The sequence below is a fragment of the Mesorhizobium sp. M0030 genome (assembly GCF_040323695.1).
Taxonomy (GTDB): domain Bacteria; phylum Pseudomonadota; class Alphaproteobacteria; order Rhizobiales; family Rhizobiaceae; genus Mesorhizobium.
The window spans coordinates 396,130-509,897 of record NZ_JAMYVE010000001.1 but is presented as its reverse complement, the minus strand read 5'-3'; the positions used below and the strand labels follow the sequence as shown (position 1 = coordinate 509,897).

General features: G+C 63.6%; 101 protein-coding genes, 4 pseudogenes and 1 riboswitch (2 of these 106 only partly in view). Of the genes and pseudogenes, 63 read left to right on the top strand and 42 right to left on the bottom strand.

Going from position 1 to position 113,768, the window contains the following annotated elements:
- Positions 1–583 carry the 3' portion of an alpha/beta fold hydrolase gene (locus NKJ80_RS02360; protein ID WP_023689240.1) on the top strand. It extends 206 nt beyond the left edge of the window, so the window shows 583 of its 789 coding nt (coding positions 207–789); its start codon lies off the left edge, out of view; it ends in the stop codon at positions 581–583.
- On the opposite strand, the gene NKJ80_RS02355 is transcribed toward NKJ80_RS02360, so the two are convergent.
- On the bottom strand, positions 580–987 hold the full coding sequence (locus tag NKJ80_RS02355; protein ID WP_023714565.1) for a DUF2000 family protein: 408 nt from the start codon (positions 985–987) through the stop codon (positions 580–582). The two genes, NKJ80_RS02360 and NKJ80_RS02355, sit on opposite strands and share 4 nt — an antisense overlap.
- A 46-nt stretch (positions 988–1,033) precedes the next feature.
- Here NKJ80_RS02355 and NKJ80_RS02350 point away from each other — a divergent pair, with 46 nt between their 5' ends.
- Positions 1,034–1,897, top strand: coding sequence for an AraC family transcriptional regulator (locus tag NKJ80_RS02350; protein ID WP_023714566.1), 864 nt, complete (start codon positions 1,034–1,036; stop codon positions 1,895–1,897).
- 26 nt (positions 1,898–1,923) lie between these two features.
- On the opposite strand, the gene NKJ80_RS02345 is transcribed toward NKJ80_RS02350, so the two are convergent.
- The gene (locus NKJ80_RS02345; RefSeq protein ID WP_023694717.1) at positions 1,924–2,394 is read right to left on the bottom strand and encodes a MarR family winged helix-turn-helix transcriptional regulator; all 471 of its coding nucleotides are present in this window, start codon (positions 2,392–2,394) and stop codon (positions 1,924–1,926) included.
- Positions 2,395–2,814: 420 nt separating this feature from the next.
- Between NKJ80_RS02345 and NKJ80_RS02340 the strand changes: the two genes are divergently transcribed.
- A complete protein-coding gene (locus NKJ80_RS02340; protein WP_023694718.1) occupies positions 2,815–3,870 on the top strand; it encodes a CobW family GTP-binding protein in 1,056 nt (351 codons plus the stop codon).
- 248 nt (positions 3,871–4,118) lie between these two features.
- On the top strand, positions 4,119–5,093 hold the full coding sequence (locus NKJ80_RS02335; protein ID WP_023689246.1) for a WD40 repeat domain-containing protein: 975 nt from the start codon (positions 4,119–4,121) through the stop codon (positions 5,091–5,093).
- A 1-nt stretch (position 5,094) separates the two neighbouring features.
- Here NKJ80_RS02335 and NKJ80_RS02330 read toward each other — a convergent pair whose 3' ends face one another.
- Positions 5,095–5,547, bottom strand: a complete 453-nt coding sequence (locus NKJ80_RS02330; RefSeq protein WP_023683507.1) for a hypothetical protein — start codon at positions 5,545–5,547, stop codon at positions 5,095–5,097.
- 155 nt (positions 5,548–5,702) lie between these two features.
- On the opposite strand from NKJ80_RS02330, the gene NKJ80_RS02325 reads away from it, so the two are divergent.
- The 4 genes from NKJ80_RS02325 to NKJ80_RS02310 all read left to right on the top strand — a co-directional run bounded on the left by NKJ80_RS02325 (position 5,703) and on the right by NKJ80_RS02310 (position 11,445).
- The gene (locus NKJ80_RS02325; RefSeq protein ID WP_023689247.1) at positions 5,703–7,085 is read left to right on the top strand and encodes an aspartate aminotransferase family protein; all 1,383 of its coding nucleotides are present in this window, start codon (positions 5,703–5,705) and stop codon (positions 7,083–7,085) included.
- Positions 7,086–7,120: 35 nt separating this feature from the next.
- Positions 7,121–8,506, top strand: a complete 1,386-nt coding sequence (locus tag NKJ80_RS02320) for a glutamine synthetase family protein (protein WP_023683505.1) — start codon at positions 7,121–7,123, stop codon at positions 8,504–8,506.
- A 231-nt stretch (positions 8,507–8,737) separates the two neighbouring features.
- On the top strand, positions 8,738–9,973 hold the full coding sequence (locus NKJ80_RS02315) for a putative DNA modification/repair radical SAM protein (RefSeq protein ID WP_023707780.1): 1,236 nt from the start codon (positions 8,738–8,740) through the stop codon (positions 9,971–9,973).
- A 2-nt stretch (positions 9,974–9,975) separates the two neighbouring features.
- Entirely contained in the window at positions 9,976–11,445 is a 1,470-nt protein-coding gene (locus NKJ80_RS02310; protein ID WP_352496982.1) for a UdgX family uracil-DNA binding protein, read from the top strand.
- 95 nt (positions 11,446–11,540) lie between these two features.
- On the opposite strand, the gene NKJ80_RS02305 is transcribed toward NKJ80_RS02310, so the two are convergent.
- From NKJ80_RS02305 to NKJ80_RS02290, 4 genes are all read right to left on the bottom strand, one after another.
- Positions 11,541–12,821, bottom strand: coding sequence for a glycerate kinase type-2 family protein (locus tag NKJ80_RS02305; RefSeq protein ID WP_352497098.1), 1,281 nt, complete (start codon positions 12,819–12,821; stop codon positions 11,541–11,543).
- 168 nt (positions 12,822–12,989) lie between these two features.
- On the bottom strand, positions 12,990–13,496 hold the full coding sequence (locus tag NKJ80_RS02300) for a heme-degrading domain-containing protein (RefSeq protein ID WP_023671370.1): 507 nt from the start codon (positions 13,494–13,496) through the stop codon (positions 12,990–12,992).
- 310 nt (positions 13,497–13,806) lie between these two features.
- Positions 13,807–15,123 carry a guanine deaminase gene (gene guaD / locus NKJ80_RS02295; protein WP_352496981.1) on the bottom strand — a complete coding sequence of 439 codons (1,317 nt, stop codon included), beginning with the start codon at positions 15,121–15,123 and terminating at the stop codon, positions 13,807–13,809.
- 2 nt (positions 15,124–15,125) lie between these two features.
- The gene (locus NKJ80_RS02290) at positions 15,126–16,343 is read right to left on the bottom strand and encodes a urate hydroxylase PuuD (protein WP_352496980.1); all 1,218 of its coding nucleotides are present in this window, start codon (positions 16,341–16,343) and stop codon (positions 15,126–15,128) included.
- 135 nt (positions 16,344–16,478) lie between these two features.
- Between NKJ80_RS02290 and NKJ80_RS02285 the strand changes: the two genes are divergently transcribed.
- Entirely contained in the window at positions 16,479–17,399 is a 921-nt protein-coding gene (locus tag NKJ80_RS02285) for a LysR family transcriptional regulator (protein WP_352496979.1), read from the top strand.
- 2 nt (positions 17,400–17,401) lie between these two features.
- On the opposite strand, the gene NKJ80_RS02280 is transcribed toward NKJ80_RS02285, so the two are convergent.
- Together NKJ80_RS02280 and NKJ80_RS02275 are read right to left on the bottom strand one after the other, a co-directional pair.
- Positions 17,402–17,719: a hypothetical protein gene (locus NKJ80_RS02280; RefSeq protein WP_352496978.1), complete on the bottom strand. Its 318-nt coding sequence runs from the start codon at positions 17,717–17,719 to the stop codon at positions 17,402–17,404.
- A gap of 17 nt (positions 17,720–17,736) precedes the next feature.
- Entirely contained in the window at positions 17,737–18,267 is a 531-nt protein-coding gene (locus NKJ80_RS02275; RefSeq protein ID WP_352496977.1) for a hypothetical protein, read from the bottom strand.
- Between the two features lie 268 nt (positions 18,268–18,535).
- Here NKJ80_RS02275 and NKJ80_RS02270 point away from each other — a divergent pair, with 268 nt between their 5' ends.
- A complete protein-coding gene (locus tag NKJ80_RS02270; protein WP_352496976.1) occupies positions 18,536–19,513 on the top strand; it encodes an LLM class flavin-dependent oxidoreductase in 978 nt (325 codons plus the stop codon).
- The gene (locus NKJ80_RS02265; protein ID WP_023826671.1) at positions 19,510–20,760 is read left to right on the top strand and encodes an LLM class flavin-dependent oxidoreductase; all 1,251 of its coding nucleotides are present in this window, start codon (positions 19,510–19,512) and stop codon (positions 20,758–20,760) included. The genes NKJ80_RS02270 and NKJ80_RS02265 overlap by 4 nt, the downstream gene beginning before the upstream one ends.
- A gap of 12 nt (positions 20,761–20,772) precedes the next feature.
- On the opposite strand, the pseudogene xdhC reads toward NKJ80_RS02265, so the two are convergent.
- The 5 genes and pseudogenes from xdhC to uraH all read right to left on the bottom strand — a co-directional run.
- Positions 20,773–21,453, bottom strand: a pseudogene (gene xdhC, locus NKJ80_RS02260) (xanthine dehydrogenase accessory protein XdhC); the annotation flags it as partial.
- A gap of 226 nt (positions 21,454–21,679) precedes the next feature.
- A pseudogene (locus NKJ80_RS02255) lies at positions 21,680–21,886 on the bottom strand (XdhC family protein); the annotation flags it as partial.
- A gap of 74 nt (positions 21,887–21,960) precedes the next feature.
- On the bottom strand, positions 21,961–24,327 hold the full coding sequence (gene xdhB, locus NKJ80_RS02250) for a xanthine dehydrogenase molybdopterin binding subunit (RefSeq protein ID WP_352496975.1): 2,367 nt from the start codon (positions 24,325–24,327) through the stop codon (positions 21,961–21,963).
- On the bottom strand, positions 24,327–25,808 hold the full coding sequence (gene xdhA, locus NKJ80_RS02245; RefSeq protein WP_352496974.1) for a xanthine dehydrogenase small subunit: 1,482 nt from the start codon (positions 25,806–25,808) through the stop codon (positions 24,327–24,329). Before xdhA ends, xdhB begins: the two co-directional genes overlap by 1 nt.
- A gap of 3 nt (positions 25,809–25,811) precedes the next feature.
- Positions 25,812–26,186, bottom strand: coding sequence for a hydroxyisourate hydrolase (gene uraH, locus NKJ80_RS02240; protein WP_023694734.1), 375 nt, complete (start codon positions 26,184–26,186; stop codon positions 25,812–25,814).
- A gap of 184 nt (positions 26,187–26,370) precedes the next feature.
- Here uraH and puuE point away from each other — a divergent pair, with 184 nt between their 5' ends.
- Genes puuE through NKJ80_RS02220 form a run of 4 tightly spaced genes read left to right on the top strand, consistent with a single transcriptional unit; the run spans position 26,371 to position 29,773 of the window.
- Positions 26,371–27,789 (top strand): allantoinase PuuE, encoded by a 1,419-nt coding sequence (puuE, locus tag NKJ80_RS02235; RefSeq protein ID WP_352496973.1) that lies wholly within the window; start codon positions 26,371–26,373, stop codon positions 27,787–27,789.
- A gap of 32 nt (positions 27,790–27,821) precedes the next feature.
- Positions 27,822–28,679 (top strand): bifunctional allantoicase/(S)-ureidoglycine aminohydrolase, encoded by an 858-nt coding sequence (locus tag NKJ80_RS02230; RefSeq protein ID WP_502902173.1) that lies wholly within the window; start codon positions 27,822–27,824, stop codon positions 28,677–28,679.
- Positions 28,676–29,176: an ureidoglycolate lyase gene (locus NKJ80_RS02225; protein WP_352496971.1), complete on the top strand. Its 501-nt coding sequence runs from the start codon at positions 28,676–28,678 to the stop codon at positions 29,174–29,176. The genes NKJ80_RS02230 and NKJ80_RS02225 overlap by 4 nt, the downstream gene beginning before the upstream one ends.
- Positions 29,177–29,179: 3 nt before the next feature.
- Positions 29,180–29,773: a nucleoside deaminase gene (locus NKJ80_RS02220; protein ID WP_023671383.1), complete on the top strand. Its 594-nt coding sequence runs from the start codon at positions 29,180–29,182 to the stop codon at positions 29,771–29,773.
- A gap of 10 nt (positions 29,774–29,783) precedes the next feature.
- On the opposite strand, the gene NKJ80_RS02215 is transcribed toward NKJ80_RS02220, so the two are convergent.
- A complete protein-coding gene (locus NKJ80_RS02215) occupies positions 29,784–30,095 on the bottom strand; it encodes a BrnA antitoxin family protein (RefSeq protein WP_023671384.1) in 312 nt (103 codons plus the stop codon).
- The gene (locus NKJ80_RS02210; protein WP_023671385.1) at positions 30,082–30,336 is read right to left on the bottom strand and encodes a BrnT family toxin; all 255 of its coding nucleotides are present in this window, start codon (positions 30,334–30,336) and stop codon (positions 30,082–30,084) included. The genes NKJ80_RS02215 and NKJ80_RS02210 overlap by 14 nt, the downstream gene beginning before the upstream one ends.
- 182 nt (positions 30,337–30,518) lie before the next feature.
- On the opposite strand from NKJ80_RS02210, the gene NKJ80_RS02205 reads away from it, so the two are divergent.
- From NKJ80_RS02205 to NKJ80_RS02165, 9 genes are all read left to right on the top strand, one after another.
- Positions 30,519–32,504 carry a CocE/NonD family hydrolase gene (locus NKJ80_RS02205; protein ID WP_352496970.1) on the top strand — a complete coding sequence of 662 codons (1,986 nt, stop codon included), beginning with the start codon at positions 30,519–30,521 and terminating at the stop codon, positions 32,502–32,504.
- 154 nt (positions 32,505–32,658) lie between these two features.
- Positions 32,659–34,245, top strand: coding sequence for an ABC transporter substrate-binding protein (locus NKJ80_RS02200; protein ID WP_023671387.1), 1,587 nt, complete (start codon positions 32,659–32,661; stop codon positions 34,243–34,245).
- Positions 34,246–34,261: 16 nt separating this feature from the next.
- The gene (locus NKJ80_RS02195; protein ID WP_023671388.1) at positions 34,262–35,221 is read left to right on the top strand and encodes an ABC transporter permease; all 960 of its coding nucleotides are present in this window, start codon (positions 34,262–34,264) and stop codon (positions 35,219–35,221) included.
- Positions 35,222–35,230: 9 nt separating this feature from the next.
- Positions 35,231–36,055 carry an ABC transporter permease gene (locus NKJ80_RS02190; protein WP_352496969.1) on the top strand — a complete coding sequence of 275 codons (825 nt, stop codon included), beginning with the start codon at positions 35,231–35,233 and terminating at the stop codon, positions 36,053–36,055.
- Entirely contained in the window at positions 36,055–37,710 is a 1,656-nt protein-coding gene (locus NKJ80_RS02185; protein ID WP_023683485.1) for an ABC transporter ATP-binding protein, read from the top strand. The genes NKJ80_RS02190 and NKJ80_RS02185 overlap by 1 nt, the downstream gene beginning before the upstream one ends.
- 64 nt (positions 37,711–37,774) lie before the next feature.
- A complete protein-coding gene (locus NKJ80_RS02180) occupies positions 37,775–38,614 on the top strand; it encodes an alkaline phosphatase family protein (protein ID WP_023683484.1) in 840 nt (279 codons plus the stop codon).
- A gap of 287 nt (positions 38,615–38,901) precedes the next feature.
- The gene (locus NKJ80_RS02175) at positions 38,902–39,468 is read left to right on the top strand and encodes a sigma-70 family RNA polymerase sigma factor (protein ID WP_023683483.1); all 567 of its coding nucleotides are present in this window, start codon (positions 38,902–38,904) and stop codon (positions 39,466–39,468) included.
- A gap of 14 nt (positions 39,469–39,482) precedes the next feature.
- Positions 39,483–40,151, top strand: coding sequence for an anti-sigma factor (locus NKJ80_RS02170; RefSeq protein WP_352497097.1), 669 nt, complete (start codon positions 39,483–39,485; stop codon positions 40,149–40,151).
- On the top strand, positions 40,141–41,553 hold the full coding sequence (locus NKJ80_RS02165) for a S8 family serine peptidase (protein WP_352496968.1): 1,413 nt from the start codon (positions 40,141–40,143) through the stop codon (positions 41,551–41,553). The genes NKJ80_RS02170 and NKJ80_RS02165 overlap by 11 nt, the downstream gene beginning before the upstream one ends.
- 25 nt (positions 41,554–41,578) lie before the next feature.
- Here NKJ80_RS02165 and NKJ80_RS02160 read toward each other — a convergent pair whose 3' ends face one another.
- A complete protein-coding gene (locus tag NKJ80_RS02160) occupies positions 41,579–42,925 on the bottom strand; it encodes an NAD(P)/FAD-dependent oxidoreductase (protein ID WP_352496967.1) in 1,347 nt (448 codons plus the stop codon).
- Between the two features lie 166 nt (positions 42,926–43,091).
- Positions 43,092–44,114 carry a substrate-binding domain-containing protein gene (locus NKJ80_RS02155; RefSeq protein WP_023684299.1) on the bottom strand — a complete coding sequence of 341 codons (1,023 nt, stop codon included), beginning with the start codon at positions 44,112–44,114 and terminating at the stop codon, positions 43,092–43,094.
- A gap of 364 nt (positions 44,115–44,478) precedes the next feature.
- Here NKJ80_RS02155 and NKJ80_RS02150 point away from each other — a divergent pair, with 364 nt between their 5' ends.
- The 5 genes from NKJ80_RS02150 (at position 44,479) to NKJ80_RS02130 (ending at position 51,088) form a co-directional block, all read left to right on the top strand.
- Positions 44,479–45,834 (top strand): ABC transporter substrate-binding protein, encoded by a 1,356-nt coding sequence (locus NKJ80_RS02150; RefSeq protein WP_023690253.1) that lies wholly within the window; start codon positions 44,479–44,481, stop codon positions 45,832–45,834.
- 235 nt (positions 45,835–46,069) lie between these two features.
- A complete protein-coding gene (locus NKJ80_RS02145) occupies positions 46,070–47,083 on the top strand; it encodes a carbohydrate ABC transporter permease (RefSeq protein WP_023668891.1) in 1,014 nt (337 codons plus the stop codon).
- Between the two features lies 1 nt (position 47,084).
- Positions 47,085–48,239, top strand: a complete 1,155-nt coding sequence (locus NKJ80_RS02140; protein ID WP_023715517.1) for a carbohydrate ABC transporter permease — start codon at positions 47,085–47,087, stop codon at positions 48,237–48,239.
- 5 nt (positions 48,240–48,244) lie between these two features.
- Positions 48,245–49,909 (top strand): beta-galactosidase BglA, encoded by a 1,665-nt coding sequence (bglA, locus tag NKJ80_RS02135; protein ID WP_352496966.1) that lies wholly within the window; start codon positions 48,245–48,247, stop codon positions 49,907–49,909.
- Between the two features lie 66 nt (positions 49,910–49,975).
- Positions 49,976–51,088, top strand: a complete 1,113-nt coding sequence (locus NKJ80_RS02130) for an ABC transporter ATP-binding protein (protein WP_023668888.1) — start codon at positions 49,976–49,978, stop codon at positions 51,086–51,088.
- A gap of 73 nt (positions 51,089–51,161) precedes the next feature.
- On the opposite strand, the gene NKJ80_RS02125 is transcribed toward NKJ80_RS02130, so the two are convergent.
- The 3 genes from NKJ80_RS02125 to NKJ80_RS02115 form a co-directional block, all read right to left on the bottom strand.
- Positions 51,162–51,395, bottom strand: coding sequence for a DUF680 domain-containing protein (locus NKJ80_RS02125; protein WP_023715518.1), 234 nt, complete (start codon positions 51,393–51,395; stop codon positions 51,162–51,164).
- A 71-nt stretch (positions 51,396–51,466) separates the two neighbouring features.
- Positions 51,467–51,670, bottom strand: coding sequence for a DUF680 domain-containing protein (locus NKJ80_RS02120; protein ID WP_023668886.1), 204 nt, complete (start codon positions 51,668–51,670; stop codon positions 51,467–51,469).
- 65 nt (positions 51,671–51,735) lie between these two features.
- The gene (locus NKJ80_RS02115; protein ID WP_023668885.1) at positions 51,736–51,942 is read right to left on the bottom strand and encodes a DUF680 domain-containing protein; all 207 of its coding nucleotides are present in this window, start codon (positions 51,940–51,942) and stop codon (positions 51,736–51,738) included.
- A gap of 499 nt (positions 51,943–52,441) precedes the next feature.
- Positions 52,442–52,643: riboswitch (cobalamin riboswitch) on the top strand.
- 117 nt (positions 52,644–52,760) lie between these two features.
- Between NKJ80_RS02115 and NKJ80_RS02110 the strand changes: the two genes are divergently transcribed.
- The 8 genes from NKJ80_RS02110 (at position 52,761) to NKJ80_RS02075 (ending at position 60,605) form a co-directional block, all read left to right on the top strand.
- Entirely contained in the window at positions 52,761–54,008 is a 1,248-nt protein-coding gene (locus tag NKJ80_RS02110) for an aromatic ring-hydroxylating oxygenase subunit alpha (RefSeq protein ID WP_023668884.1), read from the top strand.
- Between the two features lie 37 nt (positions 54,009–54,045).
- Complete coding sequence (locus NKJ80_RS02105) at positions 54,046–55,146, top strand: FAD-binding oxidoreductase (RefSeq protein WP_352496965.1); 1,101 nt, start codon at positions 54,046–54,048, stop codon at positions 55,144–55,146.
- A gap of 162 nt (positions 55,147–55,308) precedes the next feature.
- The gene (locus NKJ80_RS02100) at positions 55,309–55,731 is read left to right on the top strand and encodes a PqqD family protein (RefSeq protein ID WP_023696905.1); all 423 of its coding nucleotides are present in this window, start codon (positions 55,309–55,311) and stop codon (positions 55,729–55,731) included.
- Positions 55,732–55,883: 152 nt separating this feature from the next.
- Positions 55,884–56,933, top strand: a complete 1,050-nt coding sequence (locus NKJ80_RS02095; protein ID WP_352496964.1) for a serine kinase — start codon at positions 55,884–55,886, stop codon at positions 56,931–56,933.
- Positions 56,930–57,673, top strand: a complete 744-nt coding sequence (locus NKJ80_RS02090) for a glycosyltransferase family 2 protein (protein ID WP_352496963.1) — start codon at positions 56,930–56,932, stop codon at positions 57,671–57,673. Before NKJ80_RS02095 ends, NKJ80_RS02090 begins: the two co-directional genes overlap by 4 nt.
- A gap of 33 nt (positions 57,674–57,706) precedes the next feature.
- A complete protein-coding gene (locus NKJ80_RS02085; RefSeq protein ID WP_352496962.1) occupies positions 57,707–58,459 on the top strand; it encodes a glycosyltransferase family 2 protein in 753 nt (250 codons plus the stop codon).
- Positions 58,444–59,136 carry a glycosyltransferase family 2 protein gene (locus NKJ80_RS02080; RefSeq protein ID WP_245261955.1) on the top strand — a complete coding sequence of 231 codons (693 nt, stop codon included), beginning with the start codon at positions 58,444–58,446 and terminating at the stop codon, positions 59,134–59,136. The genes NKJ80_RS02085 and NKJ80_RS02080 overlap by 16 nt, the downstream gene beginning before the upstream one ends.
- Complete coding sequence (locus tag NKJ80_RS02075; RefSeq protein ID WP_352496961.1) at positions 59,136–60,605, top strand: nucleotidyltransferase family protein; 1,470 nt, start codon at positions 59,136–59,138, stop codon at positions 60,603–60,605. The genes NKJ80_RS02080 and NKJ80_RS02075 overlap by 1 nt, the downstream gene beginning before the upstream one ends.
- A gap of 45 nt (positions 60,606–60,650) precedes the next feature.
- Here NKJ80_RS02075 and NKJ80_RS02070 read toward each other — a convergent pair whose 3' ends face one another.
- The 6 genes and pseudogenes from NKJ80_RS02070 to NKJ80_RS02045 all read right to left on the bottom strand — a co-directional run bounded on the left by NKJ80_RS02070 (position 60,651) and on the right by NKJ80_RS02045 (position 65,167).
- Positions 60,651–61,391, bottom strand: a complete 741-nt coding sequence (locus NKJ80_RS02070; RefSeq protein WP_352496960.1) for an FAD-binding oxidoreductase — start codon at positions 61,389–61,391, stop codon at positions 60,651–60,653.
- Positions 61,388–61,999: a sulfite oxidase-like oxidoreductase gene (locus tag NKJ80_RS02065; RefSeq protein ID WP_352496959.1), complete on the bottom strand. Its 612-nt coding sequence runs from the start codon at positions 61,997–61,999 to the stop codon at positions 61,388–61,390. Before NKJ80_RS02065 ends, NKJ80_RS02070 begins: the two co-directional genes overlap by 4 nt.
- A 130-nt stretch (positions 62,000–62,129) precedes the next feature.
- A pseudogene (locus NKJ80_RS02060) lies at positions 62,130–62,354 on the bottom strand (PDZ domain-containing protein); the annotation flags it as partial.
- A gap of 15 nt (positions 62,355–62,369) precedes the next feature.
- On the bottom strand, positions 62,370–63,134 hold the full coding sequence (locus NKJ80_RS02055) for an MBL fold metallo-hydrolase (protein WP_352496958.1): 765 nt from the start codon (positions 63,132–63,134) through the stop codon (positions 62,370–62,372).
- The gene (locus NKJ80_RS02050) at positions 63,134–64,300 is read right to left on the bottom strand and encodes a diphosphate--fructose-6-phosphate 1-phosphotransferase (RefSeq protein ID WP_023732598.1); all 1,167 of its coding nucleotides are present in this window, start codon (positions 64,298–64,300) and stop codon (positions 63,134–63,136) included. Before NKJ80_RS02050 ends, NKJ80_RS02055 begins: the two co-directional genes overlap by 1 nt.
- A 99-nt stretch (positions 64,301–64,399) precedes the next feature.
- Positions 64,400–65,167 carry a L,D-transpeptidase gene (locus NKJ80_RS02045; protein WP_023668871.1) on the bottom strand — a complete coding sequence of 256 codons (768 nt, stop codon included), beginning with the start codon at positions 65,165–65,167 and terminating at the stop codon, positions 64,400–64,402.
- A gap of 229 nt (positions 65,168–65,396) precedes the next feature.
- Here NKJ80_RS02045 and NKJ80_RS02040 point away from each other — a divergent pair, with 229 nt between their 5' ends.
- The 3 genes from NKJ80_RS02040 (at position 65,397) to xylB (ending at position 68,906) form a co-directional block, all read left to right on the top strand.
- Complete coding sequence (locus tag NKJ80_RS02040; protein ID WP_023694251.1) at positions 65,397–66,020, top strand: LysE family translocator; 624 nt, start codon at positions 65,397–65,399, stop codon at positions 66,018–66,020.
- A 24-nt stretch (positions 66,021–66,044) separates the two neighbouring features.
- Complete coding sequence (locus NKJ80_RS02035) at positions 66,045–67,370, top strand: tetratricopeptide repeat protein (protein ID WP_023806201.1); 1,326 nt, start codon at positions 66,045–66,047, stop codon at positions 67,368–67,370.
- 81 nt (positions 67,371–67,451) lie between these two features.
- Entirely contained in the window at positions 67,452–68,906 is a 1,455-nt protein-coding gene (gene xylB, locus NKJ80_RS02030; protein ID WP_023806200.1) for a xylulokinase, read from the top strand.
- A gap of 191 nt (positions 68,907–69,097) precedes the next feature.
- On the opposite strand, the gene NKJ80_RS02025 is transcribed toward xylB, so the two are convergent.
- Complete coding sequence (locus tag NKJ80_RS02025) at positions 69,098–69,460, bottom strand: nuclear transport factor 2 family protein (protein ID WP_023806199.1); 363 nt, start codon at positions 69,458–69,460, stop codon at positions 69,098–69,100.
- Positions 69,461–69,573: 113 nt separating this feature from the next.
- Between NKJ80_RS02025 and xylA the strand changes: the two genes are divergently transcribed.
- Complete coding sequence (gene xylA / locus NKJ80_RS02020; RefSeq protein ID WP_023684279.1) at positions 69,574–70,899, top strand: xylose isomerase; 1,326 nt, start codon at positions 69,574–69,576, stop codon at positions 70,897–70,899.
- A 205-nt stretch (positions 70,900–71,104) separates the two neighbouring features.
- Positions 71,105–71,308, top strand: a complete 204-nt coding sequence (locus NKJ80_RS02015; protein ID WP_023668865.1) for a hypothetical protein — start codon at positions 71,105–71,107, stop codon at positions 71,306–71,308.
- 61 nt (positions 71,309–71,369) lie between these two features.
- Here the strand turns inward: NKJ80_RS02015 and NKJ80_RS02010 are convergent, their stop codons facing one another.
- Positions 71,370–72,350, bottom strand: a complete 981-nt coding sequence (locus NKJ80_RS02010; RefSeq protein ID WP_023668864.1) for a GlxA family transcriptional regulator — start codon at positions 72,348–72,350, stop codon at positions 71,370–71,372.
- A 77-nt stretch (positions 72,351–72,427) separates the two neighbouring features.
- On the opposite strand from NKJ80_RS02010, the gene bcoG reads away from it, so the two are divergent.
- From bcoG to NKJ80_RS01975, 7 genes are all read left to right on the top strand, one after another.
- Positions 72,428–73,351 carry a 3-dehydrocarnitine:acetyl-CoA trimethylamine transferase BcoG gene (bcoG, locus tag NKJ80_RS02005; RefSeq protein ID WP_023668863.1) on the top strand — a complete coding sequence of 308 codons (924 nt, stop codon included), beginning with the start codon at positions 72,428–72,430 and terminating at the stop codon, positions 73,349–73,351.
- 14 nt (positions 73,352–73,365) lie between these two features.
- On the top strand, positions 73,366–73,989 hold the full coding sequence (locus NKJ80_RS02000) for an HD domain-containing protein (protein WP_352496957.1): 624 nt from the start codon (positions 73,366–73,368) through the stop codon (positions 73,987–73,989).
- 2 nt (positions 73,990–73,991) lie between these two features.
- Entirely contained in the window at positions 73,992–75,086 is a 1,095-nt protein-coding gene (locus NKJ80_RS01995; RefSeq protein WP_352496956.1) for a carnitine 3-dehydrogenase, read from the top strand.
- Positions 75,087–75,091: 5 nt separating this feature from the next.
- Positions 75,092–76,255 (top strand): acyl-CoA dehydrogenase family protein, encoded by a 1,164-nt coding sequence (locus NKJ80_RS01990; protein ID WP_352496955.1) that lies wholly within the window; start codon positions 75,092–75,094, stop codon positions 76,253–76,255.
- Between the two features lie 3 nt (positions 76,256–76,258).
- Positions 76,259–78,337 (top strand): acetate--CoA ligase family protein, encoded by a 2,079-nt coding sequence (locus NKJ80_RS01985; RefSeq protein ID WP_352496954.1) that lies wholly within the window; start codon positions 76,259–76,261, stop codon positions 78,335–78,337.
- Entirely contained in the window at positions 78,330–79,112 is a 783-nt protein-coding gene (locus tag NKJ80_RS01980) for a carnitinyl-CoA dehydratase (RefSeq protein WP_352496953.1), read from the top strand. Before NKJ80_RS01985 ends, NKJ80_RS01980 begins: the two co-directional genes overlap by 8 nt.
- A gap of 224 nt (positions 79,113–79,336) precedes the next feature.
- Complete coding sequence (locus tag NKJ80_RS01975; RefSeq protein ID WP_352496952.1) at positions 79,337–80,272, top strand: alpha/beta hydrolase; 936 nt, start codon at positions 79,337–79,339, stop codon at positions 80,270–80,272.
- A gap of 5 nt (positions 80,273–80,277) precedes the next feature.
- On the opposite strand, the gene NKJ80_RS01970 is transcribed toward NKJ80_RS01975, so the two are convergent.
- Positions 80,278–80,532: a hypothetical protein gene (locus tag NKJ80_RS01970; protein WP_352496951.1), complete on the bottom strand. Its 255-nt coding sequence runs from the start codon at positions 80,530–80,532 to the stop codon at positions 80,278–80,280.
- 202 nt (positions 80,533–80,734) lie between these two features.
- On the opposite strand from NKJ80_RS01970, the gene NKJ80_RS01965 reads away from it, so the two are divergent.
- The 5 genes from NKJ80_RS01965 (at position 80,735) to NKJ80_RS01945 (ending at position 90,829) form a co-directional block, all read left to right on the top strand.
- Positions 80,735–83,008, top strand: a complete 2,274-nt coding sequence (locus NKJ80_RS01965) for a hypothetical protein (protein ID WP_352496950.1) — start codon at positions 80,735–80,737, stop codon at positions 83,006–83,008.
- Between the two features lie 10 nt (positions 83,009–83,018).
- Entirely contained in the window at positions 83,019–86,891 is a 3,873-nt protein-coding gene (locus NKJ80_RS01960; protein WP_352496949.1) for a DUF7929 domain-containing protein, read from the top strand.
- Between the two features lie 303 nt (positions 86,892–87,194).
- Positions 87,195–87,872, top strand: a complete 678-nt coding sequence (gene rpe / locus NKJ80_RS01955) for a ribulose-phosphate 3-epimerase (RefSeq protein WP_023729671.1) — start codon at positions 87,195–87,197, stop codon at positions 87,870–87,872.
- A 494-nt stretch (positions 87,873–88,366) separates the two neighbouring features.
- Positions 88,367–89,104: a GntR family transcriptional regulator gene (locus NKJ80_RS01950; protein WP_023694237.1), complete on the top strand. Its 738-nt coding sequence runs from the start codon at positions 88,367–88,369 to the stop codon at positions 89,102–89,104.
- Positions 89,105–89,317: 213 nt separating this feature from the next.
- A complete protein-coding gene (locus NKJ80_RS01945; RefSeq protein ID WP_352496948.1) occupies positions 89,318–90,829 on the top strand; it encodes a malonate--CoA ligase in 1,512 nt (503 codons plus the stop codon).
- A gap of 72 nt (positions 90,830–90,901) precedes the next feature.
- On the opposite strand, the gene NKJ80_RS01940 is transcribed toward NKJ80_RS01945, so the two are convergent.
- The 6 genes from NKJ80_RS01940 to NKJ80_RS01915 all read right to left on the bottom strand — a co-directional run bounded on the left by NKJ80_RS01940 (position 90,902) and on the right by NKJ80_RS01915 (position 98,008).
- A complete protein-coding gene (locus NKJ80_RS01940; RefSeq protein WP_352496947.1) occupies positions 90,902–92,956 on the bottom strand; it encodes an ABC transporter ATP-binding protein/permease in 2,055 nt (684 codons plus the stop codon).
- Positions 92,957–93,028: 72 nt separating this feature from the next.
- Positions 93,029–94,141 carry an NAD(P)/FAD-dependent oxidoreductase gene (locus NKJ80_RS01935; protein ID WP_352496946.1) on the bottom strand — a complete coding sequence of 371 codons (1,113 nt, stop codon included), beginning with the start codon at positions 94,139–94,141 and terminating at the stop codon, positions 93,029–93,031.
- Positions 94,142–94,150: 9 nt separating this feature from the next.
- Positions 94,151–95,326: an N-acetylglucosamine-6-phosphate deacetylase gene (nagA, locus tag NKJ80_RS01930; protein WP_023684263.1), complete on the bottom strand. Its 1,176-nt coding sequence runs from the start codon at positions 95,324–95,326 to the stop codon at positions 94,151–94,153.
- Positions 95,323–96,354 carry an SIS domain-containing protein gene (locus tag NKJ80_RS01925; protein ID WP_023684262.1) on the bottom strand — a complete coding sequence of 344 codons (1,032 nt, stop codon included), beginning with the start codon at positions 96,352–96,354 and terminating at the stop codon, positions 95,323–95,325. Before NKJ80_RS01925 ends, nagA begins: the two co-directional genes overlap by 4 nt.
- Positions 96,351–97,133: a GntR family transcriptional regulator gene (locus NKJ80_RS01920; RefSeq protein ID WP_352496945.1), complete on the bottom strand. Its 783-nt coding sequence runs from the start codon at positions 97,131–97,133 to the stop codon at positions 96,351–96,353. The genes NKJ80_RS01925 and NKJ80_RS01920 overlap by 4 nt, the downstream gene beginning before the upstream one ends.
- A complete protein-coding gene (locus tag NKJ80_RS01915; protein ID WP_023703600.1) occupies positions 97,130–98,008 on the bottom strand; it encodes a glucosamine kinase nucleotide-binding domain-containing protein in 879 nt (292 codons plus the stop codon). Before NKJ80_RS01915 ends, NKJ80_RS01920 begins: the two co-directional genes overlap by 4 nt.
- 199 nt (positions 98,009–98,207) lie before the next feature.
- Between NKJ80_RS01915 and NKJ80_RS01910 the strand changes: the two genes are divergently transcribed.
- From NKJ80_RS01910 to NKJ80_RS01885, 6 genes are all read left to right on the top strand, one after another.
- The gene (locus NKJ80_RS01910; RefSeq protein ID WP_023696935.1) at positions 98,208–99,164 is read left to right on the top strand and encodes an N-acetylmuramic acid 6-phosphate etherase; all 957 of its coding nucleotides are present in this window, start codon (positions 98,208–98,210) and stop codon (positions 99,162–99,164) included.
- Between the two features lies 1 nt (position 99,165).
- Positions 99,166–100,425: an ABC transporter substrate-binding protein gene (locus NKJ80_RS01905; protein ID WP_023668844.1), complete on the top strand. Its 1,260-nt coding sequence runs from the start codon at positions 99,166–99,168 to the stop codon at positions 100,423–100,425.
- A gap of 240 nt (positions 100,426–100,665) precedes the next feature.
- Positions 100,666–101,595, top strand: a complete 930-nt coding sequence (locus NKJ80_RS01900) for a carbohydrate ABC transporter permease (protein WP_023707791.1) — start codon at positions 100,666–100,668, stop codon at positions 101,593–101,595.
- Positions 101,596–101,821: 226 nt separating this feature from the next.
- Positions 101,822–102,661 (top strand): carbohydrate ABC transporter permease, encoded by an 840-nt coding sequence (locus tag NKJ80_RS01895; RefSeq protein WP_352496944.1) that lies wholly within the window; start codon positions 101,822–101,824, stop codon positions 102,659–102,661.
- Between the two features lie 250 nt (positions 102,662–102,911).
- Positions 102,912–103,973, top strand: a complete 1,062-nt coding sequence (locus NKJ80_RS01890; RefSeq protein WP_352496943.1) for a Gfo/Idh/MocA family protein — start codon at positions 102,912–102,914, stop codon at positions 103,971–103,973.
- 30 nt (positions 103,974–104,003) lie between these two features.
- The gene (locus tag NKJ80_RS01885) at positions 104,004–105,002 is read left to right on the top strand and encodes an ABC transporter ATP-binding protein (protein ID WP_352496942.1); all 999 of its coding nucleotides are present in this window, start codon (positions 104,004–104,006) and stop codon (positions 105,000–105,002) included.
- 26 nt (positions 105,003–105,028) lie between these two features.
- On the opposite strand, the gene NKJ80_RS01880 is transcribed toward NKJ80_RS01885, so the two are convergent.
- The 5 genes from NKJ80_RS01880 to NKJ80_RS01860 are packed head-to-tail and all read right to left on the bottom strand — an operon-like array spanning position 105,029 to position 109,884.
- Positions 105,029–105,922, bottom strand: coding sequence for an ROK family protein (locus NKJ80_RS01880; RefSeq protein WP_352496941.1), 894 nt, complete (start codon positions 105,920–105,922; stop codon positions 105,029–105,031).
- Positions 105,919–106,722, bottom strand: a complete 804-nt coding sequence (locus NKJ80_RS01875) for an alpha/beta fold hydrolase (RefSeq protein ID WP_352496940.1) — start codon at positions 106,720–106,722, stop codon at positions 105,919–105,921. Before NKJ80_RS01875 ends, NKJ80_RS01880 begins: the two co-directional genes overlap by 4 nt.
- On the bottom strand, positions 106,719–107,555 hold the full coding sequence (locus NKJ80_RS01870; RefSeq protein WP_352496939.1) for a sugar phosphate isomerase/epimerase family protein: 837 nt from the start codon (positions 107,553–107,555) through the stop codon (positions 106,719–106,721). The genes NKJ80_RS01875 and NKJ80_RS01870 overlap by 4 nt, the downstream gene beginning before the upstream one ends.
- Entirely contained in the window at positions 107,555–108,634 is a 1,080-nt protein-coding gene (locus NKJ80_RS01865) for a Gfo/Idh/MocA family protein (RefSeq protein WP_352496938.1), read from the bottom strand. Before NKJ80_RS01865 ends, NKJ80_RS01870 begins: the two co-directional genes overlap by 1 nt.
- Positions 108,635–108,648: 14 nt before the next feature.
- Positions 108,649–109,884: an ROK family transcriptional regulator gene (locus tag NKJ80_RS01860; protein ID WP_352496937.1), complete on the bottom strand. Its 1,236-nt coding sequence runs from the start codon at positions 109,882–109,884 to the stop codon at positions 108,649–108,651.
- 140 nt (positions 109,885–110,024) lie between these two features.
- Between NKJ80_RS01860 and NKJ80_RS01855 the strand changes: the two are divergent.
- Positions 110,025–110,204, top strand: a pseudogene (locus NKJ80_RS01855) (ATP-binding cassette domain-containing protein); the annotation flags it as partial.
- A gap of 81 nt (positions 110,205–110,285) precedes the next feature.
- On the opposite strand, the gene NKJ80_RS01850 reads toward NKJ80_RS01855, so the two are convergent.
- Positions 110,286–112,088 (bottom strand): dipeptide ABC transporter ATP-binding protein, encoded by a 1,803-nt coding sequence (locus NKJ80_RS01850; RefSeq protein WP_352496936.1) that lies wholly within the window; start codon positions 112,086–112,088, stop codon positions 110,286–110,288.
- A gap of 191 nt (positions 112,089–112,279) precedes the next feature.
- On the opposite strand from NKJ80_RS01850, the gene NKJ80_RS01845 reads away from it, so the two are divergent.
- The gene (locus tag NKJ80_RS01845) at positions 112,280–113,638 is read left to right on the top strand and encodes an LLM class flavin-dependent oxidoreductase (protein ID WP_023668832.1); all 1,359 of its coding nucleotides are present in this window, start codon (positions 112,280–112,282) and stop codon (positions 113,636–113,638) included.
- 15 nt (positions 113,639–113,653) lie between these two features.
- Positions 113,654–113,768, top strand: the start of a protein-coding gene (locus NKJ80_RS01840) for a DUF427 domain-containing protein (RefSeq protein WP_352496935.1). Its footprint extends 662 nt past the window's final position; 115 of the gene's 777 nt are visible here — the first part of the coding sequence; it begins with the start codon at positions 113,654–113,656; the stop codon falls past the right edge of the window.

Sequence of the window (113,768 nt, the reverse complement as noted above, 5' to 3'; positions counted from 1 at the left end):
CTATTCGCTCGATCGGCTGGGCCGCGACGTCCTTGAGTTGCTGGATGCGCTTCAGATCGCCCGCGTGCATTTCTGCGGGCTGTCGCTGGGCGGCTTCGTAGGGCAGTGGCTGGGTATCCATGCCCCGGACCGCATCGAGCGTCTCATCCTTTCCAACACCTCGCCACATCTCGGGCCGGCTTCTTACTTTGACGAGCAGATCCGTACTGTCCTTGCTGCGAGCAACATGTCGGCCGCCGCTGACATGTTCATGCACAACTGGTTTCCCGCCTCGATGCTTGCCGGCCCAAACGAAACCGTCGACGCGTTCCGCGCGATGGTCCTGGCGACGCCGCCCCAAGGTCTCGCGGGATGCTTCGCCGCCGTACGCGATTGCGATCTGCGCCGGACTGTCTCCCTCATTACCGCCCCCACTCTGGTGATCGGTGGAGAAGACGACAAGGTAACGCTGGCAAGCCACAGCGAGGCGATCGCAGCCAGCATCCCCGGCGCCACGCTTACACTGCTTCCGGGCGTCCATATGCTGAACGTCGAGCGGCCGACTGAATTCATGAGCGCCGTTACACGCTTCCTGCTGAATTAGGCGTGCATGCGGGCGCCCTTGGTGATCTTGTCGACGAGTTTCTTGTCGGCACGCAGCGCGATGCCGACGATCTTGGCGTCCTCAGGGCCGAACTCGGCGAAGACGGCGCGGTTGGCCGCATCGAAGCCGGTGGCAAACATCTCCTCGACATAGGCTGACGCCGTCACGCCCCGCTCCAGCGCCTTCCGGTGGATGGAGTTGAGCGTCGGCCCATCGGCCGAAAGCACGATGACCGGCTGGATCGACAGAGGATTGTAAAGGTTGCCGGCGCGGTCGCGGTAGGGTTCGCCGATAATGTCGGGGAATTGCGCGACGACGCCGCTGCTCAGGAAGGCCGTGACGTTGAGCTTTTGCCAGACGGCGAGATCGTCCCGCAGCACGATTGCAAATTTCGTATCGAACACCAAAATGAGGACTCCGGAGCACGCCCATGAAGGGCAGGGATAGGTGATGACGCACGATCTAGACGGTGAGGCGACACAGGGTCTTGGACGTTCGTGCGCGGATGAAGACCGGATCGTCTCGGCGCCAGGCAGGACCGGCATCGAGCGCATCGAGGCGCATTTCCATGGCAAAGCCTTCGACCTGCACCGTCATGATACGCTTGCCGTCGGCGTGACGCTTTCCGGTGTGCAGCGCTTCCACTACAGGGGCACTGTCAACCACAGCCTGCCCGGCCAGGTTATCGTGCTGCATCCCGACGAAGTGCACGATGGCGGCGCCGGGACCGAGGATGGTCTGCGCTACCGGATCCTCTATCTAGAGCCGTCACTGCTGCTCGACTGCCTCGACGGCGCGCCGCTGCCTTTCGTCAGGGATGCTGTGGTCAGCGATCCTGCCTTGCGTGGCACGCTGCTTTCGGCCCTGTCGCCGCTCTATGAGGAACTGGACGAGCTGTTCGTCGCCGATTTCGTTGCGGAGCTGGCGCAGCATCTGGGGCGTCATGCGGGACAGAAAGCAAAGCCGATGGGGAAGTCGGCCTCGCGTGCGGCAGCGCTGGCGCGCGGCTATCTCGAGGAGAATGCCGAGCGGTCCGTTCGTTCCGATGAGCTGGAAGCCGTCACCGGGCTCGACCGCTATGCGCTGTCACGCCATTTTCGCGCGACCTATTCCACCAGCCCGCATCGGTTCCTGCTGATGCGCCGGCTGCAAAAGGCAAGACGGATGATCGAGGTGGGCGAGCCGCTGGCCGAGATTGCCGTTGGCGCCGGCTTCAGCGACCAGAGCCATTTCAACAGGCATTTCAAGAAAGCATTCGGCCTGACGCCCGGCCGCTGGTCGACCCTGGTGCGCGGCCCTTCGGTGGCGGCCTAGCTCAAGACACGCGGCCGCCGTGCCGGTCAGTCGTCGATGTCGGCGTCGTCGTCGACGAGCACCAGCTCCTCGTTCGACAAATTGGCCTCGATGCGGGCGAGCAGCTTGAACAGCGTCTTCTGTTCTTTCTTGTCGAGGCCCTTCAAGGCCTGCTTTTCGGTCTTCTTCACCGACTTCTCGATGGCGTGGATGATCTCGCGGCCGGTGTCGGTGAGAAAGATATGCGCCTGGCGTGCATCCGCGGAAGAGGCGCGCTTTTCCAAAAAGCCCTGGGCCTGCAGCCGGTTGATGGTCTTGGTGATGGTCGGCGGGCGCACGCCGAGGCGGCCGGCGAGATTGCCGGGCGTCTGGCCGTCCTCGCGGTCGAGCGTCAGCATGATCTGGTCCTGGCCGGCATAGAAGCCGTGCGCCAGAAGCCGCGCCGCCAGCGCGGTCCTTGCCAGCCTTGCCGCCGAATGCAGCCGGCTCATCGTTGCAGTCTTGTCCGCCTTGGCCATGGTGATCCCTCTTCGGCCGTACCGGTGCGTGCAGCATAGACGCAGCCGGCCGGTTGGCAATCGACGATCAAAAAGATTCCGGCTTTCGAAACAGCTTTGCCGGCAAGCATTTGTGGTGCTCGAAATGGTGATGCCAGATGTTTATTTCAGTTAGATGACAAACGAGTTTCCGCCAAGGCGATTGCAACGGTTTGACGCGGCGCGGCTCAGCACAGGTCAACGAAGAGGCGTTTCCGGCGACACGTTGATGGTCGGCATCCCTCGCACTCGGCCTCTCGGGTCTACCATCCGCTTCGTCAATCCTGGGTCAAACACCCAGGCGGTTTGCCTCGTGCAAAAGGCCGGCACACATCCTATATCAGGCCAACAATCCCTTCTTGCGGCCCGCAATTCCGTGGCCCAGCCATTTCGAGGCAAGATATGAGCGAAGCACAGACGCAAATCCCCGTGACCGTTCTCACCGGCTATCTCGGCGCCGGCAAGACGACGCTGCTCAACCGCATCCTGTCGGAAAACCATGGCAAGCGTTATGCCGTCATCGTCAATGAATTCGGCGAGATCGGCATCGACAATGATTTGATCGTGGAATCCGACGAGGAAATCTACGAAATGAACAATGGCTGCGTCTGCTGCACGGTGCGCGGCGACCTGATCCGCGTCGTCGAAGGCCTGATGCGCCGTCCCGGCCGTTTCGACGCCATCGTCGTCGAGACCACCGGCCTCGCCGATCCGGTGCCGGTGGCGCAAACCTTCTTCATGGATGACGACGTGCGCTCCAAGACCAGGCTCGACGCTGTCGTGGCCCTGGTCGACGCCAAGCACCTGCCGCTCAGGTTGAAGGATTCCAAGGAAGCCGAGGACCAGATCGCCTTCGCCGATGTTGTCGTGCTGAACAAGACCGATCTGGTGACGCCCGAAGAGCTGGCCAAGGTCGAAGCCACCATCCGCGCCATCAACCCGGCGGCCAGGATCCACCGCACCACGCGCGCCGGCGTGGCGCTGTCGGAAGTGCTCGACCGCGGCGCCTTCGACCTGTCGCGCGCATTGGAGAACGACCCACATTTCCTCGAGGCGCACGATCATGATCACGACCACCATGACCATGACGGGCACGATCACCACGACCATGATCACGACCATCATCATCACGATCACGCGCATCCCTCCGACATCCATGACGTGACCGTGCAGTCGGTGTCGCTGCGCGGCGGCGAGATGGACCCGAAGAAATTCTTCCCGTGGATCGAGAAGATCACTCAGATGGAAGGTCCCAACATCCTGCGGCTGAAAGGCATCATCGCGCTCAAGGGCGACGACGAGCGCTATGTCATCCAGGGCGTGCACATGATCATCGAAGGCGACCACCAGCGCGCCTGGAAAGACGGCGAAAAGCATGAGAGCCGGCTGGTGTTCATCGGCCGCGAGCTTGACGCCGAACGGCTGAAGAAGAGCTTTGACGCCTGCCAGGCGGCTTGATTTCCGGACTCTATGGCGCTAGCGCTGCCCGCTCTTCCTTCTCCCCTTGTGGGAGTAGGTGGCCTCGCGAAGCGAGGTCGGATGAGGGGTGCTCCAGCTCGGCACCGACGGCGATCCGTCCAACACCCCTCATCCGTCTCGGCGCTGCGCGCCGATCCACCTTCTCCCACAAAGGGGAAGGTTGACGCCAGGCCTGGCCGCCTCAATGGCTTCCCGGGAGTGGTGACAGCTTCATTGGAATGGTCCTGATGCCCACAGTTGCTCCCCTCGACCTGGAAGGTCACTGCCTTGCCGCCGTCTTCCTCGACAACGTGCCGCATTTTGCGCTGGCCGATGGGACAGTTCATAGGCTCGACAACGGCCACAAGGCAATTCAGGCCAATGACGGCCTGCTCTCCACGTTCCATGACGCCGCCAACGACCGCCTGATCACCGGCGGCGAGGACGGCAAGATTTTTGCTGTCACCGCAGGTGGCACCGTCGGCGAATTGGCGAGCGCCGGCAAGAAGTGGATCACCAGCGTCGCCGCCGGGCCGCAAGGCGCTATCGCCTATGCCACAGGCAAGACTGCGTTCGTGCGCTTTGCCGACGGCAAGACCAAAGAGTTTGCCCATCCGCGTTCGGTCGAGGGGCTGGCCTTCTCCCCCAAGGGCATACGCTTCGGCGTCGCCCGCTACAATGGCGCGACGCTGCATTTCCCGGCCGCCGAGGGCAAGCCGGTGGAGCTGGAATGGGCCGGTGCCCATACCGGCGTCACCTTCTCGCCGGATGGCGCCTTCCTCGTCACCACCATGCAGGAAAACGCGCTGCATGGCTGGAAGCTCGCCGACGGCAAGCACATGCGCATGACCGGCTATCCCGGCAAGGTCAAAAGCCTGTCGTGGAGCGTGAAGGGCAAATGGCTGGCGAGTTCCGGCGCGCCGGCGGCGATCGTCTGGCCGTTTTCGGGCAAGGACGGCCCGATGGGCAAGGCGCCGCTGGAGCTCGGCACGCGCGGCAACGCCATGGTGACATCGGTTGCCTGCCATCCGAGCCAGGATGTCGTCGCCGTCGGCTATGATGACGGCATGGTCATGGCGGTGCGCTTTACCGATGCCAAAGAGGTGCTGTTGCGCCGCCCGGGCAAGGGCGCCATCACCGCGATGATGTGGGATAAGGAAGAGCGCCGGGTCGCCTTCGGCAGTGCCGCCGGCGACTGCGGCGTCATCGATATCTCGGCGTGACCTATTCGGCTCCGCACGACACCTTGCCGGTCAATTCTTTCGGCTTGCCGTCCTGTTCCGTGTCGGCGGCGTTGTCGTAGACGGCAAGCGTGTACCGGCCGTCATAGACGCCCTCGTCACTGGTCTTGGTCAGGATCGTCAGTTCGACAGAGTTGAATTTATCTCCGAGCTGATGCTCGTGGTAGACGTTCAGCCGCAACTCCTTGTCGTCCAGCCAGTACTGGGTGAGGTCGGAATCCTCGAAGACGGTCTTGCGCAGACTGTCGCCTTCCGGCCGGCCAAGTATCTCGAGATCGCCGCGAAAATTGAAGGTCGGGCCGCCCATACCTCTGGTGACCCCGGCGCCGACCTCGAATTGCACCGCTTTGTCATCGACGGAACACCAGACGCCGCCCGATGCGGAAGCCGCAGCGGCCGACAAGAGTAGCGCAATAGCGCAGATGATCGTCCGCATTTTTCTCCCCAAACCACAGACCCGATCGCATTGGCGCCCGACTGCGCCGGAAGGTCAAGTCTGCCGAACTTGCTGCTGACCCAATGCAGGGCACCAACACGGCCAATTGCGGTTGCCGTCGCCAATTGGGTAGTGTGCCGGCCGAGAGGGATTTCATGCACAGCACGAACAGTTCAAAAGCATCCATCGACGGTATCAGCCGTGACCGCATCGCTGCATTGCGGACAAGCGAGGCGAACACCTTCCGCAAGGCGCGGCCGAAATCGCAGGCCAAGGTCGGTAACGGCCTGCCAGGCTTCTTCGGCGGTGTGCCGATGCACTGGATGAACGACTGGCCGACGCCATTCCCGATCCTGGTCGAAAGCGCCAAGGGCGCCGCCATCACGGACATCGACGGCAACAGGCTGGACGATTTCTGCCTCGGTGACACCGGCTCGATGTTCGGCCATTCGCCGCCGCCGGTGGCGCGCGCCATCCGCCGCCAGGCCGGGCGCGGCCTGACCTATATGCTGCCTTCGGAAGATGCGCTGGCCATCGGGCCGCTGCTCACACAGCGTTTCGGTCTGCCGTTCTGGCAGATCGCCACCACCGCCACCGACGCCAACCGCTTCGCGCTGCGCGTCGCCCGCGCCGTCACCGGCCGCGAAAAGATACTGGTCTTCAACGGCTGCTATCACGGCTCGGTCGACGAGACGATGGTCCGGATGGTCGACGGCAAGCCCGTGAATCGGCCGGGGCTGGCGGGTGAGTTTCGCGACCTGACCAAGACGGCGAAGGTCATTGAATTCAACGATGTCGCCGCGCTGCAAGCAGCGCTCAAGGACAAGGATGTCGCCTGCGTCATTGCTGAGCCGGTGCTGACCAATTCCTGCATGGTGCTGCCCGATCCGGGTTTTCACGACGCCTTGCGCAAACTGACGCGCGCGGCCGGAACGCTGCTTCTGATAGACGAGACGCACACGATTTCGACTGGACCCGGCGGCTACACCAGGAAATTCGGGCTGCAGCCCGACCTGTTCGTGCTGGGCAAGCCGATCGCCGGCGGCGTGCCGGCAAGCGTGTGGGGCATGAGCGACGAGGTCGCCTCGCGCTATGCCGACTACAATCGAACCAAGGAGCCGGGCTATTCCGGCATGGGCACGACGCTGTCGGCGAACCCGCTGCAGTTCGCAGCCATGCGCGCAACGCTCGAAGAGGTGATGACGCAGGAGAATTATGCCCGGATGGATCGCCTCGCCCTGCGGCTCGATGCCGGGCTGACCGGCGTCATCGATCGCTACAATCTGCCCTGGCATGTCGCCCGCGTCGGCGCCCGCGTCGAGTTCATCTGCGCCCCTGGCCCGCTCAGGAACGGCGCCGAAGCCGAGACTGCCCATGCGCCGGAGCTTGAGGCGGCTATCCATGTCGCGCTGGTCAACCAGGGCGTGCTGATCGCGCCCTTTCACAACATGATGCTGATCTCACCGGCCACCACCGGCGCCCAGGTCAACCGGCTGATCACCGCCTTCGCCACGGTTGCGGCAAGGCTGACGGCATGAGACAAGCTGCCAAGCCAAACTCGAGTACACTAATCATGACTTCACCTTCGGGCTCGACGCCCGCCGAGGCGCAAGCCTTTCTCGACGCCCATCCCGAAATCGAAGCCTTCGATATCGTCTTGACCGACGCCAACGGCGTCGGCCGCGGCAAGATCGTGCGCCGGCATGAGCTGAAAAGCATCTTCGAGGGCGGCCGCCACATGCCGATCTCGATCCTCGGCCTCGACATCACCGGCGAGGATGTGCACGAAACCGGGCTGATCTGGACGACTGGAGACGGCGATCTCAGGGCATGGCCCATTCCCGGCACGCTGGTGCCGCTTTACGGCACGAACCCGCCGCGCGGCCAGTTGCTGATGGCGATGTACCATCTCGAGGGACAGCCAATGTCGTCGGACCCGCGCTTGGCGCTGGCCAGGCAGGTCGACATCTTGGCGGCCAAGGGCCTCTATCCCGCCGGCGCCTTCGAACTCGAATTTTTCCTGCTGGCCAATGAGCGCGATGCCGATGGCAAGGTGAAACCGGCGGATGCCGTGCTCGACGGCCGCCGCTCGGCCAAGACGGAAGTCTATTCCGTCGACCATCTGCACGGCATGGAGCCGCTGTTTTCCGACATCTATGCCGCGGCTAAGGCGCAAGGCATTCCGGCCGAAACGGTGATTTCCGAATACGCGCCCGGCCAGTACGAGCTGACGCTGAACTACCGCAAGGATGTCATGCGGGCGGCCGACGACCTCGTCATGTTGAAGCGGCTGGTGCGGGCGCAGGCGCGCCGCCATGGTGTTACCGCCTGCTTCATGGCCAAGCCGATCGAAAAATATGCCGGCTCCGGCATGCATTTCCATGTTTCGCTGCAGGACAAGAACGGCCGCAACGTTTTTGCCGAAGCCGGCGGCGAAAGCTGGTCGCTGCCGCTGCTGCAGGGGCTCGGCGGGCTGATCCAGACCATGGCCGAATCGATGCTGGTGTTTGCGCCGCACGCCAATTCCTGGCGGCGCTTCGTCTCGCAGTCCTATGCGCCGGTGGCGCCGACCTGGGGCGTCAACAACCGTTCGGTGGCGCTGCGCGTGCCGGCCGGCGACGCCAAGAACCGGCGCATCGAGCACCGGCCGTCGGGCGTCGACGCCAATCCCTACCTGATCGCGGCAACGGTGCTGGCCGGCATCATCAAGGGTCTGGACGAAGGCCTCGACCCCGGCCCTGAAACCACTGGGAATGGCTATGAAGCCGCTGTCACGCGCACGACCATGCCGGTCGACTGGCGCGCCGCGATCGAGGCGGCGCGCGCCTCGAGCTTCCTGAAAGAGGCGCTTGGCGAGGATCTGCATCGCACCTTCGTGGCGATCAAGCAGTCGGAGTATCTGCGCGTCGCGCGTACGGTGAGCGAGCTGGACTACCACCTCTACCTGCACGAGGTCTGAGAGACCGTTTCGAAATTCTACTCCGGCGGCCATCGATGGTGGTTTCTGCGCTTCCGATGCTCACGGACCAAATGTCCGCTGCGCTTCGGTTCTCGAAACCACCACCATATGACTCGCCAGAGCGAATTTCGAAACGGTCTCTGATTGCCCTGACGGCGGGCGGCGATCACTTTTTCGCCGCCTGCATCAAATGAGGTGGCGCTGCAGCCTTCAAGAACATATCATGAACGGATGAGCGCGCCCACCGTCCGTGAAAAGCTGGCAATCCTGTCTGACGCCGCCAAATACGACGCCTCCTGTGCTTCGTCCGGCTCGGCGAAGAAGGATTCGCTCCAATCCGGCGGTATCGGCTCCACAGAAGGCATGGGCATCTGCCATTCCTACGCGCCGGATGGCCGCTGCATTTCGCTCCTGAAAATCCTGCTCACCAATTTCTGCATTTACGATTGCAGCTACTGCATGAACCGCTCGTCATCGAATGTGCGCCGCGCCCGCTTTAGCATCGACGAGGTGGTGAAGCTGACCATGGACTTTTATCGGCGCAACTACATCGAGGGCCTCTTCCTGTCCTCAGGAGTCATCCGCTCCCCGGACGAGACCATGGCCGAGATGGTGGAGGTGGCGCGGCGGCTGCGGCTGGACGAAAAATTCTCCGGCTATATTCATCTGAAGACCATTCCGGAAAGCTCGGCCGAACTGGTCGAGCAGGCCGGGCTCTACGCCGACCGGCTGTCTATCAATGTCGAACTGCCGACCGATGAGGGCGTGAAGAAACTGGCGCCGGAGAAGAAGCCGCAAACGATCCGGCTTTCCATGGCGAACCTGCGCCGGAAGATGGAGGAAAAGGCCGAGCCGACGTTGCGGACCAAGAAGCGCGAACGCTTTGCGCCCGGAGGTCAGTCGACGCAGATGATCGTCGGCGCCGACAAGACATCCGACGACGGTATCTTGCACTCCAGTGCGCGGCTCTATGGCAGCTACCATCTGCGGCGCGTCTATTACTCCGCCTTCAGCCCGATCCCGGATTCGTCATCGTCGCTGCCGCTCCAGAAACCGCCGCTGATGCGCGAGCACCGGCTCTATCAGGCCGACTGGCTGATGCGCTTCTACGGCTTTTCGCAGCCGGAAATCCTCGCCGGCAGCAGCGACGGCATGCTCGATCTCGCCATTGACCCCAAGCTCGCCTGGGCTTTGCGCAATCGGGCGAGGTTTCCCGTCGACATCAACCGCGCCGATCGGGAAGCGCTGCTGCGGGTTCCGGGTCTGGGCACCAAGGTGGTGGCGAAGATCCTTGAAACCCGCCGCCACCGACGTATGCGGCTGGAAGATGTCGGACGGATCTGCCATTCGATCGCCAAGCTGAGGCCCTTCATCATCGCCGAAGGCTGGTCGCCGGGCGGACTCACCGACAAGACAGGCCTGCGCGATACGATCGTAAAGTCCTGCGAACAACTGTCGCTGTTTTGACCATGCAGCCGGCCCAGCTCGACCTTGCCCGATACACTGTCCGGCTAGCGAGCCAGACCGATTTCGCCGGTTGGCGCGATGCGGCACGGCGTCTGGCGCTGAACGAGGTCCGACCTGAGGATATTAGTTGGGGTGTCGGGTCCGACGCCAATGATCCTCAAGATGCCTTGCCGGCGGTGCCAGAGGGCGCGCAGCTTACCGTCCCGCGCGAGTTCATCGCCCATGCCGAAACCGCCTTCTGCCACTCCGACCCCGGCCGGTTTGCCTTTCTCTACTGGATGCTTTGTCGCCTGCGCACCGAGCCGAAACTGCTGGCGATCGCATCCGATCCCGACACCAGGCGGCTCGAAGCCATGGAAAAGGCGGTGCGGCGCGACAGCCATAAGATGCATGCCTTCGTACGCTTCCGGAAGATCGGCTACGGCGAGGACGAGCGCTACGTCGCCTGGTTCGAGCCGGAGCATTTCATTGTCGAGCGCAACGCGGATTTCTTCGTCCGGCGGTTCACCGGCATGCGCTGGACCGTCCTGACGCCCTATGCCTCCGCCGACTGGAATGGCGAAAGGCTGGCGATCGGCCCGGGTGCGGCCAAGGGCGATGCACCCGATCAGGACGACACCGAGGCGTTGTGGCTGACCTATTTCCAGAACATCTTCAACCCGGCGCGGCTCAAGGTGAAGGCGATGCAGAAGGAGATGCCGAAGAAATATTGGCGGAACCTTCCCGAGGCCTCGCTCATTCCAGATCTGATCGCAGGAGCGGACGAGGCCGCTATAGCCATGATTGCCAGACAACCGACGACGCCGGCGCCGCACCACGCCAAGCTGCAGGCAAGACATTGGCCGAAGCCCGAGCCGGCCGAGGCGCCGGATGAAGACGATGCCAAGACGATTTCCGATTTGCGCGAGGCTGCAAAGGGTTGTCGTCGCTGCCCGCTCTGGCGCGACGCGACACAGACCGTGTTCGGCGAGGGGCCGGATGACGCCAAAGTGGTCTTCGTCGGCGAACAACCTGGCGATCAGGAAGATCTCGCCGGCAAACCTTTTGTCGGGCCAGCGGGCAAAGTGTTCGATGCAATTCTCGATGACGCAGGCGTCGACCGGCAAAAAGTCTACGTCACCAACGCCGTCAAGCACTTCAAGTTCGAGCCGCGCGGCAAGCGCCGCATCCACTCGAAGCCAAATACCGGCGAAGTCCAGGCCTGCCGCTGGTGGATCGGCCGGGAGCTTGAGCTGATCAAGCCGGACCTCGCCGTGGCGCTTGGGGCAACGGCGGCGTTGTCGCTGCTGGGCAAGGCCATTGCTGTGACGAAAATGCGCGGCCAGGTGATCGAACGCGAGGATGGCTTGCGCGTGTTCATCACCATCCACCCGTCCTTTATCCTGCGCATTCACGAGCCGACAGACAAGGAGGCTGAGCGCGAGCGGTTCCTAAAGGATATGAAAGAGGTGAAGCGGCTGATGGGGTCGTGAGATGAGCGAAAGCCTCAGCGACGAAGCTGAGTGGCTTCAGCCAATCACCTACGGTCGTGAATCCAACGTTGGAAACTTCGGCCGCCACGGCCGAATTAACTGATTAGAATTGCCCTCAGATCATTCACATTCGTACCCGTCGGCCCCGGCACGAACAGATCGCCGATCGCGTTGAACGCCGTCCAGGCATTGTTGCCGGCCAGCATCGCCTTGGCGTCGACGCCGGCGGCACGCATGCGCGAGACAGTCGAGCCATCGGCAAAGGCGCCGGCATTGTCTTCAGAGCCATCGATGCCGTCGGTATCGGCGGCCAGTGCATGAATACCTTCCGCGCGGCTGATACCGATGGCAAAGGCGAGCAGGAATTCGGAGTTGCGGCCGCCCTTGCCCCTTTTTCCGTCAACAGGGGCCCGCAACGTCACGGTCGTCTCGCCGCCGGACAGGATCAGCACCGGCTTTTGGAACGGCCGGTTGCGCGTCGCCACTTCGCGCGCAATGGCTGCATGCACGCCACCGACCTCGCGCGCCTCGCCCTCGATGGAATCGGAGAGGATGACGGCTTCGATGCCTTGCCGTTTTGCCTCAGCGGCTGCCGCTTCCAGCGACACGCCAGCCGAGGCGATCAGGTGCACTTCATTGCGTGAAAAGCGCTGGTCATCCGGATCTGGCGCATCGGCCTCTGGCGAGTTGATGTGCGCCATGACGGCGTCGGGCAGTTTTATGCCGTAGGCCGCTATCGAGGCCAGCGCATCCGCCCGGTTGCCGGAGTCGGGCACGGTCGGGCCGGAGGCCACCAGCGCCGGGTTGTCGCCGGGAATGTCAGAGACAACCAGTGATACCAGTTTGGCCGGCCAGGCGGCAGCTGCCAGCCGGCCGCCCTTGATGGTTGAGACATGCTTGCGGATGGTGTTCATGGCCGCGATCGGCGCGCCGGAGGCGAGCAGCGCCTCGTTGACGGCGATTTCGTCGGCGAGCGTCAGGCCAGCGGCAGGCGACGGCAGCAGCGCCGATCCTCCGCCCGATATCAGCGCCACTACCAGGTCGTCCGCAGTCAGCCTTTGCACCTTTTCGAGCAGGCGCCGCGACGCCTCAAGACCGGCAGCGTCCGGTACCGGATGTGCCGCCTCGATGATTTCGATGCGCTCGCATCTGGCGCCATAGCCGTAGCGAGTGACGACCAGCCCTTCGATTGGGCCATCCCACACCTTCTCGAACGCGGCCGCCATCTGCGCCGAGCCCTTGCCGGCGCCAATGACAATGGTACGGCCCTTGGGCCTGGCCGGCAGATGATCCCTGATGGTCCGTTCAGGATCGGCAGCGGCAACAGCGGCATTGAAGATCGAGATGAGAAAGGATTTGGGATCGAGCACGGTTATCCTTGGCCGTAACTGGCGGTTTTCAAAATGAGCAAACGTTGGCGCTGCCCCTCACCCTCACCCCGTGAAAGACGGGGAGAGGGGATCGCCAGCGCTCGAGCTTGTCCTTTCTCCCCGTCACTATACGGGGAGAAGGTGCCGGCAGGCGGATGAGGGGCAGCGCCAACGTCACGATTTACCTTCCGGCGGCAGCGCCAATTGTGTCCGATCGACGCCGAGATGATCGCACAGTGCATCGACGACGACGCCATGATCCTGGCGTTCCGGCAGGCCGGAGACGGCGATGACGCCGATGACGCCGGCACCCTTTACAGTCACCGGAAACCCGCCGCCGGCCAGTACGTAATCAGCAATATCCAGCCCCTCGCCGACCTTGAAGGTGCGGTCCGGTCGCTGCTGTTCCAGCACCAGACGATAGGTGCTCCTGAGGTAGCGCTTGACCACATTGATCTTGCGTCGTGCCCAGTCGGGGTTGGAGGCGTTTGAACCGGGCATCGCGGCATAAAACAGCGGCCGATCCCACAGCCTGATATCGATGATGATGGGCAGCTTTTCGGCCAGCGCCCGCTCGCGGATCGCCGCGCCGACCTTGAACGCGACGGCCTCGTCGAAGGCCGGGAAGACCAGCGTCTCTTCCTGTTTCTGGATCAGAGCGATGTCGTCTGCGGCGGCCATTTTTGTTCTCCGAAATCGTCACAAATCGTGTGTACGACAAGCTCCGCCCGGTCAAGGTCTCGTCGCGGTGGTGGTCTTGCCCCGCCAGGATCGCCCCCCACTCCGTCGAGCTTCTCTCGACACCTCTCCCCCGATCGACGGGGTAGAGGAAGGGCGCAAAGCTGTCCGAACCGGCGCCCGTCCTCCGAAGCAAAGGCTCCTTCCTCTCCCTCCGGAGGGGGAGAGTTGGCGCCGCGCAGGGGCGACGGAGTGGGGGAACCTCTTGGCAACCAGGCGCAATCATCATCTTGTCCCGCGCGGATGATGAGTCCTAACCCGCGATCATATCGATCTTGGCCGGCCGCCCCGCGACATAGACCTCGCGCACGGCACGGTCGTCGCCCAATGTCTGCAGCAGGAACAGCTCCTCCGCCAGCGTCTCCACAGTCTCCATCCTCAGCCGCATCGCCGGCGTGGCGCGGGCGTCGAGCACGGTGATGTCCGCGTCGGTGCCTTCATCCAGCGTGCCGACCTTGTCCGCCACAGACAGCGCCTCGGCATTGCCACGTGTTAATTGCCAGAAGGACTGGAACGGGTTCAGCTTTTCGCCATTCAGCGCAATCACCTTGTAGCCCTCGTCCATGGTGCGCAGCATCGAATAGTTGGTGCCGCCGCCGACATCGGTGGCGGCAGCGATCCTGAGCGGCTTGTCGCGGCGACGAATGCGCTGGTAGTTGAACAGGCCGGAGCCGAGGAACAGGTTCGAGGTCGGGCAGAACACCGCCACGGAGCCTGAGTCCGACAGCGCATCGGCCTCTCGTTCCGAGAGATGGATGCAGTGGCCGAACAGGCTCTTTGGCCCCAGCAGGCCATACTGCTCGTAGACATCGGTGTAGTCGCGCGCCTGCGGATAGAGTTTTTGCGTGAAGGCGATTTCGGCGTGGTTTTCCGACAGATGCGTCTGCATGTGCAGGTCGGGGTTTTCGCGGCAGAGCGTGCCGGCCATCTCCAGCTGCTCGGGCGAGGATGTGATGGCGAAGCGCGGCGTGATCGCATAAAGCTGGCGGCCCTTGCCGTGCCATTCCGCAATCAGCGCCTTCGTATCGTCATAGCCGGATTGCGGCGTGTCGAGCACGCCTGCCGGCGCATTGCGGTCCATCATCACCTTGCCGGCAATGTTGAGCATGCCGCGCGCATGCGATTCGGCAAAGAACGCTTCGGCAGACGCCTTGTGCACCGAGCAGTAGGCGGCGACCGTCGTCGTGCCGTGGCGCACCATCTCGTCCAGGAACAGCCGAGCGATGCGGCGGCCATGCTGAGCGTTGGCGAATTTGGTCTCTTCGGGAAAGGTGTAGGTGTTCAGCCAGTCGAGCAGTTCGGCGCCGTAGGAGGCAATGACCTGCATCTGCGGAAAATGCGCATGCGCATCGATGAAGCCGGGCAGCAGCAGATGCGGCCGATGATCGATCTTTTTCGCACCGTCGCCCGCTTGCTTTTCGACTTCCGTGTAGCTGCCTACGGCAACGATCCGGCCGTCGCGGATCAGCAGGCCGCCATCCTCCTCATAGCGCCAGGCGGCATGGTCGTCGATGGCTTCGGGCCAGCGCAAAAAACTTAGGGTGCGGCCGCGCAGAAGTGTGGAGGTCATCCCTATTTCCCTGCGCCTTCGAACCAGGCGACCAGCAGCGCCCGTTCCTTGTCGCTGATCTGGGTGACGTTGGCGGGCGGCATGGCGTGGCTGCGCCCGGCCTGCAAATAGATTTCACGCGCATGCTCGGCAATGCCGGCGTCGGTGTCGAGCATCACGCCCTTCGGCGCATGGTAGATGCCTTCATAGACCGGCTCGGCCGTATGGCACATCGAGCAGCGGCCAAGCACGGTGTCGCGCACCGCCGGGAAATGCGACGAGGCGATATAGACTTCGGCCGCGGCGGATGCCTTGGGCTCGCCGGTCAGTATTTTCGGCGCTGTCGACAGCCACATGATGATCATGAACAGAACGGCAGCTGCCATCCAGGTCCAGTGCGGATTGCCGGCACGCTTGTGCACGGTGTTGAAATAGTGCCGGATCAAGACGCCGATGATGAACACCAGCGAGGCGATGACCCAGTTGAACTCCGTCGCAAACGCCAGCGGATAGTGGTTCGACAGCATCAGGAACAGCACGGGCAGCGTCAGGTAATTGTTGTGCAGCGAGCGCTGCTTGGCGATCTTGCCGTATTTCGGGTCGGGCTTGCGGCCGGCAATCAGGTCGGCGACGACGATCTTCTGGTTTGGAATAATCACCATGAAGACGTTGGCCGACATGATCGTGGCGGTGATGGCGCCCAGATGCAGGAAAGCGGCGCGGCCGGTGAACAGATGCGTCAGCCCCCAGGCGATGAACACCAGCACGCCATAGAGCACCAGCATCAGTCCGGTGTCACTTTTGCCGAGCGGCGACCGGCAGAGCAGATCGTAGACAACCCAGCCGACGCCGATCGTCGCCATCGACAGCAGGATGCCCACGGGAACCGACATGGACAGAACATTGGGGTCGATCAGGAACAAATCGGCGCCGGCATAGTAGACCACGCACAGCATGGCGAAGCCGGACAACCATGTGGCGTAGGATTCCCACTTGAACCAGGTCAGGTGTTCCGGCATTTCGGCCGGCGCCACCAGATATTTCTGGACGTGGTAGAAGCCGCCGCCATGCACCTGCCATTCCTCGCCGAATGCGCCGGCCGGCATGCCGGGGCGCTGGCGCAGCCCAAGGTCGAGCGCGACGAAATAGAAGGACGAGCCGATCCAGGCGATGCCGGTGACGACGTGCAGCCAGCGCACGGCGAAACTCAGCCAGTCCCAGAAAATCGCGAAATCCATCATTTGAAATCGTCCCTGCCGATCGGCTGACTTTACGGTGTCGGGCGCAAACGAAAAGAGGCGAGGTGTACGATGACTTTCAAAAAAAAATGGAAAATACTAGGCTGACCACGTACGCCGCCACATAAAGAGCCACGAATGGCCTATCTCGACAACATCGCCGTCTTCGTCCGCGTCGTCGAGCTTGGTAATCTCTCGGCGGCAGGCCGCGACATGCGCATTTCGCCGGCGGTCGCCTCCAACCGCATCAAGGAGCTGGAAAAACACCTCGGCGTGCGGCTGTTCAACCGCACCACACGGCAATTGATGCCGACGGAGCATGGCACGGTGTTCTACTCCGGCGCCAAGCAGGTGCTGGAGGCGATCACCGAGGCGGAAGCCGCGGTCTCGGCTCTTTCCGGCCAACCGCGCGGCACCATCAAGGTGACCGCACCGCTCGGCCTCGGACGGCGGCTGGTGGCGTCGGGCATTCCGGATTTCCACGACAAATACCCCGATATCGAGGTGCGGCTGAGGCTCTCCGACCACAATATCGACATCATGAAGGAAGGCATCGACGTCGCCTTCAAGCTCGGCATCATCGAGGATTCCAGCCTGCGGATGCGCGGGATCATGGAATGTGAACGCGTGCTGGTGGCGGCACCGAAATATCTCGAAGCGCGCGGCGAGCCGGTGGAGCCACAGGAGCTGATCGGCAAGAAGCACGACTGCCTGATGCTGCGCTATTCCGGGGCGCGCGAATATGTCTGGACGCTGCAGACGCCGTCCGGCCCGCAGAAATTCGAGGTGCACGGCCCCTACGACACCGACGATGGCGATGTGCTGACCGGCTGGGCGCTGTCGGGCCGCGGCATCATCAACAAGCCGCGCTTCGAGGTCGAACCCTTCATCCGGGACCGGCGGCTGCAGGTCATCCTGGCCAGCACGCCGCCAACGCCGGTGCAGTTCGCCGCCGTCTATCCGCACAAGAAGCTGCAGGACCCGAAGGTGCGGCTGTTGCTCGACTTCATGGCCGAGCGTTGCCAGCGGCTGATCAAGGATTTGCTGGCCGGCCGGTAGAATTACAGGATCGCTATCGGCAGCGCCGCATTAATAGCGCTTTTAAGAGTCGCGATCACGCCGTCGATGAACTTCTGAACCTGGGCAAGAATGATGTGGGACGTGTTTGCGATGCCCATAACCAGTAACAGGTGGGCATTCTGCACGTACATTTTCGCGTCTTTTTTTGTAATCTCGCCGGCAACGACGCCTGCAGCGATGTCGACCAGTGATTGCGCATAGGATTTAACGTACAGAGGCGCCGACTTCTGGATTTTGCCCCACGTCTCACCGCCGGTGGCGGCAGCTTGCGCCAATATTTGCTTCGCTAGATCGGCCATTTTGTCTCCTCCTTAAATCATGCTTTCTCGGGTTTATTCACGAGAAAGGTCTGGATCGCGCCCATAATGGAGGCTTGCAGGGTGCCGCCGAGAGCGTTCACTTCCGACTTGTTCAAGACGCCGTCATTCTCATGGGCGTAGTGCAGTTGGTCGACATAGAATTGAACCGCGTAGAGTTGGAACTCACGGCAATCGAAGCTCAGATAGTCGGGGGGCAGTTGCGTACGACTTGTCGCCACCGCCGCAAAGTCACGCAGAGTGGCATCTGTGGGGCACGCGACCATCGCTCTCGTCAATCTGGCCCTCTGCTCCAGCCGATCCAGCACATTGTAGGTCGACGCGTAGTAGGCCACTGTTTCTTTCGAAGAATAGCCTCGCTCACTACCCCCGGCTGAAGCGGCAGCCAAAAATGTTGAAGTGTCCTGTGATAGTTTGTTCAGCGTCTGATCAAACGTGATGTCATATGGCGATACAATCGCGACACATGCCGTAACAAAAAAAGAGAAAGTCAAGCAGGAAAAAGCCTGGGTCACATTCTTTGGTGTCATTTCCTACCCCCTACCAATGATAACTTATATTGCTCATTTCTAAATTAGCAAATCAAGCATAAATTTCTTGCAGTTGCGATCGTGGCTTGAATAATTCCTTTCAGGCCTCGGCTGTCGGCTCAAAGGAAGCAGTGGCCGCGCTTACCCTGCGGCCTATCGATGGCGTTCTGGCTGGGAAATGATGGCCTACTGGCATCACGGATCGGGTTGATTTACGCGCTGACGGCGATGATAATTTTCGCGAAATATCTGTTGCCAGGGAAGACCGATGCCCAACGGCACCATGATGCATCTTGCCGTTTCACCGATCCTCGACACTTCGCCGCAGAATGTGCCGGAATTCAATCGCCTTTCCAGCTTTGCGCAGAAGGCCGAAGCCGCCGGGCTGGACATGGTGCTGCTTGCCGATACCGCGACGGGTTCCGAAGACACACAAAACCAACTGGTAGCCTTCGAAGCGACGACCTTGCTGGCGGCGCTGGCGACGGTGACAAGTCGGATCGGCCTTGTCGCTGCAGCCTCGACGGTGGCTCACCAGCCGTACAATCTGGCGCGCCGTCTTGCTTCGCTCGACATCATCAGCCATGGCCGCGCCGGCTGGCACGCGACCATGGCGCAGGCGCCACGGGAAGCCGCCAATTTCAGCCGGCCGGATGGATTTTCCGACGATGTGTTCCGCCGCCGCACGCAGGAATACATCGGCATCGTTCAGCGCCTGTGGCAGGGCTGGGATGCCGGCGCGCTGCTGTTCGACAAGGCCGGCGGCCGCTTCCACGATCCCGAAAAAATGCACTTGCTCGACCACAAAGGCGAATTTTTCTCCGTGCGCGGGCCGCTGAACGTCGCGCGCTCGCCGCAGGATACGCCGGTGCTGGTGCTGTCCGGCCTGTCCGAGGCCGACCTGGATATCGCCGCCCGCACCGCCGATGTCGTCCTGCTGGACAGACCCACAGAGGACGCCAAGGCGCGCCATGACGATCTCAAGCGCCGCGTTGTGGCCTGCGGACGCGATCCGGGTGCGGTCAAGCTGCTGCTGGACGTTGGCGCAGATGTCGCTGCTAACGCGCTCGAAACATTGTTCAGCTCGCAAAGCTGCGACGGGTTCAACATCGCAATACCGCCTGCCGCGATTGACGGTTTCATCGGCCGCGTGCTGCCGGAATTGCAGCGCCGCAGCCTCGTCCGCCCGGATTATCCCGGCACCACCTTGCGCTCGCATCTCAGACTTGCCGGAGGAGCGCAATGACCCGCCAGATGAAGCTTGGCGCCTTCCTGTGGGCGACGGGCCACCACATCGCCGCCTGGCGTCACCCCAAGGCGCATGTCACGGCAGGCATCGACATCGATCATTACATCCGGCTGGCGCGCACGGCGGAAGCGGCGAAGTTCGACATGGTGTTCTGCGAGGACGCCGCCGGCCTGCGCGAAGCCAATGTCGGCATCGCCAGCCAGACCTCACGCTCGATCGGCTTCGAGCCGATCAGCCTGCTGTCCGCGCTCGCCGTCCAGACCAGCCGCATCGGCCTCGTTTCGACGGCCTCGACCAGCTACAACGAGCCCTATGGGCTGGCGCGCACCTTTCTGTCGCTCGATCATCTGAGTGGTGGCCGGGCTGGCTGGAACCTGGTGACGTCGGCCAGCCCCATCGAAGCCGCCAATTTCGGCGCGACGGGCCTGAAACCCCATGCCGACCGCTACGAGCGGGCGCGCGAATTCGCCGAGGTGGTATCGGGACTTTGGCAAGGCAGTGGCTTTCACTGTCACAACGGCCAGAGCTTTTCGGTGCGCGACCCGCTCGACCTGCCGCGCTCGCCGCAGGGCGCGCCGGTGATGGTGCAGGCCGGCGCCTCGGATGTCGGCCGCGACCTTGCCGCACGCACGGCCGACGTGGTGTTCACGGCGGCGCAGACCCTCGAGGAAGCCAAGGCCTTTTACGACGACCTCAAGGGCCGTATGGCGGCCTATGGGCGGGAACCCGACGACATCAAGATCATGCCCGGCGTCTCCCCGGTGGTGGCGGAAACCGAGGCCGAAGCGCGGGAGAAACAGGAGGAATTGCAGGCGCTGATCCCTGACGATGTCGGCGTGGCGCTGCTGTCCAGCTATCTCAGCATCTCCGATCTCGGGAGCTATCCGATCGACGGACCGATGCCCGAGCTGCCGGAGACCGAGGGCATGAAAAGCCGCCAGGCGCTGGTCATCGAACAATCGCGCCGCGACGGCCTGTCGATCCGCCAGCTAGCGCGCCATTTCGCCGGCGCACGTGGCCATTGGCGTATCGTCGGCACGCCGGCGCAGATCGCTGACGAATTGCAGGCGCGGTTCGAGGGCGGCGGCGCGGACGGCTTCAACGTCATGCCGTCATACTTCCCCGGCGAGCTCGATGCCTTTGCCACGCTGGTGGTGCCGGAACTGCAGCGGCGCGGACTGTTCCGTCGGGAATACGAAGGCAGCACCTTGCGAGATCATCTCGGCCTGAAGCGGCCTGCTTAGCCGCGCCGAAGCTTAGCCGGCCATCATCTTGTGCTGGACTTCATGGTCGGCATTCGGCGCGGTGTTGTGAACGACCAGTGCCGTCATGATCTCGGCTGCCGCGAGCGCCGCGATCACCGGCGGGCGCTTGTCCCTGACGGCGTCGCCGCCGATCGGGGAGACGAGGCGGGCGAACTCAGCCTCCGTGCCATCCGCCGATTTCAGGAACCAGTTCCTGAACGTCGCTCTCTTGGTTTTCGAGCCGATCATGCCGACATAGGCCGCGTCGTCGCGCTTCAGCGCCTCGGCGACGATGAGGAAATCCAGCGCATGGTCGTGGGTGAGGATGGCGAAGGCGGTGCCGGCGGGAGCGTTTCGCACCTCGGCCTCGGGCATCGGCGTCAGCCGCCTCTCGACCGTCTCCGGCAGACCTTCCAGCGCTTCGGCCCGCGTCTCGATGACGACGCCATGCACGGGAAGAAGTGCAACGGTCGAGGCCAGCGCCTGGCCGACATGGCCGCCGCCGAAGATATAGACATGCGGCAGGTGGGCTTCCTCGGCTTCTGCGGCCGCGATCAGCTCGGCAGCAAGCGCGGCATCGACGATACGGATCAAGACTTCGACGCGCCCGCCGCAGCACTGGCCGATCTCGGGGCCTAGCGGCACGTCAAGCGTGGCGCGGACTTCATCGACCGCGATGCGGGCTTCTTTACCCTCCCCCTTGTGGGGAGGGTCGGTGAGCGGCCGGCGCGGGGGGGGGGGGGGGGAACCGGGGGGGGGGGGCCGGGGGTGCCCCCCCCACCCCCCCGGGGGGGGGGGGGGCGGGCCCCCCCCCCCGCCGCCGCCCCCCCCCCCCCGCGCGGGGGGGCCCCCCCCCCCCCCCCCCCCCCCCCCCCGCCCCCCCCCCCCCCCCCCCCGACCCTCCCGACAAGGGGGAGGGTGAAGACCCCACCATCTGCCTCGCCTTGTCGATCGCCATGTACTCGAGCTGACCGCCGCCGATCGTGCCAAAAATCGCCGCCTGCGATACGAGCATGAAGGTGCCCTTCTCGCGCGGAGTCGAGCCTTTGGTGCCGGCCACTTCGACCAGAGCAAGCCGGCCGGCGCTGGCGAGAAAAGCTCTGAGGCTTTGCACTTTCGAGTTCATATTTCGCATTCCCGTACGGGAAATATAGAGTTTTTCAGTCTGAATTGCACGTTTTGCCAGAATCCAGGTCAGAGTCAGGCGCTATTCTCGGCTTCACCCTTCAACCGTTCGATCGCCATCAGCACCCGTTCTGGTGTTGCAGGAGCGTCGAGACGCGGACAGACCTTATGATCGGCCACACTTGCCACCGCGTCCGACAGCGCATGCAGCACAGACATGCCGAGCGGGAAGGGCGGTTCGCCGACCGCCTTGGAACGGTGCACCGTCGGCTCGTTGGCCTCCGGCCAGTCGGCCAGCGTGACGTTGAATATCTTCGGCCGGTCGGACGCGAGCGGGATCTTATAGGTCGACGGCGCATGCGTGCGCAGCCGGCCCTTGTCGTCCCACCACAGCTCCTCCGTCGTCAGCCAGCCCATGCCCTGGATGAAGCCGCCCTCGATCTGGCCGAGATCGATGGCGCGGTTCAGCGAGCGGCCGGTTTCATGCAATATGTCGGTGCGCTCGACGACATATTCGCCGGTCAGCGTGTCGACCGAGACTTCCGAGCACGAGGCGCCATAGGCGAAATAATAGAACGGACGGCCCTCGCCCTTGTCACGGTTCCAGTGGATTTTCGGCGTCTTGTAAAAACCCGCCGCCGACAGTTGGATGCGGGCCATATAGGCCTGCTTGACAAGGTCGGTGAAGGCGATCTCCTGGTTGCCGATGCGCACCCGGTTCGGCAGGAAAAGCACCTGCTCGCGCGGCACCTGGTATTTTTCGGCGGCGAAGTCGGTCAGCCGTTCCTTGATCTGGCGGGCGCCGTTCTGCGCCGCCATGCCGTTGAGGTCGGTGCCGGACGACGCCGCGGTGGCCGAAGTGTTGGGCACCTTGCCGGTGGTCGTCGCGGTGATCTTGACCTGGTCGAGGTCGATCTGGAACTCTTCCGCCACCACCTGCGCCACCTTGACGTAGAGGCCTTGCCCCATCTCGGTGCCGCCGTGATTCAGATGCACCGAACCGTCTGTGTAGACATGCACCAGCGCGCCGGCCTGGTTGTAGTGGGTGGCTGTGAAAGAGATGCCGAATTTGACCGGCGTCAGCGCCAGGCCGCGCTTGATGAAGCGGCTGTTGGCGTTGAAGGCCTGGATGATGCGGCGGCGCCCCGCATAGTCGGCGCTCGCCTCCAGCTCGGCGACGATGCGGTGGATGATGTTGTCCTCGACCGTCTGGTGATAAGGGGTGACGTTGCGGCCCCCGTCTTTATCACCACTGGTGCCATAAAAATTCTGCTTGCGGATTTCGAGCGGGTCCTTGCCGACGGCAAAGGCAACCTCGTCGATGACCCGTTCGGCGCCGACCATGCCCTGCGGGCCGCCGAAGCCGCGAAACGCCGTGTTCGACACGGTGTTGGTGTAAAGCGGCGCCGATTGCGCATGCACCGCCGGCCAGAAATAGGTGTTGTCGCAATGGAACAGCGCGCGGTCGGTGACCGGTCCGGACAGGTCCGAGGAAAAGCCGCAACGCGCCGCAAACATGAAATCGACGCCTAAAATGTTGCCGTCGTCGTCGAAGCCAACGTCGTAGTCGACAAGGAAATCATGGCGCTTGCCGGTGGCGATCATGTCGTCGTCGCGGTCGGGCCGGATTTTTACCGCGCGATGGTGTTTCTTGGCGGCGATCGCAGCCAATGCCGCAAACTGGTTGCCTTGCGTCTCCTTCCCGCCGAAGCCGCCACCCATGCGGCGGATTTCCACTGTGATGGCGTTGCTCGGCACGCCCAGCGCATGGCTGACCATATGCTGCACTTCGCTCGGATGCTGGGTCGAGGAATAGATGGTGACGTCCTGGTCCTCGCCGGGAATGGCCACGGCGATATGGCCTTCCAGATAGAAATGCTCCTGGCCGCCAATGCGCATCTTGCCCTTCAGCCGGCGCGGCGCCGCCTTGATCGCGGCGGCGGCATCGCCGCGCTTCAAGGTCAGTGGCGGCGTGACCAGCTTGTCCTTGCGGGGGTCGAGGTCGCCAATGTCGGTGACGAAAGGCAATGGACTGTATTCTATCTTGGCCAGCCGGGTGGCGCGGCGCGCCTGTTCGCGCGTCTTGGCAATGACGCAGAAGATCGGCTGACCATAAAACTGCACCTTGTCGTCGGCCAGCACCGGCTCGTCGTGTCGACCGGTCGGCGAAATGTCATTTTCGCCCGGAACGTCCTTGGCCGTCAGCACATCGACGACGCCCGGCGCCGCGCGCACCGCCGACAGATCCATTTTGCTGATCGTCGCATGCGTCGCCGTGGACAGGCCGAGGCAGCCATGCAGCATGCCCGCCGGTTCCGGCATATCGTCGATATAGACCGCGCTGCCGCTGACATGCTTGTGCGCGGAATCGTGGCGCTGGTCGGCGGCGACGCCACCGGAAATCTTCTGCGCCTTGAGATCTGGAGAGGCGTGCTTGTTCATCAGGCCGCCTCGTTGCGTGACACCTGGAACGGCGCCTTGCTGCCGCTGGTTTCGGCAAAAAAGCGCAGCAGCAGGTTCCTGGCCGCCAGCGCCCGGTATTCGGCCGATGCCCGCATATCGGTCAGCGGGGTGAAATCGCCGGCATATTCAGCCATGGCCGCTTCCACCGTTGTCTCCGTCCACGGCTTGCCGAGCAGCGCTTTTTCGACACCGAAAGCCCGCTTCGGGGTGGCCGCCATGCCGCCATAGGCGATGCATATATCGGCCACGGTTCCGTCCTTGGCCAAGTCGAGGAAAAAGGCGCCAAGGGCTGCGGTGATGTCCTCGTCGCGGCGCTTGGTGATCTTGTAGACGGCAAACTTCGTGCCCTTGGCCGGCACGGGAACGTGCACGGCCTCGACGAATTCGCCTGGCTGCCGGTCCTGCTTGCCATAGGCGATGAAGAAATCCTCGAGCGCGATGGTGCGCCGCTTCTTGGCGCGGCGCAGCGTCAGTTGCGCACCAAGCGCGATCAGGGGCGGCGGCGTGTCGCCGATCGGCGAGCCATTGGCGATGTTGCCGCCGATGGTGCCCATGTTTCGTACCTGTTCGCCGCCGATGCGGTCGAACAATGGCCCGAGCGCGGGGATGCGCTTGGCCAGTGTCGCGAAGGCGTCGGTGTAGGTAACGCCGGCGCCGATGGTGATGACGTCATTGTCTTCGGAGATCGCGCACAGCCCCTCGAGATTGCCGATGAAGACTACCGGTGAGATGTCGCGCATGTGCTTGGTGACCCACAGGCCGACGTCGGTCGAGCCGGCGACAACAGTGGCGTCGGGTTCCTTATCCAGTACAGCGGCGAAATCATCGGCGTTGGCCGGGACGATCAACCTCAGCTTGCCGGCGCCGATTTCGACGCGGGCACCGTCATGCATAGCCTCGAGCCTGGCGGTGATCGCCTTGCGCTCGGCCGCCAGCGGATCCTTCGCCGCCTTGCCGTAGCTGGAGATGGCACGCGCGGCGCGCATGATTGCCTCATAGCCGGTGCAGCGGCAAAGATTGCCTTGCAAGGCCTTCTCGATCGCCGCATTCGACGGGTCCGGCGACTTCATCCACAAGCCGTAGAGCGACATGACGAAGCCCGGCGTGCAGAAGCCGCATTGCGAAGCGTGGAAATCGACCATCGCCTGCTGCACCGGATGCAATTGGCCAGGCGCGCCGCGCAGATGCTCGACGGTGACGACATGGGTGCCGTCGAGCGAACCGAGGAAACGGATGCAGGCGTTGACGCTTTCATAAACCAGCTTGCCGGCGGACAATTTTCCGACCAGGACCGTGCAGGCGCCGCAATCGCCCTCGGCGCAGCCTTCCTTGGTGCCGCGCAGCGAGCGGTCGAGCCGCAGCCAGTCGAGCAAGGTCGCGTCGGGCGCCACCGACGACAGCGCGACATCCCTGCCATTGAGGATGAAGCGGATCTCGTTGCGTATGGTGATCTTGGCCATGCGTCAGCTCCCCCTGTAGGTCGAGTAGCCATAAGGAGAGATAAGCAACGGCACGTGATAATGCACGGATTCCGCCATGCCGAAGCGGATCGGCACACTGTCGAGGAAGGCCGGTTCCGGCAGTTTGGTGCCCTGGCCGCGTAGATAGTCACCGGCGGCGAACACCAGTTCGTATTCTCCAAGGCGGAATTCCGCTCCTGCCAGCAGCGGCGCATCGCAGCGGCCGTCGGCATTTGTGACGACGGTCTTCAAATGTATCCGCGCGTCGCTCTCAAGATGATAAAGCGCGATCGACAGGCCCGCCGCCGGCTTGCCGGTCGCGGTGTCGAGCACATGCGTCGTCAGACGTCCGCCATCGGCTTTCGACGTTTCTGCCACTGGCGCCTCCCATTTCCGATACAGCCGAACAAAGCAGTGAATTGTGCGCCAATTAAAGGCGATGCATAAGTCCCGGTCGAGCGGAGTGGCACAAAAACACTTTCAAAAATTTCGGGGGAATGCGCGAGCAACCCTTTCGACTATCCTGATCATAACTTCCGGCAGCGTCCGGCGGGGAGGGGCAATGCGTTACTCTAGAGACATGCGCGGCTACGGAGCCAATCCGCCGGATCCGAAATGGCCGGGCGGTGCGCATGTGGCCGTCCAATTCGTCGTCAACTACGAGGAAGGCGGCGAGAACTGCGTGCTGCACGGCGACAAGGCCTCGGAAGCCTTTCTGTCGGAAATCGTCGGCGCCGCGCCCTGGGTCGGCCAGCGCCACTGGAACATGGAATCGATCTACGAATATGGCGCGCGGGCAGGCTTCTGGCGGCTGCTGCGCCTGTTCAGCGAGGCGCAAGTGCCGGTGACCTGCTACGGGGTCGCCTCAGCATTAGCCCGGTCGCCCGACCAGGTGGCGGCGATGCAGGAGGCCGGCTGGGAAATGGCCTCGCACGGGCTGAAATGGATCGACTACCGCGACCACAGCGCCGAGGACGAGCGCCGCGACCTCGAAGCGACGATCAAGCTGCACTACGAGGTGACAGGCCAACGGCCGACCGGCTGGTACACCGGCCGCACCTCGGTCAATACGGTGCGGTTGGTGGCCGAAGAGGGCGGCTTCGACTATGTGTCGGACACTTATGACGACGAACTGCCCTACTGGTTCGAGCACGGCGGCGGCGCGCAACTCGTCATCCCCTACACGCTCGATGCCAACGACATGCGTTTCGCCACGCCGCAGGGATTCAATTCCGGCGACCAGTTCTTCGCCTATTTGAAGGACAGTTTCGACACGCTCTATGCCGAGGGCAAAGCGGGCCGGCCGCGGATGATGAATATCGGCCTGCATTGCCGCCTCGTCGGACGTCCCGGGCGGGTGGCGGCGCTGAAGCGCTTCGTCGACTATGTCAGATCGCACGACAAGGTCTGGCTGGCACGGCGCATCGATATCGCCAGGCACTGGCAGGAGAACCACCCCTACCAGCCGGCGGCGCTCAAGCCGTCGAAGATGGCGTTCGAGACCTTCGTCGACACTTTCGGCGGCGTGTTCGAACATTCGCCCTGGATCGCCGAACGTGCCTATGAGCTGGAGCTTGGGCCGGCGCATGACAGCGCCGGCGGCCTGCACAATGCGCTCTGCCGCGTCTTCCGCGCCGCCAGCGAAACCGAGCGGATCGGTGTCCTCAACGCCCATCCCGATCTCGCTGGCAAACTGGCCGAAGCGAGACGCCTCACTGCGGAATCCACACGCGAGCAGGCCTCCGCCGGCCTCGACGCGCTGACCGACAAGGAGCGCGAGCTGTTTTCCAAGCTCAACGCCGCTTACGTCACCACCTTCGGCTTTCCCTTCATCATCGCGGTGCGGGGCAAGACCAAGGAGGAGATCCTCGCCGAGTTCGAGGCGCGCATCGGCAACAGCCGTGGCGTAGAACTCGATACCGCCTGCAAACAGGTCGAGCGCATCGCGCTGCTCCGCCTGAAAGACATGCTCCCGCTCTAATGAAATGACTGAGGGGTCAGGACCCAATGGATATGATCAAGACTGACCAGAAAACCTATTATGCACCGCATGGCGGCCATTCCGGCCAAACTGAGCTTTTGACCGGCCGCGCCGTCTTCACCGAGGCCTATGCCGTCATACCGAAGGGAGTGATGCAGGACATCGTCACCAGCCCACTGCCGTTCTGGGACGAGACCAGGGCCTGGATCATCGCCAGGCCGCTTTCGGGTTTCGCCGAGACATTTTCGCAGTACATCGTCGAGGTCCTGCCCGGCGGCGGCAGCGACCGGCCCGAGCCGGACGCCGGCGCCGAGGGCGTGCTGTTCGTGGTTGAGGGCGAGTTGACCGTTTCGCTGGCCGGCAAGAAGCACGTGCTGCAAGCCGGCGGTTTTGCCTTCCTGCCGCCGGACAGCGGCTGGACGGTGCGCAACGAAGGTCGCGACGCCGTACGCTTCCACTGGATCAGGAAGGCCTATGAGGCCGTCGACGGCATCGACGCGCCGGAAGTCTTGTTCAGCAGTGACCAGCAAATGGCGCCGACGCCGATGCCCGGCACCGAGGGTCGCTGGGCGACGACCCGTTTCGTCGATCCAGCCGACATTCGCCACGACATGCATGTCACCATCGTCACACTCGAGCCCGGCGCCGTCATCCCGTTTGCCGAGACGCATGTCATGGAGCACGGGCTCTATGTCTTGGAAGGCAAGGCGGTCTACCGCCTCAACCAGGACTGGGTCGAGGTCGAGGCCGGCGACTTCATGTGGCTGCGCGCCTTCTGCCCGCAGGCCTGCTACGCAGGCGGCCCCGGCAAGTTCCGTTATCTCCTTTACAAGGACGTCAACCGGCACGCCAAGCTTGGCGGCGCGGCCATTGGCGGTCGCGCGCGGTGACCCGCATCACAGCGCGGCCGCTGACCCGCGAAAGCTTTGCCGGCTTCGGCGATGTCATCGACATGGGCGGCGGCAATCACTACCCGATCAATGGCGGCAAGACCGAGCGCTACCAGAATCTCGCCACCGCTGAAGCCGCGGGACCGAATGCCCGCGTGCTGATCTCGATGGCGCGCGGCACTCCTTACGACCTGCCGCTGAAGCTGACCATGGTCGAGCGCCATCCCTTAGGCAGCCAGGCGTTCATCCCGCTGTCACCGCGACCTTTCCTGGTCATCGTCTGCCATGACGGCAAGGACGGTCCGCGCGAGCCGCATGCCTTCATCACCGCACCGGGGCAAGGCGTCAACTATCCGCGCAATCTCTGGCACGGCGTGCTGACACCACTCGGTGAAGCGCAGGATTTCGTCATCGTCGACCGCGGCGGTGACGGCTCCAACCTCGAAGAGTTCCATTTCTCGCACCCCTACGAAATCCATCTCCCCAACGAGACCTGAGAAATGACCGACATATCGCTGATCGACCGCCTGCTCGATGTCATCGAGCACGACATCGTGCCGAAAACGGCAGAGGGCGTGGCCCATGGGAACAAGCTGTTCGGCGCCGCCATCCTGCGGAAGGGCGACCGCTCGCTGGTGCTGGCCGAAACCAACAACGAGATGGAAAATCCGCTCTGGCATGGCGAGGTGCACTGCCTGAAGCGTTTCTATGAAATGCCGAAAGCCGAGCGCGTCGACACCAAGGACGCCATCTTCATCGCCACGCATGAGCCCTGCTCGCTCTGCCTGTCGGCGATCACCTGGACCGGCTTCGACAATTTCTACTACCTCTTCAGCCACGAGGATTCACGCGACAGCTTTGCGATCCCGCACGATCTGAAAATCCTGAAAGAGGTCTTCACTCTTGATCCCGGCGGTTACAATGCCGAGAACGCTTATTGGAAGAGTTTTTCCATTCGCAGGCTGGTGCGGGCGCTGCCCGAGGCCGAGCGCGGCCGGCTTGAGGCAAGGATCGGCAATATTTCCACCCGCTACGACGAACTGTCCGGCGCTTATCAGGCGCGCAAGTCCGAAAACGACATTCCGCTGAACTGACGCGGATTGCCTAGCCTACCTTCGCGTTTTTCAGCACCTCGTTGATCCTGGCCTGCCAGCCCTTGCCGGTCGCCTTGAATTTACTGATGACATCCTGATCCAGACGGATGGACACGACTTGCTTAGGCTTCTCCACGGCTGGCCGGCCACGAGCACGCCTTATGCTCTCGAAAAGTTCTGGAAACACTTCCGCGAAAGGCCTGGCTTGCGCCAACTGTTCGTCTGTCGTCTCCGCATCGTCGGGATCATCAACAATTTGTCTTTGAATTTCCACTTCCTCCGCATCGGTAAGCGGTCGAACACGCGATTTAGGATTGTTCATATACTGACCTTTCCTTTCGGCTGGCACGGCGCATCGAGATCACCGAAATCGCCTCCGAACCAAGCGGCTTGAAAATCACGGCCAGGATGATCTCTCCGAATTCGCCAATCGCCTTGAACCGGTCGGCCTTGGCTGGAAGGACGGTTGAAGTCGCAAAAAACTCAATATCGAGTTCGGCAAAATCGAGACCCCGGCTGTCCAGGTTCGTCACGCGCTTTGGCTCATCCCAAACGATTCTCAGGCGAAACCATCCTCATCACGTTGGGTTCAGTTAATAAATGTAATACATTAATTATAATCCTGCAACATCAGGGCAAAACAATCGGGCTACATATCGTGGCGTCGTCGCGGCGACACCGGCCGTCGCCCGTTTGACTTCATGACATGCCCGCTTCATGCGTCACTGACATCCTGGAGCATCGCATGAAAACCATCACCGAATTTCCCCGCAAGGTCATCGAATTCCCCGATATGGGCATCGTCATGCCGGATGGTTGCCGGCTGTCGGCGCGGGTTTGGATGCCGGAGGACGCCAGCAGCGATCCGGTGCCGGCGATCCTCGAGCACCTGCCCTACCGCAAGCGCGACGGCACCATCTTTCGCGATCAGCTGACGCATCCCTATTTCGCCGGCCACGGCTACGCCTCGATCCGCGTCGACATGCGCGGCAATGGCGATTCCGAAGGGCTGATGGACGACGAATATTCCGAACAGGAATTGCAGGACGCCTGCGATGTGATTGCCTGGGCGGCAGCACAGCCCTGGTGCAACGGCAGTGTCGGCATGATGGGCATTTCCTGGGGCGGCTTCAACTGCCTGCAGGTGGCGGCCAAGCAGCCGCCGGCGCTGAAGGCGGTGATCAGCCTGTGCTCGACCGTCGACCGCTACGCCGACGACATCCACTACAAGGGCGGCTGCCTTTTGACGGAAAATTTCGGCTGGGCCTCGACCATGTTGTCCTATTCGTCGCGACCGCCGGATCCGCTGATTGCGGGCGACAACCGCTGGCGCGACCTCTGGCTGACGCGGCTGGAGAACCAGTCTTTCCTTCTGCCGCTCTGGCTCAGCCATCAGCATCGCGACGCCTATTGGAAACGCGGTTCGATCTGCGAGGATTTCTCCGCGGTCAAAGCCGCCGTGCTGTCGATCGGCGGCTGGCATGACGGCTACCGCAACACGATCTCGCACCTCGTCGCCAACATCCAGGCGCCGGTGAAGGGCATTGTCGGGCCGTGGATCCACAAATACCCGCATTATGCCGGGCCAACACCCGCCATCGGCTTCCTGCAGGAGGCGTTGCGCTGGTGGGACCGCTGGCTGAAAGGCGTCGACACCGGTGTCGAGGCCGACCCGGACTATCGCGCCTATGTCATGGACAGTGTGCGCCCCGCGCGCTGGCACCCGGAGCGGCTGGGCCGTTGGGTGGCCGAACAGGAATGGCCGTCTCCCAACATCAAGGTCGGGGCGATCGAACTCATTGCTGACGGCGTCAGGCCGGCGATCGTGGCGACCCCGCAAAGCTGCGGGCTCGCCGGCGGCGAATATTTTCCCTTCACCTTTGGCCCGGAACTGCCGGGCGACCAGCGCCCGGACGACGCGCTGTCCGTCTGCTTCGATCAGCCTGTGCTTGCCGAGGCACTCGACATCGTCGGCGCGCCGGAGCTTCTCATCCGGGTGTCGTCCGATCGCCCGCAGGCGAACATCGCGGTGCGGCTGTGCGACGTGCACCCCGACGGCGCCTCGGAACTGATCTCCTACGGCGTGCTCAACCTGACGCATCGCGCTTCGCACGAACAGCCGCAAGCGCTGGTGCCGGGCGAAACGGTTGCGGCGCGCGTTATTCTCGACCAGTGCGCCTACCGCGTGCCGGCCGGACACCGCCTGCGCATCGCGGTTTCCAATGCTTACTGGCCGATGATCTGGTCGTCGCCGGAGCCGGTGCGGCTCGACCTTTCAGCGGCGACGCTGAGGCTGCCGCTGCGCCCGCTCGCAAAAAGCGACGAGACCTCATTCCAGTCTCCCGAAGGCGCACCACCCTGGGCAATCGCGACAGTTCGTGCAGCGAATTCCGAGCGTCACGTCGATCGCGATGAGAAGACCGGCATCGTCACGCTGTCGATCACGGATGATTTCGGAGAAGTGCGCGATCTCGCGCATGGACTGGCCAATGGCAGCATTGCCCGCGAGAGCTGGACGATCCACCCCGACGACCCGCTGTCTGCCTCGGGCCGCACGCACTGGACGCAGACCTTGTCGCGAAACGGATGGTCGGTGCGCACCGAGACGTCGGCTGAAATCCGCTGCGATGCGCAAAACTTCGTCGTCAGCGCCAGAATCGCAGCCTATGAGGGCGAAACGCTGGTTTTCGAACGCGATTTCGAAGAGACGATCCCGCGCGACCTGCTCTGAGCGTCCACCCGACTGGTCCAGTTGCGACGCACGATTTACGCCACGGCATGTCGCATTCCGTCTTGCTTACGGCTTTGCCTTCCGGTCAATATCCCTTTGGTAACAACAAGCAAAAAACGACCATAAGGTCGAACCAACAGAGTGAGGAACTCAAATGTCCAACGAACTCGAATATCTGAGCCGGCGCGTTGCGTCCGGCAAGCTGAGCCGTCGTGATTTCCTCGGCCGCGCCGCCGCACTCGGCGTCACAGCGCCCTTCGCCAATATGCTGCTTTCCAGTGCGGCTCGTGCGGAAGGCCCGGTCAAGGGCGGCACGCTGAAGGCCGGCCTCGTCGGCGGCGAATCCACGAACAGCCTGGACCCGGCTTTGTTCATGACGCAAGTGCCGTTCGCTTTTGGCAAGATGTGGGGCGAACTGATCGTCGAGCTGTCCCCGGAAGGCAAGCTCGAGAACCGCATCGCCGAAGAGATCGGCTCGTCGGACGACGCCAAGGTGTGGACGCTGAAAATCCGCGACGGCGTCGAATTCCACAACGGCAAGACGGTGACCGCTGAGGATGTGGCGGCAACGCTCGAGCGCCATTCCGATGAAAAGTCGAAGTCCGGCGCGCTGGGCTACATGAAGGGCATCGACAGCATCAAAGCCAGTGGCAAGGAAGTCGTCCTGACGCTGAAGGAGGCCAACGCCGACCTTCCGTATCTCCTCAGCGACTACCACCTCATCGTCCAGCCCAACGGCGGCAAGGACAAGGCGGATGCCGGCATCTCGGCAGGACCCTACAAGGTCACCACCAACGAGCCCGGCGTGCGCCATGGCGGCGAGCGCTTCGCCAATTACTGGCAGGCCGACAAGATGGGCCATGCCGACCAGATCGAGATCATCGTCATCAACGACGCGACCGCGCGCACGGCGGCCCTGCAGGGCGGCCAGGTCAACATGATCAACCGCGTCGAGCCGAAGATCGTCGACCTGATCAAGCGCGTACCGGGCGTCACCATCCGCAACCATGCCGGCCCCGGCCACTATGTCTTCATCATGCATTGCAACACCGCGCCCTTCGACAACAGCGACCTGCGCATGGCGCTGAAGCTCGCGATCGACCGTGAGGAGATGCTGAACAAGGTGCTGCGCGGCTACGGCTCGCTCGGCAACGACTTCCCGATCAATTCGTCCTATCCGCTGTTTTCCGAGATCGAGCAGCGCAAATATGATCCCGACAAGGCCAAGTTCCACTACAAGAAGTCGGGCCATGACGGCACCGTGCTGCTGCGCACCTCCGACGTCGCCTTCCCGGGCGCGGTCGACGCCTCGCAGCTCTTCCAGCAGAGCGCGGCCAAGGCCGGCATCAAGATCGAGCTCAAGCGCGAGCCCGGCGACGGCTACTGGAACGAGGTCTGGAACAAGCAGCCCTTCTGCGCCTCCTATTGGGGCGGCCGCTCGACCCAGGACCAGATGTACTCGACCGCCTATCTGTCGACCGCCGACTGGAACGACACCCGTTTCAAGCGTCCGGACTTCGACAAGCTGGTGCTGGCTGCACGCGCCGAACTCGACGAGACCAAGCGCAAGCAGATGTACCACGACATGGCCGTGCTGGTGCGCGACGAGGGCGGCCTGATCCTGCCGATGTTCAATCAGTTCATCGATGCGACAGGCGCCAAGGTCGGCGGCTGGGTCGACGATCCGCATCAGGAGCTGATGAACGGCTACGCGCTGGCGAAGTGCTGGCTCGAAGCCTGAGCCCGGCTTTGCGGATATGTCCTCACCCGTCGTGAAACTTGTGGCCCAGCGCGTTGCGCTGGGCATCGTCCTCTTGCTGGCCGTTTCGGTCCTGATCTTCGCCGGCACCCAGATCCTGCCCGGCGACGTCGCGCAAGCCATTCTCGGACAGTCGGCGACGCCGGAATCGCTCGCCAATCTGCGCGAGCAGCTCGGCCTGAATCAGCCGGCTTACATCAGGTATTTCCATTGGCTAGGCGGTGTGCTCACCGGCGATCTCGGCACGGCGATGTCGAGCGGCCAGGATATTGCCACGTCGATCAAGGGGCGGCTGTGGAACACGCTGTTCCTCGCCTTCTGGGCTGCGATCGTGGCCGTGCCGCTGGCCATCATCCTCGGCCTGATCGCCGTGCGTTACCGCAATGGCTGGGTCGACAAGCTGATCTCCGGCCTGGCGCTCGCCTCGACATCTTTCCCGGAATTCTTCATCGGCTATGTGCTCGTCTATTTCTTTGCCGTGAAGTATCAATGGTTCCCGGCCATTTCCACGGTCTATGACGGCATGCCGTTCGGTGAGCGCATGCAGGCGATCGCGCTGCCGGCCACCGCGCTGACGCTGGTTGTGCTGGCGCATATGATGCGCATGACCCGCGCGGCCATCCTCAACGTCATGCAGTCGGCCTATGTCGAGACGGCGGAACTGAAAGGCCTGTCGGCCTTCAACGTCATCCGCAAGCATGCTTTCCCCAATGCCATAGCGCCGATCATCAACGTGGTCATGCTCAACCTCGCCTACCTCATCGTCGGCGTCGTCGTGGTCGAGGTGATCTTCGTCTATCCCGGCATGGGACAATATCTGGTCGACCACGTCACCAAGCGCGACGTGCCGGTGGTGCAGGCGGTCGGCCTGGTCTTCGCCGCCGTCTATATCAGCCTCAACATCATTGCGGACATCGGGGCGATTGTCGCCAATCCGCGCCTCAGACATCCGAAATAGGCGGCGGGCATGCTCGACATCAAACGCATCCCCATCCCCGCACTGATCGGCATCGTGCTGACAGCTATGTTCGTGCTGGCGGCAGTTTTCGCACCGTTGATCGCACCGTACGGCAATGCCGAAATCGTCGGCGATGTCTGGGAACCGATGACGGCGGCACATTTGCTGGGCACCGACAATCTCGGTCGCGATCTTCTGTCGCGCATGATCTACGGCGCTCGCATCACGCTGTTCATTGCGGTGCTGGCCACCGCGCTGTCATTCTCGCTCGGCGCCATCCTCGGCTTTTCGGCGGCGGTGTTCGGCGGCTGGTTCGACACGCTGCTGTCGCGCCTTGTCGATCTGCTGATGTCGATCCCGACCTTGATCATGGCGCTCGTCGTGCTTTCGGTGCTGCCGACCAACCTGGTGACGCTGATCCTGGTGATGGGCGTCCTCGACTCGACCCGCGTCTACCGGCTGTCGCGCGCGGTGGCCGTCGACATCAACGTCATGGATTATGTCGAGGCCGCCAAGCTGCGGGGCGAAGGCAGCGGCTGGATCATCTTCCGCGAGATCCTGCCCAACGCGCTGTCGCCGCTGGTCTCGGAACTTGGCCTGCGCTTCATCTACGCGGTGCTGTTCTTGTCGACGGTGTCCTTTCTCGGCCTTGGCGTGCAACCGCCGGATGCCGACTGGGGCGGCATGGTCAAGGAGAACAAGGACGGCATCGTCTTCGGTATCGGGGCGGCACTCATCCCCGCCGCGGCGATCGCGGCACTGGCGATTTCGGTCAATCTGGTCGCCGATTGGGTACTCAACCGCACGACAAGCCTGAAGGGAGGACGCGGGTGATGGCTGACACAAAAGCAAAGCCCGGCCTGCTGCTCGATATCCGCAATCTGCGCATCGAAGCGACAGTGTTTCCGCCCGGCGAGGCGCCGAAGAACATCGTTTTGGTCCACGATGTCTCGCTGACGCTGGAAAAGGGCAAGGTGCTCGGCCTGATCGGCGAGTCCGGCGCCGGCAAGTCGACCATCGGCCTGTCGTCGATGGGCTATGGCCGTGGCGGCGTGCGCATCACCGGCGGAGAGGTGCTGCTCAACGGCCGCGATATTCTCAAGGGCGGCAAGGAAGGTTTCCGCAAATTGCGCGGCCGCGAGGTCTGCTATGTCGCGCAGTCGGCGGCCGCCGCCTTCAACCCGGCGCACAAGCTGATGGACCAGGTGGTGGAAGCAACGCTGCTGCACGGCACGGCGACACGCGCCGAGGCCGAGAAACGTGCCGTGGCGTTGTTCAAGAAGCTCAGCCTGCCAAACCCCGAAATCATCGGCGAACGCTTCCCGCACCAGGTCTCAGGCGGCCAGTTGCAGCGCGTGATGACGGCTATGGCGCTGTGTTCGGAACCTGACCTGATCGTCTTCGACGAGCCGACCACGGCACTCGACGTGACGACGCAGATCGACGTGCTGGCGGCGATCAAGGACGCCATCCGCGACACCCATGTCGCTGCGCTCTACATTACCCACGATCTTGCCGTCGTCGCCCAGGTCTCGGACGAGATCATGGTGCTGCGCCATGGCAGGCTGGTCGAATGGGGCGGCACTCGCCAGATCATCAAGGAGCCGCGCCAGGAATACACCAATGCGCTGGTCTCGGTGCATGAGATCGAGCATGCCGAGCAGAAGCCCGGCGCCGCGCCGTTCCTGTCGGTCAAGAACGTCACCGCCGCTTACGGCGGCAGCCACGTCAAGGTGCTGAAGAACGTCTCTGTCGACATCTATCCGGGACAGACGCTGGCGGTCGTCGGTGAATCCGGCTCTGGCAAGTCGACGCTGGCGCGCGCTATCACCGGGCTGTTGCCGCCCGGGGAAGGCACCGTCACCTTCGATGGCAGGCCGCTCGCCAACCGGCTTGCCGACCGGCCGAAGGAGGATCTGCGCCAGTTGCAGATGATCTATCAGATGGCCGACGTGGCGATGAACCCGCGCCAGACCGTCGGCACCATCATCGGCCGGCCGCTGGAATTCTACTTCGGCATACGCGGCCGCGAGCGCGACAAGCGCGTCGCCGAACTGCTCGACGAGATCGAGATGGGCAAGGGCTTTCTCGATCGTTATCCGGCCGAACTCTCCGGAGGCCAGAAACAGCGCGTCTGTATCGCCCGCTCGCTCGCCGCCAAGCCCAAGCTGATCATCTGCGACGAGGTGACATCGGCGCTCGACCCGCTGGTGGCCAACGGCATTCTCAAGCTGCTGCTCAACCTGCAGCAGCACGAGAAGGTCGCCTACCTCTTCATCACCCACGATCTGGCGACGGTGAAGTCGATCGCCGATTCGATCGCGGTGATGTACCGCGGCGAGGTGGTGCGCTACGGCGCCAAGAGCAAGGTGCTGACGCCGCCCTTCGACGCCTATACCGACCTGCTGCTGTCGTCCGTTCCCGAGATGGAGATCGGCTGGCTGGAAAAGGCGATCAAGGGACGGCGCATGGCGAGCGCGGGGAATTAGTAGGGAATTCGCGGCCTTTGTCGCGAAAACTTCCTTCAACGGCAAAAGCTTTCCGGAGCCGCCCATGGCGCTCAAGACCAAACTGCTGCTCATCATTCTCGATGGCGTGCCCTACCGGAACTGGCGCCGGCTGATGGGCAATCTCGAGGGCTGGGTGCAGTCGGGCGAGGCGCAGGTGTGGAAGATGCGCTCGGTGCTGCCGTCGACCTCGGCCTGCTGCTATGCCTCGATCCACACCGGGGTTTCGCCGCAGGAGCACGGCATCCTATCCAACGAGAACCGTTTTCTCGTCAACAAGCCGGATATTTTCTCCGAGGTCAGCAAGGCCGGCGGCAAGACCGGCGCAGTGACGCATTCCTACTGGTCCGAATTCTTCCGTTCCTATCCGTTCGATCTGGTCGAGGACATGGAGTATGACGAGCCCAACGGACCGATCGCGCATGGCCGCTTCCACACCATGACCGGCTATAATGCCCGCAACCAGATGACGCCGAGCGATGTCGACCTGTTTGCGACGCTGACCATGCTGACCCGGCGCCATGCCATCGACTACGGGATCCTGCACACCTGCACGCTCGATTCGATGGGCCATCGCTTCGGCCATGACTGCCACGAAATGGACCATGCCTGCTATGCGATGGACGGCATGCTGGCAGCCTTCCTGCCGGGCTGGCGGCAAGCCGGTTACGAGGTGATCGTAACCGCCGACCACGGCCAGACAGACCGCGGCCATCATGGCGGCCGCGACGATGAAATGCAGGATTTCGCGCTGTATTATTTCGGAGCCGGCAAAGGGCCGGATCCGGACACGCTGCTTGATCAGCTGCAACTGGCGCCGACGGTGCTGAAGCGGCTGGGTGTGCCGGTGCCGGAGACCATGAAGGCTAAGCCGTTTTTGGGGTGACGGAGGTCGTCGCTGAGCCGCCGTTCGCTACCCCCTCTCCCCGTCACTATACGGGGAGAGGGTAAGGGTGAGGGGCAGCGCAACATCAAACATAAATACCCCAACGCCGGTGCCGCCCCTCATCCGGCTGCCGCCACCTTCTCCCCGTATAGTGACGGGGAGAAGGGAGACACTCTGGCAACACTCACCTTCTTCGGTTAGCTTCGCCAAAATTCCTTGGCGGAAGGATGAACCTTTTTGAACCTATCGGCGACAGAGCAGACAGGAGCCAGGCGGCTCGACCGGCCATGACGGCAGCGACCGAGACTGATCGCGCGCTTGTCGACCGGGTCGCGAAGGGCGACCGTGCCGCTGTTCGGCTGCTGTTCATGCGTCACCACGCGCGGGTCTACCGCTTCGTGGTGCGCCAGACGGGATCGGAAATGATGGCCGACGATATCGCAAACGAGGTCTTTCTCGAGCTGTGGCGCCAGGCGCCCGGTTTCGAAGGGCGCTCGGAAGTCTCGACATGGCTGCTCGGCATCGCCCGGTTCAAGGCGCTGTCGATGCTTCGCAAGAAAAAAGAAGACTGGATCGATGACGACGATGCGGCGCAGGTTCCCGACGGCGCCGACACGCCGGAAGTCGCCACCATGAAGGAAGACAAGGGCGCCGCTTTGCGGCGCTTCGTCGATGCCTTGCCGGAGGAACACCGCTCGGTGATCGACCTTGCCTATTACCATGGACAGTCGGTGACGGAGATTGGCGAGGTGCTCGGCATCCCGGTCGCCACCGTCAAGACCCGAATGTTCTACGCCCGCAAGAAACTCGGCGAAGCCCTCAAGGCCGCCGGTTACGACAGGGGGTGGCCATGAGCAATCCTGAAGATATGAGCGCCGCTGAAAATATGTCGCGCCGCGACGAAATGGAAACGCTGCTGCCGTTCTACCTGAACGGCTCGCTCGAAGGCTCGGACCTCGAAGCCGTCGAGGAATGGCTGGCGAGCGATCCGGCGGCGATGGCGGCGCTTGGCGAGGCTGAGGCGGAATTCTCCGGCGCCACCGCCGCCAACGAGGCGATCCGGCCGCCGGCCGATGCGCTCAGCCGCTTTGCCAGGGCGCTCGACGCCGAAGCCGGACCGGTCCGCGCTCCCGCGGGCCGTTCCTGGCTGGCGCAGGCACTCGGCCGTTTCATGGCGGTGCCGGTCGGTATCGCCTGGGCGGCAGCGGCGGTGCTGCTGGCGTTGGTCGTGGTGCAGTCCTACGTGCAGACCGGCGGCAAGAGCCATGATTTCGAGATTGCCGGCGCCGAGGATGATCTGGCGAAACTGCCGTTCGCGCTGGTCAAGTTCAAGTCGGATGCGAAGATGTCCGACATCGCCGTCTTCCTCGACCAGAACGCGCTGAAGATCGCCGGCGGGCCGACCGCCTCGGGCGTCTTCCGCATCGCTATCCCGGTCAAGACCGGAGCAGGCTACACCAGGCTCGTCGGCCTTATTGCCGCCCAGCCTTTCGCGGAGACTGTGATCGAGGGAAGGAAACCGGTTGATGGCAGCTAGGGCGGTCATTCGATTTGCGGCGATCCTGGTGGCGGCGATGACAATCGTCGCCGTGCCGGCGTCGGCGCAGACCAATGATCCCAATGCCGGCCGGGCCGACTGCACCGACGCGGCCGGAGCGGCGGCTGCCGACTGCCCGAAAGACGGCAATGAGGCCAAGGTCGGCGGCGAACCAGGCGCTGTTACCCTTCCGGCCCTGATCTTCGACTTGTTTCCCAACCCACCGGCTCCCGCAGCGCCCGTGCCGACGCCACGACCGTCAACGCCGCCTGCCGACACGCAGGCTGGACCACCCGCCGGTGGGGCGATCGTTTCGCCGACTGATCTTGTCGCGACCGCGCCGCGGCGTGCCATCGCCGGCGAGTTCGTGCCCGACGAGGTGCTGGTGACCGTCGACGGCGATGCCGGCGCCGTCCAGCAGATCGCCGCCTCCTTCGGCCTTGAAGTGCGCTCGCAGCGCCAGTCGCGGCTGCTCGGCACCACACTGGTGCGCTTCGGCATTCCCGACGGCCGCCCGGTCGGCGCCGTGCTGGCGCAGCTGGCCGCCGATGGCCGCACCCTGCGGCGCGAGCCAAACCATATCTATTCGCTGCAGCAGGCGGCCGGCATCGTCAACTATGCCTTCGAGCGCATTCAGCTCGACAACAAGCAAGCCAGTGGCGAAAACGTGCGCATCGCCGTCATCGACACCGGCATAGACGACACCAATCCGGCGCTGTCCGGCGTCATTGCCGACCAGTTCGACGCCATGCCCAACGTGCCGGTCGAAAAGCGTGACCACGGTACCTCGGTCGACGGGCTGATCGCCGGCGTCGGCGCGCTCGAAGGCATGGCGCCCGGCGCCAGGATCTATCACGCCCGCGCCTTCGAGGACGGCAGGTCGACCATGGATGTCATCCTGTCGGCGCTCGACTGGGCGGCGGACCAGAATGTCAGCATCATCAATATGAGTTTCGTCGGCCCCAAGAACGATCTGCTCGCCACCGCCTGCCGCAATGCGCGCGGGCTAGGCATCATCCTGGTCGCTGCTGCCGGCAACAACGGGCCGAAAGCGCCCTATGGCTACCCCGCCGCCTATGACGGCGTGATCGCGGTCACCGCCACCGACGCCAAGGACGGGCTGATGCAGCAGGCCAATCGCGGCGCTTATGTCTTCATCTCGGCGCCCGGCGTCGAGATGGTGGCGCCGAGCGGCGCCGGCTCTGACGTCGTCACCGGCACCTCGTTTGCCGCCGCGATCGTGTCCGGCGCTATCGCCAATTTGATCCACGCTTCACCCGAGCGCTCCGCCGACGACATCGAAAAGGCGCTGGCCGCCACCGCCAGGGATCTCGGTCCGAAGGGACGGGACAATGATTTCGGTTATGGGCTGCTGGATACGAAGGCGGCGGCGAACAAGTAAACCGGGCGAAATTCGCGCCACCAATTCAGAGCGCCGGGCCCAGCCGGACAGGGCTGCCATCATGGAAGCGTGACAGCCGGAAGCGGCTGAGGTCGTGCCCGGTCTGGTTTCCCTGGATCAGGTCGGCAACGACACGGCCTATGCCAGGCCCGATACCGAAGCCGTGACCGCTCATTCCCGTCGCGACGAAAAGACCACCGACGGCCGCCACATGATCCACGATGGGGACGACGTCCGGCATGGCGTCGATCATGCCGCCCCAGCCTGCCTTCAGGCGAACCGTCTCGAACTGTGGAAAAAGACGTCCGAAATTGCGTTCTATCGAACGCAGACCGGCTCGTTCAGGGGGCGGGTTCAGCACCCGCATTTTTTCGAAAGGACTGACGGAATCCGGTGTCCAATCGCGCGGCGTCGACCACGCATCAGGGTAGCCTGACGGCGCGAACGGAAAATAGCGTGTCCCGAACGGATTGTCCCTGAGGGCGGGAAGGTATTTGGTGGCGTGCCGGAATGCGTCGGGCCCCAGGTAAAGCAAATGGCTGCCGCCCGCGGCGAGCGTGTAGCCGCCATCCTGCCGGCGCCGGAACGCGATGTGTTCGTCGGCCGCCGCACCGGCATAGATCTCAGCCAAGGGGTCCGTTGCGGCTGCGGTTACCCTGACGCTGAGCTGGGGGATGGAGATGCCGTGTCTGCGCAAGAACAGAGATGACCAGGCGCCGCCCGCGACCAGCACGCTGGAGGCCTCGACATACCCCGCCTCGGTCCACACGCCCTTGATCTTGCCGCCTGAGATTTCGAGGGTTCGCGCGGCACAATTCTCGACGATTTTGACGCCTTTTCGCGCGGCGAGCCGGGCAAGTGCCGGCACTGCCAGCCAAGGCTCCGCGCGCATGTCGGAGGGCGTCGTCATCGCGCCCTTGAATTTGCGCGACATGCCTTTGATGAGTGCCGCGGTTTCGTCTGCATCCAGGAGACGGGTGTCGAGCGCATGCGCCGCAGCGATCTTCATGAACGCTTCGAAGCCGGCCATGTCCTTGTCGGTGTTCGCCAGGTAGGTCACACCTGTCTGGGTCAGGCCGATGTCCTCGCCGCATTCCTCAGCCAGTTGCCGCCACAGGCGAATAGCCTCGATGACGATGGGCAGCTCGTCGGCGTCGCGTCCCTGCTTTCGAATCCAGCCCCAGTTTCGGGACGACTGTTCGGCCGCAATGCGTCCTTTTTCCAGCAGCGTCACCGGGATGTTCCGCTGTGCCAGGAAAAGCGCCGTCGTCACACCGATGATGCCGCCACCGACAATGACCACCTCCGACGTTTTCGGCGGTGGGCCAGGATGCCGGATTGGATCCGTTTCGGAGAACGGGAATATGGGCAAGTGGCGCACCCTGAGGACTGGTTGATGGCTCTGGCTTACTGGTTGCCACCCACTCGAAGCCAAATCAAGGACAGGTCCAGGCAGACCGTTGTCCCAACGAAGTCAATCTATCTGCGGGCAACATCCACATGGGTGAACTTGCCCAGCGGAGCAATTGGATTAATCCCTAAACCGGCGCGCCGGCGACCGAGCCTCTCACCACCAGGTCGACAGGCCAGACCTCGCCCCGCGCCCCTTCTTCCAAGCCGGAAATGCGCGCTGCCAGGCGTTCGGCGATGCGGGCGCCGGCGAGGCGGATCGACGAGCGCGTCGTCGACAGCGGCACGGAAAAATTCTCCGGCTTCAGCCATGGAAAGACGTCGTCATGGGCAATCAACGACAGGTCGCCGGGAATGGTCAGGCCAAGGTCGCGCACCGCGCGCACGACGCCGAGCGACATGATCAGGCTGGAGCAGGCGATCGCCGTCGGCCGCTCGCTCTGTTCGAGCAGGCGCCTGGCGGCGCGGTAGCCGTTCTCCTCGGTCATGGTGAGTGAACAGACATGGCGCTCGCCGAGCGTCAGGCCGCTCGCGGCCAGCGCCCTGCGCATGCCGCGCTCGCGGTGGATGGCGAAGGTCTCGCGGTCGTCGCCATTGATCAGCGCCAGCCGGCGGTGGCCGAGCTGAACCAGCAGCCGGGCGGCGTCGTGGAAGCCGCCCTCATTGTCGATGTCGGTGAAGGGGTAGTCGAAATCGAAGCCTTCGCTGCGGCCATGGACGATGAAGGGAATGCCGAGCGTGTTGACCAGCGCCACTCGCCGGTCGGCCGGGCGCGGCGAGGAGATGTAGACGGCGTCGACCTGGCGGTTGGCGACGATGCGGCGATAGGTGGTTTCCTGGTCGTCGGCATCGGCCGGCGACAGCACCAGGTCGAGCTCGTGCGAGCGGGCATAGTCGCCGAGACCCGACAGGAACTCGACGAAATGCGGGTCGATGTCGACGGAGGCGCCCGTCGGCAGCACATACCCGATCATGCCCGTCTTGCCGGTCGCCAGCCGGCGCGCGCTCGGGTTGGGCCGGTAGCCGTGGCGCTTGGCGGCATCCACCACACGCCGGCGGGTTTCCTCGTTGACCTCGGGATAGCCGTTGAGCGCACGGCTTACCGTTGTCTGCGACAGGGCCAGCATATGAGAGAGCTGCTTCAGGTTCACTGGGAGGCCTCCAAGCCTCAAAGCGCTTTTAATTTTGAAGCCACGCGGCGCCACAATGGGCGCGGCCGAGCTGGTCGACCATACGCACTGGTCCGGCCAGTTTGAAGCTTAATACGGTGCTGCACCGCCGTAAAACTGTGCTGCAGTGCACTTTACCAAGTCTTGCGGCCCGCAATTAAATCGATTAGCCCACCGCCCTCTTGACTTCCAGCCGATTCAATGGCGAGATCAAAAAGACCAAAGCGCTTTGGAAGACTCTTCGAAAGGTTGCGGTTCCTTTCTGAACGAGTCACAGTCCTGCAGCGTCGGCGGGCGGAATGGAGGTTCCGCCCGGGTGTATGTGTCCACACTGGGAGGAATACCGATGAAGAAGATGCTTCTGCTTGGCGCAGCGTTTGCCACACTCGCCTTGTCCCTGCCGGCGCAAGCCGAACTGAAGTTCAAGCCCGGGGAAGACAAGCGCTTCAACTGGGCCAATTACGAAGAGCTGAAGAAGGTCGATCTCAAGGGCGAGACGCTGACCATCTTCGGGCCCTGGCGCGGCGAGGACGAAGGCCTCATCCGCACTGTTCTCGAATATTTTCAGGAAGCCACCGGCGCCGAGATCAAATACTCCTCGTCGGAAAATTACGAACAGCAGATCGTCATCGATACCCAGGCCGGCAGCCCGCCCAATATCGCCGTACTGCCGCAGCCGGGCCTGATCCAGGATCTGGCGTCCAAGGGCCTTTTGACGCCGCTGGGCGACGACACCGCCAAATGGATCAAGGACAATTACGGCGCCGGCCAGTCATGGGTCGATCTCGGCACCTTCAAGGACAAGGACGGCAAGCCGGGCTTCTTCGCCTTCCCCTACAAGGCCGACGTGAAATCGCTGGTCTGGTATTCGCCCGACAATTTCGAGGAAGCCGGCTACAAGGTTCCCAAGACCCAGGAAGAGCTCGCCGACCTCGAGAAGAAGATCATCGCCGACGGCGGCACGCCGTGGTGCATCGGCCTCGGCTCAGGCGGCGCTACCGGCTGGCCGGCGACCGACTGGGTCGAAGACATCATGCTGCGCACCCAGACGCCCGACGTGTATGACAAGTGGGTAAAGAACGAGATCCCGTTCAACGATCCGGCGGTGGTCAACGCCATCGACATTTTCGGCAAGATCGCGACCGACGACAAGATGGTCGACGGTGGGGCCAAGGCGGTTGCCGCGACCGACTTCCGCGACAGCCCGAAGGGCCTCTTCTCGGTGCCGCCGAAATGCTACCTGCACCATCAGGCATCGTTCATCCCGACCTTCTTCCCGGAAGGCACAAAGGTTGGACAGGACGCCGACTTCTTCTACTTCCCGCCCTATGCATCCAAGCCCGAGCTGGGCACGCCTGTGCTCGGCGCCGGCACGCTGGCCATGATCACCAAGGATTCGAAGGGTGCACGCGCGTTCATCGAATTCCTGAAAATGCCGCTGGCACATGAAATCTGGATGGCCCAGGGCGGCTTCGTCACGCCGCTCAAGTCGGTCAACAAGGATGCCTATGCCAGCGACGCGCTGAAGAAGCAGGGCGATATCCTCGCCAATGCCTCGACCTTCCGCTTCGACGGTTCGGACCTGATGCCGGGCAAGATCGGCGCCGGCGCCTTCTGGACCGGCATGATCGATCTGGTCGGCGGCAAGTCGGCGCAGGATGTCGCCACCGACATCCAGAAGAGCTGGGACGCTATCAAGTAGTCAGCTGGCAAGCAGTCAGCTGGCAAGTAACCACTGCCAAGTAATCAGCCGCTTTGGCGGCAAATTCAGGACTTCCTCCACAGACTGGGTCCGGGCCGCTATGGCCCGGATCCGACCGGCGCCTTACGCCGGACCGATATGCGTTCGTTCGTTTCAGAATAACTTAAATCGGCGCAGAGCCACATCGCCAGGGCTGTTCAAGGCCCGGCCGATCATGCGCAGGGAAGAGGGACCCATGGCTGCTCAGATCTTATCGGCCATTTTTGTCATCATCATCGGCGTCGGCGGCTGCGTCGCCTATTTCTGGGGCGCCAACAAGCTGGTCGACCTGATATTCCCGTCGCGCGGCGTGGCCGGGGCTGCGGCCATCGACAATCTGCGCCGGCAAGGACTGGTCCGTCCGTGGCTGTTCGTCGGCCCGGCGATGATCATCCTCACCGTCTACCTGATCTATCCGGTGGTGGCGACGCTCTGGCTGTCCTTCCTCGACCGCGGCGGCCAGCATTTTGTCGGCTTCGCCAACTATGAATGGGCGTTCGGCGACCGCGAGTTCCGCAACTCGATCCTGAATAACATCATCTGGCTGGCGGTGGTGCCCGCCGCATGCACCTTTCTAGGGTTGATAATCGCCGTGCTCACGGACAAGATCTGGTGGGGCACAATCGCCAAGAGCCTGATTTTCCTGCCGCTGGCGATCTCCTTCGTCGGCGCCAGCGTGATCTGGAAATTCATCTACGAATATCGCGGCGAGGGCCAGACGCAGATCGGCCTGCTCAACGCCATCATCCAGTATTTCGGCGGCCAGCCGCAGGTCTGGATATCGCTGCCGTTCTGGAACAATTTCTTCCTGATGATCATCCTGATCTGGATCCAGACCGGCTTTGCCATGGTCATCCTGTCTTCGGCATTGCGCGGCATCCCCGAAGAGACGCTTGAAGCCGCGGTCATCGACGGCGCCAATCCGTTCCAGATCTTCTGGAAGATCATGGTGCCGCAGATCTGGGGCACTATCGCCGTGGTCTGGACGACGATCACCATCCTGGTGCTGAAAGTGTTTGACATCGTGCTGACCATGACCAATGGCCAATGGAACAGCCAGGTGCTGGCCAATCTGATGTTCGACTGGATGTTCCGCGGCGGCGGCGATTTCGGCCGCGGCGCCACCATCGCCATCATCATCATGATCGCGGTCATCCCGATCATGGTCTGGAACATCCGCCAGGCGAACAAAGAGACGGGAGGACATTGAGATGGCCGTCGCGACCGGAAAGTCCTTTGCCAGCCGCTTCGGCGTCCACATCGCCGTGCTCGTCTTCGTCGCCATCTGGACCGTGCCGACGCTCGGCATCCTGGTCTCGTCGCTGCGCGACAAGGACCAGATCATCGCCTCGGGCTGGTGGAACTCGTTCTCCAGCTCCAGCCAGACCGAAGCCGGCCGCCTGCCGCCGGCCTCGGCGCAGGTCGAGAAGGACGGCAAGTTCGTGCTTGCCGGCAATATCTTCGGCGACGGTGCTGCGCGCAACATCAGCGCCTTCGGCGTGAAGTCGGCGGCACCGACGCAATATCCGGCCGGCACCACTGCCGATCTCGGCGACGGCGTGACCTTGCAGCTCAATGCCGACGGAACGTTCGTCATGAGTTCGCCCAAGGCTTTCGAAGGCGACCGTGGCCAGCGCGTCTATTACGCCTCGTCGGCGCCACCGAAATTCACCACCGACAATTACAAGACCGTGCTGTTTTCGGAGGGCATCGGCCGCTCGTTCATAAACTCGCTGACCGTCACCATCCCGGCGACGGTCATCCCGATCCTGATCGCCGCCTTCGCCGCCTATGCATTGGCGTGGATGCGTTTTCCCGGCCGCGCCTTGCTGATCGCCACAATCATCGGCCTGCTGGTCGTGCCGCTGCAGATGTCCTTGATCCCGCTTTTGAAGATCTACAACGGCGTCGGCATCTTCTTCGGTGTGCCGTCGAAAACCTATCTCGGCATCTGGCTGGCGCATACCGGCTTCGGCCTGCCCTTCGCCATCTATCTCCTGCGCAGCTATATTGCCGGCCTGCCGCGCGAGATCATGGAATCGGCGCGCATAGATGGCGCCAGCGATTTCGAAATCTTCGTCAAGATCGTGCTGCCGCTGTCCTTCCCGGTGCTGGCGTCCTTTGCAATCTTCCAGTTCCTGTGGGTGTGGAACGATTTGTTGGTGGCAATGGTTTTCCTCGGTACCGAAGGGGACCAGATCGTGCTGACCGCGAAGCTCAACGCGCTGCTCGGCTCGCGCGGCGGCGACTGGGAAATCCTGACGACATCGGCCTTCGTCACCATTATCGTGCCGCTGATCGTGTTCTTCTCGCTGCAGCGCTATTTCGTCCGCGGGCTGCTGGCCGGCTCGGTCAAAGGAGGTTGAGACTTATGCAAGCCGCTTTGAAGGCGACCTCGAAGCCCGATCTCGCCGTCGATCGCGACTGGTGGCGGGGCGCGGTGATCTACCAGATCTATCCGCGCTCCTATCAGGACTCCAATGGCGACGGCATCGGCGACCTCAAGGGCATCATCCGCAGGCTGCCCTACATCGCCTCGCTCGGCGTCGACGCCATCTGGATTTCGCCCTTCTTCAAGTCGCCGATGAAGGATTTCGGCTACGACGTCTCGGACTATTGCGACGTCGACCCGATGTTCGGGACGCTCGCCGATTTCGACGCGCTGGTTGCGGAAGCCCATCACCTCGGCCTCAAGGTGATGATCGACGAGGTGCTGTCGCACACCGCCGACAACCATCCATGGTTCAAGGAGAGCCGCGCCAGCCGTAGCAATCCCAAGGCCGACTGGTATGTCTGGGCCGACGCCAAGCCGGACGGCACGCCGCCCAACAACTGGCTGTCGATCTTCGGCGGCTCGGCCTGGCAGTGGGACACCAGCCGCCAGCAATATTATCTGCATAATTTCCTGTCCGAGCAGCCGGACCTCAACTTCCACAATCTGGAAGTCCAGGACGCGCTGCTCGACGTCACCCGCTTCTGGCTGGAGCGCGGCGTCGACGGCTTCCGCCTCGACACCATCAATTTCTACTTCCACAGCCAGGGGCTGGAGAACAATCCGCCGCTGCCGCCCGAAGAGCGCAACGACCAGACAGCACCTGCGGTCAATCCCTACAACTACCAGGACCATATCTACGACAAGAGCCGGCCGGAAAACCTTGCCTTCCTCGAACGGTTCCGGGCGCTGCTCGACGAATATCCGGCGGCCGCCGCGGTCGGCGAAGTCGGCGATTCGCAGCGTGGGCTGGAAGTGGTCGCCGCCTACACCGCCGGCGGCAAACGCGTCCACATGTGCTATTCCTTCGATTTCCTGGCGCCGGAAAAGATCAGCGCCGCCAAGGTGCGCCAGGTGCTGGAAGCCTTCGGCAAGGTCGCCAGCGACGGCTGGTCGTGCTGGGCCTTTTCCAACCACGACGTGATGCGTCCGGCCTCGCGCTGGGCCGCCGACGAGGCCGACCCGGCCGCCCATCTGAAGGTTATCTCGGCGCTGCTGATGTCGCTGCGCGGTTCGGTCTGCCTCTATCAGGGAGAGGAGCTTGGGCTGGGCGAAGCCGAGTTGCAGTTCGAGGATCTGCAGGACCCCTACGGCATTCGCTTCTGGCCCGAATTCAAGGGCCGCGACGGCTGCCGCACGCCGATGGTGTGGGATGCAACCGCCAGCAATGCCGGCTTTTCGACGGCCAAGCCCTGGCTGCCGGTGCCGGGCAAGCACTTGTCGCAAGCGGTCAATGTTCAGCAGGGCGACGCGGCCTCGCTGCTCGAGCACTACCGGCGCTTTCTCGGTTTCCGCCGCCAGCATCCGGCCCTGGCCAAAGGCGACATCGAGTTCATCGAAAGCGAGGGCGACACCGTCGCCTTCACCCGCCGTGAGGGCAATGAGCAGATCGTCTGCGTCTTCAATCTGGCCAGCAAGCCGGCCGAGGTCGATCTCGGTGGTCAGGCGCTGCTGCCATTGGCCGGGCACGGTTTTTCGGGACAATCCGGCACAGGTTCCATCCGCCTCGGCGGCTACGGCGCCTGGTTCGGGCGCATCGACTGAGTTTTTGACGAAACTGGATTTTTTGGGGAAATCCAGGTTCTCTAGGGAAATCACTGGGAGGAAATTATGGCCGATGTCACGCTGAGACAGGTGAAGAAATCATACGGCAATCTGCACATTCTCCACGGCATCGACCTCGACATAAAGTCGGGCGAGTTCATCGTCTTCGTCGGCCCGTCGGGTTGCGGCAAGTCGACCTTGCTGCGGTCCATCGCCGGGCTTGAGGAGATCACCTCCGGCGAGCTGAAGATCGCCGGCGAGGTGGTGAACGACGTGCCGCCTTCCAAGCGCGGCATTGCCATGGTGTTCCAGTCCTATGCGCTCTATCCGCACATGACCGTCTACGACAACATGGCCTTCTCGATGAAGATCGGCAAGGAAAGCAAGGCCGAGATCGACAAGCGGGTGCGGCAGGCCGCCGAAATCCTGCAGCTGACCAAATATCTCGACCGCCTGCCCAAGGCGATGTCGGGCGGCCAGCGCCAGCGTGTCGCCATCGGTCGCGCCATCGTGCGCAATCCGAAAGTGTTCCTGTTCGACGAGCCGCTGTCGAATCTCGACGCGGCGCTGCGCGTCGCGACCCGCATCGAGATCGCCAAGCTCAAGGAATCGATGCCTGCCACGACCATGATCTACGTCACCCACGATCAGGTCGAAGCGATGACGCTCGCCGACCGCATCGTCGTGCTGAAGGATGGCCATATCGAGCAGGTCGGCACGCCGATGGACCTCTACAAGAAGCCCGGCAATCTGTTCGTTGCCCAGTTCATCGGCTCGCCGGCCATGAACATCCTGCCGGCGACAATCGACAGGACGGGCAACCCGACAATCGTCAGCCATGTCGGCGGCCGCAAGGCAACGGTGCCGATCGCAACGCCGGCGTCAGCAAAGGGTGCGGCAGTCAGCTTCGGCGTGCGGCCGGAGGATCTGTCGGCCGCCACCGGCGCGGAATATCTTTTCGAGGGCGTGGTGGACTATGTCGAGCAACTCGGCGAGGTGCAGCTTGTCTATGTCGATATCGGCCGCGCTGACCTGCCGTTGGTGACCAAGCTGCCCGGCAATGTCGAGGTCAAGCGCGGGGCAAAGCTGCGACTGACCGCGGATGCCGGGGACCTGCACATCTTCGACGCCGATGGGCACTCCTTCTCGCTCAAGCCGGTGGAAGTGAAGGCGGCTTGAGATAGCTGCGTCGTACAGGCATGAAAAAAGAGCGGCGGGCCAGGCCCGCCGCTCTTTTTTTAAGCTTCGGCTGTTAGTTGTTGCCGAACCGATCCCTGTCGCTGCTCTGAGGAACGAACTTCTGTTGGTCGTTCGACGAGTTCAGCAGCTTGTAGACCGCCGAGTTGGTGCCGGTCGACGAAGTGCGGGTGGTGTCGACGGCAGCGGCCGGCTGGTTGGCGCCATTGGAGCCATAATTGTCGCTGCCGGCAAAGGCAGCGCTCGAAACAGCCAGAACGGCTGCGGTGGCAAGAACGATCTTCTTCATTTTAGTCTCCTGAATTTTTCTGATGCCGCCAGCTGCAGCGGATAAGCCCGCCACGTGCTGGAAACCGGCTTTTAGCGGCCGAAAAGGTTACGGTCGGCACCGTGGGCAGGCGCCTGCTCGGCTGGAGCCGACTTCTCAACCGAAGCCGTATGGCCACTATCGGTCGACGTAATCGCAGGCTGGTTGGCGCCGTTCGAACCGTAGTTGTCGCTGCCGGCGAAAGCGCTGCCGGAGATGGCCAAAACGGCGGCGGCAGCAAGGATGATCTTTTTCATTTCAATACTCCTGAATTTTTTGGGATCCCGAGAGCGACGGGTTAGCCGCCCTTCTTTGGTCGGGATCAGCGATTGCCGTAGAGGTCGCGGTCGGCGCCCTGAACGACAGGCTGCTTGTCAGCGTGCGCCGGCTTCTGAATGGAAGCCGTATACGAGCTGTCGACCGAGACGGCTGGCTGGTTCGCACCATTGGAACCGTAATTGTCGCTACCGGCGAAGGCGCTGCCGGTGATCGCCAAAACGGCTGCGGCAGTGAGGATGATCTTTTTCATTTTTAGTACTCCAGTTTGTCTGTCCGTCTAGCGGCGTGTCTTGGGAGGAATTCGCGTCGTTCGGACAGCCCCGATGTGGGAAAGCCATAGGCTGGTTGCCAATCACGAAGTTGTTCCGTGTGGACCACGGTCCTGCACCTTGAAATTGTGCCAGGAAGTTCCTCTATGGTCATTTATCGCATTGTTTTCAGTTGCTTATGTCGAACCGAGTGGTTCGCTCCGGTGTCGGTTTCCGGGCCGTCGTTCACACCGTCCTGCACGCATTGTCAACAGAAACGAACCGTTCGGTTCGATTAGAGATTGCTAATAGTAACTTTTCGATACCGTTGAGCCCTTTTTGCCCCCGATCGGAACTGGATCCGCAGCGATTCGAAACGGCGATGATAGCGCCGCAAGACAGGATCTCAGCCCTTCGGTGGTCGGCGGGGCGTATGCCGCGCGTGTCGCGCCGCATGGATATGATGTCGCTTTCATGCCGACGTCGCGATCGCTGCCGTGATTAGATGATCGCATCTCAGGTGCCGCTTCGTGACGACGCAGCGGAGAATTGGGAAGCCGGTCAGAATCCGGCGCTGCCCCCGCAACGGTGGTGGAGTTGAAGTCGCAACGGGAGACCACTGGGCAGCAGCCTGGGAAGGTGTCGCGATGGTCCGCAAGGACAACTCCAAAGCCCGGAAACCAGCCCGAGATGCATAGACTCGACTGATCGCGGTGGGCGGTCAAGAGGTGGATAGTGCATGTCCGGCGCCGCGCCGGCCTGCGTCCGATCCTTCCTCCATCACCACCAAGTTCAGTCCTTAAACCACGAGGACAGAACTATGGATACGCGCAACGACATGTTGAGGCTCCTGAACGGCCGCAAGCAAGGCTTTTCGCTGGAACAGCCCTTCTACACCGACCCGGACTATTTCAAGCTCGACATGGAGCTTATCTGGTATCGCGACTGGCTGTTCATCGGCCATGATTGCGAACTGCCGAAGCCCGGCAGCTATATCACCGTGCAGATCGGCGATTATCCGGTGGTGCTGGTCCGCGACCAGAAGGGCAACATCAACGCCTTTCACAATTCCTGCCGCCATCGCGGCAGCCGTGTCTGCAACACTGAGAAGGGCATGGCGGCAAAGCTTGTCTGCCCCTATCACCAGTGGACCTACGAGCTTGACGGCCGGCTGCTGTTTGCCCGCCAGATGGCCGACGGTTTCGACAAGAGCCAGTTCGGCCTGAAGCCCGTCGCCTGCGAGAGCGTCGGCGGCTACATCTTCATCTGCCTGGCAAAAGAACCTGCCGACTTTGCCCCGATGCGCGCCATGATAGAGCCCTACCTCAAGCCGCACCGGCTGAATGAAGCCAAGGTCGCCTTCGAGAGCACCATCATCGAGAAGGGCAACTGGAAGCTGGTCTGGGAAAACAACCGCGAATGCTATCACTGCGCCGGCAATCATCCAGAGCTGTGCAAGACATTCCCCGAAGCGCCGACGGTGACCGGCGTGCAGGGCGCCGACAGCGATCCGGAGATGCTGGCGCACTGGGCGAAATGCGAGGCGGCGGGCCTGCCGAGCAAGTTCCGCATCGATCCGGCCGGGCAATACCGCGCCACCCGCGCGCCGCTGCTGCGCGATGCCGTCAGCTACACGATGTCGGGAAAGCGCGCGGTGACGAAGAACCTGTCCGACACTGTTGCCGCCGACCGCATCGGCACCTTGATGCACTACCACTATCCGACGACCTGGAACCACATACTGATCGACCATGCGGTCACCTTCCGGGTGCTGCCGATCAGCGCCACCGAAACCGCGGTGACGACCAAGTGGCTGGTGCACAAGGATGCGGTCGAGGGGGTCGACTACAACCTTGAGGAGCTCACCCATGTCTGGACCGAGACCAACGACCAGGACCGCCGCATCGTCGAGGAAAACGCCTTTGGCATCCTGTCTCCGGCCTATGAGCCCGGCCCCTATTCGGAGCTGCACGAGGGCGGCGTGATCCAGTTCGTCGAATGGTACGCGGCCTTCATCGGCCCGCGCCTTGCCGAAGGCGGCCGGCCGGCGCTACGCAGCGTCGCGTGAGCTGGAGCAGGCGAAGAGGGACCAGAGGATGAATGCGATGACGGATCTTGGGCTGTATCGCCATCTTGACCAGATGGCGCCGTGGAACGATAGGCTGCAGGTGCTGGAAGTGATCGGCGTCAGCGACGAGGCGCCCGACGTCAAGACCTTCACCTTCCGCTCCGACAACCAGACCTGGTTCCGCTACAAGCCGGGCCAGTTCCTGACGCTGGAACTGCCGACACCGGACGGGCCGCTGATGCGCACCTACACGCTGTCGTCGTCGCCATCGCGGCCGTTTTCGATCGCGGTGACGATCAAGGCGCAGGCCGGCAGCATCGGCACGCGCTGGATGTTCGACCATCTGGTGCCCGGTTCGCATGTCAAGGCCTACGGACCGGCCGGCGACTTCTCGTTGCACAGCCACCCGGCGGCCAAATACCTGTTCATTTCCGCCGGCTCCGGCGTGACGCCGATGATGTCGATGCTGCGCTGGCTGAACGACTGCGCGCCATGGACCGATGTCGGTTTCGTCAACTGCGCGCGGCGTGCCGAAGAGATCATCTTCCGCAAGGAACTCGAACTGCTCGGCGGCCATATGCCCGGCCTGTCGCTCGGCTTCATGATCGAGGAACGTTCCAGCCGCGAAGGCTGGTACGGCCATATGGGCCGCATCGATGCGATCCGGCTGCCCTTGCTGGCTCCGGACTTCCGCGAGCGCGAAATCTTCTGCTGCGGCCCCGATCCGTTCATGCGCGCCGTGCGCGGCATGCTGGATGCCGCCGGCTTCGACATGACGAAATACCATCAGGAGAGCTTTGCCGCGCCTGTGGTGGAGGAAATTCCGGCGCCGTTTGCCTCCCCGGTCGAGGACGGCATCGCTGCACCTGTCGAAGCCGTGACGCCGATCCGCTTCTCGCTTTCGGAGGTCGACGCCGGCTGCGTCGCCGGCCAGACCGTGCTGCAGACGGCGCGCAGCTCGGGCGTGCGGATACCCGCTGCCTGCGAGTTCGGCCTGTGCGGCACCTGCAAGGTGAAGAAGGTCTCCGGCGCTGTCGAGATGAGCCACAATGGCGGCATCCTCGACCACGAGATCGACGACGGTTTTATCCTTGCCTGCTGCTCGAAACCGTTGTCGGCGCTCGAAATCGAGGCTTGAGCCGGTCGACTTCGCCGCAACGGTCGCCGACGCAAGCGTTGTGTTCGCGGGTCTTTGTCTTGCCAAGCATAGGCCGAGTGATTTAGACGCACTTAGGAAGGGCTGGGCAGACCGTGAAACCGGCGCATCCCTTCATGGGCGCATGGAACGGGGGACAGAGCGATGCAACAGCGGGTCTACGCGGTCGCAAGCAAGGACATCGTTTTCGAATCATTCGATGGCGAAGCCGTCGTTCTCGATCTTTCGAACGGTAAGTATTTCGGCTTTTCCGATTCCGGCAGCCGGGTCTGGCAGGCTTTGTCGTCCGGCGTCGCCACTGAAGCGCTGGTCGGAGCTGCCGCGGGCGCCGCAAAAATAAGCCTGGCCGACCTCGAAAGCTTCGTTGCCCGACTGCTCGATTTCGGGTTGCTTGCGCCAGCCGAAACACCGGCACAACCGCTTTCGGGCGAGCTGTCGTCTGCGCTTGCTGCCAGCAATGAGCCGCTCAAGGTCGATGTTCATGACGACCTTGCCGATCTCATCATTGTCGACCCGATCCATGAGGTCGAGGAACCTCTCGGCTGGCCGGCGGTGAAACAGGCATAATCGTTTCCCTAAAGCGCGTCGCGTTTGAACGGACTCAGGCGACGCGGTTTAGATCTTTGATTTTATGCACGTCGTCGTCTCAAAACCGGGGCCACCCCGAGCGACGTGCATCAGGCGACCCGGCGCAATTCTGGACGCTGAACAACCAACACATGCCTTTGATCACGCTGCAAACCCTGCCGGATTATGCCCGCCATGTGCTGGCGGCCGCGGAAAGCGCCGCCGCCTTCTATCCCGTTGCCGCCAGCGTGCGGTTGCCGGGACTGGACCTGAGTGTCCACCTCGACCATGGCACGCTGGCGGAAGCCATGAGCCATGCCTTCATACCGGCCCCGGAAAATCCGTCTGCATCTGACGGCTGCCGCATTTTCGTCGCCCACCCGGCCATCGATGGCGTCCTCGCCCCGGCCACCTGGGGCCGAGGCGATTACAACCATCATGCCTTTGCCAACCGGCTGGAAGAGGCCGGATTGCGCGGCAGCTACTATCATGACCTCGACTTCTGGCAGTTCCATGATCCGCAACGCCATGTCGGGGCGCAGCTGATGATGTCGGCCGACGCCTTTCCGCCATGGGAACAAGGGGCGCCGCTGCGCGCCTTCCTGCATTGGGAATATGCGGCGCGCGGCATGCGGCTCACCCATGCCGGCACGCTGGGCATCGATGGCAAGGGCGTGTTGCTGGCGGGCTCCGGCGGTGCCGGCAAATCGGGAACGGTCGTCGCCGGCCTGCTCAATGGGCTCGATAGCGTCGGCGACGACTATGTGCTGATCGACCGGACCGAGGGGGTGACGGCCTATCCGCTGTTTGCCACGCTCAAGCAGGATCCGGAGGGCTTCAAGCGGCTGAAGCTGGAGGGTCGGCTAAAGTCGTACCAACCGCTGAACTGGCAAGGCAAGCATGCCTTTCGCATCGACGAGATCGCGCCTCGACCACCTCCTGCAAGTCTGGACATTATTGCTTTGATAGTGCCCCATATCAGGGGAGGTGCGAGAAGCTCGGTCATGCCCATATCGCGCAAGGATGCCATGATCGCCTTGGCCCCGTCAGGAATCGTGCAGATGCCGGGCGAGCGGGAAGCGGGCTTTCGCTTTTTCAGCGAGCTTACCCGCGATCTGCCATGCTACCGGCTGTCGCTGGGGACCGAGCCGCGCGAGATCGCCGGCACGATTGCGGATTTCGTCCTTCGGGGCGCTGCATGAAGTTGAGCATCATTGTGCCGGTGTACAATCGGGAGATCTATGTCGTTTCGACGTTGCGGTCCCTGCTCAGGCAACGCGACGATGCCGATCTCGATATCATCGTTGTCGACGACGGCTCGACGGACAGCTCCGTTGAAGCAGTCCGCGCCATCATGCGGGAAGCGTCGTGCATCCGCCTGTTCCAGCAGGCAAACCAGGGCGTGGCCAACGCGCGCAACACAGGGCTGAAGCAGTTGCTGCCGCAAACCGAACTGGTGTCGTTCCTGGATTCGGACGACGTCTCGCCGGCTGGACGATTCAAGGCTGACCTACCCCTGTTCGCGGCCGACCCTGCGCTCGAGCTGACCTACTCGCTGATGACGCGCGTCGATCTCATGGACGACGAAACCCTCCAACCGGCACCGGGCGGCGCAGGTCCCACCGTGCGCGGCGTCAGCCTTAGCGCCGGGATATTCCGCAGGGCACTGATCGACCGTGCCGGTGCTTTCGACGAGGAGTTCCGGCAGGGCGAAGACGCCGACTATCTGCTGCGCATTTTCGAAACCAGCCCGAAGCACATTTTTCCCGACACCGTCGCGGTATACTACCGGCGCCACCCCGGCAATTTGACCAAGCAAAGGGATGTGGCGGTGCGCGAATATCTGCGTGTAATTCAGAAATCCTTGCGGCGGCGCAAGGCCGATCCGTCGCGGCGCCCGGTCGAGGGGCTTTTCGAGATCAGGCGCCCGGCAGAGTGGTGAAAGAATGAACAGATCACAGCCTGGAATGCGTGCGTGAAGCTGAGCGTGATCATGCCGGTCTACAACCGCGAACGCCATGTCGGCTCGGCGCTGCGCTCGCTGCTGAGGCAGCGCGATGCCGCCGATCTCGACATCATCGTTATCGATGACGGTTCGACCGACAGTTCGGTGGCGGTCGTGCGCTCGCTGATCGCGGAGGCGCCGTGCATTCGCCTTTTCCAGCAGCAGAATGCCGGGGTGACGCGGGCACGAAACGCGGGCTTGCGGCAATTGCTGCCGCAGACCAGGCTGGTATCGTTTCTCGATTCGGACGACATTTCCCCGCCGGGCCGCTTCAAGGCGGATCTGGCCTGTTTCGACGCAGACCCCACCCTCGAGCTGACCTATTCGCGCATGACGCTGGTCGACGACATAGATGACGATACGCTGGAGCCGACAGCCGACAGCCACTCGGTGACGGTTCGCGGCATTCACCTGTCTCCCGCTATCTTCGTCCGGCGGTTGGTCGAACGCATCGGCAGCTTCGACGAGGATTTCCACCAGGCCGAGGACACCGACTATCTGCTGCGCACTTTCGAAACCGGGCCGAAATTCACGATGCCCGACACTGTTGCGCTCTATTACCGGCGCCATCCCGGCAACATGACCAGGCAGGCCGATGTTCCTTTTCGCGAATTCATGCGCGCCGTCTACAAGTCGATGAAACGGCGCGAGGCCGACCGCTCCTTGCACCCTGTCGACGGCATCTTCGATTTCAAGGAACTAGCGAATTGGCGTTTCCTGTGATGGCCAGCTACGGCGTCGTCATTCCGGCCTTCAACGCGACCGCCACCATCGCCGAGACGCTGCGATCGGTCGCGGCCCAGACGGTCCAGCCCGACGCCATAATCGTCGTCGATGACGGCTCGACCGACGATACGGTCGCGGTAGTCAATGCGCTGGGCATGCCGGTGCGGGTGTTGCGCCAGGACAATGCCGGACCAGGCAGCGCCACCACCAGGGGCATCGCCGCGCTGGCGACGCCCTTCGTCGCCACGCTCGATGCGGACGATCTGTGGCTGCCGACCAAGATCGAAAGGCAGCTGGAGCATTTCGAGCGGTTTCCCGCGACGGCAGGAGTCTTTGCCCACTGGCGGACGTTTCGCGATGACAAGCCCGATGTGCAACAGGACGTGGCCGTGGCGGGCTGGTCGCGCACGACGATGATGATCCGCCGGGAGGTAGCCGAGGCCGTCGGTCCGATCATCGACCCGCAAGGCGGTCGCGGCGACATGGTCGACTGGATCGCCCGTGCCCGCGAGGCGGGCTTTGCGCTTGCCATGCTCGACGATGTCCTGACCTTGCGCCGCATCCGGCCCGACAGCATGTCCTATGGACGCGACCCCGTGCGCGACCGCGGTTATGTCGAAGTCGTAAGGCTGGCCATGCAAAGGCGAGCAGCGAAAAAGGCGAGCGCCGACTGATGGCCAATGCCATGCGCCGTATCGGCCGTCGGTTTCCGGACTATGGTTGGTCATGGCCAACTGGCGGACTCGACCAGCTGCTGAAGGCCGCATTGCTGCCCGATGAAGAAGCGGCAGGGCGTTACGCGGCGCGCTGGCTCGACGAGAACGATATCGACCATGTTGCCTTCCGAGAGCATCGGCTGCTGGCCGCGATCTCCGACAGGTTCGGCCGCAAGCTCGCTGGGCATCCGGCCTATCCACGTCTTGTCGGCCTGCAAAAGATGCTGTGGACCAAATCGCGGCTGGCTGCGCGCGAGGCCGAGCCGGCGCTACAGGCCATGATCGACGCCGGCTGCGCGGTGATGCTAATCAAAGGCGCCAGCCGGATCGCCATTAACGCGTCGGCGCAGCGCGGCCGGGTGGCGCATGACATCGACATACTGGTGCGCCCGCAGGCTATGATTGCCGCCTTCGATGTGCTTAGCGAACGCGACTGGCAGATCGCCACCGGCGTCAGTCCGCAATATCTGCGCACCAGGCTGGCGTCCTTGCGTTCGATGAATTTTTTCAAGGGCAGTTTCGGCGACATCGACCTGCACCAGCTCGCTTATGACGGGTCGCAGCAAAGCGCGGAAGATGATCTGGCGATCTGGCAGCGGGCGCTGTCAGCCGATTTCAATGGCGTCCGCGTGCTTGTTCCCTCTCCGGCCGACCGCATGGCGCTCGCCATCGCACATGGCGGCCTCGATGCCCACACCCACAGCGACTGGCTGGTCGACTGCGCCGTCGCCATCAAGGGCGACGAGGTCGACTGGGACGTGTTCGCCGATATCGTCGCCAGGCGCCACCTGGCCGTAGCCGCGGCGGTGGCGCTGTCCTACCTCAGCCTGGAAATCGGCATTGCAGTGCCGCCGGCTGAACTGGCACGGACGGTTGCGAACGCCGATCACGCCGGCCTGTCGCGCTGGTCCTCGGTGCTGCAGGCCAAGCCGCGCACCGATTTCGGCGGTCTTGTCTGGCTGTCGCGCGGCTTTGCCAAGCAGTTGCGCCTGAAACGCAAGAAGGGCCGACTGCAGCATCCGACGCCTGCTGCCGTCTGGCGCGGCAGGCCGACATTGCGCAAGGCAAGAGCGACGCCGGAACCGTTCGCGCTTTCTCAGGCCCTGCCGCGTCCGGACAGGACTGGAGAGATGATGCTGGACGTCACCGTCAGGATCGTCGTTCCGCCAGTCCGCCGCCGCATCGAGATGGAAATCAATGCCGGCAGCGGTCACGTCGCCCGCTTGCGTTCCATGGTGATCAGCCGCGCCGGCGGCGGACGTGTGCTGCGCTTTCGCGGCAAGGTAACGGTGGACGACACCGGCCGGCCTCTGGTGATCGAGGCACGGCCATCGCGCCAGTTCCGCAACTGGGACAATGAGGCCGAAGTCGCCGCCTATGGCGCGCTGCCGTTCCAATTGCTGTCGGCAAGGTTTTCACCCGCCTGAGAGCGGTTCGCTGTCTCCATGAAACGGTGAACCACTGTGGCCCTCTCAGACGCCATAGCGCTCGGTGCGGATGATTTCCGCTGGTATGCCGGCGTCGATCAGCGCCCGGGCAGCCGCCGAGACGAAGGTGTTCGACCCGCAGACGAAGGCGAGCGCCGGCGGCGGCGGCAGCCGCGTGAGCGCCTGCATGACCATTGCCGTGTCGATGCGCCTCGAATAGTCGGACGGGCGCCGTGCCGCCTCGCGCGTCAGCGTAAGCACCAGCTCGAACCCGTCGCGGCGGTCACCGAGACCGATCAGCTCGTCGCGGAAGATCACCTCGTCCCAGACCCGCACCGAAAACATCAGCGCCACCGGCACCGCCGATTTGCGCAAGGTCCGGTGACGCACCATCGCCATCAGCGGCACGACGCCGGAGCCGCCGCCGACCAGAAGCAGCGGCCCGCCATCCCCATCGGACCAGACGAAATGGCCGCCGAGCGGCCCGCGCAGTTCGATCTCGTCACCGACCGCGGCGATGTCGTGGAAGAAGGGCGAGACTTCACCGTCGTCGAGCTTCTCGATCGCCAGCTCGATCGTGGCGCCGCTCTCCGGCGCCGAGGCGATGGAATAGGAGCGGCGCGCTTGGTAGCCGTCAGGCGCAGTCAGCCTGACATCGACATGCTGTCCGGCGCGATAGGCGAATGGCCGTGACAGCGCGAAGAAGAAACTGGTGACGCGTGGCGTCCGCTTTTCGATCCGGGTGATTTTCGCCGTCTGCCAGGGAGATTGCGGCGCTTCGCTCATGGATCGCCTCTATAGCGCTGCTCGCGCCACGGGTCGCCATAGATGTGATAGCCGCGCAATTCCCAGAAGCCCGGCTCGTCGCGCTCGGTGAACTGCAGCCCGTTCAGCCATTTGGCCGATTTCCAGAAATAGAGATGCGGCACCAGGAGCCGCGCCGGGCCGCCATGGTCGGCAGTGATCGGCTTGCCTTCATAAAGCAGCGCCACCATCGCCTTCCCCGCGGTGAGATCCTTGGCCGGCACGTTGGTGGTGTAGCCGTCATAGCCATGCGCCAGCAGGAAGCCGGTCGGCGCTTCGATACCGGCATCGGCAAGGATGTCGTCGACCAGCACGCCTTGCCAGGCGGTATCGAACTTGGTCCAGGCGGTAACGCAATGGATGTCGCGCGTCATCTTGGTCAAGGGCAGCGCGTTGAACTCGGCCCAGTTCCACTTTTTGATCGGGCGTGGCCCGTGCTTGAGCGTGAACGACCAGTCCTCGGTGCGCACGCGCGGCGTCGGCCCCGCCGACAGCACCGGAAAGCCCTGTTCGAGATACTGACCGGGCGGAATGCGCGCATCGGTCTCCGTCGGAGGCTTTCGACCGGAGGAAAAACCGCGAGTGACCATTTGACTGTCCGTTTTTAGCAGGCCATTGCCGGCCTGCCGTAATGTTCTCGAAGATGTCGCGGCGGGCAACAGGAATTTCGGCGGCCGTGCGGCAGGCCTGTCGGTGGTCCGGCGAGCCTGCCATGATGTCTCAACCGGCGGCGAAGGATACGGCGACGAAGATTTGCGCGTCGCCGCGATCGATCAAAAGCAGCACCGACTTCCGGCCCGATCTGCCGGCCTCGGCGATCGCCTGGTTGGCTTGCCGCGCATTCCGCACCGGCGACTGGTCGACGGCGACGATGACGTCGCCCGGCTGCAGGCCGGCATTGGCGGCTGCCTTGTCCGGACGCTCGACCACGGCGCCACGCTGGTTCCGATCACAATGTCGTCAGAGGCCTCCGGTGCGCCTGAGATAGGTTGTGGCGATCTCGCGCATCCGGTTGCCGTCGAAGCTCGGCCCATGGCCGCCATGGCCGAGACGGACAGGCAGATCGAGGAGCCGCTGCATGGTACGGCGATAATCAGGCCGGCAGGAATCCGGCAGGTCGTCGATCAGCATGGAATCGTAGATGGCGTCGCCGGCAAAGAACAACCCGTCCGTCTCTTCGAACAAAGCGATCGAATCCGGCGAATGTCCGGGCAGATGCAGGACGCGGAACTGCCGGTCGCCGAGGTCGACGATGTCGCCCTCGTCCAGCGTGCGCGTCAGCGGCGCCGGCGGGATCTTGTAGTCGGCCGCCGTCCAGCCCGGCGCCGGCAATTTCGAAACGGCGCCGTCGAGATTGTTGAACATGTAGGCGTAGGTCACCTGATCGTTCATGGTCTCGAAATGCTCGGCACTGTGCCGCGGCCCGGCGCGCAGCGGAAACTCGTGCAGCGAGCCGACATGGTCGAGATGGATGTGGGTGGCGACAACGATGAGCGGCTTGCCCTCGGGCGTGTCGATCTCAGGCGCCAGCGGGCAGATGCCCATGCCGGTGTCGACCAGCAGGTCGGCGTCGCGTCCCCTGAAATGCCAGATGTTGGCGAGCACGAAATCATGCACGAACGGCTCGGTCAGCATCGTCGTGCGGTCGTCGATGATCGTCTTGCCGAACCAGTCGCCGACAACGCGCTCGCCACCAAAACGGGTGCCGCCAAAACGGCCGCCCATCAGACGAAGGGCTTTCCCACCTTGTATTTTTCCGGCACCAGCCGCTTCAGGTAAGCCATGCCCGCTTCCGACAGCTGGTTGACATCGGGCTTCATGAAATCGTCGGGCATATGGCGCGTCTTGCCGGCGACGTTCTTCAGCGGCACCTTCTTCAGCACGGTTTTCGTGCCGTCATATTGCAGCGCCACCGAGCCACCGCCTTCGCCGGCAACGGCAACCGCGAAGGCGCCGGCGTCGAAAGCCTCCCGCGCGTCGACGGCGCTGATCGCGCCGACATAGCCGCGCGGCATGTAGCCAAGCGCATCGACGCGGGCGCGCTTGCCCGGCAGGCCTTCGGCGAGCGCACGTTCCAGAGCTGACGGCAGGTCGCTGCCCGACAGTTTGACGTTGCCATGCGCGTCGCGCTCGAGCTTGTCCGGCGGCACCAGGCTTTCGACCAGCGCCTTGCCGTCGGCGGTGCTGACTCCTTCGGAGACGGCGACGATGCAACGCTTGTGGCGGTCGAGCGTGGCGCGCACGTCGTCGATGAAACCGGCGGCGGAGAACGGCCGTTCCGGCACGTAGACCAGATGCGGGCCGCTGTCGGGATCGAGCTGCCAGGCTGCAGCCGCCGCGGTGAGGAAGCCGGCATGCCGACCCATTACGATGCCGACATAGATGCCGGGCAATGCGCGGAAATCGAGATCGACGGACAGGAAGGCGCCGGCGACGAATTCGGCCGCCGAGATGAAGCCCGGCGTGTGGTCGTTTTCCTCGAGGTCGTTGTCGATGGTTTTTGGCGCATGGACGAAAGCAATGCTGCCGCCGGCGGCGTCGGTCAGAATCTGCTGCGTGCCCGACGTGTCGTTGCCACCGATGTAGATGAAAGCGTCGGCGCCGGCCTTCTTCAGGCCCTTGAGGATGACCTCGCAATAGGCGGCATCCGGTTTGTCGCGCGTCGAGCCGAGCGCGGCACTCGGCGTGCCGGCGATCAGCCGCAGCCGGTCCTCTGGGATGGCGGAGAGGTCGACATAGTTGCCGTCACGAATGCCGCGCACGCCGTGGAGCGAGCCCAGCACCTTGGCGCCGGGATGGCGCTTGCGGACTTCCAGCGTGGCCCCGACAACCGTCTGGTTGATGACGGCGGTCGGGCCGCCGCCCTGTGCGATGACAAACGTTCCAGCCATGCTCGATCTCTCCCGGCGCTGTGGTTTTCAAGGCACCTTGGCCTAGCTTGCCGCATCGCGCAACGGGAGTTTCCAGCGGCGCCAAACCGCCGCACAGGATCAGACGACCACGACCGGGTTCTTCTTGGAAACGCGGCTGTAGAGGTCGATGATATCCTGGTTGATCAGGCGCACGCAGCCCGACGACATCGCCTGGCCAATGCTCGCCCATTCCGGCGAACCGTGTATGCGGTAGCCGGTGTCCTTGCCGTCCTGGTAGATGTAAAGAGCGCGTGCGCCGAGCGGGTTGGTGAGGCCACCGGGCTGGCCGTTTTGCCATTTCACCAGTTCCGGCTTGCGCTGGATCATCTCCGGCGGCGGCGTCCAGGTCGGCCATTCCTTGCCGTACTGGATGTTGGCGCGGCCGGACCAGCGGAAGCCGTCCTTGCCGATGCCGACGCCGTAGCGGATGGCGTCGCCGCCCTCCTGCACCAGATAGAGCTTTCGCTCCTGCAGATGGACGACAATGGTGCCGGGCGCCTCGCCGGTCTCGTTGACGACGATCTGGCGGCGGAACTCCGGCTTGACCTTCTGATAGGGCACCGCCGGCACTTCGAAGCCGCCATCGTTGAGCGAGGCGTACATGACATCGGGGCCGGTAACGTTCTTGTCGACGCTGATCGCCGGACGGATCGGCCGCACCGAGCCGGTGACCGTGTCATCCAGCTGGAATTGCGGCAGCTCGAGCGTCGAAGTGCTGCAGCCGGCCATGCCGAGCAGCGTCATGGCGCCGGCCCCTGACAGGACGAAGCGGCGGGAATAGAGATGTTCGGTCTCGTTTGCGTCGCCATTTGCTGGCGGCGTCACATTCTGCGGCAACTCACGCATGCACCCAAACCCTACGCTGTCGGCGGGAAACACGGTCCGGCCGGATAGCAGGCAGTTTCGCCAAACATGGTTGAAAAAGGGTGAAGGCCCAACGACCGGTCTTAAGCGTGTGCCGCCAATAGCCGCAGCGATCTGGCGAAATGGTCCGCCGTGCATTTTTGGGAGAGGGCTCTTTACATTCCTCCGCACACGAGGATTTATCCTTTTCTTTGCGCTCAAGGAGACAAAGATGTCGTTCGAAAACTGGGCCGCCTTCGCCGCCGCCTCGGCCGTGCTGCTCATCATTCCGGGCCCGACCATTCTTCTGGTCGTGTCCTATGCGCTGGGCCAGGGCTGGCGCACTGCCTTGCCGATGGCCGTCGGCGTGGCGCTGGGCGACTTCACCGCCATGACCCTGTCGATGCTGGGCATCGGCGCGCTGCTGGCCGCGTCGGCGACCGTGTTCACCATTCTGAAGCTGATCGGCGCCTGCTATCTGATCTATCTCGGGGTAAAACTGTTTCGCGCCGGCGGCGCGCTCAAAGCCGAACCACGCACAGATGCCGTCTCGGCCGCCAAGATGATGGCGCACGCCTGGCTGGTCACCGCACTCAACCCGAAGAGCATCACGTTCTTTGTCGCCTTCCTGCCGCAGTTCCTCAATCGGGAAGCCGATTTCTGGACACAGATGCTGATCTTCGAAACGACCTTCCTGGCGCTCGCCTTCGCCAATGCCTTCGGCTACGCGCTGATTGCGGCGCGCGCCCGCAACGTCGTACGCAACCCCAAGGCGATCCGCATCTTCAACCGCACCGGCGGCACGCTGCTGGTCGGCGCCGGGATCGCTACGGTGGCGATGCGCTCGGGCCATTAGGAACTGCGGAGCATCAGGGCCGATATGGCAGTAAGAGATCCATTCGGCCTAATGTTTTCGGGCGCGACCGAGGCCGGGTTTTCACCCTACAGCCAGGCCGTTCATGAATTGCAATGCTTCGTCGGCGACCCGGTCGGCTCCGTTGACCGCGCCATATCGGCGGATCCCGGTTTCGTCATGGCGCATGTCTTCAAGGGGTATCTGTTCGGCCTCGCCACCGAACGCGAGGCAACGGCGGTCGCCCAGGCATGCCATGCTGCGGCACTGCCGCTTGCCGCGACGCCGCGCGAACAGGCGCATGTGGCGGCCCTTGGCCACCTTGCCGAGGGACGCTGGCATGACGCCGCGCGCCTGCTCGAAGATATCGCCATCGACAACCCGCTCGACGCGGTGGCGTTGCAGGTCGGCCACCAGATCGACTTCTTCACCGGCAATGCCCGCATGCTGCGCGACCGTATCGGCCGCGCGCTACCGTCCTGGCAGAGCGGCATGCCAGGTTATCACGCCATTCTCGGTATGCAGGCCTTCGGTCTCGAGGAGATGGGCGACTATATCAGAGCCGAAAGTTTCGGCCGACAGGCGATCGAGATCGAGCCGCGAGACGGCTGGGCGCAGCACGCGGTCGCCCATGTCATGGAGATGCAGAGCCGGCAACGGGACGGCATCGCCTGGATGCGCGCCAATCCCGAGGCGTGGACCAAAGAGAGCTTCCTGCAGGTGCATAATTGGTGGCATCTGGCGCTGTTCCACTACGATCTCGGCGAGACCGACGAGGTGCTCAAACTCTATGACGGGCCGATCTATGGCGAGCGTTCGACGCTGGCGCTGAACATGGTCGATGCATCCGCGATCCTGTGGCGGCTTTATCTCGGCGGTGTCGATGTCGGCGACCGCTGGGCAGCGCTCGCCGCCAACTGGGCGCCGAAGGCTGGAGCCGGCAATTACGCCTTCAACGATGCGCATGCGATGATGGCATTCGTCGGCGCCGGTCTCGAAGCGCCGGTCAAGATCTTGCTCGAAGCCCAGCACGAGGCGATGCGCGGCAGCGACGACAACGCCGCCTTTACCCGGGATGTCGGCCAGCCACTGACGGAAGGCATCAAGGCATTCGGCGAGGGCAATTACAGCGAAGCGGTGCGCCTGATCCGACCGATCCGCGCCATTGCCCATCGCTTTGGCGGCAGCCACGCCCAGCGCGATGTGATTGATCTCACGCTGATCGAGGCGGCGTTGCGCGCCGACGACACGGCGCTTGCCTGGGCGTTGACGGCCGAGCGCGCACTGGTCCGGCCGGACAGTCCGCTGTCGGCGCTGTTTTCGCAACGCGCCGCCAATTTGTCAGAGAATTGACCCGCGGCGGATCTTGTTTTAAAAACTGGCAAGCCAGATTTTTTCGAGACCCGAAAAAATTAATGGCGATGGGAGGAATGCATGTATCTCGGCCTCGATCTCGGCACGTCGGGCGTCAAGGCGCTGTTGATCGATGCCGGGCAGAAGATCATCGGCTCCGGCCATGCTTCGCTTGACGTATCGCGGCCGCATCCCGGCTGGTCCGAACAAAACCCCGCCGACTGGATCCGCGCCTGCGAGACGGCCATCGCCGAGCTGAAAACCTCGCACCCGAAAGAGCTTGCCGCGGTCAAGGGCATCGGCCTTTCCGGCCATATGCATGGCGCCACCTTGCTCGATGCCGGCGACCAGGTGCTGCGCCCCTGCATCCTGTGGAACGATACGCGCAGTCACGCCGAGGCCGCGGCGCTCGATGCCGACCCGCGCTTCCGCCAACTGACCGGCAACATCGTCTTCCCCGGCTTCACGGCGCCGAAACTCGCCTGGGTGAAGAACAACGAGCCCGCGGTTTTCGCCAAGGTTGCAAAAGTGCTTTTGCCGAAGGATTTCCTGCGGTTGTGGCTTACCGGCGAGCATATCTCAGAAATGTCCGACTCGGCCGGCACCTCCTGGCTCGATGTCGGCAAACGGCGCTGGTCTTCCGAGCTGCTTGCGGCGACATCGCTCGACGAAAGGCAGATGCCGTCGCTGGTCGAAGGCACGGAGAAGGCCGGCGCGCTGCGCGCCGAACTGGCCGCCAGCTGGGGCATCGCATCAGGCGTCCCGGTGGCCGGTGGCGCCGGCGACAATGCGGCCTCGGCTTGCGGGATGGGCACGGTCGGCGCCGGCCATGCCTTCGTGTCGCTTGGCACATCCGGCGTGCTGTTTGCCGCCAACGCGTCCTATTTGCCCAATCCGGCCAGCGCGGTGCACACCTTCTGTCACGCGCTGCCAAACACCTGGCACCAGATGGGCGTCATCCTGTCGGCGACCGATTCGCTGAACTGGCTGTCGGAGATTTCAGGCAAGAAGGCCGGCGAATTGACCGCCGAACTTGGCGATGTGCTGAAAGCGCCGAGCGGGGTGTCGTTCCTGCCCTATCTCTCGGGCGAGCGCACGCCGCATAATGATTCCGCCATTCGTGGGTCCTTCACCGGACTGGCGCATGAATCCGGCCGCGCAGTGCTGACGCAGGCCTTGCTTGAAGGCGTCGCCTTCGCCTTCCGCGACAGTCTCGAAGCCTTGAAGACGGCGGGCACGATCTTGACGCGGGTGACGGCGATCGGCGGCGGCTCGCGCTCGCGCTACTGGCTGAAGGCGATCGCCACGGCGCTGCAGGTGCCCGTGGACATTCCGGCCGACGGCGATTTCGGTGCTGCCTTTGGCGCGGCGAGGCTTGGTCTGATCGCGGCGACAGGGGCTGATCCGCTGGAGGTGTGCACGGCGCCGAGGACGGATGCGACGATCGAACCGGATGTCCCGCTTGGCGGGGCGTATGCCGATGCCTATCAGCGCTACCGGGCGCTGTACCCGGCGATCAAAGGCGTGACCGCGTGAGTCGGCGCGAAGCACCCCCCTCTGCCCTGCCGGGCATCTCCCCCGCAAGGGGGGAGATCGGCAGCGTCGGCGGGTATGCCAGTCTTGTAAGGTGGGTGATTAGCGAAGGCGTGGATGCCAGCCAATCTCCCCCCTTGCGGGGGAGATGCCCGGCAGGGCAGAGGGGGGTGTCTCGCGCCACCCTTAATCGATCACTGCGCCGGCACCTTGTCGAGAAACCCGGTGACGCTCTTCAGGCGCCCATTTTCGATAACACCGATATCGGTGCCTTCGATAACCGACGGCACGCCTTCCGGCCCAAGATTCCACGAGAAGCGGATGCGGTCGCCAAACCCGTCCGGCTGGCCCCTCAGCGAGAACCGGAAGCCGGCGAAGCGCTGCTGTACGCCGTCGATCAGCCCAGCAACGCCGGCGTGGCCGTCGCCCTGCATCAGCGGATCGCGGTAGCTGACGTCTTCGGTGAAGGTGGCCTTGAGCAGTTCGGCACGGCGATCCGCATCGGCCTCGTTCCAGGCGGTGATGTAGTTCTGGGCGATCGTGTTGAGGTCGGTCATGGTCTGTCTCCTTCGTTGAGTGGCTTTGACACGAGGCTTTTCACCCCAAGCGAGAGCGAAACCAATTACGCCTGAGGTAATCAGGGTGAACTATTCGAGAGAGGACAGAAATCATGAGCAGCGGATTTTTCGGCGACATCAAAGCGATCAAGTATGAGGGGCCGGATTCGACCAATCCGCTGGCCTACCGCTTCTACAATCCCGACGAGGTGGTGGCCGGCAAACGGCTGGAAGACCATCTGCGCTTCGCCGTCGCCTACTGGCATTCTTTCGCCTGGCCGGGCGGCGATCCCTTTGGCGGCCAGACCTTCGACCGGCCCTGGTTTCCCAAGGCTGGCGGCGTCGACACGATGGAACTGGCCAAGCTGAAAGCCGACGTCGCCTTCGAGATGTTCTCGCTGCTCGGCGCGCCCTATTTCTGCTTCCATGACGCCGACGTGCGGCCGGAAGGCAAGGATTTCTCCGAAAGTGCCGCGCGGCTCGACGAGATCGCCGACTATTTTGCCGCCAAGATGAAGAAGACCGGCGTCAAACTGCTCTGGGGCACGGCCAACCTGTTCTCCAACCGCCGCTTCATGTCGGGCGCCGCCACCAATCCCGATCCGGATGTCTTCGCCTATGCGGCGGCGACGGTGAAAAGCTGCATCGACGTCACGAAGCGGCTGAAGGGCGAGAATTATGTACTGTGGGGCGGGCGCGAGGGCTATGAAACGCTGCTCAACACCGATCTTGCCCGCGAGCAGGAGCAGGCTGGGCGCTTCCTCAGTCTCGTCGTCGACTACAAGCACAAGATTGGCTTCAAAGGCACGATCCTGATCGAGCCGAAGCCGCAGGAGCCGACCAAGCATCAGTACGACTACGACGTTGCCACGGTCTACGGCTTCCTCAAGCGCTTCGGGCTGGAGAAGGAAGTGAAGCTGAACATCGAGCAGGGCCACGCGATTCTTGCCGGCCATTCCTTCGAGCACGAGCTGGCGCTGGCCAATGCGCTCGGCGTCTTCGGCTCTATCGACATGAACCGCAACGACTACCAGTCGGGCTGGGACACCGACCAGTTCCCCAACAATGTGCCCGAGATGGCGCTGGCCTATTACCAGGTGTTGCAGGCCGGCGGCTTCAAGACCGGCGGCACCAATTTCGACGCCAAGCTGCGCCGCCAGTCGCTCGACCCGCAGGACCTGCTGATCGGCCATATCGGCGGCATGGATTCCTGCGCACGAGGTCTCAAGGCAGCCGCCAAGATGGTCGAGGACAAGGCGCTGTCGGGTCCGCTGGCCGAGCGCTATGCCGGTTGGAACACGGCCGAGGGCAAGGCGATGCTGTCGGGCAAGCGCTCGCTGGAAGACATCGCCGAGCGCGTGGTGAAGAAGAAGATCGAGCCGCAGCCACGCTCCGGCCGCCAGGAGTTGCTGGAAAACATCGTCAACCGCTACGTCTGAGGGCGGAAAGCCGATTCGTTGTGCTCAAGGGTGGCTGGATAACATTCCGGCCGCCCCGGAATGGGGTTTGCGCAAGACCCTATCCGACGACAAGGGTTTGCCCTTTGGCGCCCCTCAATGACCTCGCTCTTGCCTTCAAACTGCCGTCACGTATCTCGTATAAGGATGCGGTTGTGGCGGGTGAAAAGGAAGGAGGCGAACCGATATGCAGCATGAACGCGAAATCGACGCCCTGCTCTCATCCGGCGAGACCGGATCGATCATCGACCGGCTGATGGCGCTGCCGCGGCCGACCGACAGCGTGAAAAACGAATGGGATCGTGCTGTCAGCAGCCGATTTGAAGTCCGTCTGGCGAGGCAGATGCGCTCGCAGATGGACGCCGGCAGCGATCGACAGAACGCAGCCTGATCTCCCTTTGTCCGTGCATGTCGTAATCCCAAAACCGCGACACACTTTTGGGCGACATGCATCAACCTCGGCGCAGCCTGACCGGGGCTTCGCCGAACGCTCTTGAAAACGCTCTGGAAAATGCCGCGGCGGACGAGAACCCCGTCCGCCCGGCAATATCCGCCATGGCGATCCGCGTGTCGACCACCAGCCGCCGCGCCGCGCCCAGCCGCAGCCTGAGATAATATGCGCCCGGCGTCTCGCCGATCGACTTGCGAAAAATGCTCTCCAATGTCCGCGCCGTCACCCCGGCGCGTTTTGCCACCGCGTCGATGGTCAGCGGCTGGTCGACATGCGATTCCATCAGCCGGATAGCCTGCGCCAGACGCGGGTCGTAGCCGTCGAGCCGGCCGAGCGAGACCAGCGGCTGCGCGTCGGTCGCGGCGCGCGCCTGGTCGTAGATGAAGACGCTGGCGACATCGAGCGCGACGGCCATGCCGAGCCGGGTGCGGATCAGATGCAGCATCAGGTCGAAGGTCGGCGACGCCCCGCCCGAGGTGAACACCGGTCCGTCGATGACGTAGCGGTCCGGACGCACGTCGACGCCGGGAAAGGCGGAGGAAAAATCCTCCATGTCTTCCCAATGGGTGGTGGCGCTGCGGCCTTCGAGGAGGCCGGCGCGCGCCACCAGCCATGTGCCGGCCTCGACGCCGCCGCAGGCGCGAGCCGCGCGGGCCGCTCGCCGTAATCCGGAAAGCAGAGCCGATGTCGCGTAATTCTGGGTGCCGAAGCCGGCGACGACGACAAGCACGTCGGTCGGCTCGGCCGCATCGAAGCGGCCCCTGACCGCCACCGGCAGGCCGCATGTGGTGACCGGCGCCTCGCCGGTGACCGAGACCAGTTTGAAATCGAACAGCGTCTCGCCTGAGATGCGGTTGGCGGCGCGCAGCGGGTCGACGGTCGACGCCACGCACATGATGGACGAGCCTGAAAACACCAGCAGCGTCACCTTGAGCGGCGATCGCTCAGCGCGAAAGATGGTCGGTTTTTCGCTTTTGATCACGAGAGCTTCGTAAATTGCAAAACAGTTTCCGGCAAGTCGGTCATTGTTAGGGTCTGTTTCTATGGGAGGAGATGTCCATGCCGCTCGCGATGAACCGTGAGGTTTTCATTACCTGTGCCGTGACCGGGTCAGGCGGCTCGCAGGACCGCTCCCCGCATGTGCCACGCTCGCCCAAGCAGATCGCCGATTCGGCGATCGATGCGGCCAAGGCCGGTGCCGCCATCGTCCACTGCCATGTCCGCGACCCCGAGACCGGCAAGCCGCGCCGCGATGTCCATCTCTACCGCGAAGTGACGGACCGCATCCGCGCGGCAGAAGTCGATGTGATCCTGAACCTGACCGCCGGGATGGGCGGCGACATGGTGTTCGGCTCACCGGAAGCGCCGCTGCCGCTCAATGAAAAAGGCACCGACATGGGCGGCGCCACCAACCGCATGGAACATGTGCGCCAGTGCCTGCCGGAAATCTGCACGCTGGATTGCGGCACCATGAACTTCGCCGAGGCCGATTATGTCATGACCAACACGCCCGGCATGCTGCGCGCAATGGGCGGCATGATGACGGCGCTCGGCGTCAAGCCGGAGATCGAAGCCTTCGATACCGGCCACCTCTGGTTCGCCAAGCAGCTGGTCGAAGAAAAGGTCTTGAATCCCGACGCGCTGGTGCAGCTCTGCATGGGTGTGCCGTGGGGGGCGCCGGACGACCTCAACACCTTCATGGCCATGGTTAACAACGTGCCGTCGACCTGGAACTGGTCGGCCTTCGCCATCGGCCGCAACCAGATGGCCTATGCAGCCGCTGCAGTGCTCGCCGGCGGCAATGTCCGCGTCGGTCTCGAAGACAATCTCTGGCTCGACAAGGGCGTGCTGGCCACCAATGCGCAGCTGGTCGAGCGCGCCGCCAGCATCGTCACCAATCTCGGTGCCAGGATTTTGGGGCCGGAGGAAGTGCGCAGGAAGCTCAACCTCACCAAGCGGGCGCCGATCGCAGCGGCTGCTTAAGACGGGAGCGGATCATGGCTACCGTCAAATTCACTGCGATGAAGGATGGCGACAGGCAAGACTATGAGTTCCTGACCGCCCATGAGATCGACTATGCCGCCAGGACCGGCGAGCGGCTGCTCGACGCACTGGTGCAACTCGACGAAGGCCTGTCGGGCTACAAGATCACCAGGCTCGGCCATTCGCTGCAAGCGGCGACGCGGGCCTGGCGTGACGGCGCCGACACCGACTGGATCGCCTGCGCGCTGCTGCACGACATCGGCGACATCTACGCTCCCTACAATCACGACGAATACGCCGCTTCGATCCTGAAACCTTTCGTGCGCGAGCAATGCACCTGGGTGGTGGAAAAGCATGGCGACTTCCAGCGGCTCTATTACGCGCATCATCTCGGCGGCAACCGCCATGCTCGCGACCGCTTCGCCGGCCATGCCTATTTCGACGATTGCGACCAGTTTTGCGAACGCTGGGACCAGTCGAGCTTCGACCCGGACTTCGACACGCTGCCGATCGAATTCTTCCGGCCCTTCGTGCTCGAAGTCTTCGCCCGCAAGGCCTACGACCACTCCGTGATCCGCTCCGGCGAGCGCGTGCCTCTCATCGACCCCGAAACCGCCAAGACAAGAACCGGAGCCTGACCATGAGCATCATCAACAAGGCAGCCGCCATTGGCGGCGGTGTCATTGGCGCCGGCTGGGTGGCGCGGCTGCTGCTCAACGGCATCGACGTGTCGATCTTCGATCCGGACCCGGAAGCGTCGCGCAAGGTCTCGGAAGTGATGAAGGGCGCGCGCCGCGCCTACAAGCAGATGGTTCCCGGCGGCCTGCCCAGGGAAGGCAGACTGACCTTTGCCAAGACCATCGCCGAGGCGGTGGCCGACGCCGATTTCATCCAGGAGAGCGTGCCGGAGCGGCTCGACCTCAAACACCGCGTACTGGCCGAGATCGATCTCTACGCGCCGGCCAACGCCATTGTCGGCTCGTCGACCTCCGGCATCAAGCCGACCGACATGCAGGTGGCGATGAAGAAGCATCCGGAGCGTCTGGTTGTCGGACATCCCTTCAACCCGGTCTATCTGCTGCCGCTGGTCGAGATCGTCGGCGGCGAACAGACCTTTCCAGAGGCGATCGAGGTCGCAAAGGAGATCTATGCATCGATCGGCATGAAGCCGGTGGTGATCCGCAAGGAGATCGAGGCCTTTGTCGGCGACCGCCTGCTCGAAGCGGCCTGGCGTGAGGCGCTGTGGCTGATCAAGGACGGCATCTGCACCGTCGAGGAACTCGACGACATCATGCGCTATGGCTTCGGCCTGCGCTGGGCGCAGATGGGCATGTTCCAGGTCTATCGCGTCGCCGGCGGCGAAGCCGGCATGCGCCACTTCATGGCGCAGTTCGGGCCGTGCCTGAAATGGCCGTGGACCAAGCTTATGGACGTGCCGGAGTTCAACGACGAGCTGGTCGATCTTATTGCCACCCAGTCGGACGACCAGGCTCACGGCCTGTCGATCCGCGAACTGGAAAAGATCCGCGACAACAATCTGGTCGCGATCATGGATGCTCTGTCGAAACAGAACAAAGGCAAGGGCTGGGGCGCCGGCGCCTTGCAAAAGGACTATACCAAGCAGTTGGCCAAGCTGGCGGCGAAGAAGCCGGCCGCATCCAGGGCCGCAGAAAAGGCCAAGGCATCGAAGCCGGTGAAGAAGGCGGAAAAGCCGAAGAAAAAGAAGAAGGGCTGAGGACCATGGATTTCGGTCTTTCGGAGGAACAGAAGCTCATCGTCGAGACGACGCGCGCGTTCGTCGAGAATGAGCTTTACCCGCATGAACGCGAGGTCGAGCGCACCGGCGTGCTGCGCCGCGAGTTGATCGAGGAGATCAAGGTCAAGGCAATCGAAGCGGGGCTCTATGCGGCCAACATGCCGGCCGATGTCGGTGGCGCCGGCCTCGATACGGTGACCTGGCTGCTCTACGAGAAGGAACTCGGCCGCGCCAACTACGCGCTGCACTGGACCTGCGTCGCGCGCCCCTCCAACATCCTGCTCGCCGGCACGCCCGAGCAGCGCGAAAAGTACCTGTTCCCGTGCATCCGCGGCGAGAAGTGGGACTGCCTGGCGATGACCGAGCCCGGCGCCGGCTCCGACCTGCGAGGCATGAAGGCGACCGCGGTGCAGGACGGCGACGACTGGGTCCTTAACGGTACCAAGCATTTCATCTCCCATGCCGATCTTGCCGATTTCGCGATTTGTTTCATGGCTTCGGGCGAGGAAGAAACGCCGCGCGGCAAGCGCAAGAAGATCACCGCCTTCTTCGTCGACAAGGGCACCAAGGGGTTCACCGTGCGCGACGGCTACCGCAACGTCTCGCATCGCGGCTACACCAATGCCATCCTCGAATTCGACGATTGCCGCCTGCCGGGAGCCCAAGTTCTCGGCGAAGTGCACAAGGGTTTCGACGTCGCTAATTCCTGGCTCGGCGCCACGCGCCTGCAGGTCGGCGCCACCTGCCTCGGCCGCGCCGAGCGGGCGCTCGGTCATGCCATCGAATATTCGGCGCAGCGCCAGCAGTTCGGCCAGCAGATTGGCAAGTTCCAGGGCGTGTCGTTCAAGCTCGCCGACATGGCGACGGAATTGAAGGCGGCGGACCTGATGGTGTTCGAAGCCGGCTGGAAGTACGATCAGGGCACCGTCACCGACCAGGACATGGCCATGGCGAAGCTGAAGGCTACCGAAATGCTCGCCTTTGTTGCCGACGAAGCAATCCAGATCCATGGCGGCATGGGGCTGATGGATGACCTGCCGCTGGAGCGCATCTGGCGCGACGCCCGGGTCGAGCGCATCTGGGAAGGCACGTCGGAAATCCAGCGCCACATCATTTCGCGGGCGCTGCTGCGCCCGTTCGGGGCATAAACCATGCATAAGCTTGAACGTCTCCTGCGTCCAAAATCCATCGCCGTGTTCGGCGGGGCGCAGGCCGCTGTCGTCGTCGCGCAATCGATCAAGATGGGCTTTGCCGGCGAAATCTGGCCGGTGCATCCGAACAAGGACGAGGTCGCCGGCCGCAAGGCCTATCGCTCGGTCGCCGACCTTCCCGACGCGCCGGACGCTGCCTTTGTCGGCGTCAACCGGCATCTCACCATCGAGGTAATCAAGGCGCTGGCTGAGCGCGGCGCCGGCGGCGCCGTCTGTTTTGCCGCGGGCTTTCTTGAGACCGAGGCCTATGACGATGACGGCGAGCGGCTGCAGGCCGAACTGGTGGCTGCCGCGGGCGAGATGCCGATCATCGGGCCGAACTGCTACGGCCTGATCAACTATGCCGATGGCGCGCTGCTATGGCCCGACCAGCATGGCGGCATCAGGCTGCCCGAAGGCGCCAAGGGCGTCGCCATCATCACCCAGTCCTCCAACATCGCCATCAACATGACGATGCAGAAGCGCGGCCTGCCGATCGCCTTCCTGATGACGGCCGGCAACCAGGCGCAGACCGGCCTCTCCGAAATGGCGCTCGGCCTGATCGAGGATGAGCGCGTCACCTCGCTCGGCCTGCACATCGAAGCCTTCGATTCGGTAGCCGGTTTCGAAAAGCTGGCGGCGCGGGCGCGCGAACTGAAGAAGCCGATCATCGCCATGAAGGTCGGCCGGTCCGAACAGGCCAGGCAGGCGACCGTCTCGCACACAGCTTCGCTCGCCGGTTCGGATGCCGCTTCGGGCGCTTTCCTGCGGCGGCTCGGCATTGCGCGCGTCGATTCCATCCCCGCCTTTATCGAGGCGCTGAAGCTTCTGCACGTCACAGGACCACTGCCCGGCTATAGACTGTCATCGATGAGTTGCTCGGGCGGCGAAGCCTCTGTCATGGCCGACAGCGCCGAAGGCCGCTGGGTCAATTTCCCGGAGCTCACCAGCAAACACCGCGCCCATGTCAAATCGACGCTCGGGCCGCTGGTCGCGGTCGCCAACCCGTTGGACTATCACACCTTCATCTGGAACAACGAACCGGCGATGACCGCCACCTTCACCGCCATGGTGTCGGGCGGCTTCGACCTCAACATGCTGGTGCTCGACTTTCCACGCCCCGACCGCTGCTCGGTCACCGACTGGTGGGCGACGCTGCGCGCCTTCGAATCGGCGCTGAAGACCAACAAGGCGCATGGTGCGATCGTCTCCTCGCTGCCGGAGAACCTGCCGGAGGAATACACCGCCGAGCTGATGGCGCGCGGCATGGTGCCGTTGTTCGGTATTTCCGAGGCCATGGATGCCGCAGGCGCGGCGGCCTTCATCGGCTGGGCCTGGGCCGAGCCGCAGGCGCAGCCGATCGACACGTCGGCTGCAGGTGCTGCCGGCGGCGATCATGTCACCCCTGACGAGGCCGAAGCCAAGGCGCGGCTGATCAAGGCCGGCTTGCCGGTGCCGAAGGCAGAACGTGCCGCTAACGCCGTAGAGGCGGTGATTTCGTCGATGGCGCTCGGCTTCCCGGTGGCGCTGAAGGCGCTCGGCGTCACCCATAAGTCGGAAGTCGGCGCGGTGCGGCTCAATCTGAAAGACGCCGAATCGGTCAGCACGGCGGCGCATGATCTGCTGCCGCTCGGCACCGGCCTCTATGTCGAGCGCATGGTGCGCGACGGCGTTGCCGAGTTGATCGTCGGCTTCACCCGCGATCCGATGTTCGGCGCGGTCATGACGCTGGGCACCGGAGGCGTGCTGGTCGAGCTGTTGCGCGACAGCGTCACGCTGATGCTGCCGGCGACGCGCGACGACATCGAGGCCGCCCTGCGTGGCCTCAAACTGTTTCCGCTGCTCGACGGCTATCGTGGCCGGCCCAAGGCCGATATCGGCGCTGCCATCGACGCCATCGCGGGCATTGCCGGCTTCGTGCAGACGAATGCCGGAGAGATCGAGGAACTCGACATCAATCCGCTGATCGTCTGCGCCGAGGGCAAGGGCGCCTGGATCGCCGACGCGCTGCTGGTGCTGGGAGAGAAGAAGAATGTCTGACGTCATTTCGACCCGCCGCGAGGGCACCATCCTCGAGGTCACGCTCGACCGGCCCAAGGCCAACGCCATCGACCTCAGGACCTCGCGGCTGATGGGCGAGACCTTCAAGGCGTTCCGCGACGATCCCGGATTGCGCGTCGCCATCGTCAAGACCGCCGGCGACAAGTTCTTCTGCGCCGGCTGGGATTTGAAGGCAGCCGCCGGTGGCGACGCGGTCGACGGCGACTATGGCATCGGCGGTTTTGCCGGCCTGCAGGAGCTGCGCGACATGAACAAGCCGGTCATTGCCTGCGTCAACGGCATGGCGGTGGGCGGCGGCTTCGAGCTAGCGCTGTCCTGCGACCTCATTTTCGCCTCGGATCATTCCTCCTTCGCGCTGCCCGAAATCCGCGCCGGCACGCTGGCGGATGCCGCGACGATCAAGTTGCCGAAGCGCATTCCCTATCACGTCGCCATGGACCTCTTGCTCACCGGCCGCTGGATGGATGTAGCGGAAGCGCATCGCTGGGGCCTGGTCAACGAAGTGTTGCCCAAGGAAAAGCTTGAAGACCGCGTCTGGGAGGTCGCAAGGCTACTGGCCAGCGGCCCGCCGCTGGTGTTTGCCGCGATCAAGGAGACGGCGCGGGTGGCCGAGGCGCTGACCTTCCAGGATGCCATGAACCGCGTCACGCGCCGGCAACTGGCGACGGTCGATGCGCTTTATGGCTCCGAGGACGGTATGGAAGGGTTCCGGGCGTTTGCGGAGAAGCGCGACCCGGTGTGGAAGGGGAAGTAGCCTCTTTACCCTCCCCTCGATGGGGAGGGTCGGACCGAAGGTCCGGGGTGGGGTGATGCGCCACCCCCCCCCCCCCGCCCGGGGCGGCGCCCGCCCCCCCCCCCAACCCCCCCCCCCGGCGGGGGGGGGCCCCCCGCCCGGGGGGGGGGGGGGGGCCCGCCCCCCCCCCCCCACCCGCCGCTTCGCGGCGACCTCCCCCATCAAGGGGGAGGTAAAGGAGCTGCATGACCGACTACAAAACCCTCATCGATGCCGAGACCTGGGCCTTCATCGAGCGGACCAATTCCTATTACCCGCCCGATACGATCGACTACACCATCGCCCAGCAGCGTGCGATTTATGACCGGATGTGCCGCGAGTTCTTTGCCGGCTATCCCAATGGTGTGACGGCGGAAACGACTTTCATTGCCGCCCACGACATCCCGATCCGCATCTATCGCTCTGCCTCACCCAACCGGGACGCGATGGTGCTTTACATCCATGGCGGCGGCTTCATCCTCGGTGGGCTGGACAGCCATGACGATGTCTGCGCCGAGCTGTGCGCCCGGACCGGCTTCGAAGTGGTCTCCATCGGCTACCGGCTGGCGCCAGAGCATCTGCACCCTGCCGCCTTCGACGATGCGCTGCATGCCTTCGAATGGGCGGCCTCGAACTACGACTGCCCTATTTTGCTCTGCGGCGACAGCGCCGGCGGCAATCTCTGCGCGGCTGTCGCCCACGCAACGCGCAGCCATGCCAAAAAGCCGATCGGCCAGGTGCTGATCTATCCCGGCCTCGGCGGCGACCGTTCGCAAGGCTCCTATTTGACGCATGCGGAAGCGCCGATGCTGACGGTGCGCGATCTCGACTTCTACAGGGATATCCGCACCGGCGGCGTCGATGGGACCGGCGACATCACTTTGTATCCAATGGCCGACGCAGATTTTACCGGCCTGCCACCGACAGTGCTGATCACCGCTGAGTGTGACCCACTGTCGTCGGACGGCGAGGCCTATCGCGACCGCGTCCTCGCTGCCGGCGGCCATGCCACCTGGTTCGAGGAGCCGGGACTGGTGCACGGCTATCTCCGGGCCAGGCACACGGTTGGCCGGGCCCGCGCCTCCTTCAGCCGCATTGTCGAGGCGGTTTCCGTGCTGGGCAAAGGCGACTGGATCTGGTGAACGGCTCAGCCGCGGACAAAGGCGATCAGCGTCTCGGCCATGCGCTCGGGGCGCACCTTGGTGGTGCCGGGCTCGAACTCGACCATGCGGTTGTAGAGAGCGGTGGCCGAGGCGTCGCGGGATCCGGAGGCGAGTGCGGGATCGAACGTATCGGGGCTAACCTCGGTGCAGTAGACCAAGGTCTTGGCTACGGATTGATGGACCGGCAACGCACATGGAAAAAGCGCCGCCAGCAAGAGAACGAAGTGCCTGCGTGTCATGATCCCCCCAGGGTTGGGAAGACGCTAGCAGAAGCCGGCACTGACGGTAAGTAAGCCGGCCGGTCTTTCGCGCGCCAAGACTGTTTTCCACCTTGAGTTGACACAAGGAATTGGCCGCGCCTCTGTGAAATGGCGGACAGACCCGGCCGCCGTTTTGCATGAACCTTTCCGCTCCAGCCTGCGACTGACGACCAGGCGCCGCATGGTGCGGGCCGGAAAGGATGCCCCCATGACCAGGACCCCAGAGGCTCCACGGTCTCCGGGACCAACGCAAGCTCAGCGCGACCACCGCCTTCGGGATGGAGTCGATGCGCTGGGCTTTCGGCTGATTCCGTTGACCCTGCGCAGGAGCAGGCGTATCGTGAAGATGAGGAAAGCAGACAATTCGATCAGGGACGAACGTGCCGGAACGCCGCGCCTTGCCCTGTTTCGCGCGGCCGGACCGGATGTTCCTCCCGAAAACTTCGGGGGGAGTTTTATGTCCTGCGATCGCGGCGCGTCCATGTCGTCTCCAAGCGGCGGTTTGCGCCGTTCGCTCCATCTGGCCGGCGGTTTGCTTGCCCTGGCGCTGAGCGCCGCGCTCTGGTTGGGCACAGCCGCCCAAGCGCAGGAAACCCAGATCGTCTATCCCGGCTCGATGGCGGTCACCGGATTTTCCGGCACCGTCATTCCCAATTTCGACTCTGCCGATTCCGAAAGGGGGGGGCTGCCGCCCGGCGTCGACCCGGTCGACGAAACCTTCATCGACACGACGCGCGCCACCTTGCGCGTCTTCGACGTTTCGGCGCTCGGCGGACCGGCTTCCGGCCAGCTCGTCTACACGCCGCCGCCTTTCGAGGTGACGGCCGAACAGATCGGCCAGGTATTCGCCATCACCTATGATGACGGTATGCGCGACGGCGTTCCCTCGGGCGTCCCCAATCTCTATGCCGGCGCTACCTCGCTGCACGGCATCCGTATCGTCACCCCGGACGAAGATGCCGACGGTCGGCCCGAGCGACAGCGCCGCGGCACCGCAGGCGCCGTCTTCATGGACGGCCAGTTCGGCACCGAAAGCGGTGGCGGTCCGGGCACGATCTGGAAGATCGACGGCATCACCGGCGCGGTCTCCAAATTCGCCGACATTGACACCAACAGCGGTTCCGGCATCGGCGACATCAGCTTCGACAGCAATCACCGCGAGTTCTTCGCCAGCGATCTCGACACCGGCCTCATCCACCGCCTCGACGCCAACGGCACGCTGATCGACACATTCGATCACGGCGTTGCCGGGCGGCCGGCGCATGGGCTGGCTCCCGTCGCCGATGACGGTGCGGTGATGGACATACAGGGTGCTGCCTTCGACTCGGAAGACCCCGACACATGGGGCTACACGCAGGACGAACGCCGCGTCTGGTCCGTCGCCTATCATGGCGGCCGGCTCTATTATTCGGTCGACGAAAAGGCCGAGATCTGGTCGGTTGGCATTGCCCGCGATGGCAGCTTTGCCGGTGATCCGCGCTGGGAGCTGACGGTCAAGGCCGACAAGGACTACGCCGTCACCGACATCGCCTTCGACAACCAGGGCTTCATGTATCTGGCGCAGCGCGGCCCGGTCGAGAATCGCTACGATTACAGCCAGCTCGCCGATTCCCGCAAGGGCGAGGTCATCCGCTACTGGCGCGAAAACCCGGACGATCCGGCGACGGAATCGGTCTGGGTGGAAGAGCCGCAGGAATATGCGGTCGGCTTCCCGCAAGGCAACCGGCAGTCGGCCGGTGGGCTCGACCTGCAATATGGCTATGACGCCGACGGCAATCTCGACACCGGCGTGTGCACCGACACGCTGGTCAACACCGGCGACAAGCTGCGCGACAACCCGACACTTGCCGACCAGCTCGCCGCCGGCGGGCCGCTTGCCGTGCACGGCGTGCAGATCACGCCGACGCCGTTGGTCAAGCCGGCCAACGTGCCGCCTTTCGGCTCGTGGTTCGTCGACTTCGACGGCTATTTCGAAGACCCAGAAGTGGAAGGCCATGTCGGCGACGTCGAGGTCTGGCACCCCTGCGACGGCCGTGCCGGCTATTATGAAGAGATCCCAGGCGGTTATCTGCCGCCGTTCTATCCGCCGGACTTCCCACCGCCCGGCGATCTGCCTCCGTGCATCGATGTCGAGGATGTTCAGTTCTACTGCACGCCTCGCGGCCTCCAGGCCGACCTCTATCTCCATGACCATGCCGGCTTTGGCGGCGATTCGATCAAGGTCCAGCCTTCCAGTGAGACAAAGTCCAGGACACCAGGCGTCGGGGTGACATCACCCCAGTCGCATGCTCCCGGCAAGCCTTACACGGTCGACATCACCGGCCATTCTCCGGGCGACAGAGTCGATGTTGGACTTTGCTTCTACAGGCAGTCCGACAAGGACAAGGGTGGCTACTACCCTTGCTGCAAGATGACTTTGCCACTCAGAACCCCAGCCGTCAGCTGCGAACGTTGAGGAGGGGAAGATGAAAAATCTCGCACTTTCCCCGACCGCGAAGAGCAGTCAATCCACCGGCAAGCAGCCAACCGTCATGGAGACCATCATGAAACCCCTGTCATATGCCAGGCGCGGCGCGCGCTGGCTGATGGCGGCCGGTATCGCGGTCGCCATGTTCACCCCTGTGGCAAGCCACGCCGAAGATGCAGTCCCGATCACTCCGGAACTGCGGCTCGACCTGGACAATTCAAAAATCGTCAATCCGAGGCCGGAACGGATCGTGCCGTTCTTCACCAAAACAGGCACACAGAGGAGCTGCGACTACGTCGTCTACTCTCTGAGCTTTGGCCTGCGCGGCGACCCGCAAGGCTTTGCCGACCCAAGCTTTTCGGCCAGGCTGAAGAAACTCCAACTCTACTTCAAGGATCAGCTTCCGCACGGTCTTGCGATCGTCAACGTCAACGTGTCCGGCGACGGCACGGATGCGTCTGGCGGACCGTTGCCGGGTGCGACAATCAGCACCTCGGCTAATCCGAACGATACGGCAACGGTTTCCGATTTCCGGATTTCCACCACCGATCTCGACGGCGCTGGGGCTGGCAATGAACGCGTCATCAATTTCAAGATCACCGCCAAGATCGACCATGCGGCGTTTCCTTCGCCGACCATCGTCGACAACCAGGGCATGATCAAGGTGACGCCGGGCGTCGGCACGGGGGCCATCATCCCGTCGCAGGATCCGGGCAAGCCCGACGACGGCGACTACAAGACCGGGGCCAAGACCTCGATCAAGATCGACCTCACCAATTGTGACAAGCGGCCTCCGCCTCCCGACCGGGAATGTTTCAAGGTGGAGCGCGGCACGGTCGATTGCATGCAAGGCGGCGGCGCGTTCATCTACCACATGCCTGTCGGCCCGGAGATGGGCGGCAAATGGGTGCAGGTATCGACGACGACCCCAGGCATCACCATCATCCCCGACACGCAATTGGTTCCGGCGGGCGGCGGTGTGCTGAACTGGAAGATCGTCGGTGCGTCGCCCGGCGACGTCATCCACCTCATCGTCACCGGCATCGAGACCTATGCCGGCCCGAAGGAGGGCTGGGGACTATGCTGCACGCAGACCATCGACATCGTCATCCCGCGTGACTTGAGATGTCCGCCCAAGGACAAGGAACCGGACCTCAAGGTCGAGAAACGCGCCGACGTGACGCGTTGCACGATGGGCGGCGGCTGCGACTTCACCATCAAGGTCACCAATGTCGGCGACGGGCCGTATCACGGCAAGATCGTGCTCGACGAGGTGACGCTGCCGGCCGGCTCGACTCTGGATTCAGGGCCCAATCCGCCCTGGGTATGCATGCCCGGCGTGACCCCGATGATGTGCACCTATCCGGTGACCACGCTCAATCCGGGGGCCTCCATCAACCTCAAGCTCGGCTTCAAGCCGGCGGGTGGTTGGCAAGGCAGCGCGCTGCGCAACTGCGCCACCTATAACTACGGCGCCAGCGGCAAGCCGCTGTTCGGCAGCCAGCAGAACGATCGCGGCTGTGCCTCGATCCCGATCTGCCGGCGTGGCGACCGCGACCGCGATTGCCGGCCCCCGGTCGACAAGAAGGTCGACCTGATCCTGAAGAAGCGTGCCCGCATCCCGGTCTGCACACCCGACGGCATCTGCTACTTCGTGATCGACATCATCAACAATGGCAGCGTCCCCTATAATGGGCCGCTGACGGTTATCGACAATTACCCGGGCGGCGCGCCGGCCTCTTCGACCTTCGGCCCGTCTCCGCCCTGGACATGCGGACCGAACGGTCCCGGCCAGTTCCGCTGCGACAATGCAGGCATCGTGCTGATGCCGGGCGCCTCGACGCCGATCGTCGTCAGGGCGGTCATGCCGGCCGGCTACCAGTCGGATTCGGTCGAGAACTGCGCGGCGCTGAAGCCCGTCCCCGGTGAGGTCGACCTCACCAACAACAAGGCCTGCGCCAAGGAACGCTTCCGTCATCCCAATGGCGGCAAGCCGACCCTACGCATCACCAAGGTCTGCAATGGCTCGCTCGCCGGTGCGGCGGTGGTTTCCTGCCGCATCACCGTCATCAGCCTTGGCACCTCTGCCCCCACCGGTCCGGTGCGGGTCAACGATGCTGCCACGCTGATATCGGGTGGCGCGCCGGTCCAGATCCAGACCGTCACACCCGACGGTGCGGAATGGGCCTGCGGAGCGGTTCCGGCCAATGCGCTGTCGTGCCAGATTCCCGGCGCCGTGATGACTCCCGGAACATCGAGGCACTTCGACGTGACGGTCTCGGCCAATGGCGCGTTCGAGAACTGCGCACGCGGCTCATACGGCCCGGCCCCTGGAGACGATATCGTCTACCCGATCGGCCAGGCCTGCGCCAAGGGCGGCGGCACGTCCACCATTAGCGTCAAGAAGACCGGCGATGCCGAGTGCCAGCCGGGGCAACCCTGCTCGTTCGAGATCACCATCACCAATGATGGCCAGACCGCCTTCTCCGGTCCGGTCCGCATCGGCGATGCGATCGGGGTGGACGGGCTGGGGCGGCTGCAAGGCGTCGCGATCACCTCGATCGAACCGCCCTTTGGCTGCTCGCCCGAACCGACGACCTTGCCGTTGACCTGTATTGCCAATCTGACGCTCGGCGCCGGGGAAAGCCATGTGCACAAGGTCACCGTGGTCCTTCCCGACGCTCCCCTGGTCAATCTGCGGGGCAACGTCAGCGGCCGGAACTGCGTCGGCGTCTTGTCTCCCGACACCAGGGTGCAAGGCGGCGGCGACGTACTGCCCGGCGACCTGACCAACGTCCAGGGCGATCGCGGCAAGGCCTATGCCTGCCATCCGTTCACCATCAAGCGCGAGGTGAAGAAGGAATGCTCGCCAGGCTTCGTCATGAACGATGCCGGCCGGTGCGTGTGTCCGGAAGGCACGACGTTCCGCAACGGCCAGTGCTCGCCCGACGGCGGCGTCATCATCCAGCCGAAGGATCCGAGGCCCTGCGTGCTGCTCAAGGGCCAGATCCGCACCGAGGATGGACGCTGTGTCTGCCCGCGCGGAACCGAGCTTGAGAACGGCGCTTGCGTCAAGACCGACAAGCCTGGCTGCGCCATCCCCGGTTCGGTCCCGACGTCGGACGGCAATGGCTGCTACTGCCCGGAAGGTACGCATCTCGACCGACAGGCAAATGCCTGCGTGCGCGACAAGCAGAAGCCTCAGGAGTGCAGCATACGCGGCCAGGTTCATGACGCCGATGGCGATTGTGTCTGCCCGCGTGGGACAGAGGTGCGCAATGGAGCCTGCCGGCCGATCCGGCCAAAGCCTGAACAGTGCTCGGTCCGTGGTCAGATCCACAACGCCAATGGCGATTGCGTCTGCCCGGACGGCACAGAAGTCAGGGGCAAGGTCTGCCGGCCGATCCGGCCGAAGCCCGAGCAGTGCTCGATCCGCGGCCAGGTCCACGACGCCAATGGCAATTGTGTCTGCCCGCGGGGTACCGAGGTGCAAGGTAATGCCTGCCGGCAGAAGAAGCCTGTGCTGGAACAGTGCGACATACGCGGCCAGGTGCACAACAAGCGCGGCGAGTGTGTTTGCCCGCGCGGCACCCAGGCGATCGACGGCGCGTGCCGCAAGCCGAGGCCGCAGGTGGGAGACTGCGCCCCGGGCTCGCAGATGGTCGGCGGCCAGTGCGTGCCGATCATCAGGCGGCGCTGCCCCGAAGGCACCGTTGGTCGGTTCCCGAACTGCAGAGCCATCCGGCAGCAGCCGTCGCTCGACCCGACCCTGTTGCTCAATCCAGGTGTCCTTCAGCAGTTCATACCGAAGCGCACGCCGCAGACGCAGGTACAGCCGCAAAGGGATCCGGCGGCCAACTTCAAGCCATAGGATCTGATACGAGTCAAAATTCAGAACCCCGCCGGAGCGATTCGGCGGGTTTTTTCCTTGGGCGCGCTGCGGCGATCAGGCGGCCAGGTATTCGCCGAACCCGCTGCCGGGCGCAGCAAATACCGACTTTCCCTTTCCGGGATCATAGTCTAGAGCAGTTCATCGTTTCGTGGAAACGCCGAACCGCTCTACCTCTTTGTTTTCACGCAATTCCGGACGGAAAGCCGTTCCCACTTTTCCTGGAATTGCTCTAGCAGTCGTCAAGGCCGCGCCCGCAAACAGGGCGCCCAAAGGGGCCGCATCATGAGCAGGAAGACCCTGATCGCGCCATCGGTGCTGGCGTCGAATTTCTCGAAGCTCGGCGACGAGGTCGAGGCGGTGACGGCGGCCGGCGCCGACTGGATCCATCTCGACGTGATGGACGGGCATTTCGTGCCCAACATCACCTTCGGCCCGCCGGTGATCAAGGCCATCCGCAACCGCACCAAGGCCTTTTTCGACTGCCATTTGATGATTGCGCCGGCCGATCCTTATCTGGCCGCCTTTGCCGATGCCGGCTGCGACGGCATGACCGTGCATGCCGAGGCCGGACCGCATCTCGACCGCTCGCTTCAGACCATCAAGGGTCTCGGCAAGAAGGCCGGCGTATCGCTCAATCCGGCGACGCCGGAAAGTGCGATCGAATATGTGCTCGACCGGCTCGACCTGATCCTGATCATGACCGTCAATCCGGGCTTTGGCGGCCAGGCCTTCATCCCGGCCATGGTCGACAAGGTCAAGCGGGTGAAAGCGCTGATCGGCAACCGGCCGATTCGCATTGAGATCGACGGCGGCGTGTCGCCGGAAACCGCCCCCCTGGTCACATCAGCCGGCGCCGATGTGCTGGTGGCAGGCGCCGCCATCTTCAAGGGCGGCAGCGTCGAAGCCTACCGGGCCAATATAGAAGCCATCCGAACCGCGGCCGACCGGGCTGCCGGCTGACATCAGTTCCAGGGCAAGTTCCCGGCTGGTCGGTTCTCCTCGGCCTGATCTCCCTGCCTGATCCTTCGATCTCCCAAAAAGCCGTCAACGGGTGGCAGCCGCAAGGGCATCGCGGCAAGCGACAGGATCGCGGCATCCGGCACTAGTTTTGGCCCATAAATCTAGTGGATAACTGCCGAAGGGATCTGCATGCGGGGAGAGGTCAATCCGGCGGCATGACGCGCGTTAAGAAAAAATTATCCGTATTCGGGATCTCGAAGCTGTTTCTCGAGGGCACCTGCCATGCTGGCAGACAAACTTTCTTCAGAAGAACAAGTTTTTCACGATTTTAGTTACTTCCGGCGGATAAGATGCGGTCAACCTTCCTCTTTAAGTCGAATATCGTGATCTTTCGCTTGAGGGGCGGATGCCTTAGGAGTTACAGTAAATTTACAGGGGAAATCGTTTGCTTCGCGAACGGGCTAGCGGAGCATGGGAGAGCTACAGGAGTCATATTGACCTACGGATCTGCCGATGTGAGCGAAGGCGCGGGACCCAAGAGCACACTCGCTAGTACGGTCTATCAACAGCTTCGCGACGATCTCCTGCGCGGCGTGTTTGAAAGTGAAAGCAAGCTTCGTGTCGAATGGGTGGTTTCCCGTTACGGCGCCGGCGCCTCACCGGTTCGCGAGGCCCTCAACCGACTTGCTTCGGAAGGCCTGCTCGGCCGCCACGACCAGCGCGGTTTCTTCATCATGCCGGTCAGTGCCCCGGAACTCGAGGAATTGACGCGCACCCGCTGCTGGCTGGAAGAGCGGGCGCTGCGTGAATCCATTGCCAACCGCACCGGCGAATGGGAAGAGCAGCTCGTGCTGGCCTTGCATCGCCTGGCGCGTGCCCCGCGCCGCTTGCCGGAGGATCCGTCCTCGAACAATCCGGAATGGGAAAAGCTGCACCGCGCCTTCCATCGGGCACTGATCGCAGGCTGCCGCTCGCATTGGCTGACCGGCTTTTGCGACCAGCTTTCGGATCAGGCCTCCCGTTACCGGCTGATCTCCCAGGACGGCAGCGAGCGCGACGAAATCAGTGAACATCGGCTGATTGCGGAGCGCACGGTGGATGGCGATGCCGACGGCGCCGTTGAAGCCCTCCTCAACCACTACCGTCTGACGGCAGCCATGTGCATGGAGCGCTTCAACGACAGCGGCGATCCACGCGTGAGCGCCACCAAGGCGCTGCGCAGCCGCAGATAGAAGCGCTTCCGGTCCGCTATCCAAAATCCGCCAGCTATCCAAGTCCGCTTGCCTTCATCTGATCGGCGGCAAACCCGATTTCACGTTTTTGCCGGACGGAGGCGAAATCGTTTCCTTTGTTCCAAGGCCATCCGGCTCTAAATCAAAGGGATAGAGCATGATGTCCTCCGAAAACCGCTTCACACTTTTCGGCATCATCTCTAGGGAATGCGCATGACCAATCACCTGTTCGACGCGTTCCGCAGCCGGATTTCAGCCGCCGAGCGCATCCTGATGGCGACCGATGACGGACGCGCGATCGCCTTTGGCGATATGTTGGCGCAATCGGCACAGCTGGCACATGCGCTGAGGCATTTCGGCGTCGAGCCGGGCGACCGCGTTGCCGTGCAGGTCGAAAAAAGCCCCGAATGCATTTCCCTTTACCTCGCCTGCCTGCGCGCCGGCGCAGTCTTCCTGCCGCTCAACACCGCCTACACGCTGGCCGAACTCGGCTATTTCTTCGGTGATGCCGAGCCGCGGCTGGTCGTCTGCGACCCGGCCCGCGCCGGCGCTATCGCGCCGTTGGCGCAGGCGTCGGGTGCTGCCACCTTCACGCTTGGCAGCAATGGTGAGGGCTCGCTGACCGAACTGGCGGCACAACAGCCCACGGATTTCGACGCCGTGGCGCGCGGGCCGGACGATCTGGCCGCAATCCTTTACACATCGGGCACCACCGGACGCTCCAAGGGCGCCATGCTCAGCCACGAAAACCTGGCCTCCAATGCGCGCGTGCTGGTCGAGCAATGGCGTTTCACCGGGGATGACGTGCTGATCCACGCGTTGCCTATCTTCCACACGCATGGCCTGTTCGTCGCCACCAACGTCACCCTGATGGCCGGCGCCTCGATGCTGTTCGAGCAGAAATTCGACGGCGGCCGCATCGTCTCGCTCTTGCCGCGCGCGACAGTGCTGATGGGCGTGCCGACCTTCTATACAAGGCTCCTGCAGCAGGACGGGCTGGATGCCCAGGCGGCGAAGAACATCCGCCTGTTCGTTTCCGGCTCGGCGCCGCTGCTCGCCGAAACGCACAAGGCCTGGCGCGAGCGCACCGGCCACGCCATTCTCGAGCGCTACGGCATGACCGAGACCAACATGAACACGTCGAACCCCTATGAGGGCGAGCGTCGGGCCGGCACGGTCGGCTTCCCGCTGCCCGGCGTTTCGCTGCGCATCGCCGACCCTGACAGCGGCGATGCGCTTGGCCAGGGTGAAGTCGGCATGATCGAGGTCAAAGGTCCGAATGTCTTTTCCGGCTATTGGCGCATGCCGGAAAAAACCAAGGCGGAGTTTCGCAAGGACGGCTTCTTCATCACCGGCGACCTCGGCATCATCGACGCGGACGGCTACGTCCACATCGTCGGCCGCGGCAAGGATCTCATTATCTCCGGCGGCTACAACATCTATCCCAAGGAGATCGAGAGCGAGATCGACGCCGTTGCCGGCGTCTTGGAAAGTGCCGTCATCGGAATTGCCCATCCCGATTTCGGCGAAGGCGTCACCGCTGTCGTGGTGCGGGCGCCGGCATCGCAGATCACCGGGGCCGAGATCGTTGGCGCCATTGCCGGCCAGCTGGCCAAATACAAGCACCCGAAGCAGGTGATCTTCGTCGATGAGCTGCCGCGCAACACGATGGGCAAGGTGCAGAAGAACCTGCTGCGCGAGACCTACAAGGGTCTCTACGGCTAATCCATAGCCGGCTAATGTCTCTGCCCAAGCGCTTCGCCTGGACATCTGTTCGCGGTTCGGCAGTGGCGCCTTTTACCTGCGCGGCTTTTTCACCCGAGTGCTGGAACCCCACAAAGCGCGGTTCAGCAGGCTGCGTTTGCGCTTGCGCGGGATGAGGTCGACGTCGCTGACGAGCTTGGCGCCGCCCTCGCGCCGCTCCAGGGTGATCTTGCGGCTGTGGAAGGCTTCGAGCTCCGCACGATGCGCCACGCTGATGATGGTGACGTCAGGCAGTTCGCGGATCACCGTCAACATCATCGTGTCCTGGCTCTTCTCGTCGAGCGCCGAAGTCGCTTCATCCAGCACCACGATATCGGGGCGATGCAGCAGCAGGCGCGCGAAGGCGAGGCGTTGCTTTTCGCCGCCCGACAGCGTCTGGTCCCATGGCGCCTCTTCCTTGATCCTGCCGGTGAGATAGCCAAGCCCCACCTTGTCGAGGGCAGCCTTGATTTGCTTGATGGTCCACTTGTCCGCCGCCGCGGGATAGGCGACCGCGCGGCGAAGCGTTCCGGAAGGGATGTAGGGGCGTTGCGGCAGCATGAACAGGCGCCTGTCGGTGTGGAAATTGACGCTGCCGCCGCCCCATGGCCACAGGCCCGCGACGGCCCGCACCAGCGTCGACTTGCCTGAACCGGATTCGCCTGAAACCAGCACCCGCTCGCCCGGCTCGATCACGACCTCGGTTTCCTTGACTACGGAGGTGCCGTCGTCGAGTGTCACGGAAAGATTGTCGAGGCTGAGGATGGCGCCGTCTTCCGCTTCGCCCCGGTTGATGCGTCCGAGCGCATCGCTCTGCTCGGCGCGCTCGAGCCCATCGAGCGACATCATCAGCGAGGCAATGCGCCGCGCGGAGGCGTTCCAGTCGGCGAGGCGCGGATAGTTGTCGACCAGCCAGCCGAACGCGCCTTGCACGATGCCAAAGGCAGACGCCGCCTGCATCACCTCGCCAAGCGTCATCGAGCCTTCGAGGAATTTTGGCGCGCACAAAAGGATCGGCACGACCGGCGCAAACAGGCTCGATCCCTGCGACACCGCGGCCGTGCGCATGTGCTGTCCGGTCAGCAGCGCCCATTGCCTCAGCACATGGCCGAAATTCCTGTCGATCCCGCTGCGCTCCTCGTCCTCGCCTCCCAGCAAGGCGATGCTCTCGCCGTTTTCGCGCACGCGCGTCAGCGTGTAGCGCAGTTCGGCCTCCGCCTGGTTCTTCCGCTCGGAGAGCTGGACGAAGTCGCGGCCGATGACCACCATCGAGGTCGAGGTGATGGCGGCATAGATGATCGCGGTGATGACCAGAAAGCCGGGAATGGTGATGCTCTCGCCGCCGATCGGCAGGGTGAGCGCGCCGCCGATGGTCCACAGCACGACGATAAAGGTCGAGGCCGACAGGAACGCGTTGAGGACGCCGGCGCTGAAATCGACCGGCGACTCGGTGGCGATGCGCAGATCCTCGGTCATGCGGGCCTCGGGGTTCTGGTGGTCGCCGCCCACGAGGTTCAGCTGGTAGTAGCGGCCGTTTGCCAGCCAGCGCGCGACGACCCCGGTGGTCAGCCAGGAACGCCAGCGGCGCTGGATCGTCATGCGCAGATAGACCTGCGCGACGACAAGGCTGCCGCTGCAGATCACCAGCGGCACGAATACGGCGCTGAGGAGATAGACCGTGCGGGCGTTGCGCTGCTCGAGGGCATCGAACATCGAGCGGTTCCAGACGTTGATGCCATACTGGAAACCGATGTTGATGCAGATCAGCAGCAGCACTCCGATCGTCAAAGGCCAGGCGAGCTTGTCGCCATGCCTCCCCCAATAGCCGCGCCCGCTGATCCAGAAACGCCGCAGCAGATATTTTTTGCGCGCCTGCTCGGCCTGCTCGGGCGTCAGCTTGGGATCGGGTTCGACGGCATCCGGCGGCGGCGCAGCCTCGCCAACGGGCTCGGACGCGGCTTCGGCGGCCGATGCTTTTTTCTCGCGCGGCGTGTCCTCGCGCGGTCCATCTCCGCGCGTTTGCCGTGACGGCTTTTCCCGACGCGACTTCGTGGCATCGCGCGCTTCGATGCCGTCGGCCGGTTTCGATTTGGGTTTTGCCTCGGACATATGCCCCGACAACGACCTCCATATCAAAAGGTTTCATGGTATGCGCCTGCCCGACGTTTCAGGAAACGCCCGTCATTGCGGATATAAAAGCCCAACGACATGTTCTGCGATGGCGAGGCTGGCGGTAAGGCCAGGGCTCTCGATGCCGAACAGATTGACGATCTGACCGCCCCCGTGGTCAGCCGGTCCCTGGATGACGAAGTCGGCGGCCGGCTGTCCCGGACCCGACAGTTTCGGCCTGACGCCGGCATAGGCCGGTTGCAGGGCGCCGTCCGCCAGGCCGGACCAGTAGCGCCTGATTTCGTCGTAGAAGGCAGCGCCTCGTGCGGGATCGACGGTATAGTCGACGCGATCGATCCATTCGACATCCGGGCCAAAGCGCGCGCTCCCCGACATGTCGAGGGTCAGATGCACGCCGAGGCCGCCATGGACCGGCACCGGATAGATCAGCCGCGAAAAGGGCGAGCGGCCGGAAAGCGCGAAATAATTGCCGCGCGCCAGCCACAGCGGCGGAACACGGTCTTGCGGGAGGCCTTCGATGCGGCCGGCGAGCGCCTGCGCGTCGAGGCCGGCGGCGTTGATGAAGGCGCCGGTCTTCAAGGTGAAACCCTCGCCATCGGCGTCGCGCGTGTCGATCCGGATGCCGTCGGCTTCGATGCTCGCGCCTGAGACAACGGTGAGCAAGGCGAAAGATGCGCCGGCCGGTTCCGCGTCTCCACGCAATGACAGCATCAGCGCCTGGCTGTCGACGATGCCGGTTGACGGCGACAGCAGCGCGCCGGCGCAGCTCAGCGCCGGTTCCAGGCTTTCGGCCTCTGCGCGCGTCAAAAGCTTGAGGTCACCGACTCCGCATTGCGCCGCGTCGATCTGGATCGCCTGCAGTTTGTCCAACTGGTCGGGTTCGACGGCAACGATCAGTTTGCCGGTGCGATGATGGGCGACGTCGTGCTCGCGGCAATAGGCATAGAGACGCTCGCGGCCGTTGACGCAGAGACGGGCCTTCAGGCTGCCCGGCGTATAATGAAGCCCGGCATGGATGACTTCCGAATTGCGCGAACTGGTGCCCGTGCCGATGGCTGCGGCCTTCTCGACCACCAGCACCTCGCGGCCCGACAGCGCCAGCGCGCGGGCAATGGCGAGGCCGACAACACCGGCTCCGGCGACAACGCAGTCGACATCATGCATGGGTGGACTTTAGCGCGGACTGTCCGCGCCTGCAAAAACCTTGTCGCCGCCGATCCAGACGCCGTTGACGTCGAGGGCGTCCGACAGAGCGACGATATCGGCAGCCGTGCCATTGGCGAAGCGGCCGAGCCGGTGGGCCTGGCCGACCGCCTGCGCCGGATAGAGCGAGGCCATGCGCAACGCTTCCGACAGGTCCAGCCCGACGATCCTGTGCATGTAGCGGACGGCCGAGATCATATCGAGATCGGCGCCGGCCAGCGTGCCGTCGGCCAGCCGCAGACTGCCATCCTTGCGATAGATGATGCGGCCGTTGAGGGTGAACGACGTCATGGCGGTGCCGATCGTCGCCATGGCGTCGGTGACCAGCACGATCCTGCCCGGCCCCTGCTTGGCGCGCAGCGCGATTGCCATGGTGGCGGGATCGACATGGATGCCGTCGGCGATGATCCCGGCCGACAGACTGCCTATGTCGATGGCCGCACCCGCCAGCCCCGGCTCACGGTTGCCGATCTGGCTCATGGCGTTGAACAGATGTGTGACCACGCTGGCGCCGGCATCGGCAAAGGCTCTGGCCGTGGCGTAGCCGGTGTCGGAATGGCCGAGGCTGACAATCACACCGGCCTTGGCCAAGGCCGCAACGCGGGCAGGCTCGACGGATTCAGGCGCTATCGTCGTCAGCAGCACCGGCAGGTTTTTGCGTGCCGCGACCAGCGCCGCTTCATCCGCATCCGTCATCGGCCGGATCAGCGCCGGTTCATGCGCGCCCTTGCGGGCGACGGAGAGATGCGGCCCTTCGAGATGCAGGCCGAGAAATCCCGGCAGTTTTTGCCGTGCCGCCCCGGTGCCGGCGGCAATGGCCGCGGCGGTGATGTCAGGCGTATCTGTGATCAGCGTCGGCAGCAGTGCGGTCGTGCCGAACGGCGCATGCGCCCGGCAGATTGTTGCCAGCGAGGCGACATCGGGATGGTCGTTGAGCATGACGCCGCCGCCGCCATTGACCTGCAGGTCGACAAAACCCGGCACCAGCATGCCGCCCCCGGCGTCGATGCGGGCAACGCCCGACGGAATGGCGCCGACGGGATGAATGCCTTCGACCACATCGCCGTGCACGACAAGGGCGGCGTTGTCATGCCAGTCGTCGCCATCGAAAATTCGGGCGCCAGTCAGGGCAAAACGGTCGCTCATACGGTTTCCGTCACCTTGCGCAGATTGCGCGGTACATCCGGATCGAGGCCGCGATGGCGGGCGAAGGCTTCGACGAAGCCGTAGAAGGAGACGATCAGCGTCAGCGGGTCGGTCAAGGGATGACCGGTGGCGACATGCGGCAGCCGCGCCGCGCTCTTGGCTTTGTCCGAGGTTACAAAAACGGCTGCACCCTTGCCGGCAAGGTTGTCGGCAGCCTCTGCCACGGACGGCTCGGAGGCATCGCGGGCGGCGAGCGCCAGCACCGGGAAGCCTGGCCCGACCAGGGCCAGCGGGCCGTGCATGACTTCGGCGGCGCTATAGGCCTCTGCATGCATGCCGCAGGTCTCCTTGAATTTCAGCGCCGCCTCGTTGGCCATCGCCGCCGACGGGCCACGTCCTAGGATAAACAGCGATTGCGGCGTCTCCAATGCGCCGGCCAGCGCCATCCAGTCGCAGGCGATCGCCTTGCTGAAATGCTCGGGCAGGCGGGCGAGGGCGGCCAGCAGTCTGTCGTCGCCGGTGCAATGCGCCATCAGCGCCAGGCCGGCGACCGCCGAATTGACGAATGTCTTGGTCGCCGCGACGCTGCGCTCGGGGCCGGCCAGAATGTCGATGGCAAAATCCGAAGCCCGCGCCAGCGGCGAATCGGCGGTGTTGGTGATGGCGACGGTGAGCGCACCGCCGGCTCGTGCCGTCTCGGCCATGGCGACGATATCAGGGCTTTTGCCGGATTGCGAGATGGCGAGGCAAGCCGAACCGGCGAGCTTGAGCTTGGCGCCGTAGATCGAGGCGACCGATGGACCGACCGAAGCGACGGCCAGGCCGGCGGTCAGTTCGACGGCATATTTCATGAAGGTGGCGGCATGGTCGGACGAACCGCGCGCGACGGTAACGACGAAGCTCGGATCGCGCTCGCGAATGCCGCGTCCGGCCTCGGTCAGCACCGCCGCCGAGCCATCGAGCAGACGCGCGACGGCTTGCGGAATTTCGTCGATCTCGCGCCGCATATGGGTGGTCTTGGGGATCATGGTCGGCCCTCTTCGCTCGGCCCTGTCAGGCGCAGTTCGGCGACGAAATCATAGGCGTCGCCGCGGTAGATGGAGCGGGTGAACTCGATCACCTTGCCGCTCGCGAGATAGGAAATGCGTTCGATGTGCAGGCCGGCAATGCCGGATGGCACTTCGAGCAGACGCGCATCGGCGTCGCCGAGATTGGCGGCGGAAATGCGCTGCACCGCCCGCACCGGCCGGTTGCCGGTCAGTTGCAGCGCCGCATAGAGTGACGAGCCTATCCCGGCCGGATCCGGCAGCACGCTGGCCGACAACGAGGCGCGCTCGATGGCCAGCGGCGTGTCGTTTGCGATGCGCAGGCGCGCCACGCGCGCCACCAGCTCGTTCGAGGACAGGCCGAGCACCATCATCTCGTCGGGCGAGGGCGGGTAGAGGTCGCGGTCGAGCCAGGCTGAACGCACCGCCATGCCGCGCCTTGCCATGTCCTCGGTGAATGAAGTGAGCCTGGACAGCGACTGCTCGACGCGCTCCATGCGCGGCGCCACGAAGGTGCCGGAGCCGTGGCGCTGCACGAGGATGCCGCCCTTGACTAGGTCCTGCACCGCCTTGCGGACGGTGACGCGCGAAATGTCGGCCTTGGTGGCGATGTCGCGCTCGGAAGGCAGCGCATCGCCCGGCCCGATCAGGCCGCGATTGACGGCGTCCTCGATGCTTTTCCTGAGCTGCAGGTAGAGCGGGGCGCCGCTCTGCGACGACTGCCTCAGCGTGGCGAAGATCTGGTCGACGGCATCGCTCATCGCGTCGCCTCCGCTTTGACGAAGATGCGGGCCGCCATCTGCACGGCGCCGCCCAGCGCATCGTCGAGCGGCGCTTTCAGCAGCGCCTGGTAGCGCTGAGAAAGGCGCGGCCCATAGAGCGGCGCCAGCCCGCCGAGCAGGCAGAGCGGGGCGTCATCAGAGAGGTCGAGCGCGTGGAGCGACGCCTCGACATCGGCAACCGACTTGTCCACGATCCAGTTGGCGACGCTGTCGCCCTTCTCGGCATGCTCGAAAACCTTGGGCGCGAAGCCGCCGAAATCGCCGGGCTTGGCATTGGTGGTGAACTCGACCACGTCTTCGGGATTGTTGCGGAAAATGGCCATCATGCTGTCGGTCAGGGCTGAGCGCGGCCGGACGCCGTCATGGGCGAGCAGCGTCTGCTCCAGCAGGTCGCGGCCGATCCGGGCGCCGCTGCCTTGATCACCGACCTGAAAGCCCCAGCCGCCGATGGCGCGCGACGTGCCGCCCTTGCGCGCCATATAGGCGGTGCCGGTGCCGAGGATGGCCATGGCGCCGTCACCAGAGCCGACTGCCCCTTCGAGCGCGATCTCGGCGTCCGTCTCGACGCGGCTGATGCTGAACGGCAGGATTGCTTCAAGCTGCTGGCGGTAGGTGCCGACATTGGCGCCGGCAAGGCCGAGAATGGCTGGTGTCTGCGGGATCAGGTCCGGATCTTGCCCGGCGGCGATGAAGGCCTGACGAGCAGCCTCGACGATGTGGGTGCGAGCGCCGGTGAGATCGGTGCGGATGTTGGCGGCGCCGCTTTTGGCACGGCCAACGACAACGCCATCGCCTGTCGCAAGGGCTGCCCTGCAGCTGGTGCCGCCGCCGTCGATACCGAGCACGAATTTCACGCGATGTCTCCTCCGGGCGGATAATACCAATAAAATACCAATAGCCAAGGGATTAATTTCCGTTTCAAAAAGATTAAGGCGTATCAGGTTGAAAAATCCGGGAATTTTGCCGGCTCAACGCTTTCCAGTTCGCAATTTCGTTAATGCGTGTGGACAAGTGGTATTTTTTTGGTATTGTTCTTCCATCGGAGGGACAGGGATGGCCGAACCGCGCACCGAAGCGCTTCACAGCAATGCCGAGGGACTGGACATCCAGGCCCCGGACGCCATCCTTTCTTCTTTGGTCAATGCGCAGATCGAGGCCGCCAAGGCTGTGCGCGACGCCATTCCCGCCATCGCCGCCGCAGCCGAAATCATCGCCGGGCGGCTGAACGGCGGCGGCAAGCTCGCCTATGCTGCGGCCGGCAGCTCCGGCCTGATGGCGCTGGCCGACGCGCTGGAGTTGCCCGGCACCTTCGGCATCAAGCGCGAACGCATCGCCATCCTCATCGCCGGTGGCGACGACGCTTTCAAGACCCTGGCCGGCGGACCGGAAGACGACACCGACGAAGCCTCGACGGCAATTGCCGGCGCCGGCATCGGCAAGGGCGACTGCCTGATCGCGATTTCGGCCAGCGGCTCGACGCCCTATGCGGTGCAGGCGCTGAAGGATGCGCGCAGCCGGGGCGCGGCAACCATCGCCATTGCCAACAACAAGGACACGCCCCTGCTCAGGCTGGCCGACGTCGCCATCCTGCTCGAGACGCCACCGGAGGTGATTGCCGGCTCGACGCGCATGGGCGCCGGCACTGCCCAGAAGATCGCGCTCAACATGCTGTCGACGCTTACCGCCATTCATCTCGGCCATGTCCATGACGGCTACATGGTCAATCTCACCGCCGACAACATCAAGCTGCGCGACCGCGCGGCTCGCATCGTCGCCGCTATCAGCGGCCGCGACCGGCAAGACGCCGTGCGGCTGCTCGAAGCGAGCGGCGGCGTCGTCAAGACAGCCATTCTGCTCGCCGCCGGCGCTGCCAACGCCGTTGCGGCCGAGAAGATACTGGAAGGGACCGGCCAGAAGCTGCGGCCAGCCCTTTCCGCGATCGAGGGGAACAAGGGCGCGAAGGCCCCTGTTCTCAAAACCGAACCTGAAAAAGGTCAACAGGGAGACTAGCATGACAACGAAATTACTGACGGCACTGCTTCTCGGCACCAGCATTCTCGGCACCGCCGGGTTGGCTCACGCCGATGACGTAACGCTCAATATCGAAAGCTGGCGCGGCGACGACCTTGCCATCTGGAAGGACAAGCTGATCCCGGCCTTTGAGGCCAAGAACCCGGGCATCAAAGTGGTGTTCGCACCGTCGGCGCCGACCGAGTATGACGCCGCACTCGGCGCCAAGCTCGCCGCCGGCTCGGCTGGCGACCTGATCACCTGCCGCCCGTTCGACAAGTCGCTCGAACTGTTCAAGAAGGGCAACCTTGCCGACCTGTCGGCGCTGCCCGGCATGGAAAACTTTTCGCCCGTTGCCAAGGCCGCCTGGCAGACCGACGACGGCAAGGCGAGCTTCTGCGTGCCGATGGCCTCGGTCATTCACGGCTTCATCTACAACAAGGACGCCTTCGACAAGCTCGGCCTCAAGGTGCCGACGACGCGTGACGAGTTCTTCGCCGCGCTCGACAAGATCAAGGCCGACGGCACCTACATCCCGATGGCCATGGGCACCAAGGACCTCTGGGAAGCCGCGACCATGGGCTATCAGAACATCGGTCCGAACTACTGGAAGGGCGAAGAGGGCCGCGCAGCGCTGATCAAGGGCGACCAGAAGCTGACCGACAAGGACTGGGTTGCTCCCTATGAGGAACTGGCCAAGTGGAAGCCTTATCTCGGCGACGGCTTCGAGGCCCAGACCTATCCGGACAGCCAGAACCTGTTCACGCTTGGCCGCGCCGCCATCTACCCGGCGGGATCGTGGGAGATCGGCCTGTTCAACACCCAGGCGCAGTTCAAGATGGGCGCCTTCCCGCCGCCGGTCGAGAAGGCCGGCGACACCTGCTACATCTCCGACCATACCGATATCGGCATGGGCCTGAATGCGGCGTCGAAGAATGCCGACGCGGCCAAGACCTTTCTGTCCTGGGTCGCCTCGCCGGACTTCGCCACCATCTACGCCAACGCACTGCCGGGCTTCTTCAGCCTAAATTCCACCCCGGTGAAGATGGAAGACCCGCTGGCGCAGGAATTCGTCTCCTGGCGCGACAAGTGCAAGTCGACGATCCGCTCGACCTACCAGATCCTGTCGCGCGGCACGCCGAACCTCGAGAACGAAACCTGGGTTGAATCGGCCAACGTCATCAACGGCACCGACACGCCGGAAGCTGCCGCCAAGAAGCTGCAGGACGGCCTCGACAGCTGGTACAAGCCGGGCAAGTAAGCTCAGAGACAGACAGGGCCCCAAGTGGACGGCCCTGCGTTTTTCGAAAGCATCATCGACTGCGAACGACGGCGCCGCCCCTCATCCGCCTGCCGGCACCTTCTCCCCGTATAGTGACGGGGAGAAGGATCAGCCGAAACGCAGGCGCCCCCTCTCCCCGTCCTTCACGGGGAGAGGGTAAGGGTGAGGGGGCAGCGCTGCCGTCGAAGGCATTGCTAAACCTCGGCGGGGACCGCACTCATGGCCGCACAAACACGACCGAAACGACCGTTCCGCTGGCATATCGGCGTCTTCCTGGCGCCGGCGCTGCTGGTCTATACGGCGATCATGATCCTGCCGCTGGCCGGCACCTTGCAGCTGTCGCTGTTCCGCAACGTCGAGCAGCATCAGGTGTTCGTTGGCTTCACCAACTTCCGTACGTTGTTCGGCGACCCCAACTGGTCGGTGGGTTTCTGGAACGCGCTGAGGAACAACACCTGGTTCTTCATCATCCACATGGTGGTGCAGAACCCGATCGGCGTGCTTCTGGCCGCACTTCTTTCCAGCCCGAGGCTGAGGTTCGCCGCCTTCTACCGCACCGCGATCTTCGTGCCGACCATCCTGTCCTTCGTCATCGTCGGCTTCGCCTGGAAACTGATCCTGTCGCCGTTATGGGGCGTGGCGCCGCATCTGATGGACCTGGTCGGCTTGAAAAGCCTGTTCACGCCGTGGCTGGGCAAGGAACGATATGCGCTGACCGCGCTCAGCCTGATCTCGGTGTGGCAGTTCGTCGGCATCCCGATGATGCTGATCTATGCAGCCCTTTTGTCGATCCCCGAAGAGGTGATCGAGGCGGCCGAATGTGACGGCATCACCGGCATGTCGCAGTTCTGGAAGATCAAGCTGCCGCTGATCCTGCCGTCGATCGGCATCATCTCGATCCTGACCTTCGTCGGCAATTTCAACGCCTTCGACCTGATCTACACCGCGCAAGGGGCGCTCGCCGGCCCGAACTATTCGACCGACATTCTGGGCACTTTCCTCTACCGCGCCTTCTTCGGCTTTCAGCTGCAGACCGGCGATCCCAATATGGGCGCGGCGATCGCCACGATGATGTTCCTGATCATCCTCGGCGGCGTCTGCGTCTACCTGTTCCTCGTCCAGACGCGCCTGCGTCGCTACCAGTTCTGAGGGGCGAGATGTCGAGCTTGAACACCCCCCTCTGGCCTGCCGGCCATCTCCCCCGCAAGGGGGGAGATTGGCAGCTCTGGCCTTGCCGCTCGTCTTGCAACGTTGGCGATTGGCGAAAGCAGTCGCGGCATCTGATCTCCCCCCTTGCGGGGGAGATGTCCGGCAGGACAGAGGGGGGTGCCTTGGTGCCGACCTCAACAGTCATCGCTCGTCAGGAGACCTTCCAATGAGCACCGCCACCCGTTCGCTGCCCCGCACCATCGGCGCCCACGCGATCCTGTTGACCTACACGGCGATCGCGCTGTTTCCGGTGATCCTGGTCATCATGAACTCGTTCAAATCGCGCGCCGGCATCTTCAGCGAGCCGCTGACGCCGCCGACGCCAAAAACCTTCGACCTGATCGGCTACACCACGGTGATCGGCCAGGGCGACTTCATCCATTATTTCCAGAACAGCCTGGTCGTCACCGTCGCCTCGCTGTTCTTCGTGCTTCTGTTCGGCGCGATGGCGGCGTTCGCGCTCTCGGAATACCGCTTCCGCGGCAACACGCTGATGGGGCTTTACCTCGCGCTCGGCATCATGATCCCGATCCGGCTCGGCACCGTCGCCATCCTGCAATTGATGGTGGCGAGCGGGCTGGTCAACACGCTGACGGCGCTGATCCTGGTCTACACCGCGCAGGGGCTGCCGCTGGCCGTCTTCATCCTGTCGGAATTCATGAAGCAGGTGTCCGACGATCTGAAGAATGCCGGCCGCATCGACGGCCTGTCGGAATACACGATCGTCTTCCGGCTGGTGCTGCCGCTGGTGCGGCCGTCGATGGCGACGGTCGCCGTCTTCACCATGATCCCGATCTGGAACGATCTGTGGTTCCCGCTGATCCTGGCGCCGTCGGAAGAGACCAAGACGGTGACGCTCGGCGCGCAGTTGTTCCTCGGCCAGTTCGTCACCAACTGGAACGCCATCCTGGCCGCACTCTCGCTGGCGATCATGCCGGTGCTGACCCTCTACGTCATCTTCTCGCGGCAGCTGATCCGCGGCATCACATCCGGAGCCGTCAAGTGAGCGGAGCCCTACAAATCTCTGCTGGAGCCTTCACCCCACCCGGCGCTGCGCGCCGACCTCCCCATCAAGGGGAGGTAAAAGGTCGTGGCTTCATTCACGACCGCCAAAGGGCGACTTTCGGAGAAGCTTCTTTGGCAGTGAGGGTGTTCGCGCCAACGTCCTACCTCCCCTCGATGGGGAGGTCGGCGCGAAGCGCCGGGTGGGGTGACACCCTCTCAGAAGGAACAACTGGAACATCTGGAGTAGTTAGGTGACCTCTAAATCGCCCCTTCGCGTCGTCGTCGCAGGCCTCGGTAATATGGGGCGTAGCCATGCGCTGGCCTACCACACTAATCCGGGCTTCGAGATCGCGGCCCTGATCAACCGCTCCGACGTGCCGTTACCGGACGGGCTGTCGGGCTATGGCATCAGGCGCTCCTTCGACGACGCGTTGCGCGATGAAAAGCCGGATGTCGCCTGCATCGCCACCTATTCCGACAGCCATGCCGACTATGCGGTGAAGGCATTCGAGGCGGGCTGCCATGTCTTTGTCGAAAAGCCGCTGGCAACGACGGTCGCCGACGCCAAGCGCGTCGTCGCGGCGGCCAAGGCCAATGGCAGAAAGCTGGTGATTGGCTATATCCTGCGCCATCACCCGTCCTGGGTCCGGCTGATCGCCGAGGCGCGCAAGCTTGGCGGCCCTTACGTTTTCCGCATGAACCTCAACCAGCAATCGTCGGGCCAGACCTGGCAGACGCACAAGCAGCTGATGCAGACGACGTCGCCGATCGTCGATTGCGGCGTGCACTATCTCGACGTGATGTTGCAGATCACCGACGCCAGGCCGGTCGAGGTGCGCGGCATGGGGCTGCGGCTGACCGAAGAGATCGCGCCGACAATGTACAATTACGGCCATCTCCAGGTGCTGTTCGACGACGGCTCGGTCGGCTGGTACGAAGCGGCCTGGGGACCGATGATCTCGGAAACGGCGTTCTTCGTGAAGGACGTGATTTCGCCCAATGGCTGCGTGTCGATCGTCATGAAAGAGGGTGTGAAGTCGGACGACATCGACACCCACACCAAGACCTCGACCATCCGCCTGCACAGTGCGGCGACCGGCGCGGACGGCAAGTTCGCCAGGCCGGACGAGATGCTGTCGATGGACGGCGAACCCGGCCACCAGGATCTCTGCGACCTCGAACAGGCTTTCGTGCTGAAGGCGATCCGGGAAGACATTGACCTGACCCGCCACATGGACGACGCGGTGAAATCGCTCGCCGTCTGCCTTGCCGCCGATGAGAGCGTGCGCAGCGGCGCCCCAGTTAAGCTCTAGTAGGGCAAACTCTAGAACAAGGACGAAGCCGTGGGCTCGCTGGTAATCGAGAATGTGAAGAAGGCCTTCGGGCCGGTCGAGGTGCTGAAAGGCATCAACCTCGAAGTGACCGACGGCGAATTCGTCGTCTTCGTCGGCCCATCTGGCTGCGGCAAGTCAACCTTGCTCAGGGTCATCGCCGGGCTGGAGGATTCGACCTCCGGCAGGGTGGTGATCGACGGCGTCGATGTCTCGGCCACGCCCCCGGCAAAACGCGGCATTGCCATGGTGTTCCAGACGTACGCGCTCTACCCGCATCTGACGGTGAAGAACAATATGGGCCTCGGCCTCAAGCAGGCCGGCACGCCCGCCCCGGAGATCGAACGCCGCATCGGCGTCGCCTCGTCGATGCTGTCGCTGGAACCGTATCTCGAGCGGCGGCCGGCGGAACTGTCGGGCGGCCAGCGCCAGCGCGTCGCCATCGGCCGCGCCGTGGTGCGTGAGCCAAAACTGTTTCTCTTCGACGAGCCCTTGTCGAACCTCGATGCAGCGCTTCGCGTCAACACGCGACTGGAGATCGCGCAGCTGCATCGCCGGCTGAAGGCAACGATGATCTACGTCACCCATGATCAGGTCGAGGCGATGACGCTGGCCGACAAGATCGTCGTGCTCAACGCTGGCCAGATCGAGCAGATCGGCGGCCCGATGGAGCTTTACAATTCGCCGGCAAACGAGTTCGTCGCCGGCTTTATCGGCTCGCCGAAGATGAATTTCATCGACGGCGCCAGATTGGGCGAGACGGTCAAGACGATCGGCGTGCGGCCGGAGCATCTGACCGTGGATCCAAGGTCCGGTGCCTGGAAGGGAACGGTGGTGCACGCCGAACATCTCGGCGCCGACACCAACCTCTATCTCGACTGCGAAAAGGCCGGGCTGATCACGGTGCGCATTTTCGGTGTCTACGACGCCGAGCCCGGTGCGACGCTGTATGCAACGCCCGAGCCGGGTAAGACATACCGGTTTGGGGCGGACGGCAAGACGATCAAGTAATCCTTCGCCGACAGCAACCACGGCGATCACACCGCGCCGAGCAGCACCGCGCCATGGATCGCCGCCTGCCAGCCCAGGGCCGCCCAGCGTATGTCCAGAGGCTCTACAACAAGCGAATGCGGTAGGCTGTCCGCGATGCGCTGCTTGAGCGTCTGGCGGGGATAGGACTTCATGTCGACGATACCGCCGCCGATCAGGATCGTCTGCGGGGAAAACAGGGCGGCTGCCGTTGCGACGGCCACCGCCTGCTGCCAGACGATTTCGTCGAGCCATTCGCGCAGCGATGGCGGCTGCCCGGCCGCCGAAAACAGATCGGCCACCGGGATATCGTAGTCTGTCGCGAGGTCGACGAGCGTTGCCCCTGAGGCATAGGTCTCGACCCGGTTTGGCGGACCGCTTTCGTCAGGCCGGTAGATCGGCATATGGCCGATTTCCAGCGCCCAGCCGCCGCCCCTGAAAATGCCGTGCTTGCCGAGATAGGCCGCACCGATGCCGGTGCCGAGATAGACCGCCAGCACCTCCTTTTGCCGCTTCACTGCGCCGGCGACGCTTTCACCGAGCAATTGCAGCACGACGTCGCGTTCGAGCCGCACGGGAACGCGGAGCCGCGATGCCAGTTCCGTACCCAGCCGGATGCCGTTCAGCTCGGGAATGTTGGCCGTGTGCAGCACCGTGTCGAAGTCGCGGTCGATGAACCCAGGCACCGTCGCAACGACCCGTGCAGGTTTGAGCCCGGCATCGCGGCAGGCTGCGGTGACCGCATCGGCCAACCCCGCCACAGGCGCGCCCTTGCGCAGTTGCGCGGTCGGGTAGGTGCGGGCAAAATCCACCGGGATGCCGTGGTCGGCAAAGCCAACCTTGACCGACGTGCCGCCGATCTCGACCACGGCGATCGTGTCGTCCATCGTTTGATGCGTCATGCGAGCGGTTCCAGGAATTCCGAAAGACAGGCGCGGAATTCCAGCCGGTAGGCGGCGCGATCCTGCGATTTGGCTGTGATGGTGCAAAGCCGGGCCGACGGAATGAGTCCGGCCAGCGTCTGTGCGTCGGCCAGGCGATGGACGAGGTCATGGTCATGGCCGATGACAAGAGTCGGCACCGCGATAGCGCGGATGCCCGCCTCGCTCACGCCGGGACCATCGCCGGCGATCGCCGAAAGCAGCCTGCCGAACAGAACCGGATCCGGGCGAGTGAAGAAGCCTTGCAGGCTGCCGAGATTGTCCGGCGCCAATCTGGCCAGTTCGCCGGCAACAGCGCTGTCATCGAACAGACGCCTGGCGTCTTCAGGCGAATGCCGCATCAAGAGATCGCCGACGACGGCATAGGGCCTCATATTTTCCGGAGCCGCCTGGGCTACCCAGGCGGGCCGGGCGAGCACCAAAGCGCGCACACGGGCCGGCCTGTGCACTGCCAGGCGCAGCGCCAGCGCCGCGCCCATCGAGATGCCGCCGACGACGGCCGAGCCGAGGCCGAGTTCGTCGGCCAGCGCTTCGACGTCTTCAGCAAAAGTCGCAATCGAAAGCCGCTCGACCGGCCCGTAGCTGGATCCGCCCTGGCCCCGGCATTCGAGCGTCACGCGCCGGGTCACCGGCAGATCGGGAAACACGTCGGCGACCTGCGCCTCATCGCCGCCCAGCCCATGCTGGAAGATGACGGGAAGGCCGGCGCCGACGTCCCGGTAGGCAAGGTCGACGCCATCGCGGCTGAAGGTCTTTTTCACGCGCGCTCGCTCTCTTCAAGTACGGTGCGCAGAAAGGCGCCGACACCTGGCGCCTCGGCCTCTGTCAGGCCATGTGTGATCAAGGGGCCGTCGAACCCGGCAGCCTTCAGGCGGCCGATGAAATGCGGGAAATCGACAACGCCCTGTCCGGCCGCGGCAAAACTGCCATCGGCATGGCGGTCCTTGGCATGGGCCATGCCGATCTCGGCGGCCAGCAGATCGATGGCTTCGTCGATGAGGCGATGACGCTCCGCGCTGTCGGCCACTTCGAACAGATTGGCCGGATCGAGCACGATGCGCAGCCGCGTGCCGTTCATTTCGTCCAGCAGGCGGCGTGCGGCCCGGGCGCTGGAGAGGACATTGGCCAGTTCCGGTTCGATGCCAAGCTCGATGTCGAAGCGCTCGGCAATCGCGATCGCCGCTTCCATCTCCGTCCGCAGATCGCTCCATGCCGCCTCGCTTGCATTGTCGGGATGCCAGCGCCACTGATCCTGCGCATCCCTTGTGCCGGTGCACAGCGTAATCAGACGGGTGCCCATATCGGCGCATGACGCGGCCAGTACCTCAAGCCGGGCGAGTCCCTGGATGCGAACCGTGCGATCCGGGTGGATCATGTTGTAGGTTCCCGAAACCGCCGCGATCGAAACGCCGGCCTCGCCGCTCGCCTCAGCGACGGACCGGGCCGCGCCGAGCTCAATGCTGTCCGGCATCGACGGCAGTCCAAGGCACGCCATGTTGAACTGCGCCGCCGTGTAGCCGCCGTCCGCGACCGCGCGCAGCACCGGCAAGGCGCCGGTGGTGGCGAAGGTCTTGGCGAAAATCCCAAGCTGCATCACACGACCCCGTCGACATCGGCCAGACGGACGGCGCGGCCGCCGGCAGCGGCCGAGCGGGCGATGGCCGCCATGCCCCTGACCGAGGCGATGCCGTCCTCGATGCCGGCGCCGATCATCGGCGCGCCATTTAGCACGACATCGGCAAAGCCTTCGAGCTGCCGGCGATAGAAGTGGCCATCCGCGCCAAGCGTCCGGTGCCAACTGCCATCGGCCTCGCGGAAAATGTCGACCTCGCTGCTCTTGTAGTACCAGGGGTTATAGGTCTTCGCGAGAACGCTGCCGTTCTCGCCGTAGATCTGGAACCCTTCGTGCCAGTCCATGCGCACGGCGACCGTCAGGTCGAGATGGCCGATCGTGCCGTCGGCGAAGATGGTGGTGATGAACCAGCAATAGGCGCCATAGCGCTCGGTGAGCCGGGCCTCCACCGCCTCGATCGAGCTGTGCAGATGGCGCGCCGTATCAAGGAGATGGCTGCCATGCGCCAGCATGTAGTATTGGCGCAGATCCGCCTTGGGATTGACGGCAGGCTTGCGCGCCTTGGCGCTGGTGATGATCAGCGGTTGCACTGCATCGGTCATCGGGTAGCGGTGGGTGCTGTCGCAGTACCAGCCTTTGAACGCCAGCCGCTCGCCCATTTCGTCGTCGACGAAAGCCTTTGCCGCCTGGATGCCGGGATCGAAGCGCTTCATATGGCCGACCTGAAGCACCTTGCCGCTCTTGTCGAGCGTGGCCCGCAAGCCTTCGACCTCCTCGACCGAAACGCCCAGCGGCTTTTCGCAAAGCACATGCTTGCCGGCATCGAGCGCCAGTTCCGCGGCCTTGACGTGAAAAATGTCCGATGTCGCGATGATGACGGCATCGAGATCGGGATCGGCCAGCATCAGGCCGTAGTCGGCATAGGATTTTTCAGGCGCGTAGGTCGCGGCCATCCTGTCGCGCAGATCGTCGGCGACATCGCAGATGGCATAGAGATCGGCATTGCGTGCCTTGGTGCAGGATTCGAAATGCGCCGCCTGGGCAATCGGACCGCAGCCGAGCACGCCGACACGCAGCCGCTTTTCGTCTTTGCGAGGCATTGAATCTCTCCTGATTAGCGCGCGGCGAGGCCGCGAAGTTGAAATTGCGGATCGCCCGACAAAGCTGCCTGATGCAGCAGACAGGCAGCGCCCAATGCCGGACCGTCGGCGCCGACGCGCGACAGTTCGACTGTGGGAACCGGATAACCTTCAGCCAGGAAGTCCGAGAGGAAAGCTTCCACCTGTTTGGCGACAAAGGGATAAACCGCATTGACCGAGCCGGAGAGGATGATGCGCTCCGGCTGCAAGGTGCAGGCAAGTGTCGCCAGCCCGCGACCGAACCAGAGCGCCCAGTCGCGCGCCGTGGCAACGGCTGGCGGATCGCCGTCGGCCAATGCCGCCACAAACTCATGCAGGCCGGCGCGCAGTCCGCTTATGTGCAAATAGCGAGCCAGCAACGCATCCTTGCCGACATAGGATTCCAGCCGCCCCGGGCGCTTCGCGTCGAAGACAAAACCTTCGTCGCCAATGCGAAGATGACCGATTTCGCCGGCGCCGCCGAGCCGGCCGCGATGCACCCTGCCGGCATTGATGATGCCGCCGCCAACGCCGTTCTCGATCAGGATGACCAGAGCATCCTCGTCGTCCTTTCCTGGCCGCGACCGGTATGTCTCGGCCACCGCCACGGCATTGGCATCGTTTTCCAGGAGGATTGGAAAGTCCGCGCCAAAGGCAATGCGCAAAAGCTCCGCCAGATTGACCCCGTGCCAGCCAAGGATGGTGGCATGGTATGAAATCCCGTCGGCGGCGGGGAAGCCGGGCACGGCGACATTGAGCCCGTAGGGGCGCGTGCCCGCAGGCAATTGTGAGCGGATCTCGGCGACGAGTTCCCCGATGATGGCAACCGCGGCTTCAGGCGTGCTGCCCGGGCCGGCAAATGCCCTAGAGGCGCTCGCACGCCGCGCGCCGGCAAGGTCGACAGCCACGGCTGCGATCCAGTTGACGCCGATATAAGCGCCAAGGAAGAAGCCGCCATTGCCTTCGATCTCGACCAGGATACCGGGACGGCCGACCCGACCCTCGCTATCCTGCTCGTCATCCGTTCCATCCGACCGCTCGCGCGCCAGACCGGCTTCGGTCAGCCCCAGCACCAGGGCGCCGGTGGTCGACCGGGTCAGGCCGAGATCGCGTGCGAGCGCCGCTCGGCTCGACGCGCCGGCACGAAACAGCGCCGCAAGTGCCCTCGTTTCGTTCGGCCGAAGATCGGTCGACACCAGCACGTCGTTCTCCACAATTTGTTTGATTTGCATACTAATGGAATTTCTAGGCGGTTTGAAAGACCCAACGTTGGGTGCATTGCAACAAAATATTCAGCATCCCCAAGCCCATTGACCCAAGTTTCAAACGATGATTTGTATCAGAAACTTACAAATTGGCATGGGAGGATGCGATGCCGGTTCTAGCGCGTCTCGAACATATCGTGAAGGATTTCGGTGCCGTCCGCGCGCTGGACAATGTCTCGCTCGACATCAATGAGGGCGAGGTTCTCGGCCTGATGGGCGACAATGGTGCCGGCAAATCGACGCTGGTCAAAACCATCGCCGGAAATTTCCGGCCGACGTCCGGCACCTCCCAAGCCTGTCCTCCGGCGCATCGGCCGGGGGACATCTCTTCGAAGGCAGGCTTGCAGTTGGGCCGGCCCGCTTCGCAATCAGAGACTGCCTGTGTCCCTCCAGCAGGCGATCAGATGACCGTCGCCGGCCTGCCTGACGGGTGGTTGCGCCTTTCGGCAATCGGGCAGCGCGACAGGACAGCGGGCGGCAAAGGGGCATCCGGAGGTCTCGGCATCGTGTGCCGCGACGTCGAGCTGAGCCGGAGCCTTCGGCGCCGACTCATCCGAGGACGCGGCCAGAAGCAGCTTCGTGTAGGGGTGGTTGGGGCCACGGAAAATCTGCTCGGATGACCCCGCCTCGACCAGCCGGCCGCGATAGAGCACGCCGATCCTGTCGGCCATATAGCGCACCACCCTGAGGTCGTGGCTGATGAACAGATAGGTGGTGTCCTTGTCGCGCTGCAGGTCGTTGAGCAAATTGAGCACGGTCGCCTGCACGGAAACGTCGAGCGCAGAGGTCGGCTCGTCCAACACCACGAGCTTCGGCACGCCGGCAAAGGCGCGCGCAATCGCCGCCCGTTGGCGCTGGCCACCAGACAGCGATCTCGGCTTCTGGTCGACGGTCGTAGCGGCAAGACGAACCGAGGCCAGGAGATCGCCGACACGCTGCTTCACCTCGCTGCGGCTAAAGCCGGCGAGCCGCCGCAGCGGACGGCCGAGGATCCTGCCGATCCGCTGGCGCGGATTGAGCGTGCGGTCGGGTGACTGGAACACCATCTGCACGTCGCGGCGTTCGCTCAGGCTTCTTTTCTCGACGCGCGGCGCGACAGTGCTGCCGAACAGCTCGACCGACCCAGCGTCCGGCGTCTGGAGGCCAGTCACGATCCTTGCCAATGTCGACTTGCCGGAGCCGGATTCGCCGATCAGCCCGAACGTCTCGCCCTGGGCTATCTCCAGGTCGATATCGTGCAGGACGGCCTGGGAGCCGAAGGCGTGGCTGATGCCTTTGCAGGCGACGGCGATCGGACGTGCGGCTTCCGGTTGATCGCTGCGGACAGGCTTCGACGGGCCGGTTGTGTGCATCTCGGCCAGCCTGCCGTCGCGCTTGGTGAAGTTGAGCGCCGGGATCGAGGCGATCAGCGCCTTGGTGTAGGCGTGAACAGGGTTCTCGAAGACATCGTTGGCGATGCCGCTTTCGACCACCGTCCCCGACTGCATCACGGCCACCCGATCGCAGGCCCGGCGGACCATGTTGATGTCATGGCTGATCAGCAGAACGCTGGTTTGGTGATCGCGGCGCAAGTCCTGCAGGATGGCGATGATCTCGGACTGGACGCTGGCGTCAAGCGCCGTCGTCGGCTCGTCCAGCACCAGCAGCGACGGGTCGAGCGCAATGGCAATCGCGATGTTGGCGCGCTGCTGCATGCCGCCCGACAATTCGTGCGGATAGAGATCGAGCACCCGCTCCGGATTGCTCACCCTGACGCGGCCGAGCAGCTCGGCGGCGCGGGTGCGTGCTTCGTCCTGCCGAACCGGGCGATGCCGCATGATCGTCTCGGTGATCTGCCGGCCAATCGTCATGGCCGGATTGAGCGCCGCACCCGGATGCTGGTAGACGGCCGCGATGCGATCGCCCCTTAGCCGGCGAAGCTGCTCGCCGGAGAGATTGCGGATCTCGCGGCCCTGGAACTCGAGCGCCGACGCGGCGATCCGGGCGTTACTCGGCAGATAGCGCAGAATAGCGAGTGCCACCGAGCTTTTGCCCGAGCCGGACTCGCCGACAAGGCCGAGCGCTTCGCCTTCGCCGATGGTGAGCGACACGCCGTTGACGGCCGGATGCGATCCCCGGCGTTCATCATAGGCGACGGTGAGCTGCTCGACGTTCAGAACCGATGACGACATGTCTTGCTGAAACCACTTTCTTTCGGCGCGGTCTTCGAGGGCAATCGCTTCCGCTTTCGCGCCGCACAATCTCTATAAAATTACTCGAATTAAGCTGGAGCGCAATCTACCTTTCACCGCTCAGGAGAGATTGTCGCAGCCGGTCGAGGCATCGCGACGGTCGCCTGAAGCAGTTCTGCAAGGAGACCGGCATGGCACGCGACCACATGATCCTCAGCGCGTTTTTCTTCAATCCGCAGGGCGATCATCGCATGTCGTGGCGCCATCCGCGCGCGCCGGGCCGCGAAGTGCTCGACTTCGACTTCTACCGCGATCTCGTCCAGTCTGCCGAGCGCGCCAGGATCGATACGATCTTCGTCGCCGACCATGTCGCGATCTGGGATTCCGTACAGAGCGGCGTAGCCCATTACGCCAATGCCCGCCTGGAACCGCTGACGCTGTTGTCGGCGCTTGCCGGCGTGACCAGGCATATCGGCCTCATCACCACCGCCTCGAGCTCCTACAGCGAGCCCTACAATGTCGCCCGCATGTTTGCCTCGCTCGACCATATCAGCAAGGGCAGGGCGTCTTGGAATGTGGTGACGTCGGCCATGGACGAGGAGGCCCGCAATTTCGGCCGCGACGGCAATATCGAGCACGCCTTTCGCTATGAGCGCGCCACCGAATTCCTCGATATCGTCAAGGCACTGTGGGACAGCTGGGAAGACGAAGCCCTGCTTATCGACAAGGCATCGGGCTATTTCGCCGATCCCGACAAGGTCCATGCGATCAACCACAAGGGCCCGCACTTCAAGGTGCGCGGACCGCTCAATGTCTCGCGCCCGCCGCAGGGCCATCCGCTGATCGTCCAGGCCGGCTCGTCCGAAGACGGCAAGAATTTCGCTACCGCGCATGCCGATGCGCACTTTGCCATCTACAGCACCAAGGAAGACGGCATCAAATATAGGCAGGACATCAACGAGCGCCTCGCCCGTTACGGCCGCAAGCCCGAGAGCTTCAAGATCCTGCCGGGCATCCTGCCGATCGTCGCAGCTTCCGAAGCGGAGGGACGCGAGCGGCAGGAGTATCTGCAGAGCTTGCTTCCCGATCGGGTCGGCATCGACCTTCTCTCGAGCTGGAGCGGCGTCGATCTCTCCGTATATCCGCCGGACGGCCCGCTGCCGCCGCTGCCGGACGAGAGCACCTTCAATGGCGGCCGCACCTCGCTCAATCGCGTCAAGGAATGGTCGAAGCAGAACCTCACTCTGCGCGAGATCGCTCGCAAGCTCGCCAACAGCGGTTCGGTGCCGACCGTCGTCGGCACACCGAACCAGATCGCCGATCAGCTGCAGGACTGGTTCGAGGCAGGTGCCGCCGACGGCTTCAACCTGATGTTCCCGCTGCTCCCGGAGGATTGGGTGAATTTTGCCGAGCAGGTCGTGCCGGAACTGCAGCGCCGCGGCGTATTCCCCACCGAATATGCGCCGGGGACGCTGCGTGATCGTTTCGGCCTGGCTCGGCCGGCCAACCGCTTCGCCGAACAGCGCGACAATGTGCGCGCCGTATCCTGACTTGGGGCAACTGATATGACCGCAGCGCCAAAACTTCAGCCCCGCGAAGCCACGGCTCCGCAGCTCATCAATGTTCTGCACAGCCCCAAGCGCATTCGGGTCAAATTCGCCGGCCGCACCATCGCCGACA

What these genes read in the sequence shown, in the direction of transcription:
- NKJ80_RS02045 (WP_023668871.1), bottom strand. Translation starts at nt 65,167, where the DNA reads ATGCGTGAGTTGCCGCAGAATGTGACGCCGCCAGCAAATGGCGACGCA.
- NKJ80_RS01985 (WP_352496954.1), top strand. Translation starts at nt 76,259, where the DNA reads ATGCATAAGCTTGAACGTCTCCTGCGTCCAAAATCCATCGCCGTGTTC.
- NKJ80_RS02215 (WP_023671384.1), bottom strand. Translation starts at nt 30,095, where the DNA reads ATGAACAATCCTAAATCGCGTGTTCGACCGCTTACCGATGCGGAGGAA.
- NKJ80_RS01870 (WP_352496939.1), bottom strand. Translation starts at nt 107,555, where the DNA reads ATGCAGCTTGGGATTTTCGCCAAGACCTTCGCCACCACCGGCGCCTTG.
- NKJ80_RS02285 (WP_352496979.1), top strand. Translation starts at nt 16,479, where the DNA reads ATGGCCTATCTCGACAACATCGCCGTCTTCGTCCGCGTCGTCGAGCTT.
- NKJ80_RS02265 (WP_023826671.1), top strand. Translation starts at nt 19,510, where the DNA reads ATGACCCGCCAGATGAAGCTTGGCGCCTTCCTGTGGGCGACGGGCCAC.
- NKJ80_RS02195 (WP_023671388.1), top strand. Translation starts at nt 34,262, where the DNA reads ATGTCCTCACCCGTCGTGAAACTTGTGGCCCAGCGCGTTGCGCTGGGC.
- xylB (WP_023806200.1), top strand. Translation starts at nt 67,452, where the DNA reads ATGTATCTCGGCCTCGATCTCGGCACGTCGGGCGTCAAGGCGCTGTTG.
- xdhB (WP_352496975.1), bottom strand. Translation starts at nt 24,327, where the DNA reads ATGAACAAGCACGCCTCTCCAGATCTCAAGGCGCAGAAGATTTCCGGT.
- NKJ80_RS02315 (WP_023707780.1), top strand. Translation starts at nt 8,738, where the DNA reads ATGAGCGCGCCCACCGTCCGTGAAAAGCTGGCAATCCTGTCTGACGCC.
- NKJ80_RS02175 (WP_023683483.1), top strand. Translation starts at nt 38,902, where the DNA reads ATGACGGCAGCGACCGAGACTGATCGCGCGCTTGTCGACCGGGTCGCG.
- NKJ80_RS02230 (WP_502902173.1), top strand. Translation starts at nt 27,822, where the DNA reads ATGATCAAGACTGACCAGAAAACCTATTATGCACCGCATGGCGGCCAT.
- NKJ80_RS02140 (WP_023715517.1), top strand. Translation starts at nt 47,085, where the DNA reads ATGGCCGTCGCGACCGGAAAGTCCTTTGCCAGCCGCTTCGGCGTCCAC.
- NKJ80_RS02320 (WP_023683505.1), top strand. Translation starts at nt 7,121, where the DNA reads ATGACTTCACCTTCGGGCTCGACGCCCGCCGAGGCGCAAGCCTTTCTC.
- NKJ80_RS01865 (WP_352496938.1), bottom strand. Translation starts at nt 108,634, where the DNA reads ATGCCTCGCAAAGACGAAAAGCGGCTGCGTGTCGGCGTGCTCGGCTGC.
- NKJ80_RS02190 (WP_352496969.1), top strand. Translation starts at nt 35,231, where the DNA reads ATGCTCGACATCAAACGCATCCCCATCCCCGCACTGATCGGCATCGTG.
- NKJ80_RS01960 (WP_352496949.1), top strand. Translation starts at nt 83,019, where the DNA reads ATGAAAAATCTCGCACTTTCCCCGACCGCGAAGAGCAGTCAATCCACC.
- NKJ80_RS02290 (WP_352496980.1), bottom strand. Translation starts at nt 16,343, where the DNA reads ATGATGGATTTCGCGATTTTCTGGGACTGGCTGAGTTTCGCCGTGCGC.
- bglA (WP_352496966.1), top strand. Translation starts at nt 48,245, where the DNA reads ATGCAAGCCGCTTTGAAGGCGACCTCGAAGCCCGATCTCGCCGTCGAT.
- NKJ80_RS02105 (WP_352496965.1), top strand. Translation starts at nt 54,046, where the DNA reads ATGACGGATCTTGGGCTGTATCGCCATCTTGACCAGATGGCGCCGTGG.
- NKJ80_RS02185 (WP_023683485.1), top strand. Translation starts at nt 36,055, where the DNA reads ATGGCTGACACAAAAGCAAAGCCCGGCCTGCTGCTCGATATCCGCAAT.
- bcoG (WP_023668863.1), top strand. Translation starts at nt 72,428, where the DNA reads ATGCCGCTCGCGATGAACCGTGAGGTTTTCATTACCTGTGCCGTGACC.
- NKJ80_RS02095 (WP_352496964.1), top strand. Translation starts at nt 55,884, where the DNA reads ATGCCTTTGATCACGCTGCAAACCCTGCCGGATTATGCCCGCCATGTG.
- NKJ80_RS02035 (WP_023806201.1), top strand. Translation starts at nt 66,045, where the DNA reads ATGGCAGTAAGAGATCCATTCGGCCTAATGTTTTCGGGCGCGACCGAG.
- guaD (WP_352496981.1), bottom strand. Translation starts at nt 15,123, where the DNA reads ATGACCTCCACACTTCTGCGCGGCCGCACCCTAAGTTTTTTGCGCTGG.
- NKJ80_RS02015 (WP_023668865.1), top strand. Translation starts at nt 71,105, where the DNA reads ATGCAGCATGAACGCGAAATCGACGCCCTGCTCTCATCCGGCGAGACC.
- NKJ80_RS02120 (WP_023668886.1), bottom strand. Translation starts at nt 51,670, where the DNA reads ATGAAAAAGATCATCCTTGCTGCCGCCGCCGTTTTGGCCATCTCCGGC.
- NKJ80_RS02050 (WP_023732598.1), bottom strand. Translation starts at nt 64,300, where the DNA reads ATGGCTGGAACGTTTGTCATCGCACAGGGCGGCGGCCCGACCGCCGTC.
- NKJ80_RS02325 (WP_023689247.1), top strand. Translation starts at nt 5,703, where the DNA reads ATGCACAGCACGAACAGTTCAAAAGCATCCATCGACGGTATCAGCCGT.
- NKJ80_RS02300 (WP_023671370.1), bottom strand. Translation starts at nt 13,496, where the DNA reads ATGGCCGCCGCAGACGACATCGCTCTGATCCAGAAACAGGAAGAGACG.
- NKJ80_RS01920 (WP_352496945.1), bottom strand. Translation starts at nt 97,133, where the DNA reads ATGAGCGATGCCGTCGACCAGATCTTCGCCACGCTGAGGCAGTCGTCG.
- NKJ80_RS01940 (WP_352496947.1), bottom strand. Translation starts at nt 92,956, where the DNA reads ATGTCCGAGGCAAAACCCAAATCGAAACCGGCCGACGGCATCGAAGCG.
- NKJ80_RS02180 (WP_023683484.1), top strand. Translation starts at nt 37,775, where the DNA reads ATGGCGCTCAAGACCAAACTGCTGCTCATCATTCTCGATGGCGTGCCC.
- NKJ80_RS02345 (WP_023694717.1), bottom strand. Translation starts at nt 2,394, where the DNA reads ATGGCCAAGGCGGACAAGACTGCAACGATGAGCCGGCTGCATTCGGCG.
- NKJ80_RS02125 (WP_023715518.1), bottom strand. Translation starts at nt 51,395, where the DNA reads ATGAAGAAGATCGTTCTTGCCACCGCAGCCGTTCTGGCTGTTTCGAGC.
- NKJ80_RS02200 (WP_023671387.1), top strand. Translation starts at nt 32,659, where the DNA reads ATGTCCAACGAACTCGAATATCTGAGCCGGCGCGTTGCGTCCGGCAAG.
- NKJ80_RS02275 (WP_352496977.1), bottom strand. Translation starts at nt 18,267, where the DNA reads ATGACACCAAAGAATGTGACCCAGGCTTTTTCCTGCTTGACTTTCTCT.
- NKJ80_RS01995 (WP_352496956.1), top strand. Translation starts at nt 73,992, where the DNA reads ATGAGCATCATCAACAAGGCAGCCGCCATTGGCGGCGGTGTCATTGGC.
- NKJ80_RS02070 (WP_352496960.1), bottom strand. Translation starts at nt 61,391, where the DNA reads ATGAGCGAAGCGCCGCAATCTCCCTGGCAGACGGCGAAAATCACCCGG.
- nagA (WP_023684263.1), bottom strand. Translation starts at nt 95,326, where the DNA reads ATGAGCGACCGTTTTGCCCTGACTGGCGCCCGAATTTTCGATGGCGAC.
- NKJ80_RS02025 (WP_023806199.1), bottom strand. Translation starts at nt 69,460, where the DNA reads ATGACCGACCTCAACACGATCGCCCAGAACTACATCACCGCCTGGAAC.
- xylA (WP_023684279.1), top strand. Translation starts at nt 69,574, where the DNA reads ATGAGCAGCGGATTTTTCGGCGACATCAAAGCGATCAAGTATGAGGGG.
- NKJ80_RS01925 (WP_023684262.1), bottom strand. Translation starts at nt 96,354, where the DNA reads ATGATCCCCAAGACCACCCATATGCGGCGCGAGATCGACGAAATTCCG.
- NKJ80_RS01975 (WP_352496952.1), top strand. Translation starts at nt 79,337, where the DNA reads ATGACCGACTACAAAACCCTCATCGATGCCGAGACCTGGGCCTTCATC.
- rpe (WP_023729671.1), top strand. Translation starts at nt 87,195, where the DNA reads ATGAGCAGGAAGACCCTGATCGCGCCATCGGTGCTGGCGTCGAATTTC.
- NKJ80_RS01900 (WP_023707791.1), top strand. Translation starts at nt 100,666, where the DNA reads ATGGCCGCACAAACACGACCGAAACGACCGTTCCGCTGGCATATCGGC.
- NKJ80_RS02110 (WP_023668884.1), top strand. Translation starts at nt 52,761, where the DNA reads ATGGATACGCGCAACGACATGTTGAGGCTCCTGAACGGCCGCAAGCAA.
- NKJ80_RS02100 (WP_023696905.1), top strand. Translation starts at nt 55,309, where the DNA reads ATGCAACAGCGGGTCTACGCGGTCGCAAGCAAGGACATCGTTTTCGAA.
- NKJ80_RS02335 (WP_023689246.1), top strand. Translation starts at nt 4,119, where the DNA reads ATGCCCACAGTTGCTCCCCTCGACCTGGAAGGTCACTGCCTTGCCGCC.
- NKJ80_RS01850 (WP_352496936.1), bottom strand. Translation starts at nt 112,088, where the DNA reads ATGTCGTCATCGGTTCTGAACGTCGAGCAGCTCACCGTCGCCTATGAT.
- NKJ80_RS02055 (WP_352496958.1), bottom strand. Translation starts at nt 63,134, where the DNA reads ATGGGCGGCCGTTTTGGCGGCACCCGTTTTGGTGGCGAGCGCGTTGTC.
- NKJ80_RS02065 (WP_352496959.1), bottom strand. Translation starts at nt 61,999, where the DNA reads ATGGTCACTCGCGGTTTTTCCTCCGGTCGAAAGCCTCCGACGGAGACC.
- NKJ80_RS01970 (WP_352496951.1), bottom strand. Translation starts at nt 80,532, where the DNA reads ATGACACGCAGGCACTTCGTTCTCTTGCTGGCGGCGCTTTTTCCATGT.
- puuE (WP_352496973.1), top strand. Translation starts at nt 26,371, where the DNA reads ATGCGTTACTCTAGAGACATGCGCGGCTACGGAGCCAATCCGCCGGAT.
- NKJ80_RS01980 (WP_352496953.1), top strand. Translation starts at nt 78,330, where the DNA reads ATGTCTGACGTCATTTCGACCCGCCGCGAGGGCACCATCCTCGAGGTC.
- NKJ80_RS01845 (WP_023668832.1), top strand. Translation starts at nt 112,280, where the DNA reads ATGGCACGCGACCACATGATCCTCAGCGCGTTTTTCTTCAATCCGCAG.
- NKJ80_RS01895 (WP_352496944.1), top strand. Translation starts at nt 101,822, where the DNA reads ATGAGCACCGCCACCCGTTCGCTGCCCCGCACCATCGGCGCCCACGCG.
- NKJ80_RS02170 (WP_352497097.1), top strand. Translation starts at nt 39,483, where the DNA reads ATGAGCGCCGCTGAAAATATGTCGCGCCGCGACGAAATGGAAACGCTG.
- NKJ80_RS02090 (WP_352496963.1), top strand. Translation starts at nt 56,930, where the DNA reads ATGAAGTTGAGCATCATTGTGCCGGTGTACAATCGGGAGATCTATGTC.
- NKJ80_RS01990 (WP_352496955.1), top strand. Translation starts at nt 75,092, where the DNA reads ATGGATTTCGGTCTTTCGGAGGAACAGAAGCTCATCGTCGAGACGACG.
- NKJ80_RS02165 (WP_352496968.1), top strand. Translation starts at nt 40,141, where the DNA reads ATGGCAGCTAGGGCGGTCATTCGATTTGCGGCGATCCTGGTGGCGGCG.
- NKJ80_RS02000 (WP_352496957.1), top strand. Translation starts at nt 73,366, where the DNA reads ATGGCTACCGTCAAATTCACTGCGATGAAGGATGGCGACAGGCAAGAC.
- NKJ80_RS01905 (WP_023668844.1), top strand. Translation starts at nt 99,166, where the DNA reads ATGACAACGAAATTACTGACGGCACTGCTTCTCGGCACCAGCATTCTC.
- xdhA (WP_352496974.1), bottom strand. Translation starts at nt 25,808, where the DNA reads ATGGCCAAGATCACCATACGCAACGAGATCCGCTTCATCCTCAATGGC.
- NKJ80_RS02340 (WP_023694718.1), top strand. Translation starts at nt 2,815, where the DNA reads ATGAGCGAAGCACAGACGCAAATCCCCGTGACCGTTCTCACCGGCTAT.
- NKJ80_RS02150 (WP_023690253.1), top strand. Translation starts at nt 44,479, where the DNA reads ATGAAGAAGATGCTTCTGCTTGGCGCAGCGTTTGCCACACTCGCCTTG.
- NKJ80_RS02280 (WP_352496978.1), bottom strand. Translation starts at nt 17,719, where the DNA reads ATGGCCGATCTAGCGAAGCAAATATTGGCGCAAGCTGCCGCCACCGGC.
- NKJ80_RS01860 (WP_352496937.1), bottom strand. Translation starts at nt 109,884, where the DNA reads ATGCAAATCAAACAAATTGTGGAGAACGACGTGCTGGTGTCGACCGAT.
- NKJ80_RS01965 (WP_352496950.1), top strand. Translation starts at nt 80,735, where the DNA reads ATGGTGCGGGCCGGAAAGGATGCCCCCATGACCAGGACCCCAGAGGCT.
- NKJ80_RS02310 (WP_352496982.1), top strand. Translation starts at nt 9,976, where the DNA reads ATGCAGCCGGCCCAGCTCGACCTTGCCCGATACACTGTCCGGCTAGCG.
- NKJ80_RS02075 (WP_352496961.1), top strand. Translation starts at nt 59,136, where the DNA reads ATGGCCAATGCCATGCGCCGTATCGGCCGTCGGTTTCCGGACTATGGT.
- NKJ80_RS02270 (WP_352496976.1), top strand. Translation starts at nt 18,536, where the DNA reads ATGCCCAACGGCACCATGATGCATCTTGCCGTTTCACCGATCCTCGAC.
- NKJ80_RS01935 (WP_352496946.1), bottom strand. Translation starts at nt 94,141, where the DNA reads ATGCATGATGTCGACTGCGTTGTCGCCGGAGCCGGTGTTGTCGGCCTC.
- NKJ80_RS01910 (WP_023696935.1), top strand. Translation starts at nt 98,208, where the DNA reads ATGGCCGAACCGCGCACCGAAGCGCTTCACAGCAATGCCGAGGGACTG.
- NKJ80_RS02350 (WP_023714566.1), top strand. Translation starts at nt 1,034, where the DNA reads ATGACGCACGATCTAGACGGTGAGGCGACACAGGGTCTTGGACGTTCG.
- NKJ80_RS02330 (WP_023683507.1), bottom strand. Translation starts at nt 5,547, where the DNA reads ATGCGGACGATCATCTGCGCTATTGCGCTACTCTTGTCGGCCGCTGCG.
- NKJ80_RS02130 (WP_023668888.1), top strand. Translation starts at nt 49,976, where the DNA reads ATGGCCGATGTCACGCTGAGACAGGTGAAGAAATCATACGGCAATCTG.
- NKJ80_RS02145 (WP_023668891.1), top strand. Translation starts at nt 46,070, where the DNA reads ATGGCTGCTCAGATCTTATCGGCCATTTTTGTCATCATCATCGGCGTC.
- NKJ80_RS02220 (WP_023671383.1), top strand. Translation starts at nt 29,180, where the DNA reads ATGACCGACATATCGCTGATCGACCGCCTGCTCGATGTCATCGAGCAC.
- NKJ80_RS02040 (WP_023694251.1), top strand. Translation starts at nt 65,397, where the DNA reads ATGTCGTTCGAAAACTGGGCCGCCTTCGCCGCCGCCTCGGCCGTGCTG.
- NKJ80_RS01880 (WP_352496941.1), bottom strand. Translation starts at nt 105,922, where the DNA reads ATGACGCATCAAACGATGGACGACACGATCGCCGTGGTCGAGATCGGC.
- NKJ80_RS01945 (WP_352496948.1), top strand. Translation starts at nt 89,318, where the DNA reads ATGACCAATCACCTGTTCGACGCGTTCCGCAGCCGGATTTCAGCCGCC.
- NKJ80_RS02115 (WP_023668885.1), bottom strand. Translation starts at nt 51,942, where the DNA reads ATGAAAAAGATCATCCTCACTGCCGCAGCCGTTTTGGCGATCACCGGC.
- NKJ80_RS02205 (WP_352496970.1), top strand. Translation starts at nt 30,519, where the DNA reads ATGAAAACCATCACCGAATTTCCCCGCAAGGTCATCGAATTCCCCGAT.